The organism is Deltaproteobacteria bacterium (assembly GCA_016178705.1).
GTDB lineage: Bacteria > Desulfobacterota > Binatia > HRBIN30 > JACQVA1 > JACOST01.
In genome coordinates this window covers 57449-172791 of the sequence record JACOST010000015.1, presented here as the reverse complement: position 1 = coordinate 172791, position 115343 = coordinate 57449, and the positions used below count along the sequence as shown (strand labels likewise).

At 64.0% G+C, this 115343-nt stretch carries 107 protein-coding genes, 3 tRNA genes and 2 pseudogenes (2 of these 112 running past the window's edge); 73 read left to right on the top strand and 39 right to left on the bottom strand.

All coding sequences use genetic code 11. The annotated features are described in order from the left end of the window. The 8 genes from HYR72_12575 to HYR72_12540 all read left to right on the top strand — a co-directional run. Window positions 1–248 carry the final stretch of a helix-turn-helix domain-containing protein gene (locus HYR72_12575; GenBank protein ID MBI1815806.1) on the top strand. Its footprint begins 583 nt before the window's first position, so only the last 248 of its 831 coding nucleotides appear in the window; its start codon lies beyond the left edge, outside the window; the stop codon is at window positions 246–248. A gap of 11 nt (window positions 249–259) precedes the next feature. After that, window positions 260–397: a hypothetical protein gene (locus HYR72_12570; GenBank protein ID MBI1815805.1), complete on the top strand. Its 138-nt coding sequence runs from the start codon at window positions 260–262 to the stop codon at window positions 395–397. Between the two features lie 73 nt (window positions 398–470). Continuing rightward, the gene (locus HYR72_12565; protein ID MBI1815804.1) at window positions 471–1232 is read left to right on the top strand and encodes a prolipoprotein diacylglyceryl transferase; all 762 of its coding nucleotides are present in this window, start codon (window positions 471–473) and stop codon (window positions 1230–1232) included. After that, a complete protein-coding gene (locus HYR72_12560; protein ID MBI1815803.1) occupies window positions 1233–1994 on the top strand; it encodes a prolipoprotein diacylglyceryl transferase in 762 nt (253 codons plus the stop codon). Next, the gene (locus tag HYR72_12555; protein ID MBI1815802.1) at window positions 1991–2683 is read left to right on the top strand and encodes an HAD family hydrolase; all 693 of its coding nucleotides are present in this window, start codon (window positions 1991–1993) and stop codon (window positions 2681–2683) included. The genes HYR72_12560 and HYR72_12555 overlap by 4 nt, the downstream gene beginning before the upstream one ends. 232 nt (window positions 2684–2915) lie before the next feature. Beyond that, window positions 2916–3527: a DUF4124 domain-containing protein gene (locus HYR72_12550; GenBank protein MBI1815801.1), complete on the top strand. Its 612-nt coding sequence runs from the start codon at window positions 2916–2918 to the stop codon at window positions 3525–3527. A gap of 44 nt (window positions 3528–3571) precedes the next feature. After that, window positions 3572–4129: an isochorismatase family protein gene (locus HYR72_12545; protein MBI1815800.1), complete on the top strand. Its 558-nt coding sequence runs from the start codon at window positions 3572–3574 to the stop codon at window positions 4127–4129. 197 nt (window positions 4130–4326) lie between these two features. Further along, window positions 4327–4926 (top strand): hypothetical protein, encoded by a 600-nt coding sequence (locus HYR72_12540; protein ID MBI1815799.1) that lies wholly within the window; start codon window positions 4327–4329, stop codon window positions 4924–4926. A gap of 157 nt (window positions 4927–5083) precedes the next feature. Here HYR72_12540 and HYR72_12535 read toward each other — a convergent pair whose 3' ends face one another. Next, window positions 5084–5887 carry an enoyl-CoA hydratase gene (locus HYR72_12535; protein MBI1815798.1) on the bottom strand — a complete coding sequence of 268 codons (804 nt, stop codon included), beginning with the start codon at window positions 5885–5887 and terminating at the stop codon, window positions 5084–5086. A gap of 130 nt (window positions 5888–6017) precedes the next feature. Between HYR72_12535 and HYR72_12530 the strand changes: the two genes are divergently transcribed. Next, window positions 6018–7649, top strand: a complete 1632-nt coding sequence (locus tag HYR72_12530; GenBank protein MBI1815797.1) for an AsmA family protein — start codon at window positions 6018–6020, stop codon at window positions 7647–7649. A gap of 31 nt (window positions 7650–7680) precedes the next feature. Here the strand turns inward: HYR72_12530 and HYR72_12525 are convergent, their stop codons facing one another. After that, a complete protein-coding gene (locus HYR72_12525; GenBank protein ID MBI1815796.1) occupies window positions 7681–9117 on the bottom strand; it encodes a hypothetical protein in 1437 nt (478 codons plus the stop codon). After that, window positions 9114–10541: a hypothetical protein gene (locus HYR72_12520; GenBank protein ID MBI1815795.1), complete on the bottom strand. Its 1428-nt coding sequence runs from the start codon at window positions 10539–10541 to the stop codon at window positions 9114–9116. Before HYR72_12520 ends, HYR72_12525 begins: the two co-directional genes overlap by 4 nt. A gap of 175 nt (window positions 10542–10716) precedes the next feature. Between HYR72_12520 and HYR72_12515 the strand changes: the two genes are divergently transcribed. The 6 genes from HYR72_12515 (at window position 10717) to HYR72_12490 (ending at window position 16128) form a co-directional block, all read left to right on the top strand. Next, on the top strand, window positions 10717–12222 hold the full coding sequence (locus tag HYR72_12515) for a hypothetical protein (protein ID MBI1815794.1): 1506 nt from the start codon (window positions 10717–10719) through the stop codon (window positions 12220–12222). Between the two features lie 9 nt (window positions 12223–12231). Beyond that, a complete protein-coding gene (locus HYR72_12510) occupies window positions 12232–12771 on the top strand; it encodes a hypothetical protein (protein ID MBI1815793.1) in 540 nt (179 codons plus the stop codon). A 106-nt stretch (window positions 12772–12877) separates the two neighbouring features. Further along, entirely contained in the window at window positions 12878–13312 is a 435-nt protein-coding gene (locus tag HYR72_12505; protein MBI1815792.1) for a Zn-ribbon domain-containing OB-fold protein, read from the top strand. A 36-nt stretch (window positions 13313–13348) separates the two neighbouring features. Next, a complete protein-coding gene (locus HYR72_12500) occupies window positions 13349–14485 on the top strand; it encodes a thiolase family protein (protein ID MBI1815791.1) in 1137 nt (378 codons plus the stop codon). Between the two features lie 297 nt (window positions 14486–14782). Continuing rightward, on the top strand, window positions 14783–15220 hold the full coding sequence (locus tag HYR72_12495; protein ID MBI1815790.1) for a response regulator: 438 nt from the start codon (window positions 14783–14785) through the stop codon (window positions 15218–15220). Window positions 15221–15357: 137 nt separating this feature from the next. Continuing rightward, window positions 15358–16128: a CPBP family intramembrane metalloprotease gene (locus tag HYR72_12490; GenBank protein ID MBI1815789.1), complete on the top strand. Its 771-nt coding sequence runs from the start codon at window positions 15358–15360 to the stop codon at window positions 16126–16128. Window positions 16129–16134: 6 nt separating this feature from the next. Here HYR72_12490 and lon (HYR72_12485) read toward each other — a convergent pair whose 3' ends face one another. Next, window positions 16135–18555 carry an endopeptidase La gene (gene lon, locus HYR72_12485; GenBank protein ID MBI1815788.1) on the bottom strand — a complete coding sequence of 807 codons (2421 nt, stop codon included), beginning with the start codon at window positions 18553–18555 and terminating at the stop codon, window positions 16135–16137. Between the two features lie 148 nt (window positions 18556–18703). On the opposite strand from lon (HYR72_12485), the gene HYR72_12480 reads away from it, so the two are divergent. The 3 genes from HYR72_12480 to HYR72_12470 are packed head-to-tail and all read left to right on the top strand — an operon-like array spanning window position 18704 to window position 20370. Continuing rightward, window positions 18704–19126, top strand: coding sequence for a DUF2203 domain-containing protein (locus HYR72_12480; protein ID MBI1815787.1), 423 nt, complete (start codon window positions 18704–18706; stop codon window positions 19124–19126). A gap of 6 nt (window positions 19127–19132) precedes the next feature. Next, window positions 19133–19618 (top strand): DUF4149 domain-containing protein, encoded by a 486-nt coding sequence (locus tag HYR72_12475; GenBank protein ID MBI1815786.1) that lies wholly within the window; start codon window positions 19133–19135, stop codon window positions 19616–19618. A gap of 17 nt (window positions 19619–19635) precedes the next feature. Continuing rightward, window positions 19636–20370 carry an HAD family hydrolase gene (locus HYR72_12470; GenBank protein MBI1815785.1) on the top strand — a complete coding sequence of 245 codons (735 nt, stop codon included), beginning with the start codon at window positions 19636–19638 and terminating at the stop codon, window positions 20368–20370. Between the two features lie 3 nt (window positions 20371–20373). Here HYR72_12470 and HYR72_12465 read toward each other — a convergent pair whose 3' ends face one another. Continuing rightward, window positions 20374–21363 carry a polyprenyl synthetase family protein gene (locus HYR72_12465; protein ID MBI1815784.1) on the bottom strand — a complete coding sequence of 330 codons (990 nt, stop codon included), beginning with the start codon at window positions 21361–21363 and terminating at the stop codon, window positions 20374–20376. A gap of 237 nt (window positions 21364–21600) precedes the next feature. On the opposite strand from HYR72_12465, the gene HYR72_12460 reads away from it, so the two are divergent. Both HYR72_12460 and HYR72_12455 read left to right on the top strand, forming a co-directional pair. Beyond that, window positions 21601–22824: a YncE family protein gene (locus HYR72_12460; GenBank protein MBI1815783.1), complete on the top strand. Its 1224-nt coding sequence runs from the start codon at window positions 21601–21603 to the stop codon at window positions 22822–22824. Window positions 22825–22942: 118 nt separating this feature from the next. After that, window positions 22943–23725, top strand: a complete 783-nt coding sequence (locus tag HYR72_12455; GenBank protein MBI1815782.1) for a DUF1295 domain-containing protein — start codon at window positions 22943–22945, stop codon at window positions 23723–23725. Window positions 23726–23754: 29 nt separating this feature from the next. On the opposite strand, the gene HYR72_12450 is transcribed toward HYR72_12455, so the two are convergent. Next, entirely contained in the window at window positions 23755–26400 is a 2646-nt protein-coding gene (locus tag HYR72_12450) for a hypothetical protein (protein MBI1815781.1), read from the bottom strand. A 174-nt stretch (window positions 26401–26574) separates the two neighbouring features. Here HYR72_12450 and HYR72_12445 point away from each other — a divergent pair, with 174 nt between their 5' ends. The 4 genes from HYR72_12445 to HYR72_12430 all read left to right on the top strand — a co-directional run bounded on the left by HYR72_12445 (window position 26575) and on the right by HYR72_12430 (window position 31145). Next, on the top strand, window positions 26575–27303 hold the full coding sequence (locus HYR72_12445) for an ABC transporter ATP-binding protein (GenBank protein ID MBI1815780.1): 729 nt from the start codon (window positions 26575–26577) through the stop codon (window positions 27301–27303). Window positions 27304–27354: 51 nt separating this feature from the next. Then, a complete protein-coding gene (locus HYR72_12440; protein ID MBI1815779.1) occupies window positions 27355–28521 on the top strand; it encodes an ABC transporter permease in 1167 nt (388 codons plus the stop codon). A 114-nt stretch (window positions 28522–28635) separates the two neighbouring features. Then, complete coding sequence (locus HYR72_12435; GenBank protein ID MBI1815778.1) at window positions 28636–29811, top strand: ABC transporter permease; 1176 nt, start codon at window positions 28636–28638, stop codon at window positions 29809–29811. A 119-nt stretch (window positions 29812–29930) separates the two neighbouring features. Next, on the top strand, window positions 29931–31145 hold the full coding sequence (locus HYR72_12430) for an efflux RND transporter periplasmic adaptor subunit (GenBank protein MBI1815777.1): 1215 nt from the start codon (window positions 29931–29933) through the stop codon (window positions 31143–31145). A 17-nt stretch (window positions 31146–31162) separates the two neighbouring features. On the opposite strand, the gene HYR72_12425 is transcribed toward HYR72_12430, so the two are convergent. The 5 genes and pseudogenes from HYR72_12425 to rlmB all read right to left on the bottom strand — a co-directional run bounded on the left by HYR72_12425 (window position 31163) and on the right by rlmB (window position 41795). After that, window positions 31163–32089: a FecR domain-containing protein gene (locus tag HYR72_12425; protein ID MBI1815776.1), complete on the bottom strand. Its 927-nt coding sequence runs from the start codon at window positions 32087–32089 to the stop codon at window positions 31163–31165. Between the two features lie 18 nt (window positions 32090–32107). Further along, entirely contained in the window at window positions 32108–33661 is a 1554-nt protein-coding gene (locus HYR72_12420; GenBank protein MBI1815775.1) for a tetratricopeptide repeat protein, read from the bottom strand. Between the two features lie 1708 nt (window positions 33662–35369). Next, window positions 35370–36824 (bottom strand): annotated as a pseudogene (locus tag HYR72_12415) (right-handed parallel beta-helix repeat-containing protein). 1641 nt (window positions 36825–38465) lie between these two features. Further along, window positions 38466–41027, bottom strand: coding sequence for a pre-peptidase C-terminal domain-containing protein (locus HYR72_12410; protein MBI1815774.1), 2562 nt, complete (start codon window positions 41025–41027; stop codon window positions 38466–38468). A gap of 69 nt (window positions 41028–41096) precedes the next feature. Further along, a complete protein-coding gene (gene rlmB, locus HYR72_12405; protein MBI1815773.1) occupies window positions 41097–41795 on the bottom strand; it encodes a 23S rRNA (guanosine(2251)-2'-O)-methyltransferase RlmB in 699 nt (232 codons plus the stop codon). Window positions 41796–41872: 77 nt separating this feature from the next. On the opposite strand from rlmB, the gene lptF reads away from it, so the two are divergent. Continuing rightward, a complete protein-coding gene (gene lptF / locus HYR72_12400) occupies window positions 41873–43063 on the top strand; it encodes an LPS export ABC transporter permease LptF (protein MBI1815772.1) in 1191 nt (396 codons plus the stop codon). A gap of 19 nt (window positions 43064–43082) precedes the next feature. Beyond that, window positions 43083–44162 carry an LPS export ABC transporter permease LptG gene (gene lptG, locus HYR72_12395; protein MBI1815771.1) on the top strand — a complete coding sequence of 360 codons (1080 nt, stop codon included), beginning with the start codon at window positions 43083–43085 and terminating at the stop codon, window positions 44160–44162. Window positions 44163–44174: 12 nt separating this feature from the next. Here the strand turns inward: lptG and rpsI are convergent, their stop codons facing one another. The 9 genes from rpsI to tig form a co-directional block, all read right to left on the bottom strand. Next, window positions 44175–44573 (bottom strand): 30S ribosomal protein S9, encoded by a 399-nt coding sequence (rpsI, locus tag HYR72_12390; protein MBI1815770.1) that lies wholly within the window; start codon window positions 44571–44573, stop codon window positions 44175–44177. Between the two features lie 15 nt (window positions 44574–44588). Then, complete coding sequence (gene rplM, locus HYR72_12385) at window positions 44589–45026, bottom strand: 50S ribosomal protein L13 (GenBank protein MBI1815769.1); 438 nt, start codon at window positions 45024–45026, stop codon at window positions 44589–44591. 67 nt (window positions 45027–45093) lie between these two features. Next, window positions 45094–45171 (bottom strand) — tRNA-Asp (locus HYR72_12380). A gap of 61 nt (window positions 45172–45232) precedes the next feature. After that, window positions 45233–45304: transfer RNA gene (locus HYR72_12375), tRNA-Val, on the bottom strand. 30 nt (window positions 45305–45334) lie between these two features. Next, the gene (locus HYR72_12370; protein MBI1815768.1) at window positions 45335–45607 is read right to left on the bottom strand and encodes an HU family DNA-binding protein; all 273 of its coding nucleotides are present in this window, start codon (window positions 45605–45607) and stop codon (window positions 45335–45337) included. 67 nt (window positions 45608–45674) lie between these two features. Next, entirely contained in the window at window positions 45675–48125 is a 2451-nt protein-coding gene (gene lon / locus HYR72_12365; GenBank protein MBI1815767.1) for an endopeptidase La, read from the bottom strand. A gap of 33 nt (window positions 48126–48158) precedes the next feature. Further along, a complete protein-coding gene (clpX, locus tag HYR72_12360) occupies window positions 48159–49412 on the bottom strand; it encodes an ATP-dependent Clp protease ATP-binding subunit ClpX (protein ID MBI1815766.1) in 1254 nt (417 codons plus the stop codon). A gap of 7 nt (window positions 49413–49419) precedes the next feature. Beyond that, window positions 49420–50016 carry an ATP-dependent Clp endopeptidase proteolytic subunit ClpP gene (gene clpP / locus HYR72_12355; GenBank protein ID MBI1815765.1) on the bottom strand — a complete coding sequence of 199 codons (597 nt, stop codon included), beginning with the start codon at window positions 50014–50016 and terminating at the stop codon, window positions 49420–49422. 32 nt (window positions 50017–50048) lie between these two features. Further along, complete coding sequence (gene tig / locus HYR72_12350) at window positions 50049–51368, bottom strand: trigger factor (protein ID MBI1815764.1); 1320 nt, start codon at window positions 51366–51368, stop codon at window positions 50049–50051. A gap of 343 nt (window positions 51369–51711) precedes the next feature. On the opposite strand from tig, the gene HYR72_12345 reads away from it, so the two are divergent. Next, on the top strand, window positions 51712–52065 hold the full coding sequence (locus HYR72_12345) for a hypothetical protein (protein MBI1815763.1): 354 nt from the start codon (window positions 51712–51714) through the stop codon (window positions 52063–52065). A 7-nt stretch (window positions 52066–52072) separates the two neighbouring features. Here HYR72_12345 and HYR72_12340 read toward each other — a convergent pair whose 3' ends face one another. The 3 genes from HYR72_12340 to HYR72_12330 all read right to left on the bottom strand — a co-directional run bounded on the left by HYR72_12340 (window position 52073) and on the right by HYR72_12330 (window position 53574). Beyond that, complete coding sequence (locus HYR72_12340) at window positions 52073–52663, bottom strand: hypothetical protein (protein ID MBI1815762.1); 591 nt, start codon at window positions 52661–52663, stop codon at window positions 52073–52075. A gap of 211 nt (window positions 52664–52874) precedes the next feature. Further along, window positions 52875–52954, bottom strand: a tRNA-Leu gene (locus tag HYR72_12335). Window positions 52955–53061: 107 nt separating this feature from the next. Next, complete coding sequence (locus HYR72_12330; protein MBI1815761.1) at window positions 53062–53574, bottom strand: dual specificity protein phosphatase family protein; 513 nt, start codon at window positions 53572–53574, stop codon at window positions 53062–53064. A 313-nt stretch (window positions 53575–53887) separates the two neighbouring features. Here HYR72_12330 and HYR72_12325 point away from each other — a divergent pair, with 313 nt between their 5' ends. From HYR72_12325 to HYR72_12315, 3 genes are all read left to right on the top strand, one after another. Further along, window positions 53888–56131, top strand: a complete 2244-nt coding sequence (locus HYR72_12325) for a S8/S53 family peptidase (GenBank protein ID MBI1815760.1) — start codon at window positions 53888–53890, stop codon at window positions 56129–56131. A gap of 126 nt (window positions 56132–56257) precedes the next feature. Next, the gene (locus HYR72_12320) at window positions 56258–57031 is read left to right on the top strand and encodes a helix-turn-helix domain-containing protein (protein MBI1815759.1); all 774 of its coding nucleotides are present in this window, start codon (window positions 56258–56260) and stop codon (window positions 57029–57031) included. Further along, window positions 57031–57174, top strand: coding sequence for a hypothetical protein (locus HYR72_12315; GenBank protein MBI1815758.1), 144 nt, complete (start codon window positions 57031–57033; stop codon window positions 57172–57174). The genes HYR72_12320 and HYR72_12315 overlap by 1 nt, the downstream gene beginning before the upstream one ends. Window positions 57175–57187: 13 nt before the next feature. Here HYR72_12315 and HYR72_12310 read toward each other — a convergent pair whose 3' ends face one another. Next, a complete protein-coding gene (locus HYR72_12310; protein MBI1815757.1) occupies window positions 57188–57850 on the bottom strand; it encodes a response regulator transcription factor in 663 nt (220 codons plus the stop codon). Window positions 57851–58095: 245 nt separating this feature from the next. Between HYR72_12310 and HYR72_12305 the strand changes: the two genes are divergently transcribed. The 6 genes from HYR72_12305 (at window position 58096) to HYR72_12280 (ending at window position 63035) form a co-directional block, all read left to right on the top strand. After that, the gene (locus tag HYR72_12305; protein MBI1815756.1) at window positions 58096–58467 is read left to right on the top strand and encodes a VOC family protein; all 372 of its coding nucleotides are present in this window, start codon (window positions 58096–58098) and stop codon (window positions 58465–58467) included. A gap of 14 nt (window positions 58468–58481) precedes the next feature. Next, window positions 58482–59246, top strand: a complete 765-nt coding sequence (locus HYR72_12300; protein ID MBI1815755.1) for an SDR family oxidoreductase — start codon at window positions 58482–58484, stop codon at window positions 59244–59246. Window positions 59247–59343: 97 nt separating this feature from the next. After that, window positions 59344–59787 carry an OB-fold domain-containing protein gene (locus HYR72_12295; protein ID MBI1815754.1) on the top strand — a complete coding sequence of 148 codons (444 nt, stop codon included), beginning with the start codon at window positions 59344–59346 and terminating at the stop codon, window positions 59785–59787. Beyond that, complete coding sequence (locus HYR72_12290) at window positions 59784–60929, top strand: thiolase family protein (protein ID MBI1815753.1); 1146 nt, start codon at window positions 59784–59786, stop codon at window positions 60927–60929. The genes HYR72_12295 and HYR72_12290 overlap by 4 nt, the downstream gene beginning before the upstream one ends. Window positions 60930–60941: 12 nt before the next feature. Then, window positions 60942–61817, top strand: coding sequence for a hypothetical protein (locus tag HYR72_12285; protein MBI1815752.1), 876 nt, complete (start codon window positions 60942–60944; stop codon window positions 61815–61817). A gap of 30 nt (window positions 61818–61847) precedes the next feature. After that, a complete protein-coding gene (locus HYR72_12280) occupies window positions 61848–63035 on the top strand; it encodes an acyl-CoA dehydrogenase family protein (protein ID MBI1815751.1) in 1188 nt (395 codons plus the stop codon). A gap of 2 nt (window positions 63036–63037) precedes the next feature. Here the strand turns inward: HYR72_12280 and HYR72_12275 are convergent, their stop codons facing one another. The 3 genes from HYR72_12275 to HYR72_12265 form a co-directional block, all read right to left on the bottom strand. After that, window positions 63038–63448, bottom strand: a complete 411-nt coding sequence (locus tag HYR72_12275) for a type II toxin-antitoxin system VapC family toxin (protein MBI1815750.1) — start codon at window positions 63446–63448, stop codon at window positions 63038–63040. Next, the gene (locus HYR72_12270) at window positions 63414–63767 is read right to left on the bottom strand and encodes a type II toxin-antitoxin system Phd/YefM family antitoxin (protein MBI1815749.1); all 354 of its coding nucleotides are present in this window, start codon (window positions 63765–63767) and stop codon (window positions 63414–63416) included. Before HYR72_12270 ends, HYR72_12275 begins: the two co-directional genes overlap by 35 nt. A gap of 75 nt (window positions 63768–63842) precedes the next feature. Beyond that, a complete protein-coding gene (locus HYR72_12265) occupies window positions 63843–64526 on the bottom strand; it encodes an NUDIX hydrolase (GenBank protein ID MBI1815748.1) in 684 nt (227 codons plus the stop codon). Window positions 64527–64580: 54 nt separating this feature from the next. Between HYR72_12265 and HYR72_12260 the strand changes: the two genes are divergently transcribed. Further along, window positions 64581–65498, top strand: a complete 918-nt coding sequence (locus HYR72_12260; GenBank protein MBI1815747.1) for a crotonase/enoyl-CoA hydratase family protein — start codon at window positions 64581–64583, stop codon at window positions 65496–65498. A gap of 45 nt (window positions 65499–65543) precedes the next feature. Here HYR72_12260 and HYR72_12255 read toward each other — a convergent pair whose 3' ends face one another. Continuing rightward, window positions 65544–65915 carry a VOC family protein gene (locus HYR72_12255; protein MBI1815746.1) on the bottom strand — a complete coding sequence of 124 codons (372 nt, stop codon included), beginning with the start codon at window positions 65913–65915 and terminating at the stop codon, window positions 65544–65546. A gap of 81 nt (window positions 65916–65996) precedes the next feature. Then, a complete protein-coding gene (locus tag HYR72_12250) occupies window positions 65997–66671 on the bottom strand; it encodes a hypothetical protein (GenBank protein MBI1815745.1) in 675 nt (224 codons plus the stop codon). A gap of 130 nt (window positions 66672–66801) precedes the next feature. On the opposite strand from HYR72_12250, the gene HYR72_12245 reads away from it, so the two are divergent. From HYR72_12245 to HYR72_12230, 4 genes are all read left to right on the top strand, one after another. Then, on the top strand, window positions 66802–68010 hold the full coding sequence (locus HYR72_12245) for a CoA transferase (GenBank protein ID MBI1815744.1): 1209 nt from the start codon (window positions 66802–66804) through the stop codon (window positions 68008–68010). 4 nt (window positions 68011–68014) lie between these two features. Next, window positions 68015–68659, top strand: coding sequence for a hypothetical protein (locus tag HYR72_12240; GenBank protein ID MBI1815743.1), 645 nt, complete (start codon window positions 68015–68017; stop codon window positions 68657–68659). A 21-nt stretch (window positions 68660–68680) separates the two neighbouring features. Next, on the top strand, window positions 68681–70399 hold the full coding sequence (locus tag HYR72_12235) for an AMP-binding protein (GenBank protein MBI1815742.1): 1719 nt from the start codon (window positions 68681–68683) through the stop codon (window positions 70397–70399). 83 nt (window positions 70400–70482) lie between these two features. Next, the gene (locus HYR72_12230) at window positions 70483–71601 is read left to right on the top strand and encodes an ABC transporter substrate-binding protein (GenBank protein MBI1815741.1); all 1119 of its coding nucleotides are present in this window, start codon (window positions 70483–70485) and stop codon (window positions 71599–71601) included. A gap of 18 nt (window positions 71602–71619) precedes the next feature. Here HYR72_12230 and HYR72_12225 read toward each other — a convergent pair whose 3' ends face one another. Then, window positions 71620–73170 (bottom strand): hypothetical protein, encoded by a 1551-nt coding sequence (locus tag HYR72_12225; protein MBI1815740.1) that lies wholly within the window; start codon window positions 73168–73170, stop codon window positions 71620–71622. Window positions 73171–73249: 79 nt separating this feature from the next. On the opposite strand from HYR72_12225, the gene HYR72_12220 reads away from it, so the two are divergent. From HYR72_12220 to HYR72_12190, 7 genes are all read left to right on the top strand, one after another. Continuing rightward, the gene (locus tag HYR72_12220) at window positions 73250–74779 is read left to right on the top strand and encodes an AMP-binding protein (protein MBI1815739.1); all 1530 of its coding nucleotides are present in this window, start codon (window positions 73250–73252) and stop codon (window positions 74777–74779) included. Window positions 74780–74839: 60 nt separating this feature from the next. Then, window positions 74840–76036, top strand: a complete 1197-nt coding sequence (locus tag HYR72_12215; GenBank protein ID MBI1815738.1) for a CoA transferase — start codon at window positions 74840–74842, stop codon at window positions 76034–76036. Window positions 76037–76751: 715 nt separating this feature from the next. Then, window positions 76752–78350 carry an AMP-binding protein gene (locus HYR72_12210; GenBank protein ID MBI1815737.1) on the top strand — a complete coding sequence of 533 codons (1599 nt, stop codon included), beginning with the start codon at window positions 76752–76754 and terminating at the stop codon, window positions 78348–78350. A 69-nt stretch (window positions 78351–78419) separates the two neighbouring features. Next, window positions 78420–78716 carry a type II toxin-antitoxin system prevent-host-death family antitoxin gene (locus HYR72_12205; protein ID MBI1815736.1) on the top strand — a complete coding sequence of 99 codons (297 nt, stop codon included), beginning with the start codon at window positions 78420–78422 and terminating at the stop codon, window positions 78714–78716. Further along, window positions 78713–79138, top strand: a complete 426-nt coding sequence (locus HYR72_12200) for a PIN domain-containing protein (protein MBI1815735.1) — start codon at window positions 78713–78715, stop codon at window positions 79136–79138. The genes HYR72_12205 and HYR72_12200 overlap by 4 nt, the downstream gene beginning before the upstream one ends. 82 nt (window positions 79139–79220) lie before the next feature. Next, entirely contained in the window at window positions 79221–80507 is a 1287-nt protein-coding gene (locus tag HYR72_12195) for a hypothetical protein (protein ID MBI1815734.1), read from the top strand. Between the two features lie 28 nt (window positions 80508–80535). Continuing rightward, entirely contained in the window at window positions 80536–80784 is a 249-nt protein-coding gene (locus tag HYR72_12190; GenBank protein MBI1815733.1) for a hypothetical protein, read from the top strand. A gap of 9 nt (window positions 80785–80793) precedes the next feature. Here HYR72_12190 and HYR72_12185 read toward each other — a convergent pair whose 3' ends face one another. Beyond that, window positions 80794–81861 carry a phosphotransferase family protein gene (locus tag HYR72_12185; GenBank protein ID MBI1815732.1) on the bottom strand — a complete coding sequence of 356 codons (1068 nt, stop codon included), beginning with the start codon at window positions 81859–81861 and terminating at the stop codon, window positions 80794–80796. A gap of 102 nt (window positions 81862–81963) precedes the next feature. Between HYR72_12185 and HYR72_12180 the strand changes: the two genes are divergently transcribed. The 6 genes and pseudogenes from HYR72_12180 to HYR72_12155 all read left to right on the top strand — a co-directional run bounded on the left by HYR72_12180 (window position 81964) and on the right by HYR72_12155 (window position 90885). Then, window positions 81964–85320, top strand: coding sequence for an AAA family ATPase (locus HYR72_12180; protein MBI1815731.1), 3357 nt, complete (start codon window positions 81964–81966; stop codon window positions 85318–85320). A 213-nt stretch (window positions 85321–85533) separates the two neighbouring features. Further along, window positions 85534–86364 (top strand): annotated as a pseudogene (locus HYR72_12175) (M23 family metallopeptidase). A 1850-nt stretch (window positions 86365–88214) separates the two neighbouring features. Continuing rightward, on the top strand, window positions 88215–89348 hold the full coding sequence (locus tag HYR72_12170) for a hypothetical protein (protein ID MBI1815730.1): 1134 nt from the start codon (window positions 88215–88217) through the stop codon (window positions 89346–89348). Between the two features lie 133 nt (window positions 89349–89481). Further along, window positions 89482–90243 (top strand): hypothetical protein, encoded by a 762-nt coding sequence (locus tag HYR72_12165; protein MBI1815729.1) that lies wholly within the window; start codon window positions 89482–89484, stop codon window positions 90241–90243. A gap of 149 nt (window positions 90244–90392) precedes the next feature. Beyond that, window positions 90393–90617: a hypothetical protein gene (locus HYR72_12160; GenBank protein ID MBI1815728.1), complete on the top strand. Its 225-nt coding sequence runs from the start codon at window positions 90393–90395 to the stop codon at window positions 90615–90617. Beyond that, entirely contained in the window at window positions 90592–90885 is a 294-nt protein-coding gene (locus HYR72_12155; protein ID MBI1815727.1) for a hypothetical protein, read from the top strand. The genes HYR72_12160 and HYR72_12155 overlap by 26 nt, the downstream gene beginning before the upstream one ends. Before the next feature lie 197 nt (window positions 90886–91082). Here HYR72_12155 and HYR72_12150 read toward each other — a convergent pair whose 3' ends face one another. Continuing rightward, the gene (locus HYR72_12150) at window positions 91083–91322 is read right to left on the bottom strand and encodes a DUF433 domain-containing protein (protein ID MBI1815726.1); all 240 of its coding nucleotides are present in this window, start codon (window positions 91320–91322) and stop codon (window positions 91083–91085) included. Window positions 91323–91375: 53 nt separating this feature from the next. Between HYR72_12150 and HYR72_12145 the strand changes: the two genes are divergently transcribed. Next, window positions 91376–92086, top strand: a complete 711-nt coding sequence (locus HYR72_12145; GenBank protein ID MBI1815725.1) for a histidine phosphatase family protein — start codon at window positions 91376–91378, stop codon at window positions 92084–92086. Between the two features lie 140 nt (window positions 92087–92226). Here the strand turns inward: HYR72_12145 and HYR72_12140 are convergent, their stop codons facing one another. After that, entirely contained in the window at window positions 92227–93477 is a 1251-nt protein-coding gene (locus tag HYR72_12140; protein MBI1815724.1) for a hypothetical protein, read from the bottom strand. 186 nt (window positions 93478–93663) lie between these two features. On the opposite strand from HYR72_12140, the gene HYR72_12135 reads away from it, so the two are divergent. Next, entirely contained in the window at window positions 93664–94329 is a 666-nt protein-coding gene (locus tag HYR72_12135; protein MBI1815723.1) for a DedA family protein, read from the top strand. A 15-nt stretch (window positions 94330–94344) separates the two neighbouring features. Here HYR72_12135 and HYR72_12130 read toward each other — a convergent pair whose 3' ends face one another. Together HYR72_12130 and HYR72_12125 are read right to left on the bottom strand one after the other, a co-directional pair. Beyond that, window positions 94345–95493 (bottom strand): amidohydrolase family protein, encoded by a 1149-nt coding sequence (locus tag HYR72_12130; protein MBI1815722.1) that lies wholly within the window; start codon window positions 95491–95493, stop codon window positions 94345–94347. A 54-nt stretch (window positions 95494–95547) separates the two neighbouring features. Next, window positions 95548–96219 (bottom strand): thermonuclease family protein, encoded by a 672-nt coding sequence (locus HYR72_12125; GenBank protein MBI1815721.1) that lies wholly within the window; start codon window positions 96217–96219, stop codon window positions 95548–95550. Window positions 96220–96345: 126 nt separating this feature from the next. On the opposite strand from HYR72_12125, the gene HYR72_12120 reads away from it, so the two are divergent. From HYR72_12120 to HYR72_12100, 5 genes are all read left to right on the top strand, one after another. Beyond that, window positions 96346–97200, top strand: coding sequence for an inositol monophosphatase (locus tag HYR72_12120; protein MBI1815720.1), 855 nt, complete (start codon window positions 96346–96348; stop codon window positions 97198–97200). Window positions 97201–97210: 10 nt separating this feature from the next. Then, window positions 97211–97597, top strand: coding sequence for a hypothetical protein (locus tag HYR72_12115; GenBank protein MBI1815719.1), 387 nt, complete (start codon window positions 97211–97213; stop codon window positions 97595–97597). Between the two features lie 60 nt (window positions 97598–97657). Beyond that, entirely contained in the window at window positions 97658–98569 is a 912-nt protein-coding gene (locus HYR72_12110; GenBank protein ID MBI1815718.1) for an NAD(P)-dependent oxidoreductase, read from the top strand. A 64-nt stretch (window positions 98570–98633) separates the two neighbouring features. Beyond that, window positions 98634–99455 (top strand): class I SAM-dependent methyltransferase, encoded by an 822-nt coding sequence (locus tag HYR72_12105; GenBank protein ID MBI1815717.1) that lies wholly within the window; start codon window positions 98634–98636, stop codon window positions 99453–99455. 76 nt (window positions 99456–99531) lie between these two features. Further along, entirely contained in the window at window positions 99532–100380 is an 849-nt protein-coding gene (locus HYR72_12100; protein MBI1815716.1) for an SDR family NAD(P)-dependent oxidoreductase, read from the top strand. 69 nt (window positions 100381–100449) lie between these two features. On the opposite strand, the gene HYR72_12095 is transcribed toward HYR72_12100, so the two are convergent. Both HYR72_12095 and HYR72_12090 read right to left on the bottom strand, forming a co-directional pair. After that, window positions 100450–100842, bottom strand: a complete 393-nt coding sequence (locus HYR72_12095) for a RidA family protein (GenBank protein ID MBI1815715.1) — start codon at window positions 100840–100842, stop codon at window positions 100450–100452. Between the two features lie 111 nt (window positions 100843–100953). Continuing rightward, window positions 100954–101376, bottom strand: a complete 423-nt coding sequence (locus HYR72_12090; protein MBI1815714.1) for a type II secretion system protein — start codon at window positions 101374–101376, stop codon at window positions 100954–100956. Between the two features lie 366 nt (window positions 101377–101742). Between HYR72_12090 and HYR72_12085 the strand changes: the two genes are divergently transcribed. From HYR72_12085 to HYR72_12050, 8 genes are all read left to right on the top strand, one after another. Then, on the top strand, window positions 101743–102588 hold the full coding sequence (locus tag HYR72_12085; protein MBI1815713.1) for an SDR family NAD(P)-dependent oxidoreductase: 846 nt from the start codon (window positions 101743–101745) through the stop codon (window positions 102586–102588). A 21-nt stretch (window positions 102589–102609) separates the two neighbouring features. Next, entirely contained in the window at window positions 102610–104502 is a 1893-nt protein-coding gene (gene glgB / locus HYR72_12080; GenBank protein MBI1815712.1) for a 1,4-alpha-glucan branching protein GlgB, read from the top strand. 101 nt (window positions 104503–104603) lie between these two features. Continuing rightward, window positions 104604–105506, top strand: a complete 903-nt coding sequence (locus HYR72_12075) for an SDR family NAD(P)-dependent oxidoreductase (protein MBI1815711.1) — start codon at window positions 104604–104606, stop codon at window positions 105504–105506. Between the two features lie 119 nt (window positions 105507–105625). Beyond that, a complete protein-coding gene (locus HYR72_12070) occupies window positions 105626–105859 on the top strand; it encodes a hypothetical protein (GenBank protein ID MBI1815710.1) in 234 nt (77 codons plus the stop codon). Further along, a complete protein-coding gene (locus HYR72_12065; protein MBI1815709.1) occupies window positions 105856–106398 on the top strand; it encodes a gamma-glutamylcyclotransferase in 543 nt (180 codons plus the stop codon). The genes HYR72_12070 and HYR72_12065 overlap by 4 nt, the downstream gene beginning before the upstream one ends. 49 nt (window positions 106399–106447) lie before the next feature. Continuing rightward, window positions 106448–107254, top strand: coding sequence for a phytanoyl-CoA dioxygenase family protein (locus HYR72_12060; protein ID MBI1815708.1), 807 nt, complete (start codon window positions 106448–106450; stop codon window positions 107252–107254). 73 nt (window positions 107255–107327) lie between these two features. After that, the gene (locus HYR72_12055) at window positions 107328–107753 is read left to right on the top strand and encodes a DUF420 domain-containing protein (GenBank protein MBI1815707.1); all 426 of its coding nucleotides are present in this window, start codon (window positions 107328–107330) and stop codon (window positions 107751–107753) included. Between the two features lie 40 nt (window positions 107754–107793). Continuing rightward, entirely contained in the window at window positions 107794–108276 is a 483-nt protein-coding gene (locus HYR72_12050) for a cupin domain-containing protein (GenBank protein ID MBI1815706.1), read from the top strand. 56 nt (window positions 108277–108332) lie between these two features. Here HYR72_12050 and HYR72_12045 read toward each other — a convergent pair whose 3' ends face one another. Then, window positions 108333–109532, bottom strand: a complete 1200-nt coding sequence (locus tag HYR72_12045; protein ID MBI1815705.1) for a cytochrome P450 — start codon at window positions 109530–109532, stop codon at window positions 108333–108335. Further along, complete coding sequence (locus HYR72_12040) at window positions 109529–112801, bottom strand: hypothetical protein (protein ID MBI1815704.1); 3273 nt, start codon at window positions 112799–112801, stop codon at window positions 109529–109531. The genes HYR72_12045 and HYR72_12040 overlap by 4 nt, the downstream gene beginning before the upstream one ends. A 133-nt stretch (window positions 112802–112934) precedes the next feature. On the opposite strand from HYR72_12040, the gene HYR72_12035 reads away from it, so the two are divergent. The 4 genes from HYR72_12035 to HYR72_12020 form a co-directional block, all read left to right on the top strand. After that, a complete protein-coding gene (locus tag HYR72_12035; GenBank protein MBI1815703.1) occupies window positions 112935–113606 on the top strand; it encodes a TetR/AcrR family transcriptional regulator in 672 nt (223 codons plus the stop codon). Further along, window positions 113603–114466, top strand: a complete 864-nt coding sequence (locus HYR72_12030; protein ID MBI1815702.1) for a fumarylacetoacetate hydrolase family protein — start codon at window positions 113603–113605, stop codon at window positions 114464–114466. The genes HYR72_12035 and HYR72_12030 overlap by 4 nt, the downstream gene beginning before the upstream one ends. Before the next feature lie 190 nt (window positions 114467–114656). Further along, window positions 114657–115205 (top strand): VOC family protein, encoded by a 549-nt coding sequence (locus HYR72_12025; GenBank protein MBI1815701.1) that lies wholly within the window; start codon window positions 114657–114659, stop codon window positions 115203–115205. Between the two features lie 16 nt (window positions 115206–115221). Beyond that, window positions 115222–115343 carry the start of an FAD-dependent monooxygenase gene (locus HYR72_12020; GenBank protein ID MBI1815700.1) on the top strand. It continues 1051 nt past the right edge of the window, so 122 of the gene's 1173 nt are visible here — the first part of the coding sequence; the start codon lies at window positions 115222–115224; its stop codon lies off the right edge, out of view.

Sequence of the window (115343 nt, the reverse complement as noted above, 5' to 3'; positions counted from 1 at the left end):
TCGCCGACGGGCGGACGATCGGTGAGGTTGCCCGCAACTTCCACATCGGCAAGAACAGCTTGCGGCGTTGGGTCGCGCACTTCCGACTCGGTGGTGCCATCGGGTTGGCTCCCACCCGATCGAGTGCGGGTCGCGCTAGTCCCCTCCGGATGGGTACCGCGGCGGGTACGCGCGCGGTTGACGTGGCCGCTACCGACGCGTCGAGCTTCGACCCACAACGGCGCGATCCGATGCGGCGCTCCGGATGATGGAGCGCTCAATGGGCAGCCACTCTGAAGAGGAACTCCCCGGCCGTTCCGATCTGCCGCTGCTTGGCTTTGTGTTGGGCACTGGAGTGAGCGTGCTGCTGTGGGCCGCTCTGGTGGCGATTGCCTTCTGGGCCGTGCTCCTTCGCTAGCGCGGCTCGCGCCAAACAAATCCTCCGTGGAGGCTCGCTTGCTCCACGCGCTCAGCTCAGGCAGACGGGTACGGTGTATCCCGTTCTCTTTCATCTCGGCCCCATTCCGGTGGAGAGCTTTTGGGTCATGCTCTTCCTTGGATTCTTTGTGGCTCTGCAAGTTGTCCGCGCAGAGTTCGCGCGCCTCGAGTACGATCCAGCGTGGGCCTACGACTTCATTCTGTACTCGTATGTTGGTGGCTTGATCGGGGCGCGACTGTTTCTGCTGACCAGCGCCTGGGACGTGTTCGTGCAGGATCCCTTCGAGTTCCTGTTCTCCGGCAGCGGCTGGGTGTGGCAGGGTGGGGTGATGGGTGGCGCGGCGGCGGTCTACTGGGGGTGTTGGCGCAAAGGGCTCTCGATCTTGGTTGCCGGGGACATCGCTGGCCCGGCGATGGCGATTGGGCAAGCAATCGGTCGCATCGGGTGTCAGCTCTCCGGTGATGGTGACTACGGCGTCCCGACCTCACTGCCGTGGGCAATGAGCTATCCGAACGGCACCGTCCCCACGACGGAACTTGTGCATCCGACGCCCGTGTACGAGATGTTCGTCTACACGGCGATATTCTTTGCGCTCTGGCGCTTGCGCACGCGGGGCTACCGGCCGGGAGTGATCCTCGGCCTGTACCTCATCACCACGGGGCTGGCGCGCTTCGGGGTGGAATTCGTGCGCATCAATCACATCATTGTGCACGTCGTTGCGGTGGGGCTCACGTTACCGCAGGTGCTCAGCGTCGCATCGTGTCTCGTCGGGTTGGCGTTGTGCGCGCGGCCCTGGACGGCACGTTCCCACTAGATGCATCCGGTTCTGCTCCGTGTCGGCGACTACGCGGTGCCGAGCTTCTGGGCGGCGGCGTTGGCAGGCTTCGTCTTCGGCTTGCTGGTGATCCGCGCCGAGCTGCGACGGCGCACGCTCGATGTACGGTTGGCCTACGACATCACGTTGTGGGCCTACGTCGGCGGCTGGGCGGGTGCACGGGTGTTCATGATTCCGACCGCGTGGAATCAATTCAGCGAGCATCCCCTGCGCTTTCTCACCGCGGCCAGCGGCTGGGTGTGGTACGGCGGCGTAATCGGCGGTGCCGGTGCCGTGCTCACTTGGGCGCGACGCTATCAACTTTCGTTGATGACCATCGCGGACGTGGTTGCCCCGGCGCTGGCCGTTGGCCTAGCGTTCGGGCGCCTCGGCTGCCAATTGGCGGGTGATGGCGACTACGGCGTCCCCACCGACTTGCCGTGGGGCATGAGCTATCCGGACGGCGTAGTGCCAACGGCTGAGCGAGTTCACCCGGCGCCGTTGTACGAGATGGCGGCGAGCGCCGCGCTGTTCGCCTGGCTGTGGCAGCGTGGACGGCATCATCCGCCCGCGGGCTCGCAGATCGGACGCTATCTGATCGCCACGGCGATCGCGCGCTTCGCGATCGAGTTCATTCGGCGCAACCCGGCCTGGCTGCTGGGTATGACGACGGCACAGTGGTTCAGCCTGGCGTCGTTGGCGCTCGGTACCCTCTTGGTGCGTCGAGCCCCACTGGCGGCACGGATCGCGGCAAGCCGATGAACGACACCTTGCTCCTCTTCGACATCGACGGCACGCTGATTCACGTCGCCGAGGAGATCGCCTACGTCCAAGCGTTCCGCGAGTTGTACGGCGCCGCTATCGACGCGAGTTGGCCGCCGAACGTGACGGCGAGCGATACCAGCTACATTGGGGCGGTGATTGCGCGCGCGCTCGGCCGTACCGCCACGGCGGAGGAGATTGCGCACGTAGTCACGCGCTTCGTCACCCACCTCGAACGCACGATCGTGACCGGCGTGGCCCCGGTGCGCCGGTTGGCGGGTGCCGCGGAGTTCGTCGCGGCCTGCGCGCAGACAGCGCCGGTGGCGATCGCGACCGGCTGCGTTGAGCCGTCGGCGCGAGTCAAGCTGCGCTATGCGGAATTGGAGCACCTTTTCCCGTGCGGCGGCTTTTCCACCAGCGAGACGCGCCGCGCCGACATCGTGCAGCGCGCCATCGCAGTGGCCGAGCGCCACTACGGGCGCCGCTTCGCGCCGGCGCACATCGTTAGCTTCGGCGACGGCGTGTGGGATGTCGAAGCCGCGCGCGAGTTGGGGCTGCGCTTCGTTGGGATCAACGAGAGTGAGCGCGGCCGGCAGCGGCTGGCGGCGGCCGGCGCCGAGGTCGTCGTGCGCGACTTCACCGATGCGGCGGCGATCTGGCGGATCATCAAAACGCCGAGCCAGCGTTAGCCCGAATGTGCCAGAACACTCACCGCCGAGGCCACGGAGATCGCAGAGACAGAGTCGCCACGAGAGCCTTCGCGGCACTTCAATCGCCTCTTTGGCGATGGACTCAGTTGAAGCCTTCGTGTTCTCTCACGCTCAGACTCGGCGCTCTCGGCGCGCTCTGTGGTGAATCCGCTCTTGTCCGGTCCGCGCTGACGATCGACTCCGGTTTCCCATTCGCATACAATCCGTGGCCATGAAATCGACAGTTGTGTTGCTCCTCCTCACGATCATGGCCGCCGCTGCTCGCGCCGATATCGTCGAGTGGCGGGACGCCGATGGCGGTCGACATTTCACCAACAACCGCGACGACATTCCCGCCGCGACCGAGACTCATGTTGTCGTAGTCGAGCACCCGAAACCCCTCGACAACGCCGGCCCGCCGGAAGCGCCGGCGTCCGCGGCGGAGCCGCGGCGTCGGGCGCAGGTGATCTACGACCACTCGCAGACTCCGTCCGATGCGTCCGTGGCCTACGCAAACGGGTTGGTGCAAGGCCTGGCGCTGGCGCGTGGTGAGAGTGGCAGCGGCAGTGATGTGCAGATCAGTGGCCCGCTCGCCATCGCCAACAGTTACGACGGCGCCAGCGTGTATCCGGACTACGCGCCGTTCGTCACGACGGGGTTTGACCGCGGCCGCTCGCGCCACCAAACCCTGCGCATGTTGCTGCAAGACCAGTTTCAACTTGATCGCGATGGCCCGTTTCTCCATGAGCGCCTGCCGATCGGGCAAGGCGTGGCGCTCCATCCGCTCTTGCCGCGCGGATTACCTCGTGGGTTCGCACGCGGTGGCCGCGTAGTGACTCGCTAGTCAACGACGACCGCATGAAGTGATGGCTCCGTGATGGCTCATTGATGGCTCATCCTCGCGTGCTCGACCGCGCGCACAGCGCCGTGGTCATGATCGATGTCCAGGAAGCCTACCGCGGGGCCACGGTCAACCACGACGGTGTGATGCGTGCGCTCAATCGCTTGCTGCGCGTCACCGCGCAACTGGAGATTCCCTTGCTTGTGACGGAGCAGTATCCTAAGGGGCTCGGTCACACGATGAAGGAATTGGTCGAGCTGTTTCCGCCGGGCCAGCGGGTAATCGAGAAACTCTCGCTGAGCTGTTGCGGCGAGACGAGTTTTGCCGCCGCGCTCGACGGGCTCCATCGTCGGCAGATCGTGGTGTGTGGCCTCGAGGCGCACGCGTGCGTGAATCAGACCGTCCACGACCTGCTCGATCAAGGGTATCAAGTCCATCTGCCGCACGACGCCATTTCGTCGCGCTTCGAACTCGACTACCGAGTCGGTTGGGAGAAGATGATCGGGTCGGGCGCCGTGCCGACCAGCGTCGAAATGATTTGCCTCGAGTGGGTCCGCACCGCGGCGGCGCCCGATTTCAAAGCCGTGCAGAAGATCATCAAGTAGTGTCCCGACGTGACCCGGGATGAGCGCCGCACGCGGTCAGCAAGGCGATAGCGCGCGTGGCGGCACTGAGGAGAGCAGGGGGCAGCGTTGGGAGAGGTTGGAGCGGCCTACTTCTAGTTTCAAGGGCTGACCCCAGTGCCATGACCCCAGTGCCACTTTCGACGACGATTCGCACGCGATGTGGGTGAGAACGAGTCATGTCGAAGCGCTTGTTGCTCGGATGGCTAGCCGCGCCCGTGATCTTGCTTGGCTTCAGTGGCTGCGCCCCGCCCGTTTACTTCGCCAGATCGATTCGTGGCAGGGTTGTCGATGCGGAAACACAGCAGTCAATCGAAGGCGTAGTCGTTGTTGCTGAATGGGTTCTTCTCACAAGCGTCGGAGGCTTCGGCGGCCACGACAAACGCTTGACGATTGTTGAGACCGTCACTGACCCAAATGGAGCCTACATCATCCCATCCTGGGGGCCGCGGCTCCGGCCACCGTTCAGCATGTTGGACTACCTCGATCCGAAATTGATCGTCTTTAGGAGTGGATATGTCCCACTCGTCCTCGACAACTTGCAGGAAGGTGAGCAGTGGATGATTCGCAGTTCGCAGTGGGACGGGGAGACACTACAGCTGGCTCCATTCCGTGGAGATCCAAAGGAGCGAGTGGATCAGCTCGATCGCATACTCACCGGACACCGCGGGCCGACGCCAAAGTTTTACAACGAGCTATTGAAGGAACGCCTGTCTGTCGGCAAGGCTGGTGAGAATTTGTTTCGTTTCGTTGACGATCGTCTAGAGCGGGGGCTGTAGGGTGAAGCACTCAAAGCTGGCAGTTGGGGTCAGCCCTGCTGGCAGTTGGGGTCAGCCCTTGAAACTAGACTTTCGATTGCTCAGGTCCGGTCGTGCTGCGGCAGTGGACCCCGCTGCTGACCGACACGCTAGGTCCGCGCTTCGAGATGCAGGCGCTTCACTTCCCAGCAAACTTCGGTGTGCGCTTCTCCATGATTGCGAGGACGCCCTCGCGGGCGTCGGCAGTGGTGAAGGTAATGCCCTGCTGCAGCGACTCGAAGTCGAGCATGTCATCGAGGGTGTGCTCGGTGCCGCGATAGATCGCCCGCTTGGTCATCCGCACCGCGATTGGGCCGCAACTGGCGATCTCGCGGGCCAGCGCGAGTACCGCGTCGTCGAACTGCTCACGCGGCACCACGCGCGTCAGCAAACCAAGTCGCTCGGCCTCGGCCGCGTCGATGATGCGGCCGGTGAAGAACAACTCCGCGGCGCGAGCGGTGCCTATCAGGCGCGGTAAGAAGTACGTGGCGCCCATACCGGGATGAATGCCGAGCTTGGTGAAGGTCATACCCATCTTTGCATCGCTGGCCGCGACGCGCAGATCGCACGCGAGCGCAATGCACAGCCCGGCACCAATCGCGTGGCCGTTGATGGCGGCGATGGTCGGGATCGCGAGCCGGCGAATGGCGAGATAGCGTGTGTAAAAGTCGCGCGGCGAGCCAGCCATGCTTGGCCCCGCCTCGTCCTTCACTGCACCGCTGTCGCGCGCCAGCATGCCGAGATCGCCGCCGGAGCTGAACGACTTACCGGCGCCTGTGAGTACGAATACCCGCGCCGCTGCGTCGGCGCGAATTTGCTCGACTGCGGCGACGACTTCCTCGCCCATCGCCGGCGTCATCGAGTTGCGCGTCTCTGGCCGGTTGAACGTCAGCGTAACGATGCCGTCGTCGGTCGTGGTCAACGTGATGTGCTCGTAGGCCATGTTCCGTTTCCTCCGTGGCGCGAGCGGTTGTAGCGGCGGGGCGGGAGGCAGTCAAAGTGCAGTCAGATCGAGAAGGCGGCGATCGCGGCCAAATTGACTTCACCGCCGCCCGCCCTTAGCGTCGGACAGCATGCGCAAACTCGCGCTCGGTCTAGTGGCGCTGGTGCTGTTGTTGGCGCTGGCGGCGGTCATCGTGACGGTGGCGCTCGACCGTCTCGTCGCGGCGAACCGCGAGGCGATCCTCGCGCGTGTACAAGCGGCCCTCGGGAGGCCGGTGCGAGTCGCGCGAATCACGGTACGCGTGCGAGCGGCGCTCAGCATCGTGCTGACGGAGGTCGAGGTCGGTGAAGATCCGGAATTCGGCCGGGAGCCGTTTCTGCGTGCGGCGGAAGTCACGGCAGAGTTGAGGTTGATGCCGTTGCTGCAGCGCCGCCTCGAGGTTGGACACGTGGCGATCGTTTTGCCGACGATCCGTTTCGTATCGATCGACGGACGGCGCAACATCGACAGCCTTGGCCGTCAGTCGCAACTTGCTCCACTCGCCGAAACCCCGGCGACCGTGCGGTTGGTGGCGGATCGCGAGGGCTCGCCAACCACCGAGCCCCCGTTCGCTCTGGTGATCGAGTCGGCGGTGGTTCGTGACGGCACGCTGATCGCCGTCGATCGCGGACCGGCCGTGGAGTCGACGACGACGATACGGCACGTCGATCTAGGGGTGCGCGACTTCGGGCGCGCACGGCCAATACCGCTTCAGATCGATGCCGCACTCGGTGATGAGCCGCCGAGCGTGCACCTCGCGGGTAGCGTCGGCCCGGCGACAGATCGCACGCGGATACCACTGATTCTGCACGGCAGCGTCGGCCCGTTCGCGAATCTCCATGTGACCGTCGACGGTCTCGACATTCAAGCCCTCGTTACCGATCACTCGCTAGAGCTCGAACGCGTTCGTGGCAACGCTGCGGGCGGCAGCTTTGCGTTCTCGGGCGCGGTCGCACTGTCCAGCGACGGGCCGCTGCACCTCGCGGGTGAGATTGCCGGCGTCAGCCTCGCCCAACTGCAGGTTCTACGCGGCGCGGCGTCCGTGCATCCGATCGAAGGCACAGGTTCGCTGCGCATCGACCTCAGCGGTCGCGTGGGATCCAGATTGCTCGAGTCGCTTGCGGGCCGTGTGGCGGTCGAGGCAACCCACGGTACGATTCACGATTTCAATCTCGTCGACGAGCTGCTGACGAAGCTTTCGCACCTCCCGGGCTTGGCCCAGGCGCTCTCGCATCACCTCAAACCCAAGTACGGCCGGCTGCTGAACGCAACCGATACGCGGTTCGAGCGCCTGGCGGCGACGCTGCGCCTGGCCGATGGCCGTGCGGAAACCGATGACCTTACGCTGGCCGGTGAAGATTTCGGCGCGCACGCCGCCGGCACTGTCGCGCTGACGCGCGAAGTGAATCTGCATGGCATGGTGCTGATGTCGAAACGCTTCAGCGACGATGTGGTGGCCGACGTGAAGGAGGTTCGATACGTGGTCGATGACCAGGGCCAGCTGGCGATTCCGTTCGTCTTGCGCGGCCAACTCGGTCAGGCGAAGCCGAAACCCGATCCAGCGTATATCGATCAGCTGATCGAGCGGGCACTCCAGCGCGGCGCGGCCGACAAACTGGTCGACAAGTTGTTCGGTGGCAAACACCACGGCAAGCCAGAGTCTGCTCCGCCCGACGCGGGCGGCGTTCTCGAGCGCAAGCTGCGCGATCTGATCGGGCGGTGACTTGCGGCGACGCGCGGTCGGGCGAGTTCGGCTATCGATAGGTCGGGGCAGCGAGTGGCGCGCTGGCCGGCGCGAGCGTCTCGGCCTGGGCGGTTTGTGCCGGTGGTGCGGTCGGGCCAGCCGTCGCTTCAGCCGACCCAACGGCGCTCGGCCCCAGGGTGCTCGGAGCGAGCTTGTGCGGCAAGGTGAAGCTGAATGTCGAACCGCGGTCGAGTTCGGAACTTACCGTGATCTCGCCTTCGAGCAATCCCAGATAGCGCCGCACCAGCGCCAGACCCAACCCGACGCCACCGTGTGCTCGGGTTGAGGTTCCGTCGATCTGGCGGAAGTCTTCGAAGATCAGTTCGAGGTGCTCGGGACTGATGCCGACACCCGTGTCCTGCACGGTGAAGCGAATGCGCTTGGCCGCGGGCAGGTTCTCGACGGCTACGGTGATGCGGCCCCCCGCAGGAGTGAACTTGATTGCGTTGGACAGCAACTGCTCCAGGATCTCGCTCAGCTTCTGCGCATCGGTGATGATCGCTGTTAGATCCGCTGGCATTTGAACCCGCAATGCGACCTCGGGCGGGTGCGGCTGACAGGCGCTGCTCATGACTTGGTGCACCAGCGTGGCTACCACCACCTCGCTCGGCCGGACGGTGACTTGGTGCTCCTCGAGCTTGGCGAAGTCGAGCACGTTTTGCAGCAGCCGGTGCAGTTTGGAGGCGCTGTGCTGAATGTGCCCGCACACTTTGATCGCCTCGTCGGGTAGCGCGCCGAAGTCACCGCTGATGAGGAGATCGGCGTAGCCGATGATCACATTGAGGGGCGAGCGCAACTCATGCGACATGTTGGCGACAAATTCAGACTTGAGGCGGCTGGCTTCGATCACCCGCGTGTAGAGCACGCGGAGCTGCTCGCTCTGCTGCTCCAATTCGTGGGTCCGAGCGCGCACCTGTTCGGCAAGTTGGGTGGCCCACGCTTCGCTCTCTGCGGCGACCCGGCGTTCCTGCTTGGTGTTGTCGACGATGTAACCGTAGAAGATCGCGGTGGCGAAGAAGAACGGCACGCGGATCAATGAAGCCGCAGTGAGGGCTTGCGGGCCGGCCAGCAGGATGCTCGCGCAACCGATCACCACCGCGCCGACCGCGAGTAGCCCGAGGTTCTCGCCGATGGCCGCGAGGAACAACACGAAGAAGAACAGGAAGAATTCCTGTCCCAGTTGCGTGGCGAGCAGCACCACCGAAACCCACAACGTATCTCCGATCAGCACCGGGCCTTGAATCCACCAGAGAAAGAAATAGTGTGTCGGCACCCGACTCAGGCCGACGTTGGACACCAGCGCGGCACAGATGACGGTGACGATGCTAAGCGGCACCGGGCCGGCTTCCTGCACCACCACGAGGCCAGCGACGGCGATGATCAGAACGTAGCGGACGATCAGGAATGTGTGGCGCCGCTCGGTCAGTGTGACCGCCGGCGCGGTCATGCGACTTGACGCGCGGCGGAGTCCGCAACCGCTTCGGCAGTGCGGGAGGCGACCACGGGCAGCGTCAGGGCGAAGCTGCTCCCGATCGCCAGCGTGCTCGATACGTTCAACGTCCCACCGAGCAGCTTGGCGTACCGCTGCACCAACGCCAAACCCAACCCAACGCCTTCGTAGCGTCGCTGGAGCGAGCCATCGAGTTGGCGAAACTCGACGAAGATCTTGTCGAGGTCATCGTCGCGGATGCCGATGCCGGTGTCACTAACCGCAAATGTCACCTGGTTGCCGGCATCGTCAGCGGTGATCGCCAATACGACCTCGCCCTCGTGCGTGAACTTGACCGCGTTGCTGAGCAAGTGTCCCAAGGTCATGCGCAGTTTGTGGCCGTCGGTGATCAGCGTCGGCAGATCGGGCTGCAGGCGCGTCTGCACGCTGATGTATTCCGGGCGCGGCAAGGTGGCCGGGTCGGTCACGTCCTCTGCCAACTCGGCGAGATCAACCGGCGCGAGGAACAATGGGGCCTCACCGGCGTCGACGCGGGCGAGGTCCAACACGTTGGTGACCATCGCCAAGAGGCGGCGCCCATTGTGGCGCATCCGATCGAGCAGCTCGTGCGCAGCTTCATCGAGTTTCCCCCAGGCGCCTTGCGTGAGCAGATCGCCGTAACCGAGGATGACGTGCAACGGACTCAGCAGCTCGTGCGACATGTTGGCGACGAACTCCGACTTCAGGCGGCTCGCCTCTTCGGCTTGCTTGTAGAGTGCTTCCATGGCGGCGGCCTTCGCGTTGGCTTCCTGGGTGCGGATCTCGACCAGATGCTCGAGCTGTTTGGCGACTTCGCGATCTCGCGTCAAGCGATCACGGTCCAGGCGCGCGCGCGTGCCGATGTGGCCGTAGAACAGCGCTACCGTAAAGAAGAACGGAATGCGAATCAGCGATGGCGACGACCACATCGAACCGCCCTGGGTGGAGAAGTAACAATCCGCCGTGCCGATCAGAACCGCGCCGATCAGCGCGGTGGCGAGACTTTCACCGACCGCGGCCAGCGTGAGCACGAAGAAGTACAAGAGGAAGAACTGCTGCCCGATCTGCCCGGGCAGCGAGAGGCTGTACGCGATCCACAACGTGTCGGCGATCAAGACCGGGATCTGCACCGCCCAACCAAACAGATACGGCTCCGGCAAGAACCCCAGCAGCGCGTTCGATAGCAGGGCGCCAATGATGAGGTAGGGCACGACCGGATCGGGCTGGGCGGGGTGCCCCTCGAAGAGAATGAGATATCCCGAGGCGATGATGAAGGCGTAGCGCAGAAGGATGAAGGCGCGCTTCCGGCTGAGTGATTCGGTATCGAACGGCACGGCAGAACTTCCCTCGTTGGTCTTGCGCTCAAGAATGCGCATTTCGTGTGACAGCAAGGCAGGTGCCACGTCGTGTCGGCAAAACCGTCGTCCATGCTGCCGTCGCTGGCCCAGCCGACGCCGACAGCGCTATGGCGAGCGACACCGGGATGACGTTTCGACCGGCACAAGGCCAGAAGAATCTGCCGTCGCTGAACCCGGGCGGCGCGTTGCCGGCGAGGTCACGTCGGGCTAAGGAGCGCCGATGGCACGGCGGGGACGGTCAAGGCGAGGCGGGTGGGAGTGGCGGCGACACCTGCTGGTTGTATTGCTGCTCGCCGGCACGTCCGTTGCGCTGCAGTTCTCCACCCCAACGCTCGGGTCGGTGGACGGCTACTTTCACGCGCGCTACGCGGCACTCATCCGCGTCGCCGGGCTGCACGGCTTTCCGCCGGCGTTCCCGTGGCTACCGCTGACGATTCGCTCCGCGGACCGCTATTCGGACCATCACATGCTCTTCCACATCTTGCTCGCTCCGTTCACCGCTGGCGATGTGCTGACCGGCGCCAAGTGGGCCAGTGCGATATTCGGGGCGGCCGCATTCGCGGCGGTCTATCTCTCGCTCGTACGGTTACGTGTGCGGCGTGCGCTGTGGTGGCTGCTCGCACTCGGCGCGTTGGCTCCCGATTTTCTCTACCGGATGGAGATGCCGCGCGTGCAGGCGCTCTCGCTGGTGGTGTTGTTGATCGCGTTGAACCTCGCGCTGGCCCGGCGCTTTGCATGGCTCCTGCCGATCGCCGTCGTGTACACTTGGCTCTACGATGCGTTTCCCCTGTTGTTCGTGATTGCCGGAGCGATGGTGGTGGCGATTGCGTTGTGCGAGCGACGCACGGAATGGCGTCTACTCACGTATTCGTCGGCCGGCATCGCGATCGGATTGCTGGTGAATCCCTACTTGCCCAACAATCTGTGGTTCATCGCGCAGCACTATCTGAGCAAACAGGAGATCAGCGAGACCATGCGTGTCGGAACGGAGTGGTATCCGTATCCGGTCGCGCAATGGTTGGGATGGGGTGGAGCGATTGCGGTGCTGGCCACCGCCGCGTGGGTGGCATGGCGCGGGCGGGCGCGGCTCGACGCCAACCGTCTCGCGCTGCTGCTGGTGGCGGCGGTATTCTTCGTGTTGATGTGGCGATCGCGTCGCTTCATCGAATACGCGGGGCCGTTCATCCTTCTCGCGCTGGCCGCGACGCTGCACGCGTGGATCGAGCCCCATATCGCGCGCTTGACGGAGAACACGCAGCGCATCGGCGCTGGGATTCTCGTCGTCGCTTGCGGCGCAAGTGCCGCGTTCGCCATCGGCCAATTGCGTAGTCGCCCGGGTCCGGAGCGCTATGCAGCCGGAGCAGCTTGGCTGGCGCAGCATACGTCGCCGGCGGCGATCGTGTTGACGCCCAATTGGGACGACTTTCCGCTGCTGTTCTTTCACAACCAGCGCAATCGCTACGTCATCGGTCTCGACCCGGCGTATCTGGCGCAACGCGATGCGGAACTCTACCGGCTGTGGCAGCAACTGGGTCGGGGCGAGGTGACGCCGCCCTCGCGCGTACTCGATCGTTTTGACGCCGATGTGGTGCTGAGCGACCGGACGCATGAGCGCTTTTTGGCGGCGCTGGCCGCGGATCCGGCGATGGAACGAGTGTACGAAGACGGCGATTGCATGATCTACCGCCGCCGCGGCGCGGTTGCGGTGGGACCGAGCGGCAGTTAAGGAAGCGCGGTGAGTCTGTTTACCTCCCTGCCACCGTATCGCCGGCCACGGCCGATTCAGCAACTGATCCGTGCGTTGATGCTCGATCGCACGCTGTACGAAGAGGTGGCGGTCGACCGCACCGGGCTATCGCAAGCGCTCGGCGTTGTGGTTCTTGCGGGCATCGCTAAGGGCGTCTCCCTCACGGCTATTCCTGGACTCGTCGGCGCGCTGTTCGGCATCTTCGTCAGCGTGGTTGGTTGGATCGTGCTGAGCGCGCTGACGTTCGCCATTGGGAACTGGGTGTTGCGCTCTGGACCAAGTTCGTGGCGCGCGATTGCGGCCTGCCTTGGTTTTGCCGACGTGCCGGCGGTACTCAATTTCCTCGATGTCATTCCGTGGGCTGGCCCGTTCGTTCGTATGATCGTTTGGTTTTGGCTGTTCGCGGCAACCATCGTGGCGGCTCGTGCCGCCTTTCGTGTGTCACTGGCCCGCGGCGCCGCCATCGGTGGGCTCGGTTTCATCGCTTATATGGTGATCGGCTTTGTCGTCGAGATATGGAGTTCGTGAGGCGATTGCACGCTTGACGTGGCGCTCGCGCTGAGCGAACCTTGGGCTCAAGGGTGCGTCGCGAGCCGTACCCATCTCGTGGAACTAGAGTAAGGGGGCTGAGCTGATGGCAGAAGGAACACAAGCGAGTGGCGAGAAGAAGGCGCGGCCGATCGTGCCGTTCCTGCGGCTCGGTGATCGCCCGCATCTGGTGGGTAAGAAGTGCGACCAGTGCGGTGCGGTCTATCTCGGGAACCGCGTGGCGTGCTCGAAGTGCAGCACGACCGGTCCCTTCTCCGAAATTCCGCTAAGCACGAAGGGCAGCTTGTGGGTGTACTCGATTGTCCACCAGTCGGCGCCCGGGATCCCGACGCCCTATGTCGCCGCCATCGTTGATTTGCCCGAAGGCGTGAGTGTGCGTTGCAACATCATCGATGTCGAGCCCGATCCCGCCAAGATCCCGTTCGGCATGCCGGTGGAAATGATCACCAGGAAGGTCCGGGAGGACAAAGAGGGTAACGACATCATCGCGTTCTTCTTCCGCCCGGCGAGCAAGAACTAAAGGCTGCCGCCACGCGGAACGCAAAGGAGGTTTGCCATGAGAAACGTGTACGTGCTCGGAGTCGGGATGATCAAGTTTGGCCGCTATCCGGACAAAGACGTGCCCGAGTTGGCGGCCCAGGCCGCGTTACTGGCGCTCAAAGATGCCGGCATGACGATGAAGGACATTCAGTTGCTCGCCTCGGGCAATTTGTTGCAGGCGGGCGCGATGGTCGGGCAACGTCTGCTGCAGCAGATCGGGCAGACCGGTATTCCGGTCATCAATGTGGCGAATGCGTGCGCGACCGGCTCGACGGCCTTTCGCGAAGCGTACTTCGCGGTCGGCTCGGGTGAGTACGAAGTTGCTATGGCGGTGGGTTCCGAACAGATGGGCAAAGCGGGCCTGCTCGGTGGTGGCGGCGCGTCGCGCGAAGGCAGCGTTGAAGGCATTCTCGGCAGCGGACTGATGCCGGCGGTGTTCGGGCAAGCCGGTGTCGAGCACATGCGGAAGCACGGCACTAAGATGGAGCACTTCGCCAAGATCTCAGTGAAGAATCACAAGCACTCGACCAAGAACCCGCTGTCGCAGTACCAGAACGAGATGGACCTCGATGCGGTGATGAAGGCGCGCATGATCGCGTACCCCAACACGCTCTACATGTGTTGCCCCACCGGCGACGGCGCTGCCGCCGCGATCGTCGTGTCGGAGGCGGTGATGAAGAAGTACGCCAAGAAGCCGGTCAAGGTGGGGTGCTCCGTGCTCACGTCCGATCCCTGGAGCGACCGCGATCTGACCCTGCCCGATGTGAGCACGCTCACGCGCACCGCCGCCAAGCAAGCTTACGAACGGGCGGGCGTCGGCCCGGAAGATCTCGATCTCGTCGAGTTGCACGACTGCTTCGCCACCGCCGAGCTGCTGCACTACGAGAACCTCGGGCTGTGCAAAGAAGGGGAAGCTGGCCGCGGAGTGGACGAGGGATGGTTCGCTCACGGCGGCAAGAGTCCGGTCAACGTCAGCGGCGGCTTGCTGTCGAAAGGCCATCCCTTGGGCGCCACCGGCGTGGCGAACATCTACGAGGTGGTCATGCACTTGCGTGGTGAAGCCGGGGCGCGCCAAGTGGAAGGGGCGAAGGTTGGCCTCGCGCACGTGATCGGCCTGGGATCGGCCTGCACGATTCACATCTTGACCGCGTAAGTCCCCACTCCACGATTGCTAGAAAAGCGGCCGCCGAAGGCATCACCTTCGACGGCCGTTCTGATTTGTGCGCGTCATGCTCTGCGCAATGCTAGGCCACCTCGCCACGCAGCCGTATGCGGCTGATCGTGAGCAATTTTGGTCACCGCCAGCGCGAGTGTCAGCGTCGCGAGCTGCCGTCAACATTTGGGGGCAAGCGGGACCGTTAGGCCGCAGGCTCGCTGCGCCGGCCTTGCTGAAGCGGGAGCGGCACGAAGGTTGTATTGTTGCACCTCCATGAGCTCGAACGGAGGATTCATGCGCGCGAACGAGTCGGGAACGGTGCTGGTGGTGGATGACATTCCAGCTAACTTGGACATCACAGTCCGGTCGTTGGTCCGTGAAGGCATTGCGTGCCGCACAGCTAGCGGCGGTATCGAGTGCCTGGAAATTGTCGCGCGCGAACCGATCGATCTGATCCTGCTCGATCTCGGCATGCCGGTCATGGACGGCTGGGCGACCTTGGCGGCGCTGCGCGAGCGAGCGGAAGGGCGCAGCATCCCGGTCGTGCTGTTTACCTGTCATGACCATCTGTCGAATCGCGAACGCGCGATGGCGGAGGGCTTGGTCGATTTCCTGCCGCGGCCAGTGTCGCGCGCGCGACTGGTGCAGACCGTTCGCATGCACCTCGGCACGCGGGCGCGCGTGCGCGCGCTCGATGCGCTCGATCGGCGGCTGCAGGCGGCGGCGTTGTAGCCGTTCCCCGTGTTCGAATTTCGTGATCGGCGACGGTCACGCTCCGATCCATTGCAATCCGCGCAACTCGCCGGTTCCACGCACTACGCCGACTTGACCCGCCCGGTGAATCTCGGTTTGGTCAACGGGTGTTGCCGTTGCAATTTGCCGCCATCTGTTCGTTGACCTGCCTCGCGTTGCTGGCCCTGACCGGCCGGCTCGACTTCATGCAGCGGGAATTCTCCGCGCCCTGGCGTCGGGTGGTTGCCGCGCTGCTGTTCGGCGGCATCCTCACGATTGTCGTGTTCTATCCACTCGCGGGCGGCAGCCGATTGATTGCGGACGATGTCGATGAGGTGTGGTTTCCGGCCGTGTTTGCCGGTCACGCGCTACTGCTGCTGTTTCTGGTGACGTGGCGGGCGCTTCGCCAGGTGCGCTTCACCCCACGCTCGTTTCCATTTGATCACATCGCCGCGGATCTCCGCCACGGCGTCGCGCTCGGATTGGCCGGCTGGGCGATTACGATTGCCGTGACGATGGGCGTGGCCGGCATCGCCGTCGGCTCTGGCGTGGGACCATCGCCGCCGCAGGAAATCCCGCCGTTGATCGCCTGGATGGCGGCGTTGCCACTCACGCGCAAGCTGTTGATCATTGTTGCGGCGATGACCGTCGAGGAACTGTTCTTCCGCGGCTTCTTGCAGCGACGGGTTGGTTTGGTGTTGTCGAGCGTGTTGTTCACGCTGGCGCACGCGAGCTACGGGTTGCCATTCATGATGGTGAGCGTGCTGACCATCTCGCTGTTGATCGGTCGCGCGCTGCAACAGCGCGGGCGGCTGCTGCCGTGCATCGTCGCGCATGGCGTGTTCGATGCGATCCAACTGCTCATCATCCTGCCGTGGGCGGTGCGGATGATCGGAGGTGAGAGCTAGCGCGAGTTACGACACGGCTGCGCGCCGCGGCTTCGCGCTCGTTTTCTGCGCCGGTTCGAGCGCCAGCGCGAGGACTTCGTCGAGATTGTCGACGAAATGGAAAGTCATTTCCTGGCGGACGGCGTCGACGATGTCTTCGAGGTCCGTCTCGTTGCGTTTTGGCAGCAGCACCGTCTTGATGCCGGCGCGGCGGGCACCCAAAACCTTCTCCTTGACGCCACCGACCGGGAGGACTTTGCCGCGCAGCGTGATCTCGCCCGTCATCGCGAGGTCGTGCCGCACCAGCCGTCCGGTCAGCAGCGACGCGAGCGCGGTCGCAATCGTCACGCCCGCGGATGGCCCGTCTTTCGGCACGGCGCCGGCGGGGACGTGAATGTGGATGTCGGCGTTCTCGAAAAAATCGGGCGCCAGCCCATAGCGCTCAGCACGACTACGGATGTGACTAAGCGCCGCCTGGGCGGACTCCTTCATGACCTCGCCGAGATGGCCGGTGAGCATCAGGCCCTTCTTGCCGGTCATCTTGGTGGCTTCGATGAAGATGATGTCGCCGCCCATCGGTGTCCACACCAAGCCGACAGCGACGCCGGTGTCGTGGGTGCGCTCGGCGACCTCGGTGAAGTAGCGTTCCGGTCCGAGGAGTTCGTGAATCCTTTCAGGTGTGATGAATGCCGTCGCGGTTTGGCCTTCGGTGACCGCGCGGGCGACCTTGCGGCACACGCTGCCGATTTCACGTTCGATGTTGCGCAGACCGGCTTCGCGCGTGTAGTGGCGCACCAGGTGGAGCACCGCGGCGTCGGTGAACGTGACCTGGTCGGCGGTGAGGCCGTTCTCGCGCACTTGCTTCGGAATCACGTGTCGGCGCGCGATCTCGAGCTTCTCCTCCTCCGTGTAGCCGGTCAACTCGATGATCTCCATGCGATCGCGGAGCGGCGGCGGAATCGGTTCGAGCATGTTGGCGGTGGTGACAAACATGACCTTCGACAGGTCGAACGGCACGTCGAGATAGTGATCCTGGAAGCTGTTGTTCTGCTCGGGATCGAGCACTTCGAGTAGGGCGGAGGACGGATCGCCGCGGAAATCCGCGCCCAGCTTGTCGACCTCGTCGAGCATGAAGAGCGGGTTGTTGGAGCCCGCGTTGCGCAATCCTTGAATGATGCGCCCCGGCATGGAGCCGATGTAGGTGCGGCGATGTCCGCGCATCTCCGCTTCGTCGCGCACGCCGCCGAGCGACAGGCGAATGAACTTGCGACCGAGCGCGCGCGCGATCGATTTGCCCAGCGACGTCTTGCCGACGCCGGGCGGACCGACGAAGCAGAGGATGGGGCCTTTCGAATCCTTCTTGAGTTTGCGCACCGCGAGGAACTCGAGGATGCGATCCTTGATTTTCTCGAGATCGAAATGGTCCTCGTCGAGAATCCCGCGGGCGTGTGCGATGTCGAGGTTGTCGGTGGTCGATACCGACCAGGGCAGGCTGACCAAGCACTCGATGTAGGTGCGCACCACCGAGTGTTCCGCCGATTCCGGTGGGATGATGCGCAGACGCTCCAACTCGGCTTCGGCGGCTTTGAGGGCGGCTTCGGGCAGGTTGGCCTGCTCCATCTTGGTGCGCAGGTCGTCGACCTCCGCGGTGCGCGAATCGCCTTCGCCGAGTTCCTTCTGGATCGCCCGCAGCTGCTGGCGTAGGAAGAACTCCTTTTGGTTCTTCGACAGCTCGGTCTGCACTTGCGATTGGATTTTCTGCCCCAGTTCGAGCAGCTCGATCTCGCGGTTCAAGATCGCCGACAGCCGCTCCAGGCGCGTGCGCACTTCGAGTGTGCTCACCAACTCCTGCTTCTCCTCCACGCTGATGTTCAGGTTTGAGGCAATCAGATCGGTGACCCGTCCGGCGTCCTTGATGTTGGTCACTACCACCTGCAGCTCGTCGGGAAGGAAGGGGATCATCGAGACGAACTTGGCGAACTGGTTGACCATGTGCGCCTGCACGGCCTCGCTCCCGTCCGAGGTGTCGGGGATGTCGGCCAGTACATGCAAGCCGGCGCGCAGAAACGGATCGAGCTGGGTGTAGTTATCAGTCTCGATGCGGCGCAGACCCTGCACGAGAATTCGCACACTGCCGTCCGGGTACTTGAGCATCTTGAGGATGCGTCCCGCCGCGCCGCGCTTGAACAGCGCCGACGGTTGCGGCGTTTCCTCTTCGGGATTTTTCTGCGCGACCAGCGCGAGCATGCGATCGCTGGCCAGTGCGGCCTCGACCGTTTGCAGCGAGGCGCCACGCGATATCAGCAGCGGTACGATCGCCGACGGAAAGATCGCCACGCCGCGCAGCGGCAGCACGGGCAATTCGCTCGGGATCGTGATCCCGCTAAGATCGTCTTCGAAGCCGAAGAAGCGATGCTCTTTGATGTCTTTATCTGTAAGGTCGGCCATCGTCACTCTGGGTGCCGCGCGTTGAGCAGTCGTCGAGCGTGAGCGGGACCTTAATACACACATCAGTAGCCGACAAGGGGCCGCGAGCGAGTTTGACATCACATTTGTGAGCCGGTAGGTCGCGCACGTGGACGTGTGGGAGGGTTGGATGGAGCAGCACGTGTTCAGTTTGGAAGAAGCCAACGCTTTGATCCCCAAACTCGAGTTGATCATGGGCCGGTTGCAGCAACGGGTCGCCGAATTGCGCCGCGGCATCGACGAGCTGGCGCAGCAGACCGGCAAAGTCGCTGGCGATCTGACCAGCAGCGAGATCATCGAGCTGCGTCCAACGCTGCGGCCGGCCATCGTGGAAGTGGAGCAACTGCTCGGCGAGATCGAAGAGTGCGGGGGCGAGTTCAAAGGACTCGATCTCGGGCTGGTCGACTTCCCGACCGAGATCAACGGTGAGCCAGCAGTGTGGTGCTGGCAGTTCGGCGAGAAGGAGATCGGCTACTGGCACTCCCTCCATGAGGGCTTCGCGGGGCGGCAACCGCTGTCGGAGCGGCGCGCGCGCGCGACGTACTTGCAGTAGGTTGGGATGTCCTTGCTCGCCGGCGCCGCTCGCGTGTTGTTCCTGCTCACGCTGAGCGTGTGGCTTGGCTCCGTCGTCTTCATGTCGTTGGTGGTGGCTCCCACATTGTTTCTCTCGTTCCCGGTCGAGGAAGCCGGGCGCGTGGCTTCGGCGCTCTTCCCGATCTACTATCGCGTTGGCGCCGCCGGCGGCGGCGTGCTCCTGTTGACGGCATTGACCCTGCGCCGAGTCACGCGACGCAGTGCGTGGACATTGGTGAGCGTGCTCGCTGCGACCATGCTTACCGCAACCGTCTACGCAGGTCTCGTGGTGCAACCCCGTGCGCAAGCGCTGCGGCCTCAGCTACACCAAGTCGATGTGCCCGACACGGTCAAGGCCGAGTTCGACGACCTCCACCATCGGGCGGTACAGCTCAACGGCGCGGTGCTCGTCGGCGGCCTCGCGATCGCGGTGATTGCGGGCGTCACCCTCCGACACCCCGACACCCGATAGCCGGCACCCTTCCTTCAATGTATCGCGCGATTCTGTTCGATCTGTACGACACGGTGGTGCTGTTCCGCAAAAACGTGCCGACGCTGCAGGTCGCCGGTACGCGTTGGCGCTCAACTATGGATTGGATGCGTGAGGTGGTCGCGCAAGAACTCCCCGGCGTGAGCCACGACGAGTTTCTCCGCGCGATCACCGAGACCACCGCCGAGATCATCCGGGCGCGCCCGCCCGAGTATCGCGAGGTGCCGTCACCGGAACGCTTTCGGCGCGCGCTGCTGCGTCTGGGCGCCATCGGCGCTGATGTAGCGGGGCGCGCTGAGCGCTTCTCGCTCGCGCACATGCGCCACCTCGCCGCCTCAACCGAAACGCCGGCGCAGCATCGAACCCTGCTGCAGCGGCTAACGACGCGCTATCCGCTCGCCCTTGTTTCGAACTTCGATCACGGCCCGACCGCGCGGGCGATCCTCGATCGCGACGCACTCACGCCGCTGTTTCGCGCGATCGCCATCTCCGACGGGTTCGGCCGCCGCAAGCCGCATCCCTCGATCTTTCACGAGGCGCTACGCCAGCTCGGTGTGGATGCGAGCGACGCGTTGTTCGTCGGCGATAGTCTCCACGATGATGTCGCCGGCGCATCGGCGGTCGGGATGGATACCGTGTGGCTCAACCCCACTGGCGAACCGTTGCCCGACGGCGCATGCGCGCCGACGCACACCGTGGCGCACTTAATCGAGCTGGAGACTGTGCTGGGCTGACGGTTACGATACGCGTTCGACGAGTTGATCGATCAAGTCGAGCAGGTTGTCCTTGAACGGCGAGGGCTGCACAACGTCAATGGCCGCACGGGCACGATCGGCGTAGCTCATGGCGCGAATGCGGACGTCGTCGAGCACACCCGAACGGCGAATGCGATCAAGCGCGGCGGTGATGTCCGCCGCGGTTGGCTCAGGCTTCTCGAACAGCCGCCGCAGCTCGGCATCGTTGCGCATCGCGAGCACCACGGGGAGCGACGGATTGCCATCGCGCAGATCAATCCCCACCGGTTTACCGATGCGCTCTTCGGTGCCAGCCACGTCGAGCAAGTCATCGACCATCTGAAAGGTCATCCCGACCGCGAACCCGCACTCGCCCATGCGTTCGACCGTCGCCTCGTCGGCGCCGCCGAGGTGGGCGCCGGTGCGCGCGCCTTGTAGGAACAGTGATGCCGTCTTCCGCGTGATGATCTCGATGTAGTCGTCCACGGTCACCATCGGATTGTGGCGGAAGCGCGCTTGCATGATCTCGCCCTCGGTCAGACTCACGCACGCTTCGGCGGCCCAGTTGATCACTCTCTCCTCGAAGCGCGCGCACAGTTGAAAGGCGCGGCAGAAGAGGAAGTCGCCGGTGACCAGAGTATCGGCGAGGCCGTACTTGCGCAGCGCGGAGTCATTGCCGCGCCGGACTTCACTGCCGTCGATGATGTCGTCGTGCAGCAGCGTGGCAGAGTGAATCAGCTCCAACGCGGTGGAGGCGTCGATGATGTCGTTGAGATCTTGTCCACCGCAGGCGCGGAAGACCAGCAATGTGACGGCGGGACGTACGCGCTTGCCGCCCGATCCCACCAGATACTGGGCGATGTCGTTCAGCCGCGGTTCACGCGAGCGAATCAACTCACTCAGCCGCAGTTCGACGCGTTCCAGCTCATCACTGACCAGGATGCCAGCCGCGTCGGAGTAGTGGCGCCTGAGGCGCGGACGGGCGATGCTCACGCAGCAATCCTTAGAGAGACAAGAGCGCTAACGCGGCCAGATAATGTCAAAAGCTCCAAGGTGTCAACACCTGGAATTGTGAGTGATGAAAGGCGAGTAGGGGCGGGCCGCGCGGAATGTTCGAACGCCGCAACGGGGCAATCCACCATGTTTCTCGCCTTCGGCTGGAATAATCGCGGCCGGTCGTGCAACCTTCTACGTATGGGATCGCGCGCACTGAGACGAGCCGGGTTGGGGATGGCCCTCTTCGCCTCAGCATCAATCGCACCGGTGACGACGGAAGCGCGGCCGTTCGTATACGTGGCCAATCGCGACGCCGACAGCGTCTCGGTGCTCGACCCCCGTACCAACACTGTGGTTATCAACGTGCCCGTCGGTTCGGCGAACCAGTTGGCTGGCGGCTCCGACGGAATCCGCATGTACGTGACCGAGTTCAAGTTCGCGGCGGTGGTTGGAGTGGATACGCGCAGCAACCAAGTCGTGGTTGCCTTCGACGTCGGTGCGGAACCCAGTGGCATCGCGGTCACGCATCGCGGAGATCGCGCATATGTCGCCAACCGCGGCGACAACACGATCTCATTCCTCGATCTCGCGGCCTGCGTGTCGACCTCGACGGCGTGCGCGAGCGCCGCCACGATTGCAGTCGGGTCCGAACCGTTGGGTGTCGCGATCACACCCGCCGACGACGCGGTCTACGTCAGCCTGCAGAACGGGGCGAGCGTATGGATCATTGATGCGGCCGACCACCATGTGCGCGCGAAAGTCGCGGTTGGGACGGGTCCGCGTGGCATTGCGTTTGCGCCCGACGGCGCGCGCGCGTACGTGGCGAATCATGGGAGCGGCACGCTGTCGGTGCTTGATACGGCGGCGCTCTCCGTCGTCGACACGATCACGCTCGGGGGCGGGCCCATTGCGGTCGCGGTCGCACCGGATGGTCGCATCTACGTCAGCAACGACGTTGGAACGCTCCAGGCCATCGATCCCAAGAGCAAGGAGATTGTGGCGGTCGCGATAGGTGCGAACACGGACCCACAGGGGCTCGCGCTGCTGCCGGACGGGAGCCGGGTCTACGTGACGAACAATGCGCCGGACACCGTCGCGGTGATCGACACCGCTCGAAACGTGGTGGCGTCGACGGTCCGAGTGGAGAGCGGGCCGCGCGGGGTCGCCGTCGTAGATGTGCCCCAGCCTACCGCCACACCGACCGCCACCGCGACGCCAACGGTCACCGATACGCCGACGCCGACACCGACATCGACGCTCGGGCCGTGCGTCGGCGACTGCGATCACAACGGAAGCGTGACGGTCGATGAATTGGTGCGCGGCGTGAACATCGCCCTTGGCGATGCCGCGCTGGACGATTGCCCGGCCTTCGATCACGACGGGAGCAAGGTGGTGACGGTCGACGAGCTGGTGCTGGCGGTCAACGCCGCGCTCAACGAGTGCGTCGGGGAAGACTGATTGGATCGGCGTTAGTAGTCACGCCTGGAACCGGATGGAACCGGATGTTTGAGGGCAGCGATGGTGTCGGCTACACGGGAGTAGATTTGCCGCCAAGAAATGCACCGATGAGATCGCTATGACCTTCACCGTTTTCTCCGTGACTTTCGCTGCCGTCGTGCTGCTGATGTTGTTAGTGTGGCTCCTCAGTCTCATCCGACGCGACGCCAGCATCGTCGATATTTTCTGGGGCCTTGGCTTCACCCTCATCGCCAACGTCGCCTTCGTCGCCGGCAGCGGATATCCGCCGCGCAAACTCTTGATCACCACACTCACCAGCCTGTGGGGCTTGCGGCTGGCGGGCTATCTCCTGTGGCGCAATTGGGGCCACGAGGAAGATTATCGCTATCAAGCCATGCGGCGACAACACGGTGGACGCTTCTGGTTCGTCAGCCTCTATCTTGTCTTCGGTTTGCAGGGCGCGTTGATGTGGGTCGTGTCGCTGCCGGTGCAAGTGGCGCAGGCAAGCGCCCTGCCCGCTCATCTCACCGTTCTCGATGCTGTCGGCGCGGCGCTATGGGCCATCGGTCTAGGCTTCGAAGCGATCGGCGACTTCCAGTTGGCGCGCTTCAAAGCCGATCCGAACCATAGGGGCAAAGTGATGGATCGTGGCCTGTGGCGCTACTCGCGCCATCCAAACTACTTCGGCGACGCGATGGTGTGGTGGGGTTTGTTCTGCATCGCGCTCGCGACGCCTGGCGGAATCTGGACCGCAGTCGGTCCAGCGGTGATGACGTTCTTCCTGATGCGCGTCTCGGGCGTGGCGTTGCTCGAACGCAAACTGAAGAAGACGCGGCCGGAGTATGCCGACTACGTGCAGCGCACCAGCGCGTTCGTGCCGTGGTTCCGGAAGGGTTCGTAGTCCCGTTGTGGTCCCTGGTTCCGCCTTCTCTACGCACAGGTGCCGAGGGCGTTGTTGACGCCCTGCACCAGTTCTTCCACGGTCACGTCACCGCTGTCGTCGCTATCGAACTGCGGGCACAGGTCGAGCGGCGCGGTACCGAGCGCGATGTTGACGCCGATGATCAGCTCTTCGACCGTAACCTCGCCGTCGTCACCGCAATCACCCACGCACGTCTCAACGATTGGTGTCCACGTCTCAACGATTGGTGTCATGGTTGGCGTGGGTGACGGTGCGCCCGGTTCGGTGGGCGGTACGGGCGTCGTCGCGGTGGCGCTTGGCGTCGGTGTGGCACTGGGCCCACCCGAGAACGTCATCGTCGCTGTGGCGATCACGACAGTGGAAGGGTTGGTCGTGGGCGATGTCGTCGCGGTGGTCAACGGACTCGCGGTGATGGTCGCGGTGAACACCGACGTCGGACTCACCGTCGACGTCTCCGTGGGAGTGCCGGTCGCGCTGTGCGTGACGGTGGGGGATGGCGTGTCGGTCGATGTCGGCGTCGGCGATACGGTGGCTGTGGTGGACGGTGATGCCGTCGCGCTGGGGGTGTGCGTGCTGCTGGCGGTCGCGGACTGCGTCACAGTGGCCGTCGTGGTCGAGGTAGCCGAGCGCGTGATCGAGCCGGTGACCGTTGCGGTGCGCGTGGCGCTGCCCGTGCCCGTTGCGGTAGGAGTGGCGGTGCGAGTACCGGTGCTGGTCGCTGATTCAGTCGCAGTGACCGTGGCCGTACGCGTGCCGGTGGCCGTCGCCGACGCGGTGGCGGTCCGTGACCCGGTCGCAGTAGCCGACGCGGTGGCCGTCGCGGTGAGCGTGGCGGAGATCGTCACCGACGCGGTGGCCGAAGCGGTGCGGGTGCCGGTGGTGGTGTTCGTGACTGACGCCGTCGGCGTAGCCGTGCGCGTTTCTGATGCGGTCACGGTCGCGCTGGCAGTGCGGGTCGCGGTCGTCGTCTGCGTCGCGGTGCGAGAGTTTGTCGGTCCGATACTCGGCGGAGTGGTCGGCGTCGTCGTAGGAACGGGCGGCGCGGCAGCGGCGATATGCAAGTTGAAATTTCCATTCGCGTTCTTGTACCCATCGACAACGATCGCGATGTGTTGGCCGCTGGTGAGCGGCACCATCACCTGCGACTGATGAACCCCTCCGCCGATGTCGTCGTTGCAGGCTAGTTGCGCGCCGAGGCAATTGACGTCGCGAACATACAAGACCGTGTCGAAGGCCGAGCCAACGGTGTCGATGAGGAACGTGCCGCTAAACGGCGCGGTGTAAAGAAACGAACGATCCGGCGCGTCGAGCGGGTCAGTGGCCCCATCGCACACTCCTTTGAGCGAATTCGGTTGAGCCGTGGTCGTGCCGCTAGCGAACGCTGGAATCGCACTGCCAAGGTTCGTGGCCGCCGGACACGAGGGTCCGTTGATGTTGAGCGAGTACGCTCCACTGTGATTGAGAAATCCGTCTACCACCATGAAAATGGTCTGCCCTGCGGTAAGGTCCACCATGACTTGTGATCGCTGATTGCCCTGGGAGATGTCGTCATTGCAAGCGAGTTGCGCACCGGTGCAACTGCTGCCGCTGCGCACATACAGGACCGTGTCGAACGCCGAGCCGATCGTATCGATGGTGTAACTGCCGCTGATCGGCGCGGTGTAGAGCGTCTCGGTGTCGGAGGCGCCGCTGCCTCCACAGGTGCCGGCAAGTGAGTTCGGTTCCTCAAATGTCGAGCCGCCGACGGCGACCGGCAAACCGGAAGCCGATCCCGGGCTGGGGCATCCGGGTCCCGTGATGTGGAGTTGGAAGTTGCCGGTGTTGCCGCCGCCGAGCCCGTCCACGACGATGTAGATCTGCTGTCCCGGAGTCAGGTTCACCATCACACTGATTGGCACGAGACCGGCCGCGCCCGCGTCGGCAAGAAGGATCGGCTTGCACGCCAGCTCCGCGCCTTGGCAGGTGGCGCCATTGCGCACGTACAGAGCGGTCTGAAATTCCGAGCCGTCGGTGTCGATCGTATACGCGCCGCCGACGGGGGCGGTGTAGAGGAAGGTCTTCTCAGCCTGATCGCCGGCGCACGAGCCTTCGAGCACGTTGGGCCCGCTGGTGGTTCCGGCCGTACCGGCCGTGAGCGCATTGCCGAGATCAGTGGGAATCGGGCACGATGGCCCATTGATGTGGAGGGTGAAGTTGCCGCTGTTTCCGTTGTATCCATCGACAACGATGTAGACCGTGTCGCCCGGATCGAGCGCCACCGAAACCTGTGACAGGTGCTCCACCTGCGAAATATCGTCGTTGCAGGCCGACGGCAGCTCGCCGCTGCAGCGACCGTTCATGACGTAGAGTACGGTGTCGAACGATGATCCGATCGTGTCGATGGTGTACTGGCCGCCGATCGGCGCCGTGTATTTGAACGTCTTCTCGGGTGCGGTGCCGATACCGGCGCATGATCCTTTGAGGAAATCGTTACCGCCGACGGTCGTGCCCGTCTGGGTGATGGGCGGGTACGCGCTGCCGAGATCGGTGAACCCCGAGCACGGGCTGATCCCACCCTGTGCAACCGAAATCCAACCCGGCAGAGCACCCATCACGAAGCCGAACACGAGCGTGACTCGCCAGAGGTGAGCTCCCAAATGCTGCGTGCCACGCATGGTCCCCCTCCGCACCCTTTCGGCTAGCGTTGCTGACGACGAAAGTCGATCGCGGCAATTGTCGTCCGCTTGGGCGACGGAAGTCAACCCAACTTCAGCCCGCTGTCGAGTCGTTCGCGTCAAGCGCTGATCTTGCCGCTCACAGGGCTTCCCGATAGAGTCGACTCAAACGCGATGATCGACGTCAGAAACGTCTCCCGTTCCTACCACCGCAACGCGGATGAGGTGCACGCGCTCGACAACGTGAGCGTGCACATCGAAGCGGGGCACTTCGTGGCGTTCATGGGGCCGTCGGGCTCGGGCAAATCGACCCTGCTCAATCTCATCTCCGGCATCGACCGGCCGAACTCAGGTGACGTGCTCGTCGTCGGGCAGCGACTGAACGACCTCAGCGAAGACGAACTCGCCCACTGGCGCGCCCGCCACGTCGGCCTGATCTTTCAGTTCTTCAACCTGATCCCAGTGCTGTCGGCGCGCGACAATGTGGCGCTGCCGCTGTTGTTGACTCCGCTGAAGAAGGCCGAGCGCGCGCGGCGAGCGGAGACGGCGCTGCGTGTGGTCGGCCTCGATCATCGGATGGATCACTCGCCGCGCACGCTCTCGGGCGGCGAACAACAACGCGTGGCGATTGCGCGCGCCATCGTCACCGACCCCGATCTGATCGTCGCGGATGAACCGACCGGCGATCTCGATGCCCGCAACGCCGAGGACATTCTGGCGCTGCTGCGGCAACTCAAGAACGATTTCGGCAAGACCATCGTCATGGTCACTCACGACTCCCGCGCGTTGCGCTTCGTCGACGATGCGTTGCACCTCGACAAGGGCGTATTGCTCGAAGGTGAAGACGCGGACCGCGCGGCGGAAGCGATTCGCATCGCCGCCGGCGGCGCCGCGCGACAATAGATAGCCGGCAAACGGTACCCGAGTCACGAATCACGAACACGAGTCACGACCATGAAATACTTCGGCCTCATTCGCGCCAATCTCGGGCGCAACAAGCTGCGCACCGCGCTCACCGGCGGGGCGATCATGCTCGCAGTGGTGCTTGTGTGCTTGTTGCTCACGATGCCGGCCGGACTCGACGCGATCCTCAACAGCGTCGCCAGCAACACTCGCATTTCCGTGCACAACAAGGGTGGCGTGGTGTACTCGATGCCGTTCTCATTCACGCGCAAGGTGCGTGAAGTGGACGGCGTCGCGGCGGCCACCGCGACGATGTGGTTCGGCGGCGCCTTCGAAGAAGAAGGACGGGTGACCTTTCCGAATTTCGCCGTCGAAGCCGAGCATGTCGGCGCCGTCTACCCGGACTACAACATCCCGGCCGAGCAACTCGCCGACTTCCAACGCTACCGCGACGGCGCGATCGTCGGGCGTCAGACGATGCAGAAGTACGGCTGGAAGATCGGCGACCGCATCACGCTGCGGAGCACGGTCTGGCCGGCCAATCTCGACCTGCGCATCGTCGGTGAGATGCCGCGCGAAACCTCACCGCTGTTGTGGTTGAATTGGACCTATCTCGACGAAGCGCTCAAAGCGAAGGGGATGCCCGGTCTCGGAATCGCCAACGTGATCTGGGTGCGTGCCAGCGATCCCAACCGCGTCAACGCCATCATGCGCCAGATCGACGACATGTCGCACAACAGCGAAGCGGAGACCGCGTGCGAGACCGAGAAGAGCTACTTCGCGAACTTCTTCGGATCGCTCAAGGGCTTCCTCACCATCATCCTGATCGTCACCGGACTGGTGGCCTTGTGCATCGTGTTCATCGCCGCCAACACCGCATCGATGGGGGTGCGCGAGCGCTCCGGCGAACTCGCGGTGCTCAAAGCAATCGGCTTCGGCCGGCGCGTCATCTTCGGAACGCTATTCGCCGAAGCCGTCGCGCTGTCCACAGTGGCGGGGAGCCTCGGCGTGCTGCTCACGATCGGATTGACGCATGCGCTCAAAGCCTCGACCGGATGGAATCCGGCGCTCGGGCCGCTCGGCAGTTTCATCGTCACCGCGCCGGTGGTGGTGCAGGGGATCTTCCTGTCGCTCTTCGTCGGCATGTTGGCCGGCCTCGTCCCGTCATTCGGCGCCGCCCGCAAACCGGTGGTGCAGACGCTGCACGAGGTGTTCTGACTGCGGCGGATAGCATATGGCGTATGGCAGATAGCCGAGACATCCGGATGACAATCCGAACCATCAGCGATATGCGATCAGCCATCAGCGCGAGCCGAAGGCTCGCTTCGTTCCATGCTCCCGATATCGTATAGCTTCAAGAACGTCGCCGCGCGGCCGATGCGCAGTGTGATGTCGGCGAGTGTGATCGCGCTCGTCGTGATCGCGTGCAGTCTGTTTCTCGGGCTGATCTCCAGTCTGAAGCGGACGGTGACATCGAGCGGCGATCCGCTGAATCTGATCGTGATGCGCAAAGGGTCGGACAACGACGGCGCGAGTTGGTTGCCGCTCGAGGCGTATCAAGCCATCCGCTTCTTCGACGGGATCGCGCGCGACAGCGCTGATCAGCCGCTAGCCTCGCCGGAGTTGGTGGTACAGCCGTTCTTCCACACCCCCGCCGGCGGTCGGGAGAACGTGCTCGTGCGTGGCGTCGAGCCGGTCGCTTTGGCGGTTCACAGCAGTGTTCGGATCGCCGAGGGGCGCATGTTCACGCCCAGCGCGCACGAGGTCGTAGTTGGACGCGGTGTGGCTGGCCGCTACATCGGCACGACGCTCGGCAGCGATCTCCAGTTCGGCCACGGCACTTGGAAGGTCGTCGGGATTCTCGATGCCGGCGGCTCGTCATTCGAGAGCGAGGTGTGGGTCGACGTGCGCGAATTGGCCAACGATGCCAAGCGACCATCGCCGTATTCCGGTCTGCGCATGCGGGCGGCCTCGGCAGCCGAGCTGGAACCCTTGATGCGCCGGGTCGATGATGATCCGCGTTTTGCGCTCCACGCGCAGCGCGAGACAGAGTACTACGCCAAGCAGTCGGAGTCGGCGAACTCGCTCTACGTTTTGGTGATCGGCATCGCCGTGCTCGCCGGCATCGGCGCCGGATTCGGCGCTGCGAACTCGATGTACGCATCGGTGCAAGCGCGCACCGCCGAGATCGGCACGCTGCGCGCGCTGGGTTTTTCGCGGCTGGCGATTCTTTCCGCGTTTCAAGTGGAGGCGATCCTGCTGGCGGCGATCGGATTCGCGCTCGGCGCGGTGCTCGCACTCGCGCTCTCGGCCCTCCTCGGGGTCCTGCTCGGCGGCGTGTCGTTCAACGCGGCGACGTTCACCACCAACGTCGTCAGTCTGCGCGTCACCGGCCACGACCTGGTCGCCTCACTGGTGCTCGCGGTCGTGATCGGCCTCGCCGGCGGCTTCGGTCCGGCGTGGCGCGCCGCGCGCATGCGACCGATCGAAGCGCTGCGCAAAGCGTGAGTTGGTTCGTGGTTTGTGGTCTCTAGTTCATGGTCTCTGGTTGTCTTGCTGCCTGCTGCCTGCTGCCCTCTGCCTACTGTTCGTTGACTTTCTCCGCATGACTTGTGAGTGCTGAGGCGATGGCGAACCCCAATCCGGAACGACACGAACGACTGCGCGCTGACTTGGAATCGCTGCGACTCGATCGTGGCGCGCCGCCGGCGCCGCGCAAACCGAGCGGCACGCGTCGCCGTCCCATTTGGATCGCGGTGACCGTTGGGTTGCTTGCTGTCGCCGCGCTTGGCACCTGGTCCGTGCTCGGGCGCGCGCCGACGGTCACCGTCGCCTATGCCACGATGTCGGCTCCGGGCCAAGCCGGGCCGGCCCCGGTGCTGTCGGGTTCCGGTTACATCGTCACCGGCGATCGCTACGTATCGATCGGCGTCCGCGTCCCCGGCCGCATCGACCACTACTTCGTCGAAGAGGGGCAGAACGTCCGCAAAGGCGATCCGCTCGTCCAAATTGATGACCGCGACTATCGTGCCGCAATGACGCGCACCGAAGCCGGTCTTGCGGTCGCGCGCGCGAACCTCAACTTGGCCGACGCCGATTTGGCGCGCGGCCGCGCCCTCCATCAGCAAGCGGTGATCTCGAAACAAGAACTCGATGTCTTCGAGAACAAGGCAGCGGTGGCGCGTGCCACCATCGCGCAAATCGAAGCCGAGCTGGCGCAGGCAAAGGTCAACCTCGAGTACACCACACTGCACGCCCCGACCGACGGCGTGGTGTTGGCGAAGTTGAAGGAAGTGGGCGAGATCGCCGTGCCCGGCGGGTTCGCGGGTTCCGGCGACTTGATCCGCTTGGCCAACCTCACCGACATGCGCGCCCAAGTCGACGTCAACGAGGCCGACCTCAATCGCGTCCATATGGGCCAAGCCGCGCAAGTGACGCCGGACGCATTTTCCGACGCGCACTACGCGGCACAGGTGGTGAAACTCTACCCACAAGTCGATCGGCAGAAGGGCACGCTGCGCATCGAGGTCCACATCCTGCAGCCCGACGCGCGCCTGCTGCCCGACATGAGCGCGCGCATCACCTTTCTCGCCGAGGCGACAGCGCAGGAGGTGGAGAAGCCGGCTGTGCTGGTGCCCGCGGCGGCCGTGCGACGCGATTCGCAGGGAAGTCTGTTCGTGTGGGTGGTGAGTGACGAACGCGCGCATCGCACGCCGATCGAAACCGCCGGCGAAGTCGGCGATCGCACCCGCGTCACCAGCGGCCTCAAGGGTGGTGAAGCAATCGTGGTGTCAGACGATGCCGCTGTGCGCGACGGCGGTCGTGTGCGCTTGGCCGGCTGAGCAGGGACGCGCGGAAGCTAGAACCCGACGTGGACGCCACCCTTTGGGACGCTGCCCGGCGGGGTGACCTGGAACGCGTTGAGTGGTTGGGTGTTGGTGCCGATGTCCTTCGAGTAGCCGGCGCCGGGTGATTGATCGGGAGCGTTGACAACCAGGCCCGCGGTTCGAGTGGCAGTGCGGGCGACCTTCCCAACTTGGGCTGCGCTGTCGGTTGGCGACAGCAATTGCCCCTTCACTGCGGCGTGGGCGCTGCCGAGACTGTCGTGACCGCCGGTACCAACGATGTCGAGTCCTTCGAGGTACTGTTGCAGCAACGCGGCATCGATCTTTCGTGGAGCGGAAGGGAAGCGCCCCTTCTGTATGCGGCTCGCCATTTGCGGGCCGACGCGAACAGTGCCGCCAACCACACCCAGGGTGCCCTCGACCACGACTTCGTTCTCGATCACGACGACGTCGGTGTAATCCGCGTTCGCATCGTACACAACGATGAACTCAGTGCCGCGCACGCCGGCGACTGCGGTGGGCGTCTCGATTTCGTAGCGGGAGTTCGGTGTGGTGTAATACTCGCTCACCAACGCCCGGATCTTGCCGGTCACGAGTTTGAGCGCTGACCGATACTGGCGCGCGCTTTGATTGAAGTCTTCTTTGTCGATCACCATCTCGGTGGCGGGGCCGACATCGACAACTGAATCGTCTTGGAACACCAGCTTGGCTCGGCTGGTGGCGCGGGTGCGGACATGGTCGCCGGTAAACAAGCCGCTCCCCACCACCATGAGCTGCCAGTCTCCGCCACCTGCGCGCTGCAACTCGGCACCGCCGACCACGGCAGCAACCGTCGCCACTTCGTGCCCTCCGGCGCTTTGCGCTGCGGCCGTGCGTACCTGCACCGCGAGCACTGCGACACTCAGCAGCAGACCGATCGAAATTCTGTACGTCCGCGTCATCGCTCATACACCCCGCTGTTAGTAGTGGAGCCGCGCGCCGACCGAGACGACGTTCCGATTGTATTGGTACGGGTCGCTGATGTTCGATTGATTGAACGTGCCGATGTAGGTCAAACCGAGCTGGAGATAGTCCGTCATGTCGCGGAAGACCGACGCGAAGATCTGATTCTCAACATCATGCCGGCGAAAGGCGTAGGCGGGCACCGCGAACTGGTCGGGGAACTGGTAGTCTTCCAACCGCAGTAGGTAGGCAAACCGCGCCGTTGCGACATCGGCCAGCGGCAATTCCACACTGACATCGAATTGGTTGCCATTGTATTGAAACGAATTCCGGTGACGGACGCCGGTGACATCATCTGCGAGGAAGGCCGCCTCGACGAGTTCTTTGTCGAACTGGTAGCCGACGCTGAGGATGCGGTCCTCGGCGCCGAGCAGAGCGTATTGGCGGATGCCGACGGCATCATTAGTGGCATCGCGAGATGGATTGTAGGTGTTGAGGATGAAATTGCGAGCGCGGAAGGCATAGTAGATCTGCGTGCTCAAGCTCTCGCCTTCGGGGATGGTCACCCACGGTGTCACCACCCCTTCCTGATAAAACGTATCGCCGCCGAGTAGGTAGTACCCATACGCCCCCGCCAACCCAAGCTGCACCGGACCCGCCGGGACCGTTCCCTGCAGGCGCAATTGGTGGGCTTCGAGGTTGAAATCACTGTCGGTGAAAAAGAGGCTCTGATAGAAGTCGTACGATGCGGTGATGCGAGCCACATCGATGTCGAGGAGGTTGTACGCGCCGCCAAAACCGAGCGCCACATCGCCATCCGACTTGCCCGTGTTGGAGCCCGACACCGGGGAATTGTTGGGGCCGAGGTTGACGTTGCTGTCGTACTCCAGGCGCATATCGCCGTAGACCGACCACGGTCGCGCTGCCGGTTGGCCCGGAGCGGGCGGTTGGCGCACGCTGCCGCCGGACAGGAATTGCTGCGCGGACTTGGCGGTCTCGCTCTCGGCGCGGCCTTGCGCGGCCTGTTCCATCTGCTTGCGGCCTTCAGCCGTTTGCCCCTGTTGCAGGGCGACCAGCCCGGCATAGTAGTGCGCATTAGCGCGCAGCTCGGGATCCTTTTCGGCTTCGGCAAAATACGCGCTGGCCTTGTCGAACTCGCGCAAACGATAACACGTCATGCCGAGGAAAAACGCCGCGCGCAGGCGATCGTCGGCGGTTGCGTAGGCCTGATCGAGCCAGGTCTTGGCCTGGGCGAATTGGCCGGCGTCGAAGTAAGTGATGCCGAGATCGAGCGCGAGATGAGCCAAGCGCGGACGCAGTTTCGCGGCTTGCTCCATATCGGGGATCGCCACGGTGGGTTGACCGCGGCGCGCCGCCGTCAGCCCGCGATAGTACAGCGCCAGCGCATCGCTCGGATCGGCCTTCACAGCCTCGTCGAACAACTGGTAGGCGTCGTCCCACTTGCCGTTGTGGAACGGCACCAGCCCTTTCGCGTACAGCGCCTGCGAGCGCTGGTTGGCCGACACCGGCGCGACGAGAGGCAGCGACATCCCGATCACCAGGAGCGTCACCGCCCAGTACCTCCGCCTGCATGTCATCTTCGCTCTGCCCCCGTGCCGGTCATGCGATTGCTTGTGCGCATAAAAGTCGCCGCGCTCATGGCACCGTGATGTTCACCGCGAACTCACTGGTGTTGTTGCTGGCATCCGTTTGCGTTGCGGTGAACACCCCGGCCGCTTGGCCCGCCAACGAGAACGAGAAGGTCCCGGCTCCGTTGGCCGTGGTGGTACCGAGGTACGTTTTCCCTTCACCGGCGCCGCTGCTGTCAGGTGGCGTGTCGGTGCGGAATACATCAACGGCGGCGTTCGCCACAGCCATAGTACCCGTCAGCAGCGTTCCGCTCTTACTCAGCACGGGCTTCGCGATGATCGTTTCAGCACCACCGCTGCGACGAATGCCTGCGCCGGTGTTGTTGGCTATGCTATCGGCGCGCACCGCGATGCCGGTGCTGGGTTTGACGATGGCGACGCCAATCCCCGCGTTGTTTGCGATAGTATTGGGCGCACCGCTCGCCAGCCCGCCAATGGTCACATTGGTGGCCAGATCGATGGTGATGCCATCGATCCCGTTGCCGCCCACGGCGGGGTCGCCGATCTGGTTGCCGAGGATCGAGATGTCGTGGACCGAGCCGCTGATCGCTTGCAGGAAGACGCCGCTACCGCCGTTGGCAATGATGAAGTTACCGGCGCCCGCAGCGGTGCCGCCAATGGTCGCGCGTCCGAGCAGGAAGATACCGGTTCCGGTATTGCCACGTGCCGCGGAGCGATCGGCCGTGGCGCCGATCGTGTTGCCGGTGATCGTGACGCTGCTCGCCGTGCTGACTTCGAGAACGCCGTGGACGGCGTTGGCGCTGATCACATTGTGATCGATCAAATGGCCGGAGCCGCCGACCACGATGCCCGTCCCGTTGTTACCTGCTGCCGTCACCCCATCGAGTGCTAGGCCGACGTAGTCGTTCGCGATCACCGCAGTGTGCGCGGTGGAGGTCAGTTGGATCCCGACGGACATCGAGGTGATCGCCAAGCCACGGAGCTCAACGAGATCGGCTTGGACAACAAATCCGGTGAAGGCCATCGTACCGGCGACGCGGATATCGGGCTGCAGATCGCCGTTGATGTCGCCGTTGATCGTGGTCTGGGCTTCGCTCAAAGCGGGCAGTGCGGTGGCCAGCACAATCGTCTGACCCGTCAGACTTGGATCAAACGTGATCGCGCTGGCGACGCCGTCGGTGTTGGCGAGCGTCATTGCGGTGCGCAGTGATCCCGCCCCGCTGTCGTTGGTGTTGGTCACGATATAGGCCGCCGCCGATGGCGTTGGGGTCGCGGTCGGCGTTGGTGTGTTGGTCGGGGTGTCCGTCGATGTCGCGGTCCGGGTTGCCGTCGTGGTCGCGGTACTGGTGGCGGTGGCGGTGTCGGTTGCGGTGGCCGTTGCGGTCGCGGTGTTGGTCGGAGTGTCGGTAGGCGTATCGGTCGCCGTCGGCGTCGCCGTCGGCGTGTCGGTGCTGGTTGGCGTCGCGGTTGGCGTATCAGTGTCGGTCGCGGTCGCAGTCGGCGTCGGCGTATCGGTCGGTGTGTCGGTCTGAGTCGGCGTTTCCGTCGGGGTCGCGGTTGGCGTCGCGGTCGGCGTCTCCGTCGGCGTGTCCGTCACTGTCGGCGTCGCTGTCTCCGTCGGAGTCGCCGTCTCGGTTGGTGTCTCCGTGACGGTGGCGGTCTCGGTAACCGTCGCCGTCGTCGTCTCGGTGGGACTCACCTCGGGCGTGTCAGTTGCCGTCGGCGTATCGGTCGGCGTCGGCGTATCGGTCGGCGTTTCAGTAACCGTCGGCGTCTCGGTGGAGGTCTCAGTCAGCGTGGGCGTCTGCGTTACCGTGGGAGTCTCCGTTACCGTGGGAGTCTCCGTTACCGTCGGGGTTTCGGTCGCGGTTGGCGTTGGCGTCTCGGTCGGCGTCTCGGTCGCGGTCTCTGTGACAGTCGCGGTCGCGGTATCGGTCGCAGTCGGCAGTGGCGTTTCGGTCACGCTCGGGGTTGGCGTCTCGGTCGAGGTCTCGGTTGCCGTGGGCGTTTCCGTGTCCGTCGGGGTTTCTGTCGGCGTCTCCGTCGGTGTGCTAGTCGGCGGCGGCGCGACTTGGACGTTGACAGCAAACACGCTCGTATTGTTCGCCGCGTCGGTTTGTGTCGCGGTCACGGTCGTGACCTCGGCCGGAGCGAAGTTGAACGAGAAGGCGCCTTGGTCATCCGCCGTGGTACTGCCGAGGAAGAACTCTCCTTCGCCTGCGCCGGTCGGATCGGGAGGCACACCGGTGGCAAAGAACTCGACCGCCGCACTCACCAAGCCGGTGCCCGCGATCGTATTGCCGGTCACAAAGAGCATCGGAGCGCTCACCAAGGTCTCGGCGCCGCCACTGCGTGCGATGCCCAGACCACCGTTGGCGACGATCGAGTTACGAGTGAGCTGCACGGCGGTGGCACCGGCTCCGAGGATGTTCACGCCGGCGCCGAAGTTGTCGCGGATGCGGTTACCGCTATCAGCACCGCCGATCGTGACGTGCGTGGCCGCTTCAACGGTGATGCCGTCGCCATCGTTGCCGCTGAGGATCTCATCTCCGATGTCGTTGTTGGTGATCGTCACGTCGTGGACGGCCATTCCGCCAAGCGCGATGCCGCTCGAGCCGTTGCCCACGACGAGATTGTCTTTGATCACGGCCATCTGACCGGACACGCGAACACCCGCACCCACATTGCCGACTGCCGCGCTACGATCAGCCGTCGCACCAATGGTATTCGAGACCACGGTCGCAGCGCTGGCAGTGTCATGAATGATGATGCCGTCACCCAAGTTCGCGGCAATCGTATTGCCCTGAAGGGTGTGACCCGATCCGTCGAGGTCGATTCCGGCATCGCTGTTGGGTGCGGGAGTGGACCCATCGAGTTCGACACCGATGTAGTTGCCAGCGATGAGGGCGTCAGATGATCCACTGGCCAGCCGAACACCGCTGGTCGCACCGGTCAACGCCAAGCCGCGTAGTCGAATGCCGTGCCCGACGATAGTCATGACCGGTGCGTCGATCGATCCGAGGACCGCGATATGCGGCGCCGGCGTGCCGAAGGCGCCGTCGATCGAAGTGGCATCCGCGATGAGTTGCGGCAGCGGCGTATCGAGTGCGATTTCGCCGTCCATGAGATCTTGAGCGAACAGAATCCGGCTCGGCAATTCATCGGTGTTGGCCAAGGTGATCGCCGCGCGCAGTGAGCCATCGCCGCTGTCATCCAGATTCGTGACGATGTAGGTCAGCGGCGTTGGTGTCGCGGTTGCGGTCGGCGTCTCCGTATCCGTCGCCGTCGGAGTTGCGGTAATCGTCGGCGTTTCGGTTGGGGTCGGCGTCTCGGTTTCGGTTGGCGTCTCGGTAAACGTCCCGGTTGGGGTTAGCGTGGGCGTCTCGGTCGCCGTCGCGGTCTGAGTATCGGTGGCGGTTTCCGTCGCTGTGCCGGTCGGCGTCTCGGTGGAAGTCTCCGTTGCCGTTGGGCTCGTGGTTGGCGTGTCGCTCGGGGTACTGGTCGGCGTCTCCGTCAGCGTCGCGGTTTCCGTAGACGTTGGCGTCTCAGTGGTCGTTGGCGTGAGCGTCGGTGTATCGGTTGCCGTCACGGTGGCCGTCTGGGTCGCAGTGGCTGTCGCGGTGGCGGTGTCGGTTGACGTTGATGTTGGAGTCGATTCGACCGTCGCCGTTGCCGTCGCGGTATCGGTCGGCGTCACGGTGGCAGTGTCGGTACCGGTCGCGGTCGGCAGAGGCGTTACCGACAAGGTCGGGGTTGCGGTCGCCGTGCCGGTCGGTGAATTAGTCGGCGTCGCGGTCGTGATCTCGTTGCCGGTGGTGAACTGGTACTCATAGGGATCGGGGATGATGGCGCGCGGCGGTGTGTTGGTATCGTTTGCGCTAACCGACACGGGGATCGTGGTGAAGGCGGGGAACGTATTCACCGAGGTGCTGAAGCGGAAACCATGCAGATTCTGGCTCGGAACGACACACGGCGAAGCGCTGCCGTCGGCACACGCGGTGAGGTCCGCACCGTGCGAGGGCAGCCCGTCATTCACCAATACCGTACCGTTGACAGCAATCGTCACACTGTCGCGGCTGATGCCTCCGCTCGCGGTCGCTACGACGAACGTTACTGGCGCCGAACGCGACACCCCAGTCTCGCCCGGCAACGGCACAAAGGAAGTGACGAACGGGCGCGATAGGACGTTCACATTCCCGACGTCGGTGGTCTGCCCTGCGGTAATCTGAGCCGGCACGGCCGCACTTGCATAACAAGGCGCGATGCCAACCGTCGCGAGATCCGGCGGTTCGCCAAATGGCACGTCGTAGCCGAAGACGAATACGTTCACCGACCCGGCCGGCAGATTGTCAATCGTTGCTTCGTGATCATTGGGATCGACGAACTTGCGGCGAGTATACCCGTCGCCGTCGACCCGGACCTCGACGGTCTGAACACAAAGAGGAATTTCGGTCCCGCCGTCAAACGTTGCGAGCTGTGAACCGACAGCCGAATTCTGCCGTTCCCACAGGGCGCGTAGAGTGAGGCCACCCCGCGTACTCGGAGCGCTGCCGCCCCCTCCGCCGCCGCAACCGATCACTGTCGAGAGTGCGAGCACGCCGATGCAGTGCCCTACCGCACGGAGAGTAGAGCGTTGCCGCCATAGCGCTACCTGACCACGCCACGTCTTCTGTGTCCGGATCGCTGAAAAACGCACATGGCATATAAAGCACGCCGCTTGCACGGGTCAAGCGGAAATTCGACCAACGTTCACTGTCGTGGTCGTCTATTGGTGCAAATGGGCGATATTGACGTGCAAGGCGTAGCTGCCGGTGGTATCGGCGCGCGCCGGCCGTACCGTGAGGCCAAAGACGAGATCGGAGCCAATCGGCAATAGATCTTCGGGATTCTCCACCAACTCATTCGCCACGCTGGAAAGGCCGGTGTTGTCGACCACCAACGAACTGTCACTGAACGAGCTCATCACGTGTGCGGTGACGTCGCCGTTGAAGGCAATCAAGGATGACGGCGCGCGGAACAAATAGAAGTCACCCGGCAGGCCGCTGGCGTCGTGACAGTCGCCGCCGCTAATGAATCCGACGGTTGAGGAGGCGAAGCCGATTATCCCGCTGGCCGGGCAGGTGCGCAGCTCGAACTCGTACGGGCCGCGCACGGTCGGATCGGACGCGCTGACAATCACCGCCGTGGTGCCGGCGCTGGCGAGCGGCATCGCCAAGAAGTCAGGTGAGCATGCTGGCCCTGGCCCCTGCAGGCCGTCGGCAGTGGCCACCAACCCACACGCTCCGTCAGGCGGAACAATGGAGATTGACTGGTTCGCGTTTGTCGCCATCGTAAAGACGTTCAACTTCACACCCGGCTCGTCTCCAAGCGAGGCCAGTTCACAGTCGTCATCGCGAAACTCGCCGTGTACCGTGCCTGCCGCGGCCGCGATGGTGCGGCACCGCGCGACGGAGACGGCGTAGCCGCCTTCGACCGGACCCCCATCTTGAAATGAGGAGGCGGTCAGAAAGTAGGTGCCCGCCAGCGGGAGCACGCGAGCGATGCGCGCATCCGACGTGAAGTCCGCCACAAACGGATCGTTGTCATTGACCAACACCTGTCCGCTCGGCGTCGTCAGCGCCAACACCGAGTCGATATCGGACGATGGGTCCGCCACCATTGTCGCGAAGACAAACTGTGACGGATTGTTGTTGGTAAATTTATAGCTGTTGACGAAGACCCCCTTGGTGCCACGACAGTCGAGTGTCCGACTGAAACTGTCGGAGGTTACGGTATCGAGCGAGAGCGGGCTGGCAGGACACTTCTGCAGGGCCAGACTGTATTTGCCGGTCGATCCCTCTTGCGTGATCGACGCATCGTTGCTGGCGGCGACCACCGTGTAGATGCCGGCCTGGGGGACGGTGAACGCGAGTTGCGCATCGGTGATGTCGTTCTCCGAGCCATCGTCGTCACTTGCCACCACCGTGTGGTCGGGGCCCAGCAAGTACAACTGGGCATCGAAATCGACCGACAGCATCTCGGCCGCGATCACATCCCCGGCGTCGGCCGCAATCGTGTACACGGCCGCGCGGCTGTTGGGATCGCCCTTCGAAGCATTGGGCAAGGGAAATGGCGCCGGACAAGAATCGGCCGTCAGTGTGCCGGTAACCGTCATCAACTGATTCGACACCGTAACCGGAATCGGGGTGCAAGACGGGAGCGAGAATGTGGCGCTGTACTTCCCAACACCGCCGCTGGCAACGACGGTATAGGTCCCGCTCTCAACGGCGTAGAAGGACAGCAACGCATCGGTGGTGCCGTTGTCCACCGGGCCGCCACTCTCATCATCCGAGGCGAGTTCGATCCCGGTGAAGCTGTCGGCGGTCGGCGGCGGGCCATAGATCGTGATGACCGGGTCGGGCACGTCTTGGTCTATGGCCGCCGTGCTCATCCGCACCGAGAGCGCCGACCCCGCCAACGCCGTAAACGTAAACCGATGCGCAGGAGACGAGGGCACGGCAGGGTCCGGACAGTCAGTTTCGCGCAAGGTTGCATTGACGCGAGTACCGGTACTCGAGGGCGTGACGCTGCGCGGCGTCGGTTGGCACATGCGGGTGCTCACAGTCAGCGTATAGCTTCCGGTCGGCTGACCCACCGTGCCGCTGGTGACCGTGAATTCATAGGGCCGGTTGGTCGTTACCAATAACTCGACCGGAAGTGGACCAGTATACGATCCGAAGTATCCCCCGGCGTCGCGCAACAAGATCCTCGGTAAAAAACTCGTTGAAGTGACGTCGATCTTCAAGGCAGTCCCGGGGTGCGCCGCGACGCTGTACGCGTCGATGAAGTGCTCGCTTGAGCCGCTCGTGCAATCGCCGGGACCGAGTGCACCACCGACGGTACCGACGCCGATGTTCTGCGGCACGCACGCGGTAGCCGTTGGGGTCGCGGTCGCCGTGGCGGGTGTCAGGTTCGGCGTCGGCGTGGTGGTCGGCGTTCGTGTCAGAGTTGGCGATGGACGGGTAGGCGTCACGGTCGGTACGGCCGGCGTCAAGCCGGGCTGCAACACGACCACCTGCGAAAAATCGGCGGCGGTGATCAGCCCGTCCTGATTCGCATCGGCGCCGGCGGCGCCCGGAAACTCTCCGCTCGCGACATCCGCTACATCATCACCGTCTCCATCGAACAACTCCGATGGGAGATCGGCCAGGTCATCCAGCGAGACGTGGCCATCTCCGTTGACGTCGCCGGCAAGAAATTGGGCGCGCGCATGCGTGGCGAACACGACACCGAGCGCGAACAAGATGAGGCCGTAGATTAGGCTGGGCCGCAGCTGAGCAGTGCGCAACGCGAAGACCTTTATTGACGATGTACCTGACGACTGGCGTGCGCTAATTGGCGGAGGCTCGCGTATATGTCAAGCAAAACCTGCGGTGCGCGAACGCGGGCGCAACGCATACATGGCAAGTGCTCCCGCGACCGAGGCGTTCAGCGATTCGGCCTGTCCCTGCATCGGCACAGCGAGCAGGACATCGCAGCGCTCCTCCACCAATCGCCGCAGGCCCTCTTCGCCGCCCAAGACAATGGCAACGCGCGCCGGCGGCTCATAGGAGAACAGATCGGCGGGCGCCCGGGCCGAGAGACCGATGATCCAGAACCCGGCGTCCTTCAACGTTTGCAGCGTACGCGCGACGTTCACCACCAGGGCCACCGGTACGCGCATGGCCGCACCCGCCGCCGCCTTCTCGACACTCGGCGTCACGCGGACCGCGCCATCTTTGGGGACGACGACGCACCCGACGCCGGCGGCCTCCGCACTTCGCAGCAACGCGCCGAAATTCTGTGGATCGCGCAGCTGATCGAGCACGACGACCCGAGCCAGCTTTGGTATCAGCACTGACTCGATATCGCGGTAATGAAACGGCGGCACGTCGGCGACCACTCCTTGATGATGGTCGCTGCCGCACAGTTCGCGCAGCACGGCGGGGGCGATGCGCTGCAGCTCGACGCCGGCGCGCGTCGCCGCGGCCGCCAGCGCAGCCACCCGCCCCGAGGCCTCGGCTCGGACGTACACGCGCTCGACCAGCGGCGGCGCCATCTCCAGACGGGCCGCCACCGCATGGATCCCGTACACTCGCTGCGTGGGCGGTCGTTGATTTACATTGAATCGGCGTTTCACTACGATTCGCTCACGTGCGGACGCTCAATCGTTACATCACCCGCGAGATTCTCGTGCCGTTTCTGCTGGGCCTGGCGGTCTTCACCGGCATCCTGTTGATCGCGCGCATTCTCAAGCTCGTCGAGCTGATCGTCAACCGCGGCGTGCCGGCACTGCAAGTGCTCAAACTGTTCTCGTACATCATGCCCGCGTTCCTCGAAGTCACCGTGCCGATGGCGCTGCTGCTGGGCGTGCTCATTGCGTTTGGCCGCCTCTCCTCCGACAGCGAAATCGTCGCGCTGCACACCTCGGGGGTCAGTTTGTATCAACTGCTGCGTCCCGTGGCCGCGATCGCCGTCGTCATCTACTGCGTCACGCTGGGCTTGTCGATGTATGCGCGGCCCTGGGGCAATCGCCAGCTGCGCGACGCGTTGTACTCGATCGCCAAGGTGCGAGCGAGCGCGGGCATCCGCGAACAAGTATTCAACGACGACTTCACGGGGCTGGTCATCTACGTCGAAGAAATCGAACCGCCCGGCACCACCCTCAGGCGCATCGTGATTTCCGACACCCGCGACGCGATGCAGCACAACACCGTCTTCGCCAAATTGGGGATCGTCATCAACAACGAAGCGAGCCAGACGCTGACCCTGCGTTTGCTCGACGGGACCATCCACAGCTTCGAGCCGGGGGGACGGAGCTACAACAAAACCGACTTCAGCGTGTACGACTTGAGCCTCGATCTCGACACGGCGTTAGCGCGCGTGCGGCGACGGGAACGCGAACCAAGCGAGTTGACGGTCGGCGAGCTGCGCCAAGCCATCACGACGAAAGCGGAGGCCGGCATCCCGGCACTGGTCGAGCAGGTCGAATTGCACCGCAAGTTCGCCATTCCATTTGCCTGCCTGGTGTTCGCCGCGCTCGGCGTGCCGCTCGGTGTGCAGCCGACCCGCGCCGTACGATCGCGCGGCTTCTCGACCAGCTTGGTGTTGATCCTGAGCTACTATCTCCTGCTCAGTTTGGGCGAGAGCCTCGGCGAGCGCGGCACCCTGCCACCCATCGTGGCCTTGTGGATCCCCAACCTGGTGATGGCGACACTGGCAAGCACACTGCTCTGGCGCGCGGCGCGGGAGACCAGCTTATCGAGCTTGGCGGCGGTAGATCAGTGGCTGGTGACCCTGCGGGCCCGCTGGGTGGCACGCGTGAGCGCCAACGCCGGGCCCTAGTTCGCCGCCGGCATCGCTCATGTTGTCGAGTGTCATCAGTCGCTATGTCGCGCGGGAGTTCTTGCGGCTCTTCGCGATGATTCTGGCCAGCTTCGTCGGGCTGTACCTGATCATCGACTTCTTCGATCGGCTCGACACCCTGCTGCGCAACGACGCGACGCCGGCGCTGGCGGCGCGCTACTTCTTGTTCAAGATTCCGTTGATCGTCACACAGGTCACCCCGCCGGCGGTGCTGGCGGCGGTGCTGGTGAGTCTGGGCACGATGTCGCGTCGCAACGAGATCGTCGCGTTTCGCGCGCTGGGGGTCAGTCTCGGCCAAATGGCGGTGCCGTTGCTCATCATTGCGGGCGTGATCAGCGGTGCGTCGCTGCTCTGGGAGGAGACCGTCGTCCCCTATTGCTCGCGCAAGTTTCAGTATGTGAACGTCGTTGAGATTCGCAAGCGACCGCAACGCAGCCTACTGAGTGATCACGAGATCTGGTACCACGGCCGCGAGGGGTTCTATAACATCGACTACGTCGATGGCGCGCGCAGCACGTTGCATGGGCTGACTATCTACCGCATCGACGCGTCGTTCGCCCCGTCCAGCATCATAGAGGTGGCCACCGCACGGTGGAACGGCGTCGGCTGGGAAACCAGTGCGGCCAGTCAGCGTGAGTTCTCTGGTAGACAGATCGTGACGCGCGCACTGCCCGCCAATACGGTCACGATCCCGGAAACGCTCGACGACTTCCTCGACGTGCGTCGCGCGCCCGAAGAGTTGAGCTTCATGATGCTGCGCGAGCGCATCGCGACCCTCACCCGCAAGGGCATCGATGCGTCGATCTACTTGGTCGATCTACACCTGAAGTTGGCGGTACCGTTCGCCAGTCTGGTGTTGGCGCTGCTAGGCGTTTCGCTGGCGGGCCGCGTGCGGCGCCATCCAAGCGTGGCGGGGGTGATCGGTGTGGGGCTGGCGGCCGGTTTCGGTTACTGGGTTGTGCTCGCGTTGGCAAACTCGCTCGGCAATAGCGGCGTGTTGCCAGCCGCCATCGCCGCGTGGTCCGCCAACGGAGTGTTCGTATTGATCGGAACCGCGCTCTTCCTCGGCGGCGAGTGACGTGCCGGAAGCTTAGCGCTTCGAGTACTGCGGTCGCTTGCGCGCCTTGTGACGGCCGTACTTTTTGCGTTCGACCTCGCGCGGATCGCGGGTAATGAAGCCCGCCTTCTTCAGCGCCGGTCGGAAGTCGGGGTTGGCGATCAGCAACGCCCGCGTGATGCCGTGCCGTACGGCCGACGCTTGCGCGGAGATACCGCCGCCCCGGACGTTGGCGGATACGTCGAATTGGCCAGTGGTGCCGGTGACATCGAACGGTTGTGCGACGACCATGCGAGAGGTTGGTCGGCCGAAGTAGTCGTCGAGCGAGCGGCGATTGACTGTGACCGTGCCCGCGCCGGGAATGAGGCTCACTCGGGCCACAGCGGTCTTGCGGCGGCCGGTGGCGGCGTATGCGTTCTTGCGTTCAGCCATCATGGTTTACCTCAGTCACACAGAGATGATCACGGGCTGCTGCGCCGTGTGCGGATGATCCGGCCCCGCGTATACTTTCAGCTTGGTGGCCAGTTGCCGCCCCAAGCGATTCTTCGGCAACATGCCCGCGACCGCCACCTTCAATACGCGATCGGGACGTTCGCGCAAGATCTTGCCGACTTGTTCCGTCTTCACCCCACCGGGATAGCCGCTGTGGCGTCGATAGAGTTTCTGTTCGACCTTCTTGCCGGTCAACTTGAGACCGGCGGCATTCACGACCACGACGAAGTCGCCGGTATCCTGATGCGGGGTAAATGTGGGCTTGCCCTTGCCGCGCAGGAGGTTCGCGACGCCACTGGCAACGCGACCGAGCACCTTGCCGTCGGCGTCAACGAGATACCAGCGACGCGCGGCGAGCGCTTCCTCGCGGGTAGCCATGTATGTTGTCTTCATGATTTCCTCACCTACGAACCGTCGCGGGAGACCGACCCCTCACGCGAGGGGTCTAGGTTCTGCAAACTGGCGGGGTGGACGGGACTTGAACCCGCGACCTCCGACGTGACAGGCCGGCGTTCTAACCGAGCTGAACTACCACCCCGGTAAAATTTCTGCTCCCGACTTGGCGGTGTCTCCTCTCTCTACGCACTGGCACGGCGTGATGGGCGGTATCCGATTTGAACGGATGACCCCCGGCTTGTAAGGCCGATGCTCTCCCCCTGAGCTAACCGCCCGCCCTGCGGCTCCGGCAGCGGTTCCCCGCGTTAGTTGAGGGAATCCTTCAGCGTCTTGCCAGCTTTAAACTTGGCGGCCCGCGAGGCCGCAATCTCGATGCTCTCGCCGGTCTTCGGGTTTCGCCCCGTGCGAGCCTTCCGGATTGAGATCGCAAAGGTCCCGAATCCGGAGATGTTCACCTTTTCCCCCTGCTTGAGGGCCACCACGATGTCATCGAAGAGCGTGTTAACTGCTCGTTCGGCCGTCGCCCGGGGGAGATCCACCTTACTTGCGACGGACTCGATCAGCTCTGCCTTCGTCATCGGGTTCCCTTCAACAGGTTAAGCGGCGGGAGTCATAACAACCGGGTCACCCCAAGTCAAGAAAGCCTCAGTGTGTGACTACGTCCGTCGCGGCCGGCACCTCGGGGTGAAATGGCGGCGTGGGCACGACCTCCGGCTTCTTGGCCAGGAAACTGTTGGGGTCGGACAGCAACAAGGCCTGGCGCAGGACTTGGTCCATGTGTTCGACCAGTTCGATCCGGATCGCCCGCAGGATCGTCGGGGGTATCTCTTCAATGTCCTTCTCGTTCTCCGCCGGAATCAGCACGGTCTTGATGCCAGCGCGGTTGGCGGCGAGCACCTTTTCCTTCAGCCCCCCGATCGGCAGCACGCGACCACGCAGCGTCACTTCGCCGGTCATCGCCACGTCGTGCCGGGCTGGGATCTTCGTCAGCGCGGACACCAGCGCCGTGGCCATCGTGACACCTGCGGACGGGCCATCCTTGGGGATAGCGCCCTCCGGCACGTGGATGTGGATGTCGACCTGTTGATAGAAGTTGCGTTCTAATCCGAGTTCTTCGGCGCGCGAGCGCACGTAGCTGAGGGCCGCCTGCGCAGATTCCTGCATCACGTCGCCCAACCGCCCGGTGATGATCAGCTTGCCTTTTCCTGGCATAACGGTGACCTCGGTGTTGAGCAGTTCACCGCCCATTTCTGTCCACGCGAGCCCGGTGACCACACCGACCTTGTGCTCCTCCTCCACCTTGCTGAAGCGATAGCGCGGCGGCCCGAGATACTTGCCGACCTTCTTGCCGTTGACTTGGATCTTGAGGGTTTTGTCCTTCTTGACCACATCAACGGCGACCTTGCGGCAGATTGACGCCAACTCGCGCTCAAGATTGCGGACACCCGATTCCTTCGTGTAGTGGCGAATGATGCTGAGGACGGCGCTGTCTGAAAACTCGATGTTGGCCGGCTTCAAACCGTTGGCCTCTAGCTGTTTCGCAATCAGATACCGTTTTGCAATGTTGAGCTTCTCGAGTTCCGTATACCCTGCGATGCGAATGATCTCCATACGGTCCTGCAGCGGCCGCGGGATCCGGTCGAGCGTGTTCGCCGTGGTAATGAACATCACCTTGGAGAGATCGTACTCGACATCGAGATAGTGATCGTCGAAGTTCTGGTTCTGCTCAGGATCGAGCACTTCCAGCAGTGCGGACGACGGATCGCCGCGGAAATCGGTCGACATCTTGTCGACTTCGTCGAGCAGGAATACCGGGTTTCCGGACCCCGCTTTCTTCATACTCTGAATGACTTTGCCCGGCAGCGCCCCGATGTATGTGCGCCGGTGACCACGAATCTCGGCCTCGTCCCGCACGCCGCCGAGCGACACGCGCACGAACTTGCGGCCGGTGGCTCGGGCAATCGACTTGCCGAGCGACGTCTTGCCGACCCCTGGGGGACCAACCAAGCAGAGGATCGGCCCCTTCATCTGACCTACCAGCGACTGCACCGCCAGGTATTCCAGAATCCGCTGCTTTACCTTTTCGAGCCCGTAGTGATCTTCCTCGAGGACTCGCTCGGCCTCGACGATGTCGAGCTTGTCGTCGGTGTACTCCTGCCACGGCAGCGAGATGAGCCAGTCGATGTAGTTGCGCACGACGGTGGCTTCGGCGGACATCGGCGACATCATCTTGAGCTTGCGAAGTTCCTTCTCCGCCTTCTCCTTGGCCTCCGCCGTCATCTTCTTCTGCTTGATCTTCTCCTCGAGTTCCTGAATTTCGTTCTTGAATTCGTCCTTCTCGCCCAGTTCCTTCTGGATCGCCCGCATCTGCTCGTTGAGGTAGTACTCCTTCTGGGTCTTCTCCATCTGCTTCTTGACCCGCGTGCGGATGCGTTTTTCCACTTCCAGAATTTCGATTTCCGACCGCATGTAGCCGAGAACTTTTTCCAGCCGCTCGGTCGGATTGAGGACCTCGAGCAGTGCCTGCTTGTCTTCCAACTTGATGCCGAGATGGGCGACGATCGTATCGGCGAGCCGCGACGGATCGTCAATCGACGCCACCGACATGATCATCTCCGGCGGAATCTTCTTGTTGAGCTTGACGTAGTTCTCGAAGGTCGCGTTGATCGACCGGATCAAGGCTTCCACTTCGGTCGACTTCTCGACCTGCTCGTCGATCTCTTCGATCTCGACGGCAAAGAAGTCGGCGTTGTCGACATAGCGCAGCACGCGCGCTCGCTTCTTGCCTTCGACGAGCACCTTCACGGTGCCGTCGGGCAGACGCAGCAACTGGACGACGCTGCCAAGAGTGCCCACTCGATAGATGTCGTTCTCGTCCGGGTCGTTGGTTTTCGCTTCACGTTGGGCGGCCAGCAGAATAAACTTCTGCTTGTTCATCGCCTCTTCGAGCGCCTTGATCGACTTCTGGCGTCCGACAAACAACGGAACCACCATGTGCGGGAACACGATGATGTCGCGTAAAGGTAGCAGCGGAATCCGCGGCGCGCCGGGGGAGCCGCTTTCACGACTGTCCTTTTTGTCGTTGCGAAAGAGCATGCGTTCGTCCTCGTCCTGGGAGGCCACCGGCGCCTACGCCGTTTCCGCCGCTTTTTGGTAGAGCACGATTGGCTGTTCGTGCTTGGTGACGACCTCTTCGGAGATCAACACCTCTTTGATGTTCGGTTGCGATGGAATATCGTACATCACTTCGAGCATAGTGTTCTCCAAGATGGCTCGCAACCCGCGGGCTCCGGATTTCCGCTTCAACGCCTCGCGCGCAATCGCGGTGAGCGCTCCATCGGTGAACTTCAGGTGCACGCCCTCCATCTCGAAGAGCTTCTGGTACTGCCGCGTCAGCGCGTTCTTCGGCTCCTTGAGGATGCGAACGAGATCGCTGGCGTCAAGCTCATCGAGGCTCGCAATCACCGGCAAGCGTCCGATGAACTCCGGTATCAGCCCGAACTTGAGCAGGTCTTCGGTCTGTACGTCGTGCAGCAGATCGCTCGTACTGCGCTCTTGTTTGCGCCGAATGTCGGCGCCGAACCCGACGCCCTTGATCCCGATGCGACGCCGGATGATGTCCTCGAGCCCGACGAAGGCCCCACCGCAGACGAATAGGATGTTGGTGGTGTCGACTTGCAAGAATTCTTGCTGCGGATGCTTGCGCCCGCCTTTGGGTGGCACACTGGCCGTGGTGCCCTCGATGATTTTGAGCAGCGCTTGCTGGACACCTTCGCCCGAAACGTCGCGAGTGATCGATGGGTTGTCGCCCTTGCGGGAGATCTTATCGATCTCATCAATATAGACGATGCCACGCTGCGCTTTTTCGACGTCGTAATCGGCGTTCTGCAGCAGGCTGAGGATGATGTTCTCGACGTCCTCGCCCACGTACCCCGCCTCGGTCAGGCTGGTCGCGTCCGCAATAGTGAACGGGACCTGCAGAAAGCGGGCGAGCGTCTGGGCTAACAACGTCTTGCCCGAGCCGGTCGGGCCGATCAGGAGAATGTTGGACTTCTGCAGCTCGACATCCCCGGTGACCAGCTGACTATCAATCCGCTTGTAGTGATTGTGCACCGCGACCGAGAGGACCTTCTTCGCGCGCTCTTGACCGATCACGTATTGATCGAGGACCTTCTTGATCTCCGACGGTTTCGGAACGGCGGAGGTGGAGGCGAGCCCTTCCTCCTGATCACACTCCTCGGCAATGATGTCGTTGCACAGATCGATGCACTCGTCGCAGATGTAGACGGTCGGCCCGGCGATGAGCTTGCGCACCTCATCCTGGCTCTTGCCACAGAACGAACAGACGAGGTTTCCGCCGCGGTCGCTATCGTGCTTGGCCATAGCTCCCTCACACTTTCCGTGTCGGTCGACTGGCGATCACTTCATCGACCAAGCCGTACTCGACCGCCTGCTTCCCGGTCAGAAACATATCGCGATCGATATCCTTCTCAATGCGCTTGAGGTTCTGTCCCGTGTGCGCCACGAGGATGGCGTTGAGCTGCTCACGCATGCGGAGAATCTCGCGCGCCTGAATGTCAATGTCGGCGGCTTGGCCTTGGGCGCCGCCGAATGGCTGATGAATCATGATGCGTGAGTGCGGCAAGCAGAAGCGCTTCCCCTGCGAGCCGGCCGCCAGCAACCATGCCGCGCCGCTGGCCGCCTGCCCTAAGCAGAGGGTCGAGACATCGGGCTTGATGTACTGCATGGTGTCGTAGATGGCCAAAGTGGCGGTCACCGAGCCGCCCGGCGAGTTGATGTAGAAGTGAATGTCCTTCTCCGGGTCCTCGGATTCGAGGAACAAAAACTGCGCGGTGATCAGATTCGCGATCTCGTCCGAGATCGGCGTCCCGAGAAAGACAATGCGGTCTTTCAATAGACGGGAGTAGATGTCGTAGGCGCGTTCGCCTCGCCCCGTTTGTTCAACGACGATAGGGACCAGGCTCATGGCGACGGTCTGACGTTCATCTGGCATAAATCCTAGCCGTTTTGTTCCGCGTCAGCAACGCTGATCGTGTGTTCGGTGGTGGTGATGGTGGACCGCGTCGCCACGAGATCGAGCGCGCGTTGCTGCAGCATGCGGGCGCGCAGGGCGCCCCGCGTGTCGCTGTCTTGATACATCGCCCGCACTTGCTCCGCACTGCGGCCGGCTTGCGTGACCTGTTCGTCGACCTGCGCCTGCAGTTCGTCATCACTCACCGCCAGCATTTCTTGGCGTGCGATCGCCTCGAGCACCAACGCCGCTTTCACTTGCCGCCGCGCCTCAGGTTCCAACTCGCCGGCCAGACGCTCGATCTGCCCGTGCGTGTCCTTCTGGCGCAAACGCGGATCACGCACCGACTGCATCACATCCTCGGCAAGTCCGTGGGCGCGGCGATGCACCATCGCATCGGGCACCACGATGTCGTGGGCCGCCACCAATTGTTCGATCAGCGCTGCGCGTGCCGCCTCGTCGGCACGGTGCGCCGCTTGCGTTTCGAGCTGTTGGCGCGCTCGTTGGCGTAGCGCAGCCAACGTCTCGCACTCGCCGTGATCCTTCGCGAAGTCGTCATCCAGCGCCGGCACGTCCTTGCGAGCCAACGCGTGAACGGTGACGCGGAAGATGATCGTGTGCCCCGCCAACTCCGCGTTCGCGTGATCCGGTGCGTAGGCCACATCGAACTCGCGTGTCGATCCTACTTCAACCCCTTCCATCTGCGCGTCGAAATTCTCCGAGAACGCGCCGCGGCCGATCTCGACCAGACGGTTGTCGCCGCGACCGATCAGACGCTGCTCGCGGCGCGCTTCGTAGGTCAACGTCACCACGTCGCCATGTCGCACGGTCGTGCGATCAAGAATCGGCTGCAATTGCGCCAGCGATTCTTGCAACCGGGTGAGATAGGCATCGACGTCCGCGTCGCTCACCGGCGTCAGCGGCCGCGTGACTTGGAAGCCGGTGTAACGCTCGGCCACAACGTCGGGCTTTACTTCGACGGTTGCCGAGTAGCGTAGCGCCGCCCCCGGCTCGGCTTTTTCCGTGACGATCTTGGGTTCGCTCACTACGGCGAGGCCGCGTTCGCGCAGCGCCTCTTCGTAGGACTTCTGAATCAACTTGCCGAAGACATCGGCGCGCACCTGATCGCCGAACAACTGCTCCAGCACCGGTCGCGGCGTGCGGCCCGGGCGGAACCCGCGCACCTTGGCGTGCCGGCTCAACTCTCCATACGCGCGCTCGATCTCCGCGCGCACTTCCTGCTCCGGCACTTCGATCGCCAACCGTCGCCGCACCGGATCGACTGTCTCAACTTCGACCTTCAGCATTGCTTCGTACACATGATCTCCAGGAATTCGTTAACCACACGCGCAGGAGTGATTCAAGGAAAGCATTGTCGCATGCGGCTGATAACAGCGCAGGTGTGAGGTCGTCAGGGTGACGCGTGTCGCGAGCGGAGTGCGACGCATAGATCACTGTGGCGCGTATGTCGTGCGTGCCGCGTCGGCTGGGAGAGTTGGCGCGTAGGCTGCGCCCGAGAGTTTTCAGCATCAACCGTCGCGCGCCACTCTGGCGCGCCGCCGCCGTGAGAGACTCATGCAATATTCCGAGGAACCTTTGCATCCCTCTCTGTGAACTCGGCCATTGCACGAAGGAAAGGAGAGGAAGACAATGAAGACGACGTTGGTGTTGTTGGGAATCTTGCTGTTAGGGACTCCGGCTGGGGCGATCACTTGCCCTCCGGGTCAACACGCGGTGTGTCACGGAGGCAGCGGCCGCGGAGGTGGATACCGAAGCACCTGTGCCTGCGTCAACAATCCCCCACCTGTCTGTGTCACCGCCTGGGGAACGCAGATCGCCGCGGGAACATCGATCATCTTGTACGACACGTACACCGTCTACGCTCCCGACACCTGCAGTGCTCACGGAGCCGTGGTTTCCTGTGCGTTGAACGGCGTCCTCAATCCGCCGAATGCCACGGGGTATCCAGTCTGCACTGTGGTCTCCGACGCAGGCGACGACTAGAGAGCGCCTAGCGCGCGCGCCGCTGCCAGCGGCGGATCATCGACGGGACGACGAACATGACAGCGAGTCCCGCCAACGCCGCCATCCGCGGGTCGCCGAGGAGGTCATCGAACCACAGCGTCGAGGCCATGCCGAGCCCGAAGTACGCCATGTCGCCGGCGATGGTGAAGAGCCAGCTCGACACCAGACCAAAGCCGGCTGCGGCCGCGAGCGCGCGGCCGAACGGGAGCCCGGCCCCGAACGCGGTGAGCGCGATTCCGAGCGGCGCCGACGCGCTGCCCGCCGGCATCGTTCGCGTGATCATGGCGAGAACCGCTTTGCCCGCGCGACTCACGAACGACAGGCGATCCGCCAGTGCCGCCAGGATGACGAGCAGCGGCTCGAACACACACGCCAGCACGATGTCCGAGGCGAAGTAGAGGACGCTCATGACGATCGGGCCGAGACCGCTGTGGTTGCCGAGCAGCACGCCAGGCGGGATGCCCAAGCCGCCCGGAATGCAAAAGAGCAAGAGCACTCCCCACCACCCGTGCGGCCACCCCGCGGGCACTGGGGCGGTCGGGTCCCACGCGAGACGCTGGAGGTACTCGGCGATCATGCGAACGCGCGCGAGCGGATGCCGAGCTTTTCGCGGGCGTCGTCCTCCGGAACGTCTGACGACACGCAATCGCGACTAAGCAGCTGGTCGCTATGATCGAGCCTCACAGTCGCGTCCTTTCGATTCCGCAATCGCGTGGAAATGTCCCCCGCTTTACGCTCCGGTGGGGGACAATCCGGGAAAGAGGCGCGGGTATACGTGAGGACAGAAATGCGAGAGGGGGGACTCGAACCCCCACGGTTGCCCACTGGATCCTAAGTCCAGCGCGTCTGCCAGTTCCGCCACTCTCGCGATCGCGTGCGCCCACCAACAGTCACAGCGAGCGATGAGGTAGCAGGCCGCCGGCCCTTCTAGCAAGTTGCGCTCAAGTTGCCCCGCGCGATCGCTGGCACGCCGAGTCAGCGCGAGCCTTTACCAAAGTGCGTCTGCAGCAGTTGCAGGTACGGCGCGCAGGTGCGGCGCGCTCTGACGAGATCGCAGGCCGCGCGCAAGCTGTACCCATGGTTCGTGTGCAGATACGCAATCGCCACCGTCGGCGCGCGATTCATCCCGGCATTGCAGTGGAGGTAGACGCGCTCGCCGCCACCCAGTGAACCGGCCAACTGGGTCAGCAATCGATCCAGCACCGCGAGCATGCGACTCGGCTCGTAGTCCGGCACCGGCACCCGCTCAAAGCGCAGGCCAGCCGCGGCATAGGCGCGCTGTAGAATGTCGATGTCGAGACCAGTAGCCGCGAGATCGTCTGCGTCTTGCAGACTGAACACCGTGCTGACGCGATGTTCGCGACCCAGCCACGCGATGTCCTCCGGACGCAGGAATTCCCCAATCAACAGATTCGGCCACACCTCGTCGAGATCCGGTCGGCGATCACGCGTCGGCGGCACTGAAGGATCAGAGAGTCGGTAGGGCATGTGGCTTCGCACACCAAATGAGGGACCGAAAGTGCGAGGCCCATGATGCGTCAAACGTAGCCGGGCCACAACCGCGCGCAACGCCGGTAACGCGGGGAATCGGCACTACCGCGATGCCCTCGCCCCGTTCGTTGCTTTGATGACATGGGGGTGACCGCACCCGAGCGGCTGCGAGTTGGCCCGAGCGCTTTCTCGTTGTGGTATATGTGCTGCTCTACGCTGAGTCAGGCTCCCGGACTCGGCTGCGATCCCCGAAGCGGAGGCCCCCTGCGAAGGAAGAGTTGCGCAATGACCGCCGTGCAAGCGAGCATTGGTGACCACCCGTATCCTTGTTGTAGCAGCCAGCGCGCTGGCCTTCGCCATCGCCACGACCACCGTCGCCGCATTCGCGCGTGATCCCCAGCTGCGGAGCGCTCCCGCGCCCGATCTCGCCGTCGTGGTCGGTCCCCGCGTGCGCCATCGGCAGGAACTCGCCCAACTGCTGCTGCAACTGCACGACCCAGACTCGCCACACTACCGCCAATACCTCAGTACCGCCGAATTCGATGAGCGGTTCGGTCCGGCGTACGACGACGTGGCGGCCATCGTCTCGCATCTCACCGAACAGGGTCTCAGCGTCAGCGACGTGAGCCCCTCCGGATTTTTGATCAACGCCCACGGCACCATCGACGCTGTGGAGCGCACCTTCGCCGTGAGCGTGATCAAGCATGAAGACAGCGGTCACATCGTCTACGCGCCGGATCGCGAACCAACACTGCCGGCGTACCTCGCCGCAACCGTCACCAGCGTTCAGAGCCCCGAGAACCGGACGCAGCTGCGCGCCAACAACACCGGGCCGCGGATCCCATCGCAAGAGAGCTTGCCCTTCACTCCCGGCGCAATCGCGCAGGCGTATAACCTGACGCCGTTCTACGATGCCGGACTGCGCGGCGACGGCAGTCGGGCCACCACCATCGCGGTGGCGACCGCGTTCGGATTTCAGCTCAGCGATGTCCGCGAGTTCTGGCGCACGCTCGGCATCGAGCGACGGCCCGACCTGCTCGAGGTGATCCCGGTCGGCGGCACCGCCACACGCACGATCGATGAAACGACGCTCGACATCGAGTGGGCCGGCGCCATGGCCCCCGGTGCGCGCGTGCTCGCCTACGTGGGCGCCGATAGCTACGTCTCCACCTTCACCAGCGTCTACGACCGCATCGTCAGCGAGAATCGCGCCGCGGTGATGACCATCAGTTGGGGTCTGTGCGAGCGCACTATGCCGCGAGCGTATCTCGATCAGAGTCACGCAATCTTCGAGAAGGCGGCTGCGTTGGGCATCAGCGTCGTCGCCGCCTCAGGCGACAGCGGCGCCTTTGACTGCGGTCCGGATGTGCTCGGGGTGAACTATCCGGCATCCGATCCGCTCGTCACTGCAATCGGCGGCACCACACTCGCGGTGGACGACAGGGGCTACCGCGTCGGCGAGCAAGCGTGGCAGGGCAGCGGTGGCGGCACCAGCACTCTGTGGCAACAGCCGACGTGGCAAACCGGATTGAGCGGCTGGCGGCAGTCGGCCGATGTTGCGCTCAACGCGGATCCGGCCACCGGTTACTACGTCGTCAACAACGGCACCTGGTGGGCGTACGGCGGGACCAGTCTTGGGACGCCGATCTGGGCCGCGTTGCTCGCGCTCATCAATCAGTATCGCGGCCAGCACACGCAACCCACGATCGGCGCCGCCGGTGCCGCGCTGTGCGATGCGGCGCTGCAACCAACTGCCGCAACCGTCCCCTTCACCGACATTGTTGCCGGCAGCAACGGGCACTACACCGCGGGCGCGGGCTGGGACTTCCCAACCGGCTGGGGCGTTCCTGACGCCTGGACACTCGCACAATCGCTCGCCACACCAGCGACAGCGCACTCCGTCGTTGGTGGCAGCAGCATCATGAGCTACCTCTATCCAGAGCCGGCAGCGACCTCCGGCACCGTGCGTGTCACCCTCAGTGCCCGCTGCAGTCAGACTCGCGGTACCGTTGCGGTGCGCGGACTGAGTCCTGGGCTGTACCGGCTTGCCATCGACGACGATCCGGTGATCGAGTTCGCGGTCGGAGCGAGTGGTCGCGCGCACGCGCCGCTCAACGGCGTTGATCCCCGCGGGCACCAGGTGACCTTGATCGACATCAGCGCCCGTGTGCTGTTCCGCGGTGACTTTCCGTTTCAGGCCCCGCCGCGGGTTCACATGCGCGCCCGCTTCGACAACCCTGGCCGCGCGCGCGGCGCGAGCGGAGCGGTTACTTATCGCAGCGCCAACGGCGCGGAGCAGTTCCGGGCGACGGCCAGCGGGCTTCCGGCCGGGCCGTACCAGCTTTTTGCGGGCACGCACCAGATCGCGACGCTCGTGGTGCTGGCGCGCGCCGACGGCGCCACCAGCGGCGCGGTCCGGTTCGATTCGCGCAACCTCAGTGGACAGGCGTGCCCGACCCCACTGCGGTGTCAACCGCTGCGGCTGCGCCACAATGGCATCGTGATGTTGGAACTCACCGCCACCAAACCCGGCACCGGCATCTGCCCCGAATGATGCCGAGAGCCGTACGCGCGATCACACCGGGGCGCCGATTCGTTGCGGTTGTAGGGCGTATCTCTCGGGCTTTGTCCGGTTGTCACCTGAGTATTGCCGCACACCAAATGTGGCAGCATGCGTCTCATGGACTACCGAAAAAATGCGGCTCGTCGTCTTGAACTTACTCCCGAAGCGCGCACCGAAGTCGAGCGCGTCGCGGCGGACGGTCCGCGCGGAATCGCACGCCGCGCACGGATCATTGTTGCCCGCGCCGACGGCCTGCCGCTGAGCGCGATCGCCCGCAGCGTAGGCTTGCATCGCGACAGCGTTCGCCGCTGGCTGAATAGGTATCGCATCGAGGGCCTCGCGGGGCTGCGGCACGGCAATGCCGGCAAACCGAAGAACGTGGTGTTTGACGCGGCCGCGCGCGCAGAGATCAACCGCCGCGCGGATACCTCGCCCGCGATGCTCGGTGAACCATTCAACGCGTGGTCACTCTACAAGCTGCGCGATCATCTCGTCCACGAGCGCGTCGTCGCCAGCATCAGTGTGGAACGGTTACGTCAGCTGCTCGCCATCAGCGAACACCCGCGGGAGTTCTGGCGCCGGGGCAAGGAAGGAGTGCCAATCTCACCGGAGGTCCGCCACCAACTGGTCGAACTCGTGCGCCATCCCCGTATCGACCAGGCACGACGCGCCCGTGCGGTGTTGGCCATCGCCGATGGTGCCAGCATCAGCGCCGTCGCCCACGCCTTCCACCTCGGCAAGGGAAGCATCCGTCGCTGGCTCGATCACTTCCTCACCGCAGGGGTGGCCGGATTGAGTGGATCGGCGACCGAAGGGACCAACATGGACCACGCGCTCGCGTCATATTCCGGCGCCGCACGACCCCACTACACCCCGGCCCAACGGCGGTGATGCACCTTCGCGGCGACACGTGGATAGTCGCGCCTGAGCGCTCCAGCCTGCCGCTGCTGGGCTTTGTGAGCGGGCTGGGAGTGAGCGTGTTGTTGTGGGTCGGCCTGGGAAGCGCGCTGTGGTTGTGGCTGAGCGCGCCCTGATCCGCAGCGTCACTCAGGGTTGCACGATCTTTTTCCGAATCGCGTAGCGCACCAACCCTGCCGTATCGTGGATGTCGAGCTTGCTCATGAGCCGGGTGCGGTGGGTTTCGATGGTCTTCACACTGACCTGGAGTTCTTGCGCGACCTCCTTGTTGCTCAGCCCCTCGGCGATCAGTTGCAGCACCTCGACTTCGCGCACGGTCAGATCATCAAAAGGTCCGTCCTGATCGTTGCCGGTTGAGCGCGCGTCTTTGCAATACCACGGCGTCAGGTTCGCAATCTCGGCGCTGAGGTACACCTCGCCGCGATGCACCGCACGGATCGCTTGCGCGAGTTCGGGCGCCACCGCCTGCTTGAGGACATAGCCGCGCACGCCGGCGCCGAGGGCTTGCGTCACGTACGCTTGGTCGTTGTAAACCGTCAGCACGATGATGGCAGTGTCGGGCAGCGCGCGGCGTATCTGATACGCGGCGGTCAAGCCGTTGAGCCGCGGCATCGAGACATCCAGCACCGCCACTTGTGGATGCAGCCGCTCCGCCGTCTGCACCGCCTCCTTCCCATCGGCAGCCTCCCCCACCACCAGCAGGTCGGGCTCGGCGCCTAACAGCGAGACGATGCCTTCTCGGACAATCGCATGATCGTCCGCCACCAAGACTGTAATCGGATCGGTTGTCACTCCGGTGGACACGCAACGTCCTCACGTAGTTGCAAGCTGAGCAAGTTGACGGAGGCAATCATACTCTCGCTCACATCACTAACAAAGGGGGGAGGTGATCCAAATCAATTCCTCGCTGGCTCGCGGTTTCGCCGCGGAGTGTGTAGCCTCCAGCCCACACAACCGCGCCGTCCCATCGCCACAGGTCTGGATGTGCCGAGTCCGCTCGTGGCAAAACGAGCCTGCCCGTGAGAAGGTAGCTGACCGTGATCCTCCGACTGCATCATGCTCAAATCTCCATCCCGCAGGGTTCCGAGGATCAGGCGCGTCAGTTCTACTGCGGAGTGCTCGGTCTGCGCGAAGTCGAGAAGCCGGAAGAGCTGCGCGGCCGCGGCGGCTTGTGGTTGCAAGTTGGCGACAGCCAGGTCCACGTCGGCACGGAAGATGGCGTAGATCGCACCGCCACCAAATCGCACGTCGCGTACGAGGTCAGCGCTCTCGCCAGCTGGCGCGCACGCCTCGAACAACACGGCACCACGACCCTCGATGGCATCCCGATCCCGGGCTACACGCGGTTCGAGTTCCGCGATCCGTTCGGCAACCGCGTCGAGTTCATTCAGCGTGCGCTGATTCCTTGAGTCGCGAGGAGGAGATGATGGCGGCACTAGAAGGCAAGGTTGCAGTCGTTACGGGCGCATCGGCTGGGATCGGCGCGGTAACTGCACGCGCATTGGCCGCTGAAGGAATGAAGGTCGTCCTCGGCGCGCGCCGCGCCGAGCGGCTGGCGGAGGTGTGCGCCGCGATTCGCACCGGCGGCGGCAGCGCCGAGTTCGTCGCCACTGACATGCGCGACGAAGCCCAGGTCGAACGGCTCGTCACCACTGCGGTCGAACGCTTCGGCCGACTCGACGCGCTCGTCAACAACGCCGCCATCGGCACCGTGCGCGCGATCGCCGAGGGCCGCACCGACGAGTGGCGCGCGATATTCGAAACCAACGTGCTTGGAACGCTCGTCGCCTGCCGCGCGGCGCTGCGCCACATGCTGCCATGCGGCCACGGCGACATTCTCAACATGACCTCGGCCTCCGCGCACGAAGCGTGGCCCTATCTCGCGGTCTACGCTGCGTCCAAAGCCGCGATCCACACGCTGTCCGACGGCCTCCGCGCCGAAGTCGCCGAGCGCGGCGTGCGGGTGATGACGATCGAGATCCACAATGTCGGCGGCACCGACTTCGCATCGAACTTCGACAGGGCGATCCTGCCCGCCGCCATCACGCGCTGGAAGGAACTCGGGTTGCTCAACCCGAAGACACCGACGCTGCAACCCGACGCGGTCGCACGCGCCGTTGTCTTCCAACTCTCACAACCCGACCCGGCCAGCGTACACCACCTCACGATCCGCTCGCGAGCGAATTAGGACCCAACACGAGCGTGAGCCGGCCAGCTGCTCTTCACAGCAGCGCAGCGTCGCCTTACTTGACTAACAAACGTTCATTGGGATACCTCAAGCCGCCATGACCACTGCGACGCGGCCGCGGGTGCCGATCAAACCCGGCTACTTCACGATCCCCGACGATCCTGGCCTGCCACCGAAGTTGCTCGGCACCAAGTGCCAGGACTGCGGTGAGCATTACTTTCCGCGCCGGGCGATTTGCGCGCGCCCCGAATGTCTCTCGGAGAAGACGAGCGATGTGGAGCTGGGGCCGCGCGGGACATTGTATAGCTACACCTTCGTCCACCTGCCGCTGTTTGGTTCGAGCAATCTCGAACACGCGGAAGGCTACGGCGTTGGCCAAGTCGATCTGCCCGAAGGGCCGCGCGTGCAGTTGCCACTCGCCGGCAAGCAAGGCGAGTTCCGCATCGGGCAAACGCTGGAGGCCGAACTCAACACGTTACGCGAAGACGGGGGCAGCGACATCGTGATCGTCCGCTTCCGGCCGGTGGAGGCAGGACGATGAGAGACGTCGCAGTCCTTGGCGTCGGGATGTACCGTTTTGGGATGTACTACGACGTCTCGAACGCCACGATGGCCCGCGAGGCCGGCATGGCTGCGCTGCGCGATGCGGGCCTCTCGTTCCGCGATGTCAACGCGGCCTACGTCGGCCACATCTTCGCGCAGGTGATGTCGGGTGTGCGCGTGATGAAGGAGTTCGGCCTCACCGGCATCCCGGTGCAGCGGATCGAAAACGCGTCGGCCACCGGCTCGGCCGCGTTTCGCGAAGCCTGCTTGCAAGTGGCCGCCGGTCACGCCGATGTCGTGATGGTGCTGGGCTTCGACAAGATGACGACGATGATTCAGCAGTCGACCCAAGGCACCGCGCCCGAAAACATGGAGGATGCCATTCTTCCAGCCGGATTCTTCGCGTTGTGGGCCACGCGCCGCATGCACGAGCGCGGCATGAAGGCGGAGCATCTCGCCAAGATCGCGGCGAAGAATTTCAACAACGGCGCACTCAACCCGATGGCGCAGCGGCAAGCCGATACGTTCATCACCCCCGAGAAGGTTCTCGGGGCGCGCATGGTGGCGTGGCCGCTCACGACCATGATGTCGTGCCCAATGGGCGACGGCGCCGCGTGCGCCATCGTCGGCCGCGCCGACCTCGCGAAGAAGCTGCGCCCGGATCGTCCGGTTGTGCGCGTGACTGCCTCGGATCTGCAAAGCGAGAAATACGCCCGCGGCCATCTGTTCATGGGCCCGGTGGTCGGCCCCGCGCAGATGACGATCGACACGTCGAAGAATGTCTACGAGGAAGCCGGCGTCGGTCCCTCCGATCTCGATCTCGTGCAGGTCCACGACGCCTTTGCCATCGAGGAGCTGGAATACTACGAACTGCTCGGTCTGTGTAAGGTCGGCGAAGCGGAGAAGTGCATCGAGCAAGGCGACTTCGAACGTGATGGCCGCGTCGCCGTTTCGACCGATGGCGGGCTGATCGCGCGCGGTCATCCCGGTGGCCCGACCGGTCTCGCGCAGATTTGGGAGACGACGCTGCAGTTGCGCGGCGAAGCGGGCAAGCGACAGGTGGAAAACGCCCGCATCGGCCTCTGCCACATGATGGGCGGCGGCAGCGTGTGCGTGATTCACATCTTGCAACGCGACTAAGGTTTGCGAAGGGTGACAGACGAAGCCACCGCGCTGTGCGCGTTGTTCGCGCGCATCCAGCGCGCACCATCAGAGTTCTATCGGGAGCGCGTCGCGGCGGCGGGTACCGAGGAACTCGCGCGCCTGCCGCTGACGACCCGCGCAGAACTCGTTCGCGATCAGCTCGCCCATCGTCCGCACGGCTCGCGACGGTTCGCCGACGCCGGTCATCCGGTACGCGCAGGCAGCACTGGCAGCGGCGATGATCTGCTCGTGCTGACGTGGTCGGCGGCTGATCTCGCGCGGGAACGTCAGGCCGGCGCGCGTATGCTCGGACGACTCGGTGCGACCGCCGGCATGCGGATCGCGAATACTTTGCCCGGCGCACTGGTCACACCCGGCTCGCTGCTGCTCGGCGACGTAGTCGAGGACCTCAGTGGGTTGGATGTGCCGCTCGGGGCGATCGAGAGCGATGCAGCCGCCAAGCAAGCCTGGGAGCTAGTCGATCGCGTCCAGCCGGACGTGCTGGTGCTCGACCCCGTTGCCGCACCGCGCTTGTTCGGCGCGACCCCCCCGGCCTCGCGTCCGTGGTGGCGCGGCATCGTGTGGCTGCGGCGCGGCGCGACACCGATGGCTCTGCCGCCGGTGTCCGATGCGACGGGTTTCACCGGTTGGCAGCGCACGTGGCTCGCCGTGCCGGAGGCAAGCAGCTTTGTTGCGCACTCGTGTAGAGACGGAGGTTTTCACGTCGACGACGCGATCGTCGCCGAGATCATCGACGGACACCTCGCCCTCACCCCGCTCGGCGGCGATACTCCGTTGCTCCGCTATGCCAGCGGCGTGCGCGCGCAGTTATGCCCTTCACCTTGTACGTGCGGCGAACCGGGCACCGTACTGGCACTAGACTGATCAACGCCGAGAGCGAAGACACGCCGACCTATGGACCTCAACCCAACATCTGAAGAAGAACACTTCCGCGCCACCGTTCGCGACTGGCTCGCAGCGAACCTGCCCGCCGGCTGGGGCACATCCGCGTATTGCCAACCCGAAACGCCCGCGGAGCAGGTAGCGTTCGCGCGCACATGGCAGGGTAAACTCCGCGACGGGGGCTGGGCCGGCATCACCTGGCCGACGGAGTACGGCGGCCGTGGCGCCAGCGTCATCGAGCAGCTCATATATAATGAAGAGTACGCCCGCCTGCGCGCCCCCGACATCCTGGCACTCAAGATTGGCCTCAGCCTCGTTGGGCCGACCCTCATCCACTGCGGCGCACCGTGGCAGAAGGAACGATTTCTTCCGCGCATCCTTGCTGGCGACGAGATCTGGTGCCAGGGATTCTCCGAACCCAACGCCGGCTCTGACCTCGCTTCGGTGAGAACGAAGGCCGAACTGCACGGCGACGAGTTCCACGTCAGCGGCCAGAAAATCTGGACCAGCGTCGCCCAGCACGCAGACTGGTGCATGCTGGTGGTGCGCACCAGCACCGAGGGCGCGAAGCACAAGGGGCTCAGCTTCCTGTTGGTCGACATGAAGAGTCCCGGCATCATCATTCGGCCGCTGCGCGAGATGACCGGTGAGGCTTGGTTCAACGAAGTGTTCTTCGACGACGTGCGCGTGCCCAAAGCCAACGTCGTCGGTGAAATCAACGGCGGGTGGAACGTGGTGATGACCACGCTCGGTCATGAGCGTGCCGGGACGACACCGCATGTCCGCCTGCAAGCCGAGCAGCGCTTACTCGCGCGCCTCGCGCAGAAGACCCGACGCAACGGTACCCGCGCGGCCGACGACCCACTCGTCCGGCAGAAGGTTGCGCAGTTTGCGATCGAGGCCGCCATCCTGCGCTACACCGCCTACCGCAACGTCACCCAGATCCGCCGCACCGGCGTGCCGGGAGCGGAGGGCTCGCTGTTGAAAATCTTCTGGAGCGAGTTGGAGCAGCGCTTGAAAGATACGGCGATCGAGATCCTCGGGCCCATCGGTCTACTGCCCCGCGGTGAAGCGCGCGCGGTCGACGACGGTTTCTGGTTCTACGAGCTGCTGTGGTCGCGTTCCGGCACCATCTATGCCGGCACCTCGGAAGTGCAACGCAACATCATCGCGCAGCGCGTGCTCGGCCTGCCGCGCTAAACTCACGACTCGGCGTGTTCGTCGAGCAGATGCACCCAGCGAAGCTGCCCGCGTACCGAGTTGTACAATCGCCGATCCGCGGTCCAGTAATCGATGCGCAAGAGGTCGGCCAAGGCTAAGTAGAAGCAGTCGTACGCCTGTGGTTGGTAGAAGTGCGCCGCGAGTTGCCAGGTCCGATCAACCAGACCGTCCGGGGTTGGAAATGCGATCGGTAGCGCGAGCAGTTGATCCAATGCGATTCGGGCCGCGCTCGCTCGGACCGTCTGCCGCGCAACCAATCGCCGCAACACCGAGACGCACTCGAAGAGAAGCAACGCGGGGGCGACTGGCTCCGCCCCTTGCGCCGCCAACGATTGCCACAACGCCTGCGCGTGCGGGCTATCGTCTTCGACGACGACCAGCTTGAGTACCACGCTGGCGTCGATACACACCGGGCGACTCGGCAACGGACCCCTCCCTCACTTCACGCAAGGCCTCCAACGTCGAGCCCGCGGCAATCGCGGGGTGACGCCGCAACAACCGCTGCGTCTCGGCGAGCCAACGGAGCATTGGGCTACCGACCTCGCGGCTCGCCGCGCCCACCTCGTCAAGCCGCGCGAGATCGGCCATCGGCACGATCGCCGCCTTGGCCCGGCCCCGCGATTCGATGACGATACGGTGCCCTCCGTGCGCTGCATCATTGACGAGACTCGACAAGTTGTCGCGCGCTTCCGCCAATCCGATCCGTTTCATCGTGGCACCTCAATGTGCCCGAATCGTACATAAACGCCATCTAGGTTGCAAGAGGATTCTTGCAACCTGATTGGTTCAATCGCTGCGCTCGTAGCGCCATCCGCCGTCGATCATCACCAAGCGGTGGCGCGGCCCGGGCGCGGTGGCGTCGCCGTCTTGGTACCCTGCGTCGCCTTCGTAGAGCGTGCACGGCCCTTCGGTGAGCGTCGCCACGCGTGGAGCAAACGTCGGCATCGGACCGCGCGCAAACGCCGCCAACGCAGCGTGCACGCTGTGGTGTTGAGTGAGCGCGAGAATCGTCACGAACGTCGGCGGCGGCAAGTCGATCTCACCGGCTTTCTGCGCCGCCAGCGCATCAGCGATACGGAACCAGCGGTGATCGTGGATCTCGGCGCCATCGACTTGCACATCGTGCCCGCCTGCTTCGGCGGCAAAGAACCAGGTGTCGAACCGTTTCGGGAGCACATCGGGCGTGATCCAGCGCGACACCAACACCAATGCGTCGACCGCGATGTCGACCCCGGCTTCCTCGCGAGCCTCGCGCACTGCACCGTGTCGCGCGGCGGCGATGACGTCGTCACTGCCAGCGGCCGTGTAGTCTTCGCGATCGATGCGACCGCCGGGGAACACCCACGCCCCACCGTGAAACGCCAACTGCGCATTGCGGCGCACCAGCAGCACTTCGCATCCGCCGTCGCTATCGCGGAGCAAAACAACGGTGGCGGCGGGGTGAGCAATCGCAGGCGTGCGGTCCGGCATGGAGATGTGTTACTCCGAGCCCTGACACAAAGGCAAATCACTCCCGGAGGATACATGGCCTACAAGACTCTCCTCTACGAAACCGATGGCGCGATCGCGACGATCACGCTCAATCGGCCCGAGCGCTTGAACACGATCGTGCCGCCGATGCCTGACGAGATCGAGCAGGCGGTCATCGCCGCGAATCGTGATCGCCACGTGCGCGTGATCATCCTGCGCGGTGCCGGGCGCGCGTTCTGCGCCGGCTTCGATTTCTCCGACGACTTCAGCCACTTCAAAGACCTGCTCGAAACCGACGGTCGCTGGGATCCGGGCAAGGACATGATCGGCGCGACCAGCACGTTCGCCGGACCGGTTCCGAAGTTCATGAGCCTGTGGCGCAGTCCCAAGCCGGTGATCGCGCAGATCCACGGCTGGTGCGTCGGCGGCGGCTCCGACATGGCGCTGTGCGCCGATGTCGTAATCGCCTCGGAGGATGCTCAGATCGGCACGCCCTATTCGCGCGTCTGGGGTTGCTACCTCACCGGCATGTGGCTGTATCGTCTTGGACTCACCAAGGCGAAGTGGCTCGCACTCTCGGGCGAAGCGCTGAGCGGGAAGGAAGCCGCGGAAATCGATCTCATCAACAAGGCGGTGCCGTTCGCGCAGCTCGAGGACGAGGTGCGCCACACTGCCGAACGGCTCGCGCAGATTCCGCTGTCGCAGCTCGCGGCAATGAAGCTGATCGTCAATCAGGCGTACGAAAACATGGGCCTGCACGCCACCCAGACCCTCGGGCCGATTCTCGACGGCTTCATGCGCAACACACCCGAGGCGCTTCGCTTCGTCGAGGTCGCCGGCAAACAAGGCGTCGGCGCGGCCATTGCCAAGCGCGACGGCCCCTTCGGCGACTACAGCCAGGCGCCGAAGACGCGACAACCGAAACGCGAGAACGTAGTCCGGCCGCGCGCTACAAAATCGAAGAAGCGGTGACGGAGTTGCGAGGTACGTCAGGAGTCGCTGGGCTCACCCCACGATCTATCCAAGCTCGATCACGTAGCCGTCGGGATCGCGGACGTAAGCATAGGGGACACCCGGCGCGTGCTCGCCGCGACTGAGCAGTTGCCCACCTGCACTTTCCACATCACGAATCGCGCTGTCGAGTTGTGCCGCATCGGTCATGCGAAATCCAAAATGGGCAATGCCGCCACCGTCGCCGGCCTTCCCGGCCTCGGCGGCATTTTCGTTCAACGTGATCAAGTCACGGCTCCCCGGCGTATTGAGGAATACCATCGAGGCTCCGGAGCGAAACATCTCCTGCATCCCGAAGACGCCGCGGTAGAAGTCCAGTGCGCGATCGAGATCACGCACGACCAAGTGGATGTGGTACAGGCCCTCGGTCTTCACCATAACGCACCTCCAATGTTTGCTCAGCGGACCAAATCATCGGACGGTTCGCCGAGAAACACAACGGGAACGGAGCACGCTACGCTACGGATGGAAGAAGCAGTACGTCGACGGCACCAGCCACATGGTTTCGAACTCCTCACGCAATGGGGTGACGCGCGCCGTCCATTCGCGGGTCGCCGGATCGTTGCGGCGCGTCGCGTACCACTGAGACAGCGCGCGGAAATCGGGCGCGGCCCACAACACGATCGCTTCGTCGCTGCGCATGGGCGCGGCGTACGCCCCCATCAACGTGAACCCATGCGCGCGCAGCAAGGGCAGGAGCAGCTCGCCGACCGCGGCAAGGTATTCCTCGCAGCGCCCCGGCGACAAACGCACGATCGAGTGCACGCACACCCACGATTTCAATCCGGTCGCGCGCAGGTGATCCCGCGTCGGCGAGAACGCGGCCGGTTCGAGGATGCGATCGAAGCCGCCGCTCCGCCACTGCGTCGCCTTGCTCCACCACGGCGCCAAGTGCGGGTCCTTCTTCTCTGGAAGGAACTGACGTTCCAGCGTCGCCGCCCAGTGATCCCAGCCATCCATCTCCCACAGGTTGACGACGCGCGGCCAGCGGTTCGTACTGCCGATCACTTTCCATGTTCCCACTAGGCGCGAGATGCCTTCACGCTCCGAGTGCTGCGCGCGCTCGCCCACCGTGTCGAGGTACGCCTGCTGCCCGTCGCCGATGATGTCGATGACTTCGTGTAGGTAGAGCATCACAGGGTCCAGAGTCCAAAGTCCATGGTCTAAAGTCAAGGACCCATCCGAGTTTTGCATTTTGCGTTTTGACTTTTGACTTTTGCGTTTCGTCTGGCGTCCGCTCACCTGAATCTGATAAACGCGACGCATGAACGTCGTGCTCAACGGCAAGTCCACCGGCCCGTGTGCCGGTCTGACTGTGCTCGACTTCTCCACCGTCTTCTCCGGACCGATGTGCACAATGATCCTCGGTGATCTCGGCGCCGAGGTGATCAAGATCGAAGCCCCACGCGGCGACAGCACGCGCATGATGGGGCCACCATTCAAGGGCGGTCTGAGCGCGATGTTCACGCACTTCAACCGCAACAAGCGCAGCGTCGTGATCGACCTGAAGCACACTGACGGACAAGCCATCGCGCAACGACTCGCCGGCGGCGTCGACGTCATCGTGCAGAATTTCCGTCCCAAGGTCGCCGCGCGCTTGGGCATCGACTACGCCACGCTGAGCGCGCGCAATCCCAAGCTGGTCTACCTCGCCATCAGCGGCTTCGGGCCGGATGGCCCGTATGCCGATCATCCGGCCTACGACACGGTGATCCAGGGACTGACTGGCTTCATGCCGGTGCAAGGAGCGGCTCGCGGTCCCGAACTGGTCAAAAGCATGATCGCCGATAAGTCGACCGCGCTCACCGCCACCTACGGCGTGCTCGCGGCCTTGCTCGCGCGCGAGCGCACGGGCGGACGCGGTCAGCTCGTTGATCTGGCCATGCTCGACGCGTTCGCCGCGTTCGTGCTGCCCGAAGCACTCACCCGCGAGACCTTCCTGCCGGCCGACGAGTGGAAACACTTGCCAAATCTGACCGACATTCATCGCGCCTGGGCGACGGCCGACGGCCATGTGGTGATGATGATCATCGAGGACTCGCAATTCCACGCGATCTGCCGCGTCCTCGAACGCGAAGATCTGATCGGCGACGAGCGCTACGCCAACTTGATGCTGCGCATCGTCAACGGCGTCGAACTGATCCCGCAGATCGAAACCGCACTGCGTCAGCTGCCGACCGCAACGGTGGTCGAACGGGCGCGCCGCTTCGGTGCGCCGCTGGCGCCGGCGAACGGCATACCCGAGTTCCTCGCCGATCCACAGGTGGCCGCCAATCGCACCGTCTTCGAAGCCGAGCACGCTGAGGCCGGAACGATCCGCTACCTTCGCAATCCGGTGCGCCTGCACGATACGCCCCCGACCCTGCGCCGTCACCCGCCACGTCTTGGCGAACACACCGACGAAGTGCTGCGTGAGGCGGGTTACGACACCGCTCGCCTTGCGACTCTGCGCGCGAGCGGCATCATTGCCTAGTGCAATGCAGCGAACTCCCCGGCTCAACGGCCGCACCTTCGGCTTCACGCCGCGCGAGGCGGGGTTCCTCGCGCGGTTACAGCCGGAGTGGCGCATCCAAGAATACCTCGACGAGATCGACTACGATGCGAAGGGGATCGGCTGCCGCTCACCGCGCCGCGTGCTGCGGGAGCGGACGGCGCAGTGCATGGACGGCGCGATGTTCGCGGCGGCGGTGCTGCGATTGCACGGGCATCGGCCGCTGATCATGGATCTCGAAGCGGAGCAGGACGACGACCACGTCGTTGCGATCTTCCGACGCAACGCTCGTTGGGGAGCCATCGCATTCTCCAACTACTCCGGCCTCCGCTTCCGTGAACCGGTCTTCCGCAGTTTGCGCGAGCTCGCGCTCTCGTACTTCGAATCGTATTTCAATCTCCGGCGCGAGAAGACGCTGCGCCGCTACTCGGTCGCGGTGGACCTGTCGCGCTTCGATGATCTGGAGTGGATGACCACCGAAGAAGATCTGTGGACCGTACCGAGCTACTTGCACGACATTCGGCACTTCGAGCTGCTCAGCCCCGCGATGCGCCGTGATCTCGGTCGCATCGACCTTCGCCTGTTTGAAGCCGGCAAACTTGGCTGGTATCCGAAGCCACGCAATTGCTAGTCAGCCCTGCCCACCTCTGCCATGGACTCGATCACCGCCCCACTCCCAAACGCCTCGCCATCGCCGACGATGGGTGCCGCCTTGCGCGCGCGCGCCGCCGACAGCGCGGACCGCGTATTTCTGCGCTGCGAGGACGCGCGCTGGACATTTGTCGAAACCTTTCGCGAAGCCTGCCGCTACGCCAACCTGTTCCTGCGCCATCGCGATGCGACGCGGCCATTTCGCGTCGGCGTGCTGATGGACAATTTGCCGGAATTCGTCTTCACCCAGAGCGGCTGCGCGCTGGCGGGTGCGTCGCTTGTCGGGCTCAATCCAACCCGTACCGGCGAATTCCTCGCGCGCGACATCGCCTACGCCGACTGCCAGCTCATCGTCGTCGAACCACGCTATGCCGAGCAACTCGAGGCGGCCCTGCGGAACGATTCACAATTGCACGTTACGGTGTTAGTCGCCGGCGCCGCATCGGGACCGTGGCGCGGTCTCGACGAAGCCCTCGCCACAGTTTCGACTGATGATCCAGATGTCCCGGTCGAACCGACGGACCTCTTGATGATCATCTTCACCTCCGGCACCACCAAGGCGCCGAAGGGCGTGCTCAACAGTCACGGAAGGTTGATGATGCTGGGCTGGGGCGCGTCGTTGCACATGTGTCACTTCACGCCGGACGATACGGTCTACTGTGCCATGCCGCTGTATCACGCCAACGCGCAGATCCTGGCGCTGATTCCTGCACTCTCGGCTGGCGGTGGCATTGCTCTCACTCGCCGCTTCAGCAAGACCAACTTCCTCGCCGATGTCCGCCGCTATCGCGCTACGCTCTTCAACTACGTCGGCACACCGTTCGCCTACATCATGGATACGCCGGCGCGACCCGACGATGCGGAGAATCCGCTGCGGCTGGCGTACGGCAACGAAGCACCCCGGCAATACATTGAAGCGTTCGCGCAGCGCTTCGGCTGTGAGGTGATCGACGGCTACGGCGCCAGCGAAGTCGGCGTCGGCTTCTCACGCCAAGCGGGCGATCCCGTGCGCAGCCTCGGACGGGCCGAAGGCGTGAAGATTCTCGACGAGCAAGGCAACGAGTGCCCGACGGCGCGCTTCGATGAAACCGCGCACCTGCTCAACGCCGAACAAGCGGTTGGAGAGATCGTCAACACCGGCGGCGTGTTCCTGTTCGAAGGGTACTACAAGGATGAGGCGTCGACCCGCGAACGCACGCGCGACGGCTGGTTCCACACCGGCGACTTGGGCTACCGCGACGCCGACGGCTTCATCTACTTCGCCGGGCGCGACGCCGAGTGGTTGCGCGTCGGTGGCGAGAATTTTCTCGGCCGTCCGATCGAAGAAAGCCTCACGCAGTTCCCCGACGTGATGTTGGCCAGTGTGTACGGCGTGCCCGACCCCGAAGCCGGGGATCAGGTGATGGCGACCCTCCTGCTGCAGACCGGCACCAGCTTCGATGCCGCGGCGTTCACGCAATTCATCGACGGCGCGGCGAACCTGCCGCCACGCTGGCGGCCGATGTTCGTGCGTGTCGCGACGGAAGTGGCCGTCACTCACACCAACAAGGTGCTGAAGCGCGTGCTCAAACGCGACAAGTTTCTTGTCGACCGACTCGCCGACCCGGTGTATTGGCGGCCGCGAGGCGCGAGCGAGTTTCGCCCGTTTACGCGGGACGACCTCGCAGCGCTCCGCGAACGCTTCGCGCAGGCGGGGCACGCGGATCGGTTGGAGGAATAGGCGAAGGGAGCGCAGGCTGAAGCCTGCGGCTACGGCGACGGGTTTGTAGCCGCACCCTTCAGGGTGCGTCCGAGGTGAAGACGATGAGCAAGCAACGCCAGACGCCACACGGACTCTCGTTTGCCCCGACGAAAATCGGTGTGCTCATCGATCTCGACATGGGGACGAAGGACGACTTTCTCGCCACGCTGCGTTTCGCCTTCGACGAAGCGTACGAGCAGGGCGTGATCACCCGGCCGGTCGAGTTGCTGGTGAAGGAAGCGATCGGCCTGCCGCGGCTCGAAGCGAAGAACACCATCGACGGTTACCTCGATCTCGTGCACCAAGGCGTGCTGTGTACCATCGGCCCGCTGATCACGGACAACTCGCTCGCGCTCGCGCCGGTGATCAATGCGACCGGCGTCCCCGCGATCACGTGGACCGGGACCGATCGCTACTTCGGCGAGTACTGCTTCAACCTCGGCAACGGCGGCCTTGCCGAGGAAGCCGCGATCATGGCGACGTGGATCCGCAATTCCGGCTACAAGACCGTCGGGATGATCCACGAGATCAGTCCCGGCGGCGTCGAGTACGCGTCGAACTTCCGCTACTACGCGGCGCAGCAGCGGCTCGACGTGCTGATTGAAGCGTACACGACGCAGGTCCCGGACGATCTCGAAAACACGTTGCGGAAGATTCGCGACCAGCGGCCCGACTGTCTCGCCTATCTCGGCTACGGCTATCCGACCATCTTGATGGCGCCGATGTTCACCAGCTTGAACTGGAATCCGCCGCGCATCATGACCACCGCCTTTCAGTTCTGTTACGCCAAGCCCGAATGGATGGCCGCGCTCGAAGGCTGGCACGGCATTGATCAGATGTGTGAAGACAATCCGCGCTTGCTGCCGCTGTTCGATCGCCTCGCCGCCAAGCTCGGCAAGCGTCGCGATCACACCGTAACCGCGCTCAGCTACGACACGGCCCGCCTGATCGCCGAGGGCCTGGCGCGGGCGAATCTGCTGACCGCCAAAGGCTTGAAGGAAGGTTTGGAGAAGGTCCGCATGCTGCCCGCGGCCAACGGCGGCCCGCGCACGCACATGAGTCTGGGGCCGTACGATCACAAAGCGTACAAAGGCGACTGGTTGGTGATTCGCAAGATCGCCGGCGGCAAGACGGTGTTCGTCGCCCTGCACGAACCGGTGGACGACGCGCCGCAACCCTAACGGATCAATCGAGCCCGACTATTGCCGCGGCATCACCCGGTCGGGAAAGTTGGCGCGCAACAGCGCCGCGCCGGGATACTGTTCGTCAAAGATGTGAATGTAGTCGAGGTGCAGCGCACGGACGCGGGCGACGAACTCCTCCGGCGACGCAACCTCGTGCCCGTGATTGTAGACGTAGTTCCGGTAGTGGAGCGGGACCAACTCGTTGGTGAGGTGCGGATCGTAGAGCAAAGCGATCATGTTGCCCTGACCCGACGTGTAGCCGATCCGCAAGTGCCCAGGCTGGGCATACCCAACCTGCCGTAACCCATGCGGACGATACGGCCACAGGTACGACGCGGCGACGCGCAGCTTGGTCCACTCGGTTCCCGGCGCCAACAGGTTCACGTATGCGTAGCTCGCACTCAGTGCGAGCATCCCCACGCACAGCACCTCGATCACCCCGCGCGCTGCGCGCCTACTGGCGACGCACGCCAGCACCGCCGGGCTAAGTCCAGCGAGCAGTGGAGCGCAGAGGATGTAGCGTGGCACGTGCGCCTGGCTGGGCAAGGTCACGACCAGCAACGTCGCAAGGAGCACGGTGAAGATCCACACTTCACGCTCGCGTGCCGGCAGCCATGGCAACAGCACGAGGGACACCAAGGTGCAGGCCAGTGACACCACGGCGCTCGCACCGAAGGCATCGTGCGTCATGTCCGGTTTGTAGTCGTGGGTGAGCCACGACTGCGGCATCCACGGATGCGGCCACCCCGTCTTCGGCGACGCTCGCACATGCAACGGATCGACCTCGTCGGCCTCGTACGGCGCTGGGCTCACCGACAGGAGCGGCTGAGCCCATCCGGGCACCGCCAACGAGAAGATCGGATTGCCGCGGTACATCCAATTGCGCACATACCAGCCCGCCGTGAACGCCAGCGCGATGGCCAGCAGCGCAACGGCGTCGGCCCGTGGCCGTCGCGGGGCCGCCGCCCGCATCACGCAGAACGCGCTCGCGGGAGCGAGAACCAGCACGCACTGCAATCCCGAGTACTTTACACTCGCCGTCAGGATCGCTGCGGTCAGACCCACGTAGGCGTAGCGTGCATCGCGCCGCAACAACGACACGGCCTGCAGATAGACCGAGAGACACACCAGCAGCGCCAGATGAATGTCAATGTAGAACGCCAGCGATTGACCGATGAGCAACGGGATCGTGCACACACACGCTACGGTCGCGAGACGGGGCAGCGGGTCACTCGACCACAGTCCCGCGAAACGATACATCAACGCCGCAATCGCAATCGCGCACAGCGCTCCCGAGAGGTTCGTGACGTAGAGCGAGCCGGTTGCCCACACCAGCACCGCCACCAGCGTCTCGGCGCCCGCCGGGAACCAGTGCGAATCCACCGGCGAGTCGACCGCGTACGGGTTCCAACTGTGCGCGATCCGGACCGCCGCCGGAATGTGGTAGGTCGTATCGTCGAGCCAACGCGCGATGTACACGACACTGTAGAGGACACAACTGAGTAGAATCACCACGATCACCGCGAGCTGGAGCGCCGCGATCACCGGCCGAATCCATGAGCGCATTGACCCACGCACTTTAGTCCTGAACGTTCCTTGACCCCATAGCTAACACTCGTTAGTTGAATCGACAATGCGAGCGCACGTGTCCCCCCGTCTGCTGCTTCCCTCTTCACTCGACTTCCTCGATCTGCAAGCGCAGCGACGACGGAACGCCGGGGGTCTGGTCTTCCGCGGGCGCAACATTCCGTATGGGGAGCTGGCAGCCGCGGCGCACGAACTAGCCGCATGGCTGGCGCAGCACGGCCTCGGGGCCGGCGATCACCTCGGAGTGATGGCCGCAAACGAACCGGCGCTAGCGGCCACGATGTTCGCGGTGTGGGGCCTCGGCGGGGTCGCCGTCCCGATTTCGGTGCGCTCAACCGTGGCGGAGACCACGCACCTGCTTACGCACGCGCGCGCGAAGGCGCTGCTGTGCGACAGCGCGCGCGCCGAGGTCGCGCGCGAGGCGGCGGTTGCCACAGGCCGCGCGGCGTTCGTCTGCGAACCCACGCTGCCGCTGCAACCGCAAGTGGTGCGCCGCCCGCGCTCTCAGCCGCGCGCGCGCGCACCCCGCGCGCCGCGACCAGACGATCTTGCGGTGCTCGCCTACACTTCGGGCACCACCGGCGCGCCAAAGGGCGTGATGATCACCCACGCCAACTTGCTGTGGTCGACGCTGGCCTGTGCCACCGCGCGCGGTGATCGCGCCGATGGCGTCGGCGCCTGCATCAGCCCACTCACGCATACGCCCGTGTTCGTCTCGCATCTGCTCTGTCGCGTCTTGCACGGCGCCACGGCGGTGTTGATGGACAAGTTCGATCTAGGCGTGCTCTTAGAAGCGACCGAGCGCTTCGGCATTACGGATCTGCCGTTGATCGCCGGCATGGTGTTCGACGTGGTGTCGCTCAAACACATCCCCGCCGCAGTGCGCAAGACAGTCGCAAAGGTCACCGTCGGCGGAGCCGCCACACCGATGGATGCCAAGCGTGCCCTCGCCGGCATCTTCGATGGTGCGGAGATCATCGAAGCCTACGGGCAGAGCGAGTCGACCAACGGCGTCGCGATGGCGCGCGGCAGCAGCGTGTTCGATCATGAAGGGACCGTCGGCCGCGCCAATCCCTACGTGATGGTCGCCGTACGGCGTGCCGATGGATCACTCGCCGCCGCCGGCGAAGAAGGCGAGTTGGTTGTCGGCGGCCCGACGGTGATGCAGGGCTACTTTCGCGACTCGGCTGCCACCACCGCGGCTATCCGCGATGGCTGGCTGCATACCGGCGACCTCGGCCGCCAGAACGACGCCGGCTACTTCTTCATCACCGGCCGGGTGAAGCAGCTCATCATAACCGGGGGCGAGAACGTGTCGCCGGTGGAAGTGGAAGACGTGCTGCGCACTCACCCGGATGTTGCCGATGTTGCGGTGATCGGCACCCCGCATCCGAAATGGGGCGAGCAAGTCACCGCCATCGTAGTGGCGCGTGACGGCGCGCAACTCGACGCGGCGGCGCTGACGGAGTTTGCGGGACAACGCCTGTCTGGTTTCAAGAAGCCGCGCCGCATCGAGTTCATCGCAGCCTTGCCGCGCAACGCCGCCAACAAGGTGCAGACCAATTTGCTCAAGGAGCAGTTCAGTTGACGGAGGGAACGAAACCGCCGATGAACGCCGATGAACACCGATTCGAAGCAAGGTGAAACTATGGAAAATAGAGGACCGTTGAAAGGCATTCGCGTCATCGATGTCAGCCATCAAGCCGCGGGGCCGTGGTGTACGACGCTGCTGGGCGACATGGGCGCCGACGTGTGGAAGATCGAGAAGCCCGGCCGCGGTGACAGCATCCGCTACGCGCGCGGCGCTGATCCGAAGGTCGGCAGCTTCAATTTCTGGGGACTCAACCGCAACAAGAGATCCGTCGGCGTCGACATCAAGCATCGCGACGGCGCGGCGCTGGTCAAGGAAATGGTTGCGACGGCGGATGTGCTCGTAGAAAATTTTCGCCCCGGCGTCATGGACCGGCTTGGCCTGGGCTACGCGCAACTCCAGCCGCTCAACCCGCGCCTGATCTACGCTTCGATCACCGCCTTCGGCAGCGTCGGACCGATGGCGCAAGACCCCGGCATGGATCTCATCCTGCAAGCGACCGCGGGGATGATGGGGCTGACCGGATTTCCCGACGGTCCACCGGCGAAAGCCGCGGGACCCATTGCCGACATTTCCGCCGGTGCGTATGCGGCTTACGCCATCGCGCTGGCGCTGCTCCACCGCACGCAGACCGGGCTCGGCCAACGCATCGATCTAGCCATGCTCGACGCGGCGATCTCGCTGCTGGCCGACATCTCGACGGCCTACCTCAACACCGGCCACGAGTATCAAAAGTTCGGCAATGGTCATCCGGACCTCGTGCCGTATCAAGCGTTCCAAGCCAACGACGGCTATTTCATCGTCGCCTGTCTCACCAACGCTTTTTGCAAGCGCTTGATGGACGGACTGGGCCGCGCCGACGTGCTCAAGGACCCGAAGTTCACCACCAACAACGCGCGCTGCGAAAACCGCGCGGAGTTCCTCGCCATCCTGCACGGCATCTTTCGCACCAATACGTGCGCACACTGGCTCAAGCTGTGCCACGACTTCGATGTCCCCGCGTGCCGCGTCAACAGTTTGAAAGATCTCTTCGAGATGGAGCAACTGGGAGCGATCGGCTCGGTGGCCGACTGGGAGCATCCGAAGCATGGCCCGTTCAAGACGATGAACGTATTGTTCCGCATGAGCGAGTCGCCCGGCTCGCTGCGCATCCCGCCACCGGGTCTCGCCGAGCATACGGATGATGTTCTGCGCGAACTCGGCAAGTCGGCGGACGAGATCGCGCGCCTGCGCAACGTGGGAGCATGCGGGTGATTCCGTGTGTCTCGCTCATACGCGCGGATGAAATGAACGGTCGCAGCAATCATGTAGCGCCGGAAGCGCCGGATGCGGGGCTGCGCCCCTGCGCCCGTACGAGAGGAAAACCGCGGCCGGTTTTCCTCTCGCGCTCTCCTTTCCCGCCTCGGAGCGGGGCAAATGGGTCGCGTCATGCCGAGTCGGCCCCGCGCGTTGGAACCAAGTTGGCGCACTCGCTCTTTCCCGCCAGCGCTGAATGGACTGATCGAGCGGCGGCCTCTGCGTGGATGCATTGCAGGGCAGTGCTTCCACCGACTGTCGGAGTCGGATGCCCCGCAAAGAGCAGAGAGCGGACACACCCTGATGAAAATTCAGAGATAGTCGCACAAGCCTCAAGCGCTGAAACAAGGAAGCCCAGAGGCCACCGCTTGCGTTCAGCAGCCCATCATTGGTGGCGTAGCGCCGTGTCGCAGGCAGAGAATGATCGCGCGAGGCCGAGTCACAATCACGCGGCCCCCTTCGATACGCTTGGCTACTCAGGGCCGGCTCCGCCGAGCGCCGCGGGCGCGAAAGGGAGGTGCGCGAATTCACTTCGCGTGCCGACGCCCAGCGGAGCATCGGGCGCCCGAGCGCACGGGGGCAGGCTTGCAAGAAACTCGCGAGGGAAAACCCCGCCGTGGGTTTTCCCTCGCTGATCGTAGCGCGGACCCATCTGAATGAAGGACGGATCTCAGTGGAGACACTAGGCGCGTTTCTGGACTCAGTTGCGGCGCGCGACTCGAACGCCGAATCGATCGCGTATGCGCCGCGCGACGCGGTCACGGCGCGGCTCACATGGGCCGAGTTGCGCGAGGCGAGTCGCGTTGCGGCGAAGAAGCTTATCGCGCTCGGCGTCACCAAAGGCGCGCGCGTCGGCTTTCTCTGTTCGAACCGCCTCGACTGGCTACCAATCGCCTTCGGGGCGCTGCGCATCGGCGCAATCCTGGCGCCGTTCTCCACGTTGTGGAAACGCGACGAAATCGCCTACGCGCTAACGCACGGCGACGTGTCGACCCTGCTGATGCTGCCGGGATTTTTGAAGCACGACTATCTCGCCAGCGTGAACGAGATCATCCCCGAGTTGCGCCGCAGCGAACCGGGTCAACTGCGCTCTTCGAGCGCACCCGCGCTGCGGCGCGTGGTGTTGCTCGATGGCAGCGCGCCCGGCGCCGAGCGGTGGGGCGACGTGCAACCGGAATGCGACAACGCCTTCCTCGATGCGCTGGAGCGCACCGTATCGCCGGCCGATTGGGCAACGATCTTCTTCACCTCCGGCACCACCGCGCAAGCGAAGGCGGTATTGCACTGCCACGCCGCGCTGACGATCTCCGCGCGGCGTCTGGCGCCGTGCTTCGGCATCACGCCGGACGACGCGTGGTGGGGTCACATGCCGCTGTTTTGGAGCGGCGGCTTCATTCTCGGGGCACTCGCGACTATGGCTGGCGGTGGCCGCATCGTCTTGCAGGAAACCGTCGACGCCGGCAGCGCGCTCACGCTCCTGGAGCGCGAGCGCTGCACGATCATGGCCGGCTGGCATCAAGCCGGGCCACTACTCGAACATCCCGACTTCGCCAAGCACACGCTGCGGCTGAAGAAGGGCACCAACCATCAACTCGCGACGCAACTGCTCGGCAGCGACCACGTCGCCATCGGTGTCTACGGCATGTCGGAAACCGCAACCTGCGTCACCGCGGCGCGCTGGGACGATGCCGAGGCGATTCGCACTGGCACGTTCGGGAAACCGCTCGACGGCATGACGGTCAAGATCGTGAATCCCGAGACGCGCCAACCGGTCGCCGTCGGCGAAGCCGGCGAGATCCACGTGAAGGGCCCAACCTTGATGGAGCGCTACTACAAAGTGCCGCGCGCGAATACGTTCGACGCCGACGGGTTCTTCAAAACCGGCGACCTCGGCTATTTCGACGACGACGGGTATCTCCATTTCGCCACGCGACTGAAAGACGTGATCAAGACCGCCGGTGTAAACGTCGCCGCCGTTGAAGTTGAAGAAGCGCTGGCGCGCCATCCCGCCGTCAAAGCCGCGCACGTCGTCGGCGTCCCACATCCGGTGCGCGGCGAGAACATCGCCGCCTTTGTCGTGTTGCACGCCGGCGCGGACACGAGCCCGGATACGCTCCGCGACTTCTGCAAAAGTTCCCTGGCGAGCTACAAAGTTCCGCGTCACGTGTTTCTGATCAGCGAAGCCGAGGTCCCACGGACCGGGTCGGGCAAGATCGAGAAGCCGGCGCTGCGGCGCACTGCCGAAGCGCGAATCGAGAACGAGGGCAGTTAGCGCTACGCTCTGCAATTCCGCCGGCTGAGTTGCCTTGCCGAAGTCAACCGACATAGCTATGTTAGCCAGATGAAGCAGGCCAAGATATCCGAGGTGAAGAATCATCTGAGCCGGTACCTGGCGCTCGTGCGCAAAGGAGAAGTGATTCGGATTCTCGATCGCGACGTGCCTGTGGCCCAGATCATTCCCATCGCCGATGGATCGCACGGACGCCGGATCGGAACCGAGGCGCTGGCTGAGATGGAGCGCAAGGGATTGATCCACCGCGGGACGGGTGCCATCGACAAAAGTCTCTTAGACACCGACCCACCAGGAAAACCGTGTGGTGTTTTGGATGCACTTCTAGAAGAGCGGAAGGCGCGGTGAGGTTCTGGGATTCGTCGGCCATCGTGCCGCTCGTCTGCGCGGAAGTCAGCAGCCGCACCTGCCGGTCGTGGTTGCGCGACGATCCCGTCGTATTGGTGTGGGCGCTTGCGAGCACCGAAGTCATCTCGGCGCTCGCGCGTAAGCGCCGGGAAGGGCGACTCGATCGGCGACGGTTCACGGTGGCCAAGCAGCGGCTCACCAAGTTGGAACAGGCGTGGAACGAAGTCATCCGCTACGACGCCGCGCGCGCACGCGCCCGTCGGTTGCTGGAGGTGCACCCGCTGCGCGCCGCAGACGCGCTCCACTTGGCGGCCGCGTTGGTGGCGATCGAAGAGCGCACCGCGGCGATCGAGTTCGTGACCTTCGACGAGCGCCTGGCCGAGGCGGCCGAGAAGGAAGGTTTCAGGGTCCTCTCAGCCTGATCAACGCGAGGGGCGAGTGGCGCAGACAGAGCCGAGGAAAGGTTGGCGGCCGCTGAACTGGCCACGCGACGATCGACAGGCGGTGCGTTGGATCGTGGCGTCAGGCGCGCTCTGCCTGGCGATCTTTGTCGCGACCATTCCGTTGCCGCGCGTCGACGGCCACCTGATCGGCTCCGATGGTTTTCGCTACTACGCGATTGTCCGCTCGATCGTGTTGGATCACGATCTCGACTTCACCAACGACTATCAGCGACTCGGCGTCTCGATTGAGCCGACGGCGACGCGGCTACCGGCGAATCCGTTCGCGATCGGATCGGCGCTCCTCTGGCTGCCGTTCTTCTGTCTCGCGCACACCCTCTCGCTCCTGATTGCCGGACTCGGTGTGGCGATTCCGGTCGACGGCGTGGGCTATCTTTACGAGAGCGCCGTCTGCATCGCGACGATCGGCTACGCGAGCGCGGGCTTCCTGCTGACGTACTGGTTGCTACGGAGGCTGTACGATGTGACCGTCGCACTGCTGGCCACCTTGGCGATGTGGTGGGCCACGGCCGCCATCTACTACACGATCGCGGAACCCTCGATGTCACACGGACTCACGATCTTCTCGAACGCGCTGTTCTTGTGGATGTGGTCGTCGCCGACGCGCCCGCGCCCACGCACGTGGTGGTTTACGCTCGGTCTGGCGGGCGCGCTGGTCGCGTTGGTGCGCTGGCAAGAGGGGGTAGTGCTCGTCGTGCCGATCATAGAATTGATCGTGAGGATTCACCGGCGCCAACCGTCGATCGCGGACTTAGCGGGCAACGCACTGGCGCTGACGGCGGGATTCGCCATCGGCTTCGTTCCTCAGATGATCATGTGGGCAACAGTGTACGGAACTCCGCTCATCATTCCGCAGGGAAGTAACTTCATGCTGTGGGCGAGCCCGCATCCGCTCGCGACGCTGATCTCGTCGCGTCACGGTATGTTGAGCTGGCACCCGGTCCTCTTGTTGGCTGCGTTCGGCATCGTACCGCTGTGGCGCCGCCAGCGCGCACTGGCACTGGTCGCAGTCGGGTCGTTTCTCGTGCAGCTCTACGTGAGCAGCGCGGCGGCAGACTGGTGGGCGGGCGACGCATTCGGCGGACGCCGCTTCACCGGCCTGTTGCCGCTGTTCGCCCTCTCGCTCGCCGCTCTGCTCTCAGCCTCGCGCCAACGCATGCGCACCGCGTCGTGGGCGGTCCTGCTCAGCTTGTTCGTTGTGTGGAACGGGCTCTGCTTCACGCAGTATCGTCTCGGCTTGATCTCCCGTCGCGACGCGCTCACGTGGCAGGAGATGACGATCGATCGGCTCCTGATTCCTTGGACACTCGTACAGAAGCTGCGGCCATAGTCGCATGGCGAAGATTCGGGGAAAGGTCTTGAATCGCCATAGTCAGCGCGTCGTAGGCATTCGCTACGAGGTCATTCTGATGGCGAGTGAAGAATCAAAGCCGCGCGACACGCTCCGCTATCGGACCGATACGACCATTGAGGCAGGGAAGGACGCACCGCTCAAGCTCGACGTCGAGAGCATGTACTTCGGAAGCGATACGCGCGTTCTCATTCGTGCCCTGCCTGCGAAGGTCGGCGATCGCGAACTACCGCTACCACCTGGTTGGCGAGAGTGACGCCGCTCGCTAGCTGCGTAGCCCACGCAATCGCGCGTCGCTCGCGGTCTCGGCGATCCGCAGCGCGCGCTGCGCGAGGGCGCTGGTGGAGCGAGCCATCCCTGCGAACCCTTCACCGTAGGTCTTGCCTTGCAGGTAGCGGGCGTAGATGCCTTCGCTGATGATTGCCAACTTGTAGAGCGCCAGCACTTGGTAGAACTCGATCGCATCGACGTTGCGGCCGCTGTGCTGGGCGTAGGCGGCGACGATTTCGGCGCGGGTGAAGAAGCCCGGCTTGGCGGTGAAGCGCGCCATCGTGCCGACGCCGCCGTCTTGTTCAGGATCACCAGCTTCGTACCAGTAGATCAGCGTGTAGCCGAGGTCGGACAACGGATCGCCGAGGGTCGCCATCTCCCAATCGAAGATCGCCACGACGCGGCCCGGATCGTTCGGATCGAGGGCCATGTTGCCAAGGCGATAGTCGCCGTGAACGATGGTCGCAGCGGGCGATGGCGGTAGCGCCGCGTTGAGTCGCCGGATCAATTCGTCGATCTCGGGCAGCGCGCTGGTTTTCGAACGCTCCCATTGCTGCGCCCAACGCCGCACCTGTCGCTCGATGTAGCCGTCGGGTCGTCCAAAACTCTCAAGCCCAACTTCGCGATAGTCGACGGCGTGGAGGCGGACCAGCGTGTCCACCAACGCCTGGCTGATACGCTGGCGATCGGATTCAGTCGGCGCGTAACCCGGCGGCATCTCGGTGGCGAGGACAACGCCTTGGCAGAAGTTCATCACGTAGAAGGGCATCTCGTTGACGGCCGGATCATCACACAGCGCGATGGGTCGCGGCGCCGGCACGTCGGTGCGCGCCAGCGCCGACAACACGGTGTACTCGCGCGCCATGTCGTGAGCGGTCGGCAACACGTGACCGAGTGGCGGCCGGCGCAACACCCACTCGCGCTCACCGCCGCGCACCAGATATGTCAAATTCGAGCGGCCGCCGCTGATCAACGAGAACATCAGCGCGCAATCACCGCCGGGCACGTGCTCGCGAAAGAAGCGCGACACATTGGCGTGATGAATCCCGGCGATCTCGCCCATGGGGGCACTCTTCCACGGCGGCGCTGCCCCTACAATCGTCCGTGGCCGACTTGACGCGCGCCGCGCGCCCGCTCTATGCGTGCGACCGAGTAACCGCGAGTCATGAGGTCGAGAGCAGCAGACATCGACACGATCTTCGTCGGGCGCAGCGACGAGTTGGCAGCGCTTCGGGAAGCATCCGACGGCGCGCGCACGGGTCACGGCCGGTTGGTGCTCATCGGAGGCGAGTCAGGGATCGGGAAGACAACGCTGTTGGAGCAGTTCGCTGCCCAGAGCAGTGCGCCGATTCTGTGGGGACGTTGCTGGGAAAGCGATGGGGCCGCGGCGTTCCGGCCCTGGTCTCAAATCATCGACAGCTATTCGCGGCGACACACCGCTCGGGTGTTGCGTCAGACGCTCGGCCCCGGCGCGGCGGATCTCCTCCAGCTCGTGCCGCATTTGAGCAAACGCCTCGCGAACCTGACGACGGCTCCCACCATCGATGCGCAACAGGGCCGTCTGCGTTTGTTCGAGAGCGTCGTCGGCTTTCTACGCCGCGCCGCGAGCCGCGAGCCGCTCACCCTCGTCGTCGAAGATCTCCACCGCGCCGACCTTCTTTCGCTCCGGCTCCTGCACTTCGTGGCGCGTGAACTCGCGAGCGTTCCCCTCCTCATCATCGCCACCTATCGCGACACCGAGGTCGCGACGCAGAGTCCTCTGCATGAAGTCCTTGGCGAGTTGGTCACGAGCGCCCGCGTACTACCGTTGAGTGGTCTCTCCCCGGTTGAGGTCACAGCGTTCGTGGCTCACGCGATCGATCAAGACGCCCCCGACGCTCTGATGAGCGCGCTGCACCAGCAGACCGACGGTAACCCGTTCTACGTGCGAGAACTCGTGCGGCAGCTCGCCGCCGAAGACCGGCCGCTCGTCAACTGGACTGACGCAGTGGCGATGACCGTACCCGAGGGTTTGCGCCTGATCCTGCGGCGCCGGGTCGAGAGGCTTTCGCCACAATGCCAACTCGCGTTGCGGATGGCGGCGGTGTTCGGCCGAGAATTCTCCGCGCTTGCCGTCGCCGCCGCGGCACGCGTGTACGGTCCCGATGACGACAGAGTATCGAATGTGGCGGATCTCCTCGCCGAGGCTCACGCGGCTCGCATCATCAGCGAGATGCCTGACGAGGGAGGTTGGCTGCGTTTCATGCACGCCGTGATTCGCGACACGGTGTACGAGGATCTGTCGCCGACCGAACGTGCCCGCTTACATCGCGCCGCCGCCGACGCGTTGGAGTCGTTGCCGGACGGTGATTTCAACGAGCTGTCGCACCATCTGCTCCAGGCGATCCCGACCGGCACCGCCGCAAGAGCACTCGACGTCACCATCCGCGCCGCCCGTACGGCAACGGGGCGTCTCGCACACGAGGAAGCCGCGAGAAGTTACCAGCGCGCTCTGCGAATACTCGACACGATGGCCGATGCGGGCGAAGCCGGCGCGCGACAACGCGTCGAATTGCTCGTGGCGTTGGGCGAAGCACAGATGTGTGTCGGTGAAACGATCGAGGGGCGCCGTACATTGCTCGAAGCGTTGCGCCGCGCTCGTGAACTCGACGCGTCGGAGCTATTCGCCGAAGCGGCGCTGCACTACGCCAACCCCGGCGATGTCGATCCGCAGGTCGACGACACCGCCATTGCGCTGCTGACCGAAGCGAACGCGCGCCTCGATGGCGGCAAGCCGGTATGGCGCGCGTGTGTGCTCGGCAAGCTGGCAATGATGCAGTACTTCACTGGAACGGTAGAGGAGCGCGTGAGCAATAGCCGCGAAGCACTCGCGCTCGCCGAGGAGGCTGGGGATACCCGCGTGCTCGCCGAAGTGATCGGCGATGCGCACTTCGCCCTGCTCGGGCCCGACAATGCGCGAGAGCGACTGACCATGGCCGATCGCCAGATTCAATTGGCCGAATCGATTGACGCTTCGAAACTGGAGCTGGAAGGTCACAGTTGGCGGTTGGTCGACCTGCTCGCGCTCGGTGATATCCGTGGCGTCGACATCGAGCTAAACATCTGCGCGCGGCAAGCACACAGCTTACGCCGCTCGTTCGATCTCTGGCGTGTCGCGGTCTATCGCGCGATGCGCGCCCTGTTGGCGGGGCGCCTTGCCGAAGCCGGGCCCCTCATCGACGAGGCGCTGCACCTTGGCGAACGAGCGCACAGCCCCAACCGCGCGCTGGCCTTCGGAGCCCAATTCTTCTTATTGCGCCGCGATCAGGGACGGCTCGAAGAGATCACCGACCAGATCCGCTGGTTCGCGGACGAGTACCCCACCATGCCCGCGATCCGCTGCGGTCTCACACTGCTCTATGCGGAAGTCGGGCGCGTGGCGGAGGCTCGCGCGGAGTTCGAGCGACTTGCGGCAAATGACTTCGGCGACATTCCGCGCGACGCCAACTGGATCAACGCAATGGAAAAGCTCGCGCATGCCTGCGTCGCGCTCGGCGACACCCGTCGAGCGCGCGTGTTGTACGACGCGCTGCTTCCATACGCGGAGCAGACCGTAGTAGTGGCTTTCGGCGAAGCCTGCGACGGATCGATGTCGCGGGCGCTCGCGCTCCTCGCGGCGCTGATGCGGCAATGGGACATCGCCGCGCACCACTTCGAAGCCGCGCTCACCATGAATGCACGGTTAGGTGCGCGCGGCTTCGTCGCCCGCACGCAACACCAGTACGCCGAGATGCTGATCCGAATCGCTGAAGGTGAAGAACCCCCATTTGAAAAGGGGGGGCAAGGGGGGATTTCCCCACCAACAGAGCCGCGCACGCCTCTCACGCTCCTCAGCGACGCCATCGCCACCTACGAGCAGCTCGGGATGAACGGCTACCTCCGGCAGACACTGGCGCTGCGGGAACAAGCATTGCGCCTACCCCAGCCGCAGAACGTCTTCCGCTTCGACGGCAAGCGCTGGACCGTGCGCTGGCAAGGCCGGCCGGTTCGCGTGCGCCAGGCGCAGGCGCTGCACTATGTGGCGCATCTGCTGCGCAATCCTGGACGCTGGATTTCCGTCATCGATTTGCAGCGAGCGGTTACCTCCGCAGCACCGAGCGCCGCCCTGGTTTGCGACGACCATCTGGAAGTGATGCAGCTCGATAATGGTGAACCGGCGCTCGATGCGCGGGCGCTACGCGCCTGCCGAGCGCGCTTGCGCGATTTGCTCCACGAGCGCAGCGAAGCGTCGCGCCTCAACGACGCGGCCCGACTCGCCGCAATCGATGTCGAACGCGATGCGATCGAGCGCCAGCTCCGTCGCGGCAACGTGGGAAACACAATTGATCAGCTCCGAAAGAATATCTCCAAAGCGATCGTTCGCGCCCGCGCCGCGATCCAGCGAAGCAGCCCTCCGCTCGGCGAGCATCTTGAGCGGCACATTACCTACGAGCGCCACGCCTTCCGATACAACCCGCCCCAAGAAATCAGGTGGGAGGAATGAGAACTGCGGCAGCGGACGAAAGTGGAGCGAATGGCGTGAAAGTGGAGCGCCTACAGACAGTGAAGGACTACCCGTTGCCGCGCAACGGATGGAGAGGGGGCTTCATGATTCAAAGGCAGATAACCGTTGTCGCCGAACGGATCAAGGCGCAGCAGAGGCGAGTCACGAGCGGAATCACAGTAGCGCTGCTCAGGGAGACAGGGAAGGTTCTCGATGAGCGACCGGGTACGAATCAGAAGTGGGGCGCGTAAAATCGCCATCTTCGCCAGAGCGTTGCTGCTCACGGTGCGACACCCCACCGAGGGCGCTCACCCTCGAAGGCGAGCGCGCCACACCGAGCTTGGCCCCTCTTGGCGCGTCTTGCTCCTTGGGTGCCTGGTTGCGGCATCTGCACGTGATGCTTCGGCCGAGACGTTCCCGCTCTCGTTCCCTCTTCAGACCGGCCCCTCCGTCGACCCATGGAGCGCAAGCATAGTCACCGTCATGGACCACGAGACGCCCGCTGCTTATGTCCCGGACAGCCGAGTCCGAGCGTTCACGGGTGAAGTTGGCGACACAAACCCCGATTCTAATCCAGTATCGTTTGGCGGCTCGCTTCTTCACGGGTTCGGAAGTGACACACAGCCAAGTTTCATGGTCAACGGAAGCTACAGTGGTGACAGCGACAAGACACGTCTCTACTACGACGGGCACCCCGGATACGACTTCTCAACCAACGGTCAGCCCCTCCCAGTGTACGCCGCCGCCGACGGGACAACGATAGCGCGCAGCAGCGGTACTTGCAGCGCGAGTTGTGGCTGCACGGCCGGTTGCTGCGGGGCCGTCTACCTCGACCACGGCGGAGGCTACTCGACCGTCTATCTGCATTTGGACACGCTGGATTCGAGCGTGACAAATGCGTCAGGCGCGTACGAACCTTCTAAGTTCGTTGGTCGCGGGACCCAGATCGGGACCGCGGGTGGCCGTGGCTGCAGCGGTAAAGCTAACGCATTCCCTGTTCATCTCCATTTCGAGGTGAGAAAAGACGATATTCCCGTTGATCCCTACGGTTGGGAAGGCGACCTGGCGGGCAAAGGGCCAGATCCTTACCGACCAGACCTGCCCGGACTGAACGTCCGGTTGTGGGAGCGCCGTCCTTTCCAATGGGCGGCGCTGCCTCCATCGTTGGTGTCTGCGGGAAGCTCCCTTCGCCTCTACTGGCTCGTTAACACGCCAACGACCCACACAAACATCCACGTCGACACGATTCAGGACGTATCAGCCGCCACCTGCGATGGTCGCCCGTCGTGCAATCGCACTTCAGCGAAGACCGGACAGGGTATCTTCAATGATGTCGTTTCCTTCCCGGAACCGAAAACCTATTTCGTGGCCTCACACGCGGTAATCGGTGGTCGGCACTACTACACGGAGGTAGTTGCGGTGACGGCACTTTCAGCATGCATCGCGCCGAGCTCGTCTGGAGGGAGCGCCACGGGGACTAGCTGTTGTCAGGATACGGAATGCGTGAGTGGCCCAGAGTGCACAACAGGAAGGTGCATCACCGGTCAGTGCGAGTACCTCGCCGTTCCCGATTGTCAAAGCTCGCCGTCAGCAATCCCCACTCGTACGCCGACGCTAACTCCAACCCGAACATCGACAGGCACCCAGCAGCCCAGCGCGACTCCCACCGCGACACCAACGCGCACATGGACGAATCTGCCGACCGCCACACAGGTTCCGACTCCTCCGGGGCAGATATCTGACGGGTACGTCCAAGTCTGGCCTGGAGGCATCAATTTTCCAGACACACTTGTCGGCCAAACTGGCGCCGCCACAGGCGTGGCGTTCCGTGTGGTGTCCACCAATCCTATGCGTCTGCAAAACATTGCCAGCAAGGGAGGCATGGGAGGGGCATTCGTTGTGTCCGGTGGACCCGCGTCGAATACGATGTTCGCAGGCAATTCCTCAAGTGCATTCCAGGTGGCGTTCGCTCCATCCGCAGCCGGATCAGCGATTGCCACCGTTGGCATCACGTACCTGCGATGTTCACAATTCAGCCCGCCAGTGTGCGACCCGACAACGTACGAGATTGATATCGCCGTAAACGGCACAGGCGTGCTGCCGCCTACGGCTACACCAAGCGGCCCGACGCCGACCCCGGGTGCTGTGTCTTTCCAAGACGATTTCAATCGGCCGGATTCGGCCGATGCCGGGAACGGATGGACCGAGCAGTTCGGCAACATCTCGATCGCAGGAAACAGACTTCTTGGGGTGAGCGGTGCCGGTGTGTACCGGTCGCTGGCCTTCTCTTTCCCAGCTCACCTGCGCGCCCAGTTGATTGGCTGCGGCCCGAATCAGGACGGCTTTGCCCACTTCGTAACGATACGGAGCACTGGTAGCAGCTTCTATGGCGGTTACGGCGTCGAGTTGTTCCAGAATCCCGGAGCGGGAGGTTCGACCAGCGTCGCCCTCTACGATAACGGAGTACAGCTTGGGAGGGTTGGCATCTCATCGTCCGGCTCCCAACCGATGGCTAGCCCTGTGAGTCTGGATTTTACGATCAACGTTGATGGTAGCATCGCAGGCACAGCGACTGCTGCAAACAGGACGGGCAACTTCAGCTTCGAGCCATATGCGATCCAAAGCAGCGGACAGAATCTCCACCTGAGGCTGGAGGGGTACGAGTGCGATAGCCCATACAACAGCATGGCTATTGACCAGATTAACCTTGACGCCGCTGCACCGCCGCCGACAGCAACCCCGAGTCCGATGCCTACGGCAACCGCGACGCCGACGCCGACCCCGAGTGGCGACTGCTGTATAGCCGAAGTAGGCCCTGGATGTGTGAATCCAAGCTGTCGAAGCGTGGTCTGCACCGCCAACATCTGGTGCTGCGAGGTTCAATGGGATGAGGCGTGCGCCGCCGACGCGCTCAGCAGACCGGAGTGCGCTTGCGCGAGTCCAACTCCAACAGCTTCGCCAAGCGCAACTATCACCGCCACGTCCACGTCGTCGCCAACGCCGACCAACACGCCAACGCCCACACCGACCACGACGCCCACGCGCACGCCGACTCGAACGGCAACAGCAACTGCGACTCGTACGCCCACGAACACTCCGACGCGGACAGCAACGAGTACGGGCACCGCGACGGCAACGCCCACGAATACGCCGACCCAGACCGCTACCAACACGCCAACGCGAACCGCGACTGCGACACCAAGCAACACCGCCACTTCGACACCGACTCGGACGAGTACGAGCACACCAACTCAGACCGCCACTCGCACGCCAACGGCGACCCCCACGAGCACATTCACTGCGACATCCACTGCAACCCACACGGGCACTTCGACCCCAACGAATACCCCCACCGCTACAGCAACGAGAACGCCGACCTCCACACCGACCGATACACCGACCCGCACGCCGACCAACTCACCCACACCGACCCGGACGAGTACGAACACACCAACTCAGACAGCCACCCGGACGCCAACGGCGACCCCCACGAGCACATTCACTGCGACATCCACTGCAACCCACACGGGCACTTCGACCCCAACGAACACCCTTACCGCTACAGCAACGAGAACGCCGTCCTCAACACCGAGCGATACGCCCACTCGCACACCGACCAACTCACCCACACCGACCCGGACGAGTACGAGCACAGCAACTCAGACACCCACCCGGACGCCAACGTCCACCCCCACGAGCACGTTCACTGCGACAGCGATCTCGATGGCCACGATCACTTCGATGGCGACGAGCACATCTATCGCCACAGCGACGAGCACCGCGACCTCAACGGCGAGCCCGACGCCATCCAGCTCGCCATCGCAAGCACCAACACCGACTCCTACCGCTTCGTTCACCGGCACGCCGTCGTTCACGCCGACTACCAGCGCCACGGCAAGCCCAAGTTTCACACCGTCCCAAACGGCAACCGTTACGCCGACTGGAACGTTGACGCCCACCGCGACCTGGACGATGAGCCGCACGTCAACACTGACAGCAATCCCGACGCATACGCTCACCGCGACTAGTACGGGCACAGCGACAGCGTCGTCAACGTCGTCACCAACCCACAGCGCAACGAGAACGCTTACAGAGACGCCTACCGACACGCCGTCCGGTACTCCCACCGTTACTCCAACGAGTACGGCGAGCACGACGCCCGTGCCGACCAACTCGGCCCCAGTAACCTTCACGTCGAGCACCAGCCCGTCAGCAACGCCCACCGCGACGCCGCCAGAGACGATGACAGATTTGCCCACGACGACTGCTACCTCGATACCGACAAACACCGCGACCAGCGCGCCAATAGAAACGGCGACGCTGACCGCCACTCAAACGCGAACAGACACGGTAGCCCCCACCGCCACGGAGTCGTTCAGCGTAACTCCCACACTCGCGCCGAGTAGCACTGAAGCGGACACTCCGACCGCGACGCCAGTTCCGACGCTCACGCCAACAGCGATAAGTAGTCCAACCACTTCTCCGCTACTGCCGACGGCGACCAATTCGCCCACAGAAACGCCAATCAACACCGCGACGCCGACGCTCTCTACCGCCGGCACCCCATCGATCGCTGTGACGCCAAACAACACGGCTGTCATCAGCCCGCCCCCGACTGCGAGTCAGACTACAACGCCGCACGCCTCTCCGACTCCGTGTCCGACGACTGCGCCTACCGTCACAGCGACTCCAACCGCAACGCCGCTACCGCCGACCGCAACAGCAATCCCCTGCGCCGGCGACTGCGACAGCAGCGACACCGTCACCGTCGAAGAGCTCGTCAAAGGCGTGAACATCGCGCTCGGAGTGTCACCGCTCAGCGATTGTCCGCAGTTCGATGCCGATCACAGCACGGACGTGACGGTCGACGAGTTGATCCAAGGGGTGAACATCGCGCTGAGTAGATGCGCGGAGAGACAGTAGGCAGTAGACAGAGGGCAGTAGGCAGTCGGAGGCACGGAGTACCTTATGATCTCGGTCGACGAACTCGTGCGCGCGGTTGGCAACGCTTTGCTTTGCGCGCGTCGAATCATCAGTGGTAGACTTCGAGCGATGTTTGAAGGAGCGAGACCATGGTGACGATCACCTTCCCGGATCGAGAGACCGAGAAGCGCGCGCTGGGCTTCATGCTTGGCCGCTTCTCAGGTCGTGTCCTCCGCACCGGCGAGCATCTCGTGCCGGAAGCGGCGCTGGAAGCCCTCGCCGATCAGAGCATTCCGTTCATCGTCAAGGGAAAGGCGACCTATGAGCAGCAGGTGGCGGCGATTCGAGGTGCTGCTCCCACTTCAGTTCAATGATGGGCGCGAGGTGCCGCCCGATTGGCTTGCGGAGGCGGTGCTGCAAATCGTCGATCATTTCGGCGCGGCAAGTTACGAAACGCAGAAGGTCGAGGGCCATTGGCGACAGGGCGGCGTGACGTACCGCGACACCCTCGTGAAGCTGGTTGTCGATGCGCCCGACACGCCCAAGAATCGGCAATGGATGCGGCAATTCAAAGGTCGCTGGAAGGCGCGTCTCGAGCAACTTGACCTATGGGTCATCAGCTATCGTGTCGAGGTCGAGTAGCCCTCCGGAGCCGCCCGCGTCACCGTGGACGGGCGACGCGTATCCGCCGATCACGCCTACCGTCACTGCAACTCCGCCGAATGGCGGTCTCGACCAGATCGCCGTTGCGCAACGCTTGCCAGCCGCGCCCAAAGGCCGTGTCCGCCTCGATTCCGAACTCGACCAGTACCTCCCGCAACTGAACAGGAACGTTGTGGTCAAGCAGCCACATTGGCGCCGCGACGCTGCTCAAGTTCCTCGGACGCGAAACGAAGAACCTCAGGAATGCTTTCGGGCGGGAAGCCCGCGTAGTCGATCGCGATCTCTGTTCCGGTCATCCCTTCAGCAAGACACGCGAGCACATGCGCCACGGACAATCGCGTTCCTCGAATCGCCGGCTGCCCACCGAGCAGTTCCGGATCGATGATGACCCAACGGTAGCCTGGCAGGGTTTTCATACTATCGTCCATGGAAGTCTGATAGCACAACGCGCAACACGGTACGAAATGCGATGCGGGTTGAGGCGACCCAGCGCGAGCTGTATCCTTACAATTTTGCGTCCTCTCCGATTGACAGCCGCGCGGCGAACGTGTCTGACCGTCGCGCGATGGCGATCTATCTCATCCGACACGGCGAAACCGATTCGAACGCGGCGCGCGTAGTGCAAACGCCTGAAGCGCCGCTGAGCAAGCGCGGCATCACCCAAGCCGGGCTGCTCGCGCGCCGACTTGCCGGTGAAGGCATCACCAACGTGATCACGAGCGATCTCCCGCGGGCGCGCATAACCGCTGAAATCGTGCAAGCCACGACCCGCGCCACGCTCCGGCTCGACGCGCTCCTGCAAGAGCGCAACTACGGCGACATCCGGGGGCGAGCGTATGCGGACTTCGACGTCGACATCCTGGGGCCGGATTACGAGCCACCTGGCGGCGAGCGCTGGATGGAGTTTCATCAGCGAGTCGATCGCGCGTGGGTCGCAATCACCGACGCCGCGACTCGCGCCCGCGGGCATCTCGCCGTGGTCACCCACGGACTCGTGTGTGCCTCACTGGCGCAGAGGCATCTGCAATTGCCGGCGGGTGTCGCCGCCCCGCAGCGCTGGGGCAATACTTCGCTGACCATCATCGACACCGCGCCACCATATGTCGTGCGGCTACTCAACTGCACGGCGCACCTCGATGAGCGCAGCGCCGACGATGTGCGAACGCGCTCGGGTCTTTAGTGCCGCGTCTCGAGATTCGAAACGGGAGGCGAGCCTCCCGGCGAGCCGCTTGGCATGCACCGTGCGGCTCGGCAGAAGCCTCGCCCTCCCAGTTGCGTCAGCGGATCGGTAAACGCGATTATGAGACACGCCACTAGTAGTTACGGCAGCGCTCCGTGCGTGATCCAGTCGCGGATCACTTGAATCTGCGCCGTGGTGAGTGACGGCTTGCCGATCGGCATCTTCGACCCTTGCCCACGCAGCGGAGTGGTGAGCTTGGTTACGAGGAAGCTGGCGGCGGGATTGCCCGGGTTGACGCGCAGCAACCCGTCGCTCAGCGCCGCGGGGTTTGCTGGCAACACACCGACGAGCGCGGCGTGCGAGCTGCCGGGCTCCAACACCAGATCGCCGGCCCGATCTGCGGCGGTGTGACAAGCCGCATCCGTGCAACTGCTGGTGAAGATTGCCTGCACGTCCGCGAGCGTCGCGGATGCTGGCATCGTCGGTGTCGCTGTCGGCGCCTCGCTCGAACGTGGCGTCGGAGTCGGTGTCGGCGTGGCCGTCGCTGCTCCAGTTGGCGCCGGTTGCCCAGAACAGCCGTTCAACGACGCCGTCACCGCCTGTACCAGCTCGTCGACGGTCACCAAGTTATCGCCGCTGACATCGCATGGCGGACAATCACCCAGGGGTGCACCGAGCGCGATACTGACGCAGTGAATCAACTCGTCGACAGTCACGGCGCCGTCGTTGCTGCAATCTCCGGGACATGCTGGCGCACTGCCGGACAAACCGTTGACGACGTCGATCGCCACGCTGGCGAGGTTGGAATCGCTCGATCCATCCCACGCGGCGAACGTGAATATGTCCGAGCCGAAAAACCCGGCATCGGCAACATAGGTGGCCACCGTTCCGCTCAGTTCCACGGTGCCATGAGTTGGTTGCGAGACGACGCGCAAGGTCAGTGGGTTGCCGTCGGCATCACTGGCGCTGAGGCGAATCATCGCCGGCGTGTCGGCCGATGTCGCGGCCGCGGCGTCACTCACGAGCGGTGGATGATTCGGATTTGCATCGTCACCGCCTGGGCCAATATGGCAGGTATAGCACCCCACCTGAAAACCTGGCCAGAAGTGTTTGGTGCCGAACTCGGTGTGCAACACCCGATCCGCGCGCGTGCGCGAGATAGCGGTGCCGCGGTAGTCCGCGCCGTGGCATGCCGGACACCGCGCCAGGTCACCCAGTTCAACCGCGTCGGGATGCTGGTTCACCCACACCTGCCCCACCGGGTGCATACCGAGATTGTTCCAGTAGACGGTTGCATCTTCTGCGGCCGCCAGCCGAGTACTGAGCGGCAGGGCCAGCAGCAACATTGCAAGCCCGCTCGTCTTGACCACCTGTCGTTCAAGCAAACGCATATCCGCATCTCCAAAGTCTCCTCTGCAGAGATGCAGCCAAGGCGCAGATTGCTGCAAATCACGCCGGTGGCGGACCAATGGCTCGCAAGACACGGGTTGCACCAAGATCGGAACGGCGCGCCCATTGAGAGCACTGCCGCACTCTGTTACGTCCTGTGAGCGAGGCGGCCACACCCGGAGACACGCATGGATCTAGTCCGACAACTGTTCGAGATTTTCTTTCACCTCGACGTTCATCTGAACGACTGGGCCGGCATGCTCGGGCCGTGGCTCTATCTGCTGCTGTTCGTAATTCTGTTCTGCGAGACCGGCTTGGTGGTCACGCCATTTCTGCCGGGTGATTCGCTGCTGTTTGCCGTCGGTGCGCTGGCGTCTATCGAGGGGTCGCCGCTCAGCCTGCCGCTACTGCTCACGTTGCTGTGCATCGCCGCCGTCGCCGGTGACGCCGTGAACTATTCGATCGGCTTTCGGGTCGGGCCGAAGGTGTTCAACCGCGAGCAGTCGCGCTTGCTCAACAAGGAGCACCTCCGCCGCACACACGAGTTCTACGAGAAGTACGGCGGGAAGACGATCATCTTGGCGCGCTTCATGCCGATCATTCGTACTTTCGCCCCGTTCGTCGCCGGCATTGGGCAGATGGGCTATCCGAAGTTTGCGGCGTTCAACGTCATCGGCGGCATCGCCTGGGTGATGTCATTCGTGGTCGCCGGCTACTTCTTCGGTAACATGCCGGCGGTGAAGAGCAACTTCCATTACGTGATCGTGGCGATTGTCGTGTTGTCGATCATGCCACCGATCATCGAGTACCTACGCTCCCGCCGCGAAGCGCGCACCGCGCCAGCTATCGAGTAAACGCAGGCCCGCCAACTACGCGAGTCGATAGAGCGCGGCAGCGTTGTCGCCGAGCAATCGCTGGCGGCGCACAGGAGCCAGCCCGTCGGCCAGCTTGCGCAACTCAGCCATGTAGTTCGCGTCGTGATCACTGTGAGGGAAGTCGGTCGCCCACACGAAGCGATCGTCGCCGACGTACTCCAGCATCAACGGCAGCGTCCCTTCGTCGGGATCGGCGGAGATCCAACACTGCCGGCGCACGTAGCTGCTGGGAAGCTGTTCCAACGGCATGGTCACGCGCAGCGGTCCCTTGTACAGCGCGTCCATCCGATCCATCCAGAATCCCAGCCAGCCGGCACCCGATTCGAGCACGACAAGCTTGAGCCGCGGGAAGCGATCGAAGGTACCGAACACAAAGAACGTCGAGAACGCTTGCTGCACGGCCTGGGGGAACATGAGTTGGAGGTACCAGATGCCGGACATCACACCTTCGGGCCAAGTCAGACCGTCGAACCGGCGATGGAGATCGCGCGCCGGAGGATCAATGCCGGTGTGAATCGCAATCGGCACGTCGAGATCTTGCGCCGCCGCCCACAGCGGATCGTGCGCCGGGTGACCGTGCGGCAGACCGCTCAACGTAAAGGGCAGCACGAATGCGCCACGCGCGCCGGCGCGCACGGCGCGGTGCAACTCGGCCACAGCGCCATCGACATCGCCCAGGGACAAGTGCGCGATAGGAATGAGCCGCCCGCCACTACCGGCGCAGAATTCCTCGATCCACCGGTTGTAGGCGCGGCAATGCGCCAGCGCGTATTGCGGATCGCTGACCTCGGCTTCCCATTGCAGACCGAGACTGGGATAGAGCACCGCGTGCGAGATCCCGTCGCGATCGAGCAACGCGAGCCGCGCCGCCGGATCGGTGGCCGCCAACGGAGCGTTCTCGGCATAGCGGCCGGAGAGCGACGCTATCGCAAGCTCCTCGATGGGTTTGCCCATGCCGCCGAAGCCGCCGAGCATCTCGGGTGTGGTGAGACGCGCCGGACGGCCGTCGATTTCGAGCGCGTCGCGTCCGTCGTCACCGCGGCGAACGCGAATAGCTCGCGCGCGATAGGCCGGGTCGATGTAGCGCGCCCACACGTCGGGCGGCTCCAATACGTGTCCGTCCGCGTCGACGACCAGGTTCATGCAACTCGCCCTAGCGCAGTCGCTAGGCGGATCGCAACGGGAGCGTTGTGGTTGCTAATGCCCGGCGGCGACCGCCTCGCCCCACAATCCTCGGCCGTGCTCGCGCGCGTCGCGCTCGACGCTACGGAATTCGTCGGTCATGCGGAACGGATACTTCGTGTACGCATGGCCGTAGCCTTGGCGGATGATTTCTCGGTTCAGCATCACGTCGTCCGGCAGATACACGTAGGCGAGCGTACGGCCGTAGCGATCCTTGTGCCCCAAGTGCGCGTTGGCCTGATCGAACTCCAGCCGCACCACCTTCCCGGTCGCTATCCGCTTGGTGAAGTCCGACGCTTCCTTGCCGAAGAACTGAACCGGTTTGCGCGGATGCACGGTCTCCGGTGTATCGACTCCGATCAAGCGCACCTTCTCGTTGCCGTCGAGCACCAGCGTGTCGCCGTCGACAACGCGAGTGACCGTACGCAACCGAACGACGGCCGGTGGTGAAGCTGCGGTGTGAGCACGCGCCGAGGCCCTGTGCTCCAACATCGCCTGCTGCGAAACGAAATGTCGGTCAGCGAACTGGCCGCGATGACAATGATAGTCGCCCGTCGTCGTATCGTGGTGGCAACCATACACATCGAGCCCGCCTGGATGCGAATACACCGTGGCGGGCATGGTTAAGACAAGCAGGAGAATTGCGGCACGCGGCGTAGCGGGCATCATGCGCGGGAAGTGGAGCATCCATTGTGCCCTCGGCAGTCGAGCTACGTACCCGCATCTGCGCGGAATCGCGGCGCCACGTTGTCGTCATCGAGCCAACGTTGACGGCGGTCGACTGACGCTTACGCCTCATGCGCTGTGCTGTGCGTGCACATCTTGATTCCCGGCGATGGTTATGGGAGTCGTCACGCCAACATGGACTCGTTCGAGGCGGTCGCGCGGCAGGCGGTAGCGGAGGCGGGCGACCGGCTACGCGCGGTGTGGCGTGATCCCAAGGTGGTTCATCACAAGGGACCGGTCGATCTCGTAACCGAAACCGATCGTGAGTTGGAAGCGATCGTCGTCGGGCATTTGCGGCGCGCGTTTCCCGAGCATCGCATAGTCGCGGAAGAAGGTTCGACTGGCGCGGCGGCAGCGGCTTCGGAGGACTACATCTGGTATCTCGATCCGCTCGACGGCACCACCAATTTCGTCCACAGCTTTCCGCATTTTGCCGTCTCGCTCGGTCTCGCCCGCGGGCGCGAGCTGGTGTTTGGCATTGTCCACGACCCGATCCGCGACGAAACCTTTGTGGCCAGTCTTGGCAATGGCGCCACGCTCAACGGTCAGCCGATCCACGTCTCCACCGTCGGCGATCTTGGGCAGGCCTTGATCGGCACCGGCTTCCCGTACGATCGACGCACGCACGCCGACTACTACCTCGGCTTTGTCGACGACATGATGCGCCGTGCGCAAGGGATTCGTCGCGGCGGCTCGGCCGCGCTCGATCTCTGCTACGTTGCCTGTGGTCGCCTCGACGGCGTGTGGGAGTTCAAGCTGAGCCCATGGGACATCGCGGCCGGCGCACTTATCATCCACGAAGCGGGTGGCACGATCAGCGACTTCCGTGGCGCGCCGCTCGATCTCCACGGGAAGCAGACCGCCGCATCGAACGGCGCCATCCACGCGGCCATGGTCCAAGTACTCACGACGCGCCTCGATGGTGCGCCGCAGACGAACTGAAGGAGGTTACATGCATCCGTTAAGAGTTCTGAGGCACATAACCCCAACCGCGGCGATCATTGGGCTCGCCGGTATAGCGGTGCTGACGCTTTGGCCCGTCACTGGTTGGGCGAGGGAAGAAGCCTGCGCTCAAGACATCAAGCGGCTGTGCAAAGACACGCAGGCTGGCGCCGGCCGCATCGTCAAGTGCTTGAAGGAGCACGAGGCCGAGCTGTCAACCGAATGCAAAAGTCACTTCACAGCGGCACAGAAAGGCGAAGGCCCCTGCAAAGAGGATCGCGAGAAATTTTGCAAGGGCGTCGAGTTAGGCGGGGGCCGGGTGATGAAGTGCCTCAAGCAGCACGAAGCCGAGCTGTCAGCGGGCTGCAAAGCGCAGGGCGCGAAGGTTCCCAAGTAGTCTCACCGCGCGGGTCGGCAGCGAGCGTGTTCTCGGCCGCGCCATTGTAAGAGCACCATGCTGCGTGACGAGAAAATCCTCATCACCGGCCCCGCCAGCCAGGTGGGCTTCCCGATTGCGCGCGAATTGGTGAGGCACAATGATGTCCACGGGCTCGCGCGTTTCAGCAACGCGGCCGATCGTGCTCGACTCGAAGCCATCGGCGTGAAGTGCCTGCAAGCCGATCTAGCCAGCGACTCGTTCGCGCAGGTTCCCGACGACTTCACCTACGTGCTGAATCTCGCCGTAATGAAGAGCCGCGACGGCGACTTCGCCTCCGATCTCGCCGCCAACGCCGAGGGCACCGGACGGTTGATGTATCACTGCCGAAAAGCCAAAGCCTGGCTGCAGTGCTCGTCGGCCGGTGTCTATCAACACGCGGGGCATCGGCCGCTGAAGGAAACCGATGCCCTCGGCGACAACCACCGGGTGATGCTCCCGACATACAGCATCTGCAAGATTGCCGCGGAAACGATGGCGCGCTTCAGTGCGCGGCAATGGAATCTGCCGACGACGATCGTCCGCCTCAGCGTGCCATACGGCAACAACGGCGGCTGGCCAGCGATGCATCTCGATTGGCTGCTCGCCGGTCGACCGATCCCGCTGAATCCGGAACAGCCCAACTTGTTCAATCCGATCCACGAAGACGACATCTTCGCTCACATTCCGAAGCTACTCGCGATCGCGTCGGTGCCCGCGACGGTCCTCAACTGGGGCGGCAGTGACGCGGCGAGCATCGAGGAGTGGTGCGGCTATCTTGGTCAGCTCACCGGGCACGAACCCAAGTTCGTCACCACCGACAAAACGATCGGCAGCATCACCGTCGACCTCACGCGCATGCACGAACTCATCGGCCACACCACGGTTCACTGGCGCGACGGCCTGCGGCGAATGATCGCGGCACGCCATCCCGAGCTGACGTTGCGGAGTTGAACATGGGCGGCGCACTCGCAACCGTTTCCGGCAACTGCAATCTGGTTTGAAGGGACTAGTCCGAATGGCGAATCGTCCCGATCCCTACGAAGCGTTCGCGCGAACCTACGAGCAAGATTCGCACATCGAAGTCGCGCGCGCCTTCTTCGCCGCGGTTCGCCCACTGCTACGCCGGTCATCCTCGGAAGCGCCGATTCTCGACCTCGGTTGCGGTAGCGGGCTCGTGACATTGTCGATCGCCCAAACCGGGCGATCCGTGATCGGCGTCGATCAATCGCGTAGCATGCTGGCGCTCGCCCGCGGTCGTTGCGCGGGGTTCGATGGTCGAGTGCGGTTCCTACGGAGCGGGTTGGACGCCTTTCCAAGCGGGCTCGACTGCGCCTTGGCTGTCGCCTGTGCCGACATCGTGAATCACATATCCTCGCTTGCCTACCTCCGGCGCATGTTCACCCGAACCCGCGCCAGCCTCCTCCCCGGTGGCCTCCTGATCTTCGATGCGCTGAACCGCTTCTGCTTCGAGGCGTACTGGGCTGGTAAAACGTATCTCATGGAGGGACCGACAGGTGACCTGGTGATGGAGTGCGACTGGCAGCCACGAGCCCGTCGCGCGAGTGCACGCATGATCGCCTATGTGAAGGATGGGGCAAGGGGTTTCACCAAGCACGAGACAACGCTCTTCGAATACCTGCACGATGATAGGGAGATGAGCCGCATCCTACGGGCGGCCGGATTCCACGAGTTGTGGCGGCGCGAATGGAGTCCTTGGTCAGATCAGCACCTCGAGCCGTCCCTCGACCGCGTGCTGTGGTGCGCACGAAATGCGGGCACGCTGGAAGGCATTGGCGCAAGCGAGCTACGCGAACTCGGGTTTGAGCGAGTACGTTGATATCGAAACTGACGCCGCCGCACTTCGGCGGCGCCTCTGAGGCAGACGTAGTCTCGCCAGAGGAGGAGGGCTGGACATGACCGCGTTGGGCAGGTCACTCGATAGCTCTGGAGCAATCCAGAAAGTCGTCCTCATCACCGGCGCATCGTCAGGCATTGGTAAGGTGTGCGCCGAGCATTTGTCGGCACGCGGCTACCACGTGTTTGGCGCGCAGCGGCGAGTCCCGGCGGCTGGCGATCACCGAGCAGTGGAAATGATCGCGATGGACGTCGACGACGACCGCTCCGTGGAATTGGGCGTGCGCGGCATTGTCGAGAAGGCTGGGCATATAGACGCAGTGATCAACTGCGCCGGCAATGCGTGGATGGGTGCGATCGAGGACACGTCGATCGCGGAAGCCAAGGCGCAACTCGAAACCAACTTCTTCGGTGTCCTGCGCGTGTGCCGCGCGGTTCTGCCAGCGATGCGCCGTCAAGGTGGCGGGCATATCGTCAACATCAGCTCGCTGGCCGGCGTGCTCGGCCTGCCGTTCAGCGGACTGTACAGCGCGAGCAAGTTCGCGCTCGAAGGCATGAGCGAGAGCCTACGCCTGGAAACACGGCGGCACGGCGTGAAGGTTGTGCTCATCGAGCCCGGCGACTTTCGCAGTCAACTGGCGGTAACGCGGCGGACGGTCAACGGCACCGAGAGCAACGACACCTACCGCGCGGCGTTCGAGAAATTCAAACTCACGCAGGAAAAGGACGAGGCCGGTGCCCCAACGCCCGAACCGGTCGCGCTCTTGGTCGAGCAGATCCTGCGCAATCCGTCACCCAAGTTACGTTACAGCGTCGGCATGTTGGGACAACGCATCGTGGTGCCGTTGAAGCGACTCCTCCCGCAAGCACTGTTCGAGTGGGTGCTGTGTCGCGCCTTGGCGTTGTAGTCCCTGGCGTCGAAGTCGCGGACTGGGTCCGGCCCTGCTACGCCTTCCGACTCTGCGGTGAAGGCTGCGCTATCCTTGCTTGATCGCCACCGCTTTGATCTCGACCAGCATTGCCGGCATCGCGAGGCGTGTGACGCCAACGGCAGTCCACGCCGGCTGATGCCGCGGGAACGCCTCGCGCATCGCCTCGACCGTCGCGCCCATTTGGTCCATGTCGAGATGGAACGAACCGATCTCGACGACGTCGTCAAGCGACGCACCAGCTTCCTTCAGAACGGTCTCGATGTTGCGGAACGCTTGCCGCGCTTGCGCCGCGACATTGTCGGCAAGTTGAAACTTCGCGTCCCAGCCGCCCTGTCCCGAAACGTAGATCGTGTTGCCCACCTGCACGCCCTGCGAAAAATGGTACTGGTCGCGCAGCATTTCAGTGCCTTTGGGAACGAGGAATTTTCGTTCAGCCATTGCGTATCCTCCGATGCAGGGGGGCTTTGGTGCAACCCTACCGCAGCACGCCGACGCGAAGCAACGGTGGGCGAGGACGCAATCAAATCGGCAAGGATATCGGCGCGAACGCTACGAACCTGCGGGTGGCCCGCTGAGCGACGTCAGCATGATGCCAGTCTCGTCGATGTACAGATGGTGGAGCCCCGACTCGGTCGGCGTGGCGCGACCCCACCAGTGATCGGTCGCCGTAGCCCCAGACTCAATCGTGAACAAGTAGGGTACGTTTGTGGGAGGACGGATTCGGATCAAGCCCTGTAGCTGCGTGTCGGCGTCGGCATAGTGGTTGTTGGTATCAATGTACAATTCCTGGCCAGCCACCCAGCTCCGAATGTAGCCCATGGACACCGCTTCGTATGCCCGGCGGCGGTACGACCCGAAGGCCGAGATGGCCATCGCGCTCAAAATTCCGATGAGGGCGACAGTCACCAGCAGTTCGAGTAACGTGAACCCACGTTCCGATCGCATCGCCTGCATTCGCTCTTGACGCAGCATTTGTCCCTCTCCGTCACAGTCGATCTGTGCAATGCATGTACCACAATTCTAGTTCGGTACGCCACAGGTCACCGTTACGCAATCACCGCTCAACTGACAATTCTCGGCAAGCCAGCGCTACAAGAATGAACAGGGGCAAGCACTCGGCCTATGGTCTTCTGCTCCGTACAATCGCTGACGGATGGGCAATTGGATGAGCAAAGCGGCTAACTCATAGGTCGCGGCATCTGCCGTGGCAATCACCCAGGCCGATGGCTGCGCCCACCTGGATCACGCAACCGGCCTGATGGTATTCGACGACTGATCGGAGGAACCCTGGGCAAACCTTGGGTTGACCGCGGCGTTCCTGCTTGCGAAAGAGCATGCATGGACATTACCAACCTGAGCGGGAAGACCGTGTTGGTCACCGGCGCCGGGAGCGGCATCGGCAAGGCCACTGCGCTCGCGTTCGCGCGCCGCGGCGCTAGCCTGGTCATCTGCGACGTCAACGAAGCGAATCTCGCGGAGAGCGAGCAACGGATCCGTGCGCTCGGGGGTGACGTGTTCGCGCGCCGCGTCGACGTCGCCAGTCGCGAGGCCATGAGCGAGTTTGCCGACGCGGTGCACGCCCGGGTCGACGCGCTCGATATCCTGATGAACAACGCCGGGGTCGGCCTCGGCGCGGGATTCCTCGATACGAGCCTTGACGACTGGGAATGGATCGTCGGGATCAACTTGCGCGGCGTGATCTACGGCTGCCACTTCTTCTTGCCGAAGATGGTGGCGCGTGGCCGCGGCGGTCATGTTATCAACGTCGCCTCGGCAGCGGCGTTCGCGGCGACCGAAGCGCTCTCGGCGTATAGCACCACGAAGTTCGCGGTGCTCGGGTTGTCGGAGGCGTTGCGCGCCGAGTTGACCCGGTACCGCATCGGCGTCACTGCGATCTGTCCAGGCATCATCAACACCGCGATTACCACCACGTCACCGATGCGCGGCATCGCGGCCAAGCCGGAGTTCCGCCGCGCGATGGTCGCGACGTATCAGCGCCGCAACTACACCCCCGAACGTGTCGCAGCGAACATTCTCAAAGCCGTGCAACGCAACCGTGCGGTCGCCCCAGTATCGCCCGAAGCGTGGTTCATCTACTTTCTGAAGCGGTTCTTGCCCGGTGTCGTCGCCTGGATCAGCCGCACCACCGGCGCGCGCGCCCGCCGGCAGTTCGAAACCGTGTGAGCGCCCGGAGTCGCGCGACGAATGGCCCTCATCACCGACTACGATATCCACTTGCTCGCTGAGGGCACGCACTACCGCAGCTACGAAAAGCTCGGCGCGCACCTCGATGAAATCGACGGCCAACATGGTACGCGCTTCGCCGTGTGGGCGCCCAACGCGGCGAGCGTGGCGGTAGTCGGCGACTTCAACGGCTGGAATGCCGTGCGACACCCGATGACGTTGCGTCACCAAGAGGCCGGCATTTGGGAGTGCTTCATCGCGGCGGTCGGCGCCGGCACGCTCTACAAGTACGCGATCGCTTCGCAACGTAACGGCTATCGCGTGCAGAAGGCCGACCCCTACGCGTTCACCAGTGAAATCCGGCCCGGCACGGCGTCGCGTGTGTGGGATCTCGCCGGCTACACCTGGAGCGACGACGATTGGATGAACGCGCGGCGCACCGCCGATCCGACTCGATCGCCGATGGCCACCTACGAAGTCCACCTCGGCTCGTGGATGCGCGTACCCGAGGAAAGCAACCGCTGGCTGACGTATCGCGAAGCCGCGCCCAAGCTGGCGCAGTACGTCAACGAAATGGGCTACACCCACGTCGAGTTTCTTCCGCTCACCGAGCATCCGTTCGACGGCTCGTGGGGCTATCAGACCATCGGCTACTTCGCCCCCACCAGTCGGTTCGGCACGCCGCAAGATTTCATGTTCTTGATCGACACGCTGCACCAGCGCGGCATCGGCGTCATCATGGACTGGGTGCCGGCACACTTTCCCAGCGACGAGCACGGACTCGCCTACTTCGACGGCACTCACTTGTACGAACACGCCGACCCGCGCCAGGGCAAGCACCGCGAGTGGGACACGCTGATCTTCAACTACGGGCGCTGGGAAGTGGTCAACTTTCTGATCAGCAATGCGCTGTTCTGGCTCGACGTCTATCACATCGACGGGTTGCGCGTGGACGCGGTGGCGTCGATGCTCTACCTCGACTACTCGCGTCAGATCGGTGATTGGATCCCCAACCAGTTCGGCGGCCGCGAGAATCTCGAGTCGGTCGCGTTCTTGCGCCGCTTCAACGAGCGCGTCTACGCCGAGCACGCGGGAGGAGTGACGATCGCGGAAGAGTCGACCTCATGGCCGATGGTGTCGCGGCCGACGTATCTCGGTGGCCTCGGCTTCGGCTTCAAATGGGACATGGGCTGGATGAACGACACGCTGAAGTACTTCAGTCGCGACCCCGTTCATCGCAAGTTCCACCACAACGATCTCACCTTTCGGCAGCTCTACGCCTTCACGGAAAATTTCGTGCTGCCGCTGTCGCACGACGAAGTCGTCTACGGCAAGCGCTCATTGCTCGACAAGATGCCGGGCGACGCGTGGCAGAAGTTCGCCAACCTCCGGCTGCTGCTCGGCGGCCTGTATACGCAGCCGGGCAAGAAACTGGTGTTCATGGGCGGCGACTTCGGCCAATGGCGGGAATGGAATCACGACAGCAGCCTCGATTGGCATCTGCTCGACGCCGCGCCGCATCGCGGCGTGCAACGCTGGGTGCGCGACCTCAACACCTTTTATCGCGGCGAGCCGGCACTGCACGAACTCGACTGCGATCCCATCGGCTTCGAGTGGATCGATTGCCACGAAAGCGACGATAGCACGCTCAGCTATCTCCGCCGCGGGGCGTCGGCCACTGACGTCGCCGTCATCGCGTGCAACTTCACACCGATCCCGCGGCACGACTACATGATCGGCGTTCCGCACGGCGGCCATTGGCGCGAACGGCTCAACAGCGACGCCGAGATCTACGGCGGCAGCAATCTGGGAAACGCCGGCGGTGTCGAGGCCGAATCGGTACCAGCCCACGCGCGCCCGTACTCGCTGCGCATCACCCTCCCGCCGTTGGCGATGGTGGTGTTCCAAACGTAGGGCTGAGCATTTCCATTGACTCGCTCGCGTCGCCTTACTACTAGCAGCGCTCGCTGGCGTGCGGCCAGCGCATCATCATCAACACGCGGAGGCATGCAATCATGGGTCTACTCGACGGGAAAGTTGCGGTCGTCACTGGCGCCGGCCAAGGGCTTGGCCGCGAACATTCATTGGCGCTCGCCAAAGAGGGGGCGAAGGTTGTTGTCAACGACATTGGCACCTCGGTGGCCGGCGAAGGGAAGGATCAGACGCCGGCGCAGAAGGTCGTCGACGAGATCAAAGCCGCTGGCGGCAATGCGGCCGCGAACTATGAAGACATCGCCACCTGGGACGGCGCGCGCCGCACCATCGACCAGGCGTACGACACGTTCGGACGGCTCGACATCGTCGTCAACAACGCCGGCGTGCTGCGCGACCGCATGAACTTCAACATGGCCGAAGACGAGTTCGATCTGGTGCTGCGCGTCCATTGCAAAGGCCACTTCGCGATGACGCGTCACGCCTGCGTGCGCTGGCGCGAGCAGGCGAAGAAGGGCAGCAGCGTGTACGGCCGGGTGATCAATACGTCGTCGGAAGCAGGTCTGATGGGCTCGGCCGGCAACAGCAACTATGCGATGGCGAAGGCGGCGATTGCGGCGTTGACGATCAGCATCGCGCGCGAGATGGGCAAGTACGGCGTGACGTGCAACTACATCGCGCCGCGCGCCCGCACCCGCATGACCGACACGATGCCGAATCACGATATGTTCGCCAAGCCCGAGAGCGGCTTCGACGTGTTCCATCCAGCGTGGCCGGCGCAACTCGTCACCTTCCTCGCCAGCGAGCAAGCCGGCGACATCAACGGCCAAGGCTTTATCGTGTGGGGCGGTGAGGTCGCGCTGGTGAAGGGCTGGCATCAGGTCGCGCAAATCAGCAAACCCGGCGACGCCCTCAGCGCGCGCGATCTGATCGCGCGCAAGGACGAACTGTTCGGCAAGCTCTCGCGGCAGCCGGAATATATGTAGAAACGGTCCCTAGTTTCTGGTTCGTGGTCCCTGGTCTCTGATTCGCGGTGGGGCTAGTATCAGCGACCAGAAACCACAAACCAAGGACCACAAACCAACGACCACAAACCAGGAGCGAAATGGCGGTAGACGTACCCGCGGCCCGTGTCGGCTTGATGAAGTTCGTCGCCAAGAAGGGCGGCTCGATTCCGATGCGCGAGTTGCACACGCATAGCCTGGTCTTCTACCAAGCGGGGCACCAGGCGTTCTCGCAACTCATGGAAGGGCTCGTCGCTGACGAACTGGTCGTATTCGCCGGCGACGCGTTTGTCCTCACCGACAAAGGCCGCGAGTTTCTGAGCAGCCAGTCGTGACCACGGCTTGGTACTTCGCCTACGGCTCGAACATGCAGAGCGCCACGCTGCGCGGGCGCCGCGGTGTCCAGTTCCATCGCGCGCTACCGGCGCGCGCGCCGGGCTGGCGGCTGGTGTTGGACAAGCCACCGCTGTTCTCCAGCGGCAACTCGTTCGCCAATATCGTTCCGGATCCCGCGGCGGAAACCCTCGGCGTCGCGTTCGAAGTCGCCGAGGACGACCTCCCTCATATCGATCTGACGGAAGGCGTGCTGATCGGCAACTACGAGCGCGTCGCGACGACGGTGTTCCCCTTGCGTGCGCCCCGGAGCGCTCCGACGAATGCGCTGGCCGCGTTCACGCTGAGTTCGGAGCGCCGGGATCCGACGCTGCAACCGTCGACGCGCTACATGAGTATGTTGATCGAAGGCGCCATCGAGCATGGCCTCCCCGATGACTACGTCGCGTTCCTGCGCACAATTCCCGCGTGCGCCGAGAGTGAAGAACTACAGCGCCTGCGACCGATGATCGACGAGGCCATGCGCAGCTTGCGCCGTTGATCGCCCGGCGAGCCGCTTGTAGTATCCCGCAGCGACAGAGGATGGACTCATGCCTGACACCAACTCGATCACGACGCATCTCGACCGCATTCACCGCGACGGCTTCACCATCATCGAGCACGCTATCGAGCCGCAACTGATCGATGACCTTGTCGCCGACCTCGACCGGCTGGAGCGGCAGCTCAACGTCAAGCCGGCCAACAATCCGTTTGAGGGCAGCAAGACGGTGCGGATTTACAACCTGCTCGTCCACGGCGCGGCCTTCGAACGCATCCCGGCGCACGAGAGCGTGTTGCCGATCGTCGAGGGCGTACTCGATCCCGGTTGTTTGATCTCGTCGCTGTCGTCGATCGCGATCTGTGGCGGTGAGATCACACAGCCGATCCATGCCGACGATCAACTGCTGCCGATCGCCAAGCCGCATGTGCCGACGGTGTGCAACACGATGTGGGCGCTCACCGATTTCACCGAGATCAACGGCGCGACGCGCGTGATTCCCGGTTCGCATTTGTCGGATCACTCGCCGACGTTCGGGGAGGTTTACGAGTCGATCCCGGCGGAGATGCCGAAGGGTAGCGTGCTGGTCTGGCATGGCAGCCTGTGGCACGGCGGCGGCGCCAATCGCACCGATCAGCGCCGCATCGGCATCGCGATGAACTACTGCGCCGGCTACATCCGCCAGCAAGAGAATCAGCAACTCGGCATTCCGCGCGAGATCGCCGCCGGCTTTTCGCCGCGTCTGCGCGAGTTGGTAGGCTACAGCATCTACAACGGCCTGATCGGTCACATCGACAAGACCAACCCGGTGGCGTTACTCGGCGATGCCGGCGGCACACGCCTGGTGTGGGACGTGTAAGGTTGCGAGGCGTCGAGCGCACCCACCAGGTCGACCGTGGATCGATGGACGCCCGCGGTGAAGAGCGGTGACGATGTCGCTCCACCTCCTCACCGCCGTCAGTACCACTTGCATCGTGCTGAGCGGAGTCAGCCTACTGATCGGCTGGTACTTCATTCGCTTCCAGCGTGACATGCCGCGCCATCGCACGTGCATGCTGACGGCGACCGCCTTTGCCGGGTTGTTTCTCGTCGCCTATGTCACGCGTTGGTCGCTGTATGGATCGAAGCTGTTTGCCGGCACCGGCGCCTGGCGCGCCGTCTACTTCGCAAATCTCGTTCCGCACGTGATCCTGGCGATGGCGGTGGGGCCGATGGCGCTGCGTCTGATCTACCTCGCGCTGAAGAAGCGCGACTTCGTCGCGCATCGCCGGCTGGCGCGCATCACCTTGCCGATCTGGCTCTACGTTGCCGCCAGCGGCTGGCTGATTTACTATTTGCTGTACCAGAAGACGTACTGACTCGATGCCGAGCGCGGCGCGCTCACAGGAGGAACGTCAGATGAGCACCACCGGAAAGCCTAGTCCGCTGCTGCGGGCAAACGCGATCACTGAACTGACGGCGTTTGTGTTCAACCATCCGCTCAACCCGAACTCGGAAATTCATCTGCGCTCGTTGAGCACGATGACCGGCCTGCAACGCGTCGGCATCAGCATCGGCCGCGTCCCGCCGGAGAAGGAATCGTTCGTCTACCACTTCCACCACACCGAAGAGGAGTTCATCTACATCCTCTCCGGGCGAGGCATCGCCGAGATCGGCGACGAAGAGTTCGAAGTTGGCCCGGGTGACTTCATGGGTTTCACCGCGCCGTCGGTTGGCCACAACCTGCGCAATCCCTTCGACCAGGATCTCGTCTACTTGATGGGCGGCGAGCATCGCGACATGGAGATCGGCGAGTTTCCGCGCCATCGCAAGCGACTGATCCGCAGTCGCGATCAGTTTCACCTGGCGGACGACAACGACCTGAAGGTGTTCTTCGAGTAGGCGGGGCCCGACTTCCAACATTTGATGTCCGCCGGACGGTGGTACCGTTGGGTCGGTCACCGCGTCCGTACGCTCAGCGCTTCGAGCCGTCGCGATGGTGAAAACGGCACCCAGCGCGGCGCGTCGACGAGCGTGAGAGGAGGATTTCTCGATGCCAATTCGAGCAACAACTCCTGCGCTTCGATTCGGGCGAGGGCGGCGCCGACGCAGAAATGCATGCCGCGACCGAACGCGAGCTGAGCGCTCGCATCCCGGCTCGGGTCGAACCGATCGGGGTCGAGAAAGCGCCGTGGATCGCGGTTCGCCGAGATAATCTGCAGGAGCACACGACTCCCCGCTGAAATCTCGACGTCGCCGATACGCAACGCTTCGGTGGCAACCCGCGGTACACCCATGAGTGGCGACTCGAACCGCAGCACCTCTTCGACAACATCACCGACGCCGCTCGCATCCGCGCGCAACCGGTCGAAGACATCGGGGTGGCGGAGCACGACCCAGGTCGCGATGGTGAGGAAGCTGCGCACCGAGTCGTGACCGCCGATGAGCAGACTCATGACCACGTTCGCCAGTTCGTTGGAGGTGAGTCGCTGTCCATCTGCCTCGGCAGCGATGAGCGCATCCAAGAGCGAGTTGCGTGGCGCAGATCGGCAACGAGCGGCGAGCGCCCCGATGTATTCGTGCAGATTGGCTGCCGCCTGCTGCGCCTCGTCCGACGGCACGGGCGACGCGGAACCGCTCGTTAGCTGTGTGGTCCAAGCGGAGAACTGCGAGATGTCCTCGTCCGGAATTCCGAGGATGCGACAGATCACGTGCACCGTTAGTTCATCGGCGACCGTGCGTTGAAAGTCGACGACTTCGCCGTACGGTAAGGACCGGAGCAACCGCTGCGTAATGTCACGAATCGCCGGGCGCGCTTCTTCGATGCGCCGCGGCGTGAAGGCGGTGATCACCAGACGCCGCAAGCGGGCGTGCGTGGCGCCCTGCTGATTGGCGAGGAAGCCGCTGAACACGCGCCCAAGCGCGCCATCGGCGAGACCGCCGTAATCGCTGGTCAGCCGCCGGTCGCCGAGCAACGCTTCAACATCGCCGTAGCGCAAAACCAGCCACGCCGAGAATCCACGCAGCCACGCCAGCGGATGGTGCTCGCGCGCCACACGCAACGCCGTGTGCGGATCCTGCCAGAAATCCAGCTCGCTGCCTTCGAACTCCATCGGCGCGTGTTGGGCTGCGCTTTGGGCATCAACCTGGTCAGTCATCGCTGCGCGCCTTCCTCGCCGCCAAGCCCTCTGCGGGTCGCTGCTGCCGCAAGCTCCGTACGCGTGCGCACGTCGAGCTTGGTGTAGACGTGAACGAGATGCGTTTTGATCGTCGCCAGACTGACGAAGAGTTTGGCGGCGATATCGCGGTTCGGCAGCCCGGCGGCGACCAGCTCGACGACGCGTTGCTCGGACGGCGTCAGACTGTCCCAGCCGTGATCGGGGCGGCCGCGCTCACCGCGTCCGCGCTGCGCGTACTCGGCGGCCTCTTCAAGCGACAGGCGCGCACCTTCCTCGATGCGCGCCGGATCGAGCTGTGCACGGATCGCCTCGATCGCCCGCCGCTCGTACGCATGACGCAGCCGGTAGCCCGTGCGCTGTCGAAACGCTTCCGCGGCACCGAGGAGCCGGCCAGCCAAGGCCATGTCTCCGCTGTCGACAGCCAGGATCGTGAGCGCTTCGAGCGCGTCCGTCGTTACCAGGCCCAGCTCATGCTTCACCGCGCGCTGCAGTGCCGCGTGCGCGCGTGCCTGAGCCGCTGGCGCGTTGCCGCGCTCGCGCTCAGTGTAGGCGCGCGTCAAGCCGGAGCCGGCGATGATGATGTGCAGCTCAGTGCCCTCACCGCCGCGTTCCACTTCGTCGAGCAGCGCCTCGGCCGCCGCCAGATCACCACTGCCCAGCTCGACCTCGGCGTGGCAGCAGAGCAGGAAGAGTTTCTGGTTGGGCAATGGGTCGACCGCGACACCGCGGCGAAAGGAGCGCCGCGCCTCGGCGACGTTGCCGTCGAGCACGGCGAGGCTCGCCACGGCCCACCACTTGGCCCCTTCGAAGACTCCCGTCACATTGCTGCGCTCGACGACGGCCAACGCCGTCTGCGCGAGCTCTCTATCTTCAGTGAGGTACGCCACCAGGGCGGCGGCGGGGCCAATCCCGATTTCGTGCGGCTTCTCGAAGTGGAGACGGAGAGCTGCTACGGCGTCATCAAAGGCGCCGTCGTAGGTGTTCGCGACTGCGCAAGCAACGACAAGCAAGAAGGTCATGGGAGAGTCCGCCGGTAAGTGGCGCTCCAACCAGGCCAGCAGCGGCAGCGCGTTGGCGCGGTCGCCGATCTGCGTCAGCAACATGGCCAAGTTGGCGACGGAACCGATCTCCAGGTTCCGGCTACCGCAGGCACGGGCGTCGTCAAGCGCTCGGCGTAGGCCTTCGATCCCTTCACGCCGGCCACCGAAGGCTGGGAACATTGACGCAGCCGACTCGATGAAACCGCGAATCTTGGGCGGCAGCACCTTGGTTTCGTCGTCGAGCGCTCGACGTGCCGCAGGCAGCCACGCAAGGTCCGCGGCGAAGACCAGGGGAAGGGCAACCGGAGCCAGCGCCTCGAGCCACGACGCCGATCCCTCCGCGCAGGTGCCGAGCGCTCGCCCCGCGATGGCGCGCACCTCCTGATACGCGCGGCGATAGATCCAATGCTCACGCAGCGGATAGAGCAGCGGCACTGCCAACCGCCGTTGCGGTGCGAGTGACCACTCCAGGGCGGCGAGGAGATCGGGTACCTCGGAAGCGATCTCTTCAAGGCCGCCCATGGTGGCGGGCTGCATATCGAGGGCCCAGCTCTCGGCGCGGTGCACGAACCACGCGAGGTGACGGTCGCGAACCTCCGCGAGCTCGCCGGCGTCGGCGGCGCGTTCGAGGGCATACTGGCGCAGCGTTTCGAGCAGCCGGTAGCGATCGCCGGCGTGCTGCACAAGGCTCTTATCGACCAGGCGCGCTAGGACGTCGAAGACCACGAGGCGGTCGAGTTCGTCGTCGGCTGCCACCGCCTCCGCGGCTTCGAGTGTAAACGACGAGACGAAGATGCCAAGGCGGCGGAAGAGCGTGCGCTCCTCGTCGTCCATGAGGTCGTGGCTCCACTCCACCGACGCCAACAAGGTGCGCTGCCGCGCCATCGCCGTGCGAGCGCCGCCAGTGAGCAACCGGAAGCGATCATCTAAACCTTCGGCGAGACGGTCGAGGGACAGTGCGCGCACGCGGGCTGCTGCCAGCTCTAGCGCCAGCGGGATGCCATCGAGTCGCCGGCAGATGCGGCTGACCTGTACGGCATTGGTAGCATCGAGTGCAAAGTCAGACCGAGCGGCATGGGCGCGCTCGACAAACAGGCGGATGGCGTCAAAGTGCGCCAGTTGCGCGGCATCACACTCACCTTCCGCCGGCAGGGCCAGCGAAGGAATGCGCCACGTAACTTCGCCGGCCACACCGAGCGGTTCGCGGCTGGTGGTCAGGAGCGTAACGCCCTTGGCGGCGCGCACGATGCTGTCGGCGAGATGCGCGCAGGCGGCGAGCAAGTGCTCGCAGTTGTCGAAGACGATCAGCATCTCGGCGGTGGCCAGATGCTGAGTCAGCACGTCTACCACCGAAGCCCCGGGAACTTCTTGAGCACCGCAGGCGTTGGCCACGGCGCCGGCGACCTGTGTGTCATCTGACAGGCGGGCCAACTCGACCCACGCGACGCCGTCGATCCAACCGGCGGCGAGGTCTTCAGCAACTGCGTGGGTCAACCGCGTCTTGCCCGATCCACCTGCGCCGGTGATGGTGACAAGCCGTGCGCTCGCGAGAAGGTCGGCGACCTCGCGCCGCTCGCGCTCGCGGCCGACGAGCGGCGTCGGCCACAGCGGCAGACTCTGCCGCGGCACCACCCGCAAGGGAGACCCGCTCGGAGCCAGGTCGGCGTGGCGGAGCTGATACACGCGCTCGGGAAGATCGAAGCCGTCGAGGGTGACGGTATGCACCTCGATCAGCGTACTCCCGTCTGGCACGTGTCCTTGCGTCAGCGCCGCGGTGGCGTTTGAGACCAGAACATGGCCGCCGCGGGCGAGCCCGCGAATGCGCGCACAACGGATGATCGATTCTCCCCCGTAGGTGGAGTCATCACGCAACTCCGCCTCACCGGTGTGCACGGCCATGCGAACGCGGACGGTCGCTCCATCGGGCCACGGCTCGGCATGCAGCATTTGCTGCGCTTCAAGCGCCGCCGCCAACGCGTCGCTCGATCGCGCGAAGGCGGCAACGATCGAGTCGCCCTCCCCTTGCTCGATCGGTCGCACCCCACCGTGGCGCTCGACGGCCGCGGCGATCAGCTCCGCCTGGCGGGCCATCAACGCGGCGGCATGCGGCACCTCGCGCCAGAGTCGAGTCGAAGCCTCAACGTCCGTCAGCAAGAACGTGACGATGCCCATCGGCAGGCCCGGTCTGTGTCCTGCTGCATCCGACATGGTCGAGATCGTAGTCGATCGAAACCGCCAGTACATCAACCGGAGGGTTGATTTCCCTGGGCTGCGTCCGGATCTCGACCAAAGCGATGGCATAATTGACATCATCATCATTAATTGATATCGACATCAGTATATGATCGCTCAAGCAGCTCTCAGCGTCGCGTCAACGCGCCAAGACCGGCGCAAGCTGCGGACGCGCGCTCGGCTGATCGCTGCCGCCCACCATGTGTTCAGCCGCAAGGGCGTCGACACCGCGACCATCAACGATATCACTGAGGCCGCCGACGTTGGCTTTGGCACCTTCTACAATTATTTCGACTCGAAGGACGCGATTCTTGCCGCAGCGTCGGCCGAGGCAATTGAAGCGCACGGCAGTGCGCTCGACAAGCTCACGGCCGCGATCGATGACGCCGCCGAGGTCATGGCCGTATCGATCCGCCACACGGTGCGCATGGTCGACCATGATCCGATGTGGGCGTGGTTCGCCGTGCATGCAACCCTGTTCCACGAGCAGATGGAAGCCGGGCTTGGTCGCCGAGTGCTACGCGACATCAGGCGCGGTATGAAGCGCGGGCGTTTTCCTGCCGGTGGCGCATCGCTCCTCTGCTATGCGATCGGCGGCGCGGTGTGGGCTACGCTGCGCGGCAAGCTCACCGGCACCCTCGGCGCCGACGCGGACGAGGAACTCGCCGCCGGCATCCTGCGCATGCTCGGCATTCCCGCCGCCGAGGCGCGCAAGATCGCGGCGCGCCCGCTCCCGCCCGTGACAGTCCGGCCGCACATCACTCATGAGGTACATGCATGAAGCTCGCGACGTTTAGTCATCACGGATCAACCCGCGTCGGCGCCGTTGTCGGCGATGAAGTCGTCGACCTCGGCCACATCGCGCAGCAGATGCCGACCTTCCTCGCCATCGGCAGCGATGCGCTGGCCGCCGCTCGGGCGGCGATCGACGCAGCCCAGCCGCGGCTGCGTTTGGCCGATGTGCACTTGCGCGCGCCCGTCCTCCACCCGCCCAAGTTTCTCGCCATTGGTCTCAACTACGCCGATCACGTCGCCGAGTCCGGACAGGAGCCGCCGCACTTGCCGCTGTTCTTCAACAAGCAATCGACCTGCGTGACCGGCCCCTACGATCCGATTCATTTGCCACGCGTATCGCCGCTGCTCGACTATGAAGGCGAGTTGGGATTCGTGATCGCTCGCCGCTGCCGCCACGTGCCACGCGGGCGCGCACACGAAGTCATCGCTGGCTACCTCGTCGTCGACGACGTCACCGTTCGCGATTGGCAACTGCGGGTGCCGACGTGGACGCTCGGCAAATCGTTCGACACCCACGGCCCGATCGGTCCATGGATCGTCACCCCCGACGAGATCGGCGACCCGCACGCACTCGAGTTGCGTACCTGGATCAACGGCGAGTTGCGCCAGCATTCGAACACGAAACAGTTGATTTTTGATTGCTTCACGCAGGTTGAACATCTCTCGACCGCGTTCACACTCGAACCGGGTGACATCATCAGCACCGGCACGCCGTCGGGCGTCGGTGGCGCGATGCAGCCGCCGCGCTTCCTGGTCGCCGGCGACGTCGTGCGCATCGAAATCGAACGCATCGGCCATATCGAGAACCGCGTCATTGCCGAACCAGCCGACACAGCACGCATGTGAACCGCGAATGAACCGAGCACCGGAGTACCAGGCCTTGCACAAAAGGATGGAGCGGCTTCTCCACTCGTCATTCCGGCGAAATCCAGGCGCACGCCCCACGCCGGCCTGGATACCGGCATTCGCCGGTATGACGGACCCACTGCCGGAAGCTCTTGTGCAAAGCCGAAGCACAGAGAAGAGGAGTGAAGCTATGGCAACAATTCCCCGCGTCTCATTCAGTCACATCGGCATCTACGTCCGCGACCTCGACGCGATGGTCGCCTTTTACACGCGCCTGTTTGGCTTGCGCGTGACCGATCGCGGCCAACTGCGGATTCCGGGCGAGCCGCAGATCGTGTTTCTCAGCGGCGATCCGCGCGAGCATCATCAGGTCGCGCTGGTCAGCGGCCGCGGCGATGGTCCGTCGACCGTGAACCAACTCTCCTTCGATGTCGCCTCGCTCGCCGATTTGCGGAACCTGCACGCGGAACTCGAGCGCGCGGGGATCGGGCCGACGTTCGCGATCAATCACGGCGTCAGTTGGTCGGTGTACACGCATGATCCCGAGGGCAACATGATCGAACTGTACGTCCACAGCCCGTGGTATGTGCCACAACCGGTCGTCGATCCGCTCGATCTGTCGCTATCCGATGACGAGATCCGCCGCGGCACCGAGGCCGCGTATCGCGATCGTCCGGGCTTTCGGCCGATCGCCCAGTGGCGCGACGAGTTTGCGCGCGCCGTCGCTGAGTCGAAGTAGCGACGACGAGCGCACCATGAAGTACGACGCGGAGGTCATCGTCATCGGCGCCGGCCCCGCCGGCTGCGCCGCCGCCATTCCGCTGGTGCAGGCGGGCCACGACGTGCTGGTGCTCGAACGCAAAGCCACCGAAGACGG

Coding starts and splice junctions, on each gene's coding strand:
- HYR72_12570 (MBI1815805.1), top strand. CDS start 260: ATGGGCAGCCACTCTGAAGAGGAACTCCCCGGCCGTTCCGATCTGCCG.
- HYR72_12560 (MBI1815803.1), top strand. CDS start 1,233: ATGCATCCGGTTCTGCTCCGTGTCGGCGACTACGCGGTGCCGAGCTTC.
- HYR72_12555 (MBI1815802.1), top strand. CDS start 1,991: ATGAACGACACCTTGCTCCTCTTCGACATCGACGGCACGCTGATTCAC.
- HYR72_12550 (MBI1815801.1), top strand. CDS start 2,916: ATGAAATCGACAGTTGTGTTGCTCCTCCTCACGATCATGGCCGCCGCT.
- HYR72_12545 (MBI1815800.1), top strand. CDS start 3,572: ATGGCTCATCCTCGCGTGCTCGACCGCGCGCACAGCGCCGTGGTCATG.
- HYR72_12540 (MBI1815799.1), top strand. CDS start 4,327: ATGTCGAAGCGCTTGTTGCTCGGATGGCTAGCCGCGCCCGTGATCTTG.
- HYR72_12535 (MBI1815798.1), bottom strand. CDS start 5,887: ATGGCCTACGAGCACATCACGTTGACCACGACCGACGACGGCATCGTT.
- HYR72_12530 (MBI1815797.1), top strand. CDS start 6,018: ATGCGCAAACTCGCGCTCGGTCTAGTGGCGCTGGTGCTGTTGTTGGCG.
- HYR72_12525 (MBI1815796.1), bottom strand. CDS start 9,117: ATGACCGCGCCGGCGGTCACACTGACCGAGCGGCGCCACACATTCCTG.
- HYR72_12515 (MBI1815794.1), top strand. CDS start 10,717: ATGGCACGGCGGGGACGGTCAAGGCGAGGCGGGTGGGAGTGGCGGCGA.
- HYR72_12505 (MBI1815792.1), top strand. CDS start 12,878: ATGGCAGAAGGAACACAAGCGAGTGGCGAGAAGAAGGCGCGGCCGATC.
- HYR72_12500 (MBI1815791.1), top strand. CDS start 13,349: ATGAGAAACGTGTACGTGCTCGGAGTCGGGATGATCAAGTTTGGCCGC.
- HYR72_12495 (MBI1815790.1), top strand. CDS start 14,783: ATGCGCGCGAACGAGTCGGGAACGGTGCTGGTGGTGGATGACATTCCA.
- lon (MBI1815788.1), bottom strand. CDS start 18,555: ATGGCCGACCTTACAGATAAAGACATCAAAGAGCATCGCTTCTTCGGC.
- HYR72_12480 (MBI1815787.1), top strand. CDS start 18,704: ATGGAGCAGCACGTGTTCAGTTTGGAAGAAGCCAACGCTTTGATCCCC.
- HYR72_12475 (MBI1815786.1), top strand. CDS start 19,133: ATGTCCTTGCTCGCCGGCGCCGCTCGCGTGTTGTTCCTGCTCACGCTG.
- HYR72_12470 (MBI1815785.1), top strand. CDS start 19,636: ATGTATCGCGCGATTCTGTTCGATCTGTACGACACGGTGGTGCTGTTC.
- HYR72_12460 (MBI1815783.1), top strand. CDS start 21,601: ATGGCCCTCTTCGCCTCAGCATCAATCGCACCGGTGACGACGGAAGCG.
- HYR72_12455 (MBI1815782.1), top strand. CDS start 22,943: ATGACCTTCACCGTTTTCTCCGTGACTTTCGCTGCCGTCGTGCTGCTG.
- HYR72_12450 (MBI1815781.1), bottom strand. CDS start 26,400: ATGCGTGGCACGCAGCATTTGGGAGCTCACCTCTGGCGAGTCACGCTC.
- HYR72_12445 (MBI1815780.1), top strand. CDS start 26,575: ATGATCGACGTCAGAAACGTCTCCCGTTCCTACCACCGCAACGCGGAT.
- HYR72_12440 (MBI1815779.1), top strand. CDS start 27,355: ATGAAATACTTCGGCCTCATTCGCGCCAATCTCGGGCGCAACAAGCTG.
- HYR72_12435 (MBI1815778.1), top strand. CDS start 28,636: ATGCTCCCGATATCGTATAGCTTCAAGAACGTCGCCGCGCGGCCGATG.
- HYR72_12430 (MBI1815777.1), top strand. CDS start 29,931: ATGGCGAACCCCAATCCGGAACGACACGAACGACTGCGCGCTGACTTG.
- HYR72_12425 (MBI1815776.1), bottom strand. CDS start 32,089: ATGACGCGGACGTACAGAATTTCGATCGGTCTGCTGCTGAGTGTCGCA.
- lptG (MBI1815771.1), top strand. CDS start 43,083: ATGTTGTCGAGTGTCATCAGTCGCTATGTCGCGCGGGAGTTCTTGCGG.
- rpsI (MBI1815770.1), bottom strand. CDS start 44,573: ATGGCTGAACGCAAGAACGCATACGCCGCCACCGGCCGCCGCAAGACC.
- rplM (MBI1815769.1), bottom strand. CDS start 45,026: ATGAAGACAACATACATGGCTACCCGCGAGGAAGCGCTCGCCGCGCGT.
- HYR72_12370 (MBI1815768.1), bottom strand. CDS start 45,607: ATGACGAAGGCAGAGCTGATCGAGTCCGTCGCAAGTAAGGTGGATCTC.
- lon (MBI1815767.1), bottom strand. CDS start 48,125: ATGCTCTTTCGCAACGACAAAAAGGACAGTCGTGAAAGCGGCTCCCCC.
- clpX (MBI1815766.1), bottom strand. CDS start 49,412: ATGGCCAAGCACGATAGCGACCGCGGCGGAAACCTCGTCTGTTCGTTC.
- clpP (MBI1815765.1), bottom strand. CDS start 50,016: ATGAGCCTGGTCCCTATCGTCGTTGAACAAACGGGGCGAGGCGAACGC.
- tig (MBI1815764.1), bottom strand. CDS start 51,368: ATGCTGAAGGTCGAAGTTGAGACAGTCGATCCGGTGCGGCGACGGTTG.
- HYR72_12345 (MBI1815763.1), top strand. CDS start 51,712: ATGAAGACGACGTTGGTGTTGTTGGGAATCTTGCTGTTAGGGACTCCG.
- HYR72_12340 (MBI1815762.1), bottom strand. CDS start 52,663: ATGATCGCCGAGTACCTCCAGCGTCTCGCGTGGGACCCGACCGCCCCA.
- HYR72_12330 (MBI1815761.1), bottom strand. CDS start 53,574: ATGCCCTACCGACTCTCTGATCCTTCAGTGCCGCCGACGCGTGATCGC.
- HYR72_12320 (MBI1815759.1), top strand. CDS start 56,258: ATGGACTACCGAAAAAATGCGGCTCGTCGTCTTGAACTTACTCCCGAA.
- HYR72_12315 (MBI1815758.1), top strand. CDS start 57,031: ATGCACCTTCGCGGCGACACGTGGATAGTCGCGCCTGAGCGCTCCAGC.
- HYR72_12300 (MBI1815755.1), top strand. CDS start 58,482: ATGATGGCGGCACTAGAAGGCAAGGTTGCAGTCGTTACGGGCGCATCG.
- HYR72_12295 (MBI1815754.1), top strand. CDS start 59,344: ATGACCACTGCGACGCGGCCGCGGGTGCCGATCAAACCCGGCTACTTC.
- HYR72_12290 (MBI1815753.1), top strand. CDS start 59,784: ATGAGAGACGTCGCAGTCCTTGGCGTCGGGATGTACCGTTTTGGGATG.
- HYR72_12280 (MBI1815751.1), top strand. CDS start 61,848: ATGGACCTCAACCCAACATCTGAAGAAGAACACTTCCGCGCCACCGTT.
- HYR72_12270 (MBI1815749.1), bottom strand. CDS start 63,767: ATGAAACGGATCGGATTGGCGGAAGCGCGCGACAACTTGTCGAGTCTC.
- HYR72_12265 (MBI1815748.1), bottom strand. CDS start 64,526: ATGCCGGACCGCACGCCTGCGATTGCTCACCCCGCCGCCACCGTTGTT.
- HYR72_12260 (MBI1815747.1), top strand. CDS start 64,581: ATGGCCTACAAGACTCTCCTCTACGAAACCGATGGCGCGATCGCGACG.
- HYR72_12255 (MBI1815746.1), bottom strand. CDS start 65,915: ATGGTGAAGACCGAGGGCCTGTACCACATCCACTTGGTCGTGCGTGAT.
- HYR72_12250 (MBI1815745.1), bottom strand. CDS start 66,671: ATGCTCTACCTACACGAAGTCATCGACATCATCGGCGACGGGCAGCAG.
- HYR72_12245 (MBI1815744.1), top strand. CDS start 66,802: ATGAACGTCGTGCTCAACGGCAAGTCCACCGGCCCGTGTGCCGGTCTG.
- HYR72_12240 (MBI1815743.1), top strand. CDS start 68,015: ATGCAGCGAACTCCCCGGCTCAACGGCCGCACCTTCGGCTTCACGCCG.
- HYR72_12235 (MBI1815742.1), top strand. CDS start 68,681: ATGGACTCGATCACCGCCCCACTCCCAAACGCCTCGCCATCGCCGACG.
- HYR72_12230 (MBI1815741.1), top strand. CDS start 70,483: ATGAGCAAGCAACGCCAGACGCCACACGGACTCTCGTTTGCCCCGACG.
- HYR72_12225 (MBI1815740.1), bottom strand. CDS start 73,170: ATGCGCTCATGGATTCGGCCGGTGATCGCGGCGCTCCAGCTCGCGGTG.
- HYR72_12215 (MBI1815738.1), top strand. CDS start 74,840: ATGGAAAATAGAGGACCGTTGAAAGGCATTCGCGTCATCGATGTCAGC.
- HYR72_12205 (MBI1815736.1), top strand. CDS start 78,420: ATGAAGCAGGCCAAGATATCCGAGGTGAAGAATCATCTGAGCCGGTAC.
- HYR72_12185 (MBI1815732.1), bottom strand. CDS start 81,861: ATGGGCGAGATCGCCGGGATTCATCACGCCAATGTGTCGCGCTTCTTT.
- HYR72_12180 (MBI1815731.1), top strand. CDS start 81,964: ATGAGGTCGAGAGCAGCAGACATCGACACGATCTTCGTCGGGCGCAGC.
- HYR72_12160 (MBI1815728.1), top strand. CDS start 90,393: ATGGTGACGATCACCTTCCCGGATCGAGAGACCGAGAAGCGCGCGCTG.
- HYR72_12150 (MBI1815726.1), bottom strand. CDS start 91,322: ATGAAAACCCTGCCAGGCTACCGTTGGGTCATCATCGATCCGGAACTG.
- HYR72_12145 (MBI1815725.1), top strand. CDS start 91,376: ATGCGGGTTGAGGCGACCCAGCGCGAGCTGTATCCTTACAATTTTGCG.
- HYR72_12140 (MBI1815724.1), bottom strand. CDS start 93,477: ATGCGTTTGCTTGAACGACAGGTGGTCAAGACGAGCGGGCTTGCAATG.
- HYR72_12135 (MBI1815723.1), top strand. CDS start 93,664: ATGGATCTAGTCCGACAACTGTTCGAGATTTTCTTTCACCTCGACGTT.
- HYR72_12130 (MBI1815722.1), bottom strand. CDS start 95,493: ATGAACCTGGTCGTCGACGCGGACGGACACGTATTGGAGCCGCCCGAC.
- HYR72_12125 (MBI1815721.1), bottom strand. CDS start 96,219: ATGCTCCACTTCCCGCGCATGATGCCCGCTACGCCGCGTGCCGCAATT.
- HYR72_12115 (MBI1815719.1), top strand. CDS start 97,211: ATGCATCCGTTAAGAGTTCTGAGGCACATAACCCCAACCGCGGCGATC.
- HYR72_12105 (MBI1815717.1), top strand. CDS start 98,634: ATGGCGAATCGTCCCGATCCCTACGAAGCGTTCGCGCGAACCTACGAG.
- HYR72_12100 (MBI1815716.1), top strand. CDS start 99,532: ATGACCGCGTTGGGCAGGTCACTCGATAGCTCTGGAGCAATCCAGAAA.
- HYR72_12095 (MBI1815715.1), bottom strand. CDS start 100,842: ATGGCTGAACGAAAATTCCTCGTTCCCAAAGGCACTGAAATGCTGCGC.
- HYR72_12090 (MBI1815714.1), bottom strand. CDS start 101,376: ATGCTGCGTCAAGAGCGAATGCAGGCGATGCGATCGGAACGTGGGTTC.
- HYR72_12085 (MBI1815713.1), top strand. CDS start 101,743: ATGGACATTACCAACCTGAGCGGGAAGACCGTGTTGGTCACCGGCGCC.
- glgB (MBI1815712.1), top strand. CDS start 102,610: ATGGCCCTCATCACCGACTACGATATCCACTTGCTCGCTGAGGGCACG.
- HYR72_12075 (MBI1815711.1), top strand. CDS start 104,604: ATGGGTCTACTCGACGGGAAAGTTGCGGTCGTCACTGGCGCCGGCCAA.
- HYR72_12070 (MBI1815710.1), top strand. CDS start 105,626: ATGGCGGTAGACGTACCCGCGGCCCGTGTCGGCTTGATGAAGTTCGTC.
- HYR72_12060 (MBI1815708.1), top strand. CDS start 106,448: ATGCCTGACACCAACTCGATCACGACGCATCTCGACCGCATTCACCGC.
- HYR72_12055 (MBI1815707.1), top strand. CDS start 107,328: ATGTCGCTCCACCTCCTCACCGCCGTCAGTACCACTTGCATCGTGCTG.
- HYR72_12050 (MBI1815706.1), top strand. CDS start 107,794: ATGAGCACCACCGGAAAGCCTAGTCCGCTGCTGCGGGCAAACGCGATC.
- HYR72_12045 (MBI1815705.1), bottom strand. CDS start 109,532: ATGACTGACCAGGTTGATGCCCAAAGCGCAGCCCAACACGCGCCGATG.
- HYR72_12040 (MBI1815704.1), bottom strand. CDS start 112,801: ATGTCGGATGCAGCAGGACACAGACCGGGCCTGCCGATGGGCATCGTC.
- HYR72_12035 (MBI1815703.1), top strand. CDS start 112,935: ATGATCGCTCAAGCAGCTCTCAGCGTCGCGTCAACGCGCCAAGACCGG.
- HYR72_12030 (MBI1815702.1), top strand. CDS start 113,603: ATGAAGCTCGCGACGTTTAGTCATCACGGATCAACCCGCGTCGGCGCC.
- HYR72_12025 (MBI1815701.1), top strand. CDS start 114,657: ATGGCAACAATTCCCCGCGTCTCATTCAGTCACATCGGCATCTACGTC.